Raw genomic sequence first — 83,901 nt, 5'->3', positions numbered from 1 at the left:
AACTCATTAAATAGTTGGCATTAAGGAATCCAGCACTGGCATTTGCTGTTGTTGTAATTTGTGGTTTTGAGCTTGTGTTATTATCCGGTTTTTTATTATCATCTGGATTAGGGTTAGGGTTAGGGTTAGGGTTAGGGTTAGGGTTAGGATTAGTAACCGTGTTACTATTACTCGCTAAGACCCAATTATTCCCATCTTTATTTATATTATAGACATATCCACCCAATTCAATGGCATGAGTCGTTTTAAATTCGGCATTACTGATTGCATTTTCAGCTATTTCTACTAAAGTTAATTTTTCTTTACCATTAGTATTTGCTGCGCCATTATTAATCAAATTAAGAGTGTGATGGCCTTCAGCTGAGTTTGTGATAATGAGTTTATCACTTTTTTCAGCAGCGATATCGGTACTCATTGTGAAATTTAATGCACCTTTTAGGTTTTCAACAGTTAAATTTTTGAAAGAAAGCGATCGAGTTTGAGCATTGTGATCAAATGTAACCGACCCCGCACCTGATAATTGCGTGATATAGGAACCATCCTCATCAATTTCCCAATTTGCATTTTTAGCAAGATCAATGATAATCTTACCAGCTAGAGAATCAACGCCATCAATTGGATCAATCTCAGCGTTACTATATGCGGATCCTAAAAATTTAGAGCCATCAGCTAAATATAATTCGACTATTCCACCATCATAAGCCTCTACTTGACCAATTATTTGCGATTTATTTTTAATGATTAATTTTCCTGATTCTTGAACGTTAAGATCACCATTTATTATTGATTCTCCATTTAGTGTTAAAATCCCATCAATCATTGAAATTGCATTTGAATTGTCTTTGTGATCTATATTTAATGTTGTTTTTCCATTAACTTCAATAACTGAATTATTGAATATACTTATTGCATCAAATTTAAAACCTTTTACATCTATGTTTAAATCACCATTAAATACTGTTGTGGAATTACCATCAAAGCTGGTTGAAATACCGGAAATATTTGAATCTGAGTTTGAATCATTATTCCGTTGTAAATTGATGTTAACGTTTTTCTCAAAAATAGTTTGACTATTTTTCAATATATCAATGCCTGAATTAAGTTCACCTTCAAGTTCATTATAATTATGGGTTGATGGTATATTGACTTCTTCAGTAAAAGTTTGATTACCTGATAAATTTATTGCCATTGCGGTTAAAGGTGTAACTAAACTAACACCAAATCCTATAATGATTTTTTTTTTCATTGTTTTTCCTTCCTTTTAAGATTGTCGATGATTTTAGCAATGAAAAAAAAGTTGTTCAAGAATTAGTCATCGTTTATTTTTACAATCAACTAACATTAAATCTTACTTCTAACATCTTGAATCTTAAAAAAACAGGAGTATAACTAAATCTAATTGTGAAATTTTTAAACTAAAATTAGGTAGGTTAAAGATGAAACTTCGTAAAGTGATGATTATTGGTGTTGGCAATGTCGGTTCAACAACCGCTTATACTTTTGTTAATCGTGGCATATGTGAAGAGATAGCGCTGGTTGATCTTAATAAAGATTTAGCCTATGGTCATGCTCAAGATCTTTTGGATGCAGCAGCTTATCGGCAAAATATGATCAAAGTGAGTTTGCGTGAATCGACCGATTGTGCTGATATTGATATTGCGATTATTACAGTAACTTCAGGATTAGCACAAAAAAGCCGTGATGAGGAGCTTGCAGGCACATCTAAAATTGTGGAAAGTATTGTGCCGAATATGATGAAAAATGGCTTCAAGGGTATTTTTTTGATAGCAACCAATCCTTGTGATGCAATTACTTATCAAGTCTGGAAACTATCAGGTTTACCTCGTCATCGAGTTATTGGTACAGGAGTTTGGCTTGATACCGTGCGATTACGTCGCTTACTAGGTGAGCAGATGGATATAGGACCACAAAGCATCGATGCCTTTATAGTTGGTGAGCATGGTGATTCGCAGTTTCCGGTTTGGTCTCATTCTTCGGTTTATGGTATTAATCTTAATCAACTTGAAAAAAATAAAATTGATTTTGTTGATATTGGGACTAAAGCAAAAAATAAAGGTTTTGAAATCGTTAAATATAAGCATTGTACTGAATATGGTATCGCTAGTACCATTACTGAAATTTGTCAGCATATTTTTACTAATAGCCATCGAGCCTTAGCGCTTAGCTGTGTTTTAGATGGGGAGTATGGCTATAAAGATGTCGCTATAGGGGTACCGGCAATTTTGGATCAACATGGGATTAAAAAAGTGATTCAACTTGACTTTAACGAAACCGAGAAACAGCTGTTTGATAAAAGCATTAATATTGTGAAAGGTTATATTCGACATATTAATTAATCTTATTAGGTTTCTATTTTATGCCATACCTTTATCAGCAACAGAGCGATATCAATAAGCGTGTTGTCTGATTCTATTTTAAGCCGATTGATAAATCGGCTTCATCGTTTTGTACAATTTGATTTTTGATGATTGGGTAAATTAACTTCATGAAAATGGTGTATAGCTATTTAGTTGCAATCAATATGCAATCTTTTCTTACCACATTGAACACACTCAAATAGATAACCAGTCAGTGAGCCATCTTTGGATAATGACGTTCTTAATAACTCCTCTGGGTAATCAATATCATCTTTAATCTCATCAAAATAGGGAATAATTTCTGCAAATCCGACATAACCGATAAATGCACAAGGCTCATTACAATGCGTTAACCATACTTCTTGCTGCCATGATGAATAACTGGGTGTTTTTAATATGAGCTCGTCAAGCTTTTCAGGCGGCAGCTCATCTATACTGTTATCATCATTGAATTGACCGTGATATTTTTTTGCCGCAGAACCGTCAGCAATACACCATGGACAGATATATTCAGGCTCTTCTTGGCTGTAAAGCGGTAAGTCATATTTTATTGAACGAATTTTATGACAAACCGAGCAAATCCCATCTTTTTGACTAAAAATATCTAGCTGATAAGCGTTGGGATGATATTTAAAAGTAGGTAAACACATACTTAATCCTCAATAATACCAATTTTTTTTTGTAATGTTTTCAATTCAGCAGAACTTAGAAAATAATGAATAGAATTTTTAATATAATTAGCTATTTGTTTATATGTTTGCAAATTTTCGGATACCGGATAACAATCAATATAGTTGCTAAAAGCCACGATATCAGCAATATCGGCAAACTGTTGTTTGGTAAGTTTATTCAAATATTGCTTTAAATTTTTAGTTTGACAGTTAACAGGAGGGGCTTGTAAGTAAAATTGATTGTCATGAAATTGATAAGTTAAATTAATCGTTTGTTTATATTGATAGATATTGTCTTTAACTTCTGCTACATAACCAAGTTCATAAACTGCGTCTAGTTTAATATGAAATAGTTGATCTTTAATCGTGGATGAAAAGAAAAACAAGTGATCTTCATGTCCAGTTTTTCCCGCTATCATTAATTCATCTAGAAATTTTCCATTTTTGTCAAAAGCATTAATTAATTTGATATCTTCGTTGATACCTTCGCCTATACTATCAAAAGTTAAATCATAGAGTATAAATTTGATATCATCCATTTCAAAGCGACCAATCGCTTTTAGATCTGTTAGCGTAAAATAATTGTCGGTTTGAACAGTTGGTTTATCATAATAGCGATAATCATCATCATCGAAATGAAAAAATTTACTATCAACATATTTTCCGGTGCTGATATTTTTGCTATCAATAGGCATGGATAATATCGGTAAACTTTGATAGAAGTCAGCAAAGGAATCAAAATGCTCACGTTGGTTATAATTTAAAGCGTTATTATTGGCAAACACCATATGCGTATTACACAGAGTAAAACAACAAAATACCGTTATACATAAGCTTGAAACTATTTTTTTCATTTCCTATAAAATCCATTTTTATCACTAAAGATTCACAATTTGTGCAGTAAAGACTATGTCATTATAAGGTGATAAGTTTATCATTTCTGCAATGATTTATTCGAATTACTATTCATTCAAATTAGGACATTACTTTTAACAAAAAATTCATATTTATTTTATTGATCGATATTGAAGTAGTTAGCAATAGGAGAATTGTTTAAAATTATAGAAATAATCGAAAATAGATTTTGTGATAGCGGCTATTTCGCCAATCAGTTTAAAAAAGGTTTGTGTTTTAGTTAAATACCATAGTTGAATTAAACTGTTTAGATTTAATAAATTCGCTGATAGTTTATTTTATCTGCCATTATATCGATAAAACTATACGATATAATGGCAGTTATTATGAGGCTAAAACTATTTTAGCTAACAACTATTTTTTATCAGGTAAAGCATAAGCAATAACATAATCGCCACGAACTGGTGATTGTCTTGCTCCACTTGCTGAGATGACAATATATTGTTTACCTGTTTTAGGTGATACATAGGTCATTGGTGTACCTTGGCTACCGACGGGTAAACGTGCTTTCCAAATTTCTTCCCCGGTCACAGAATCAAATGCTCGAAGATAGAAGTCTTGCGTTGCAGCAAAGAATAATAGACCCGATTTAGTTGCCATTGGTCCACCGATGGTTGGCATGCCAATTGGCGCAGGTAAATGCATTGGGATGCCTAAAATACCTGTATCCATGACTGTACCTAAAGGTTTTTGCCATACAATTTGTCGAGATTTAAGATCGATGGCTGTCATGGTTCCGTAAGGTGGTTTTTGGCATGGAACACCTAAGGCAGAGGTAAATCTTAAACGCATCGCACCAAATGGCGTTCCTTTTTGTGGCACAATACCCATTTCAATACCGCTAGCATTTTTAGGGATATTATCTTGAGGGATCATCCAGTTAGTTAAACCAATTCGCATATCATTAACAAACATTAAGTTGGTTTGTGGATCAACCGCGACACTGCCCCAGTTCATGCCACCTAAAGATCCTGGATATTGCAGCGTTTTGGTCATATTCGGTGGTGTAAATAAACCATGATAGACAGAACCGGCAAAGTCAATTCGGCAGAGTAATTGATCATAAGGTGTCGCACCCCACATATCAAATTCAGTCAAGGTTTCGTTACCAATTGATGGCATACCTACTGAGAATGGCTGAGTAGGGGAGTAATATTCACCTGCTACATCACCTTTTGCTACAGGTTTTTCTTGAACTTCAGCAACAGGTTTACCGGTCTGACGATCTAACATGAAGATCTGACCTGATTTTGTTGTTTGGACAATAACTTTTGTAACGCCACCTTTTCCATCAGGAATATCGTAGAGTAAAGGTTGTGATGGTAAGTCATAGTCCCATAAATCATGATGTGCTGTTCTAAATTTCCAGCGAATTTGTCCCGTTTTACGGTCTAGCGCAACAATTGATGAGTTATATTCATCATCGTATTTTGTTCTATAGCCACCGAAGAAGTCAGGTGTTGCATTCCCTGTTGGTGCATAAACAAGATCAAGTTCTGGATCATAAGCTGTCGTCGCCCAGACGTTTACTGTGCCGCGTGTATAGGTTTCATTAGCTGGCGGAACATCAGTAATATTTGGATTGCCTGGATCCCATGCCCAAACTAATTTGCCTGAATGGACATCAAAAGCACGAACAACGCCACCTGGCTCATTAACTGAGAAGTTATCAGCAACGCGGCCACCAACAACAATCACATCTTTCGCTACTAAAGGGGCCGCTGTTGGCTCATAATAACCCGGAGGAATATCGCCCATATCTTTTTTCAGATCAACAACGCCTTGTTCACCAAAATCTTCACACAATTTACCGGTATTTGCATCAATCGCCATCAACCTAGCATCAATTGTGTTCATGATAATACGTGCCGAACACGCTTTTGCATTATTACTGGCATCGTCTAACGTTTTTTGGTCTTCATAGTAGGCTAATCCACGGCAACGTTGCCAGTTAGGTGAAGTCGCTTTAGGATCATAACGCCATTTTTGTTCGCCACTATCAGCATCTAATGCGATAACAACATTTGTTGGTGTACATAAATAGACATTATCGCCAATTTGTAAAGGTGTCTCTTGGTCTTCTGGACCTGATCCACTATTAGAAGGAATATAACCTGTGTGATAAGTCCAAGCAACTTGGAGATCTTTAACATTTTGTTTAGTGATTTGATCTGCACCTGAAAAACGCGTGCCTTTAGTCGTATTAGCATATTGCTTCCAATCTATAGGCGCATCACTCGGATCGAGTTTATTATTGGCTAAAGGGACGGGATTTGTAATAACATTGTGTTCTTTGAACATAAAGCCAAGCGCAATGCCCATTAAGACTAAAATAAATATCCCCAATTTATAACCGCCATTACCAGCAGTCGTATCGCCAGTTTCTTTTTTCTCAAGCATTGGATAGGCAAATGCAATAAGCATTGCAAAACCTGTAAATACCATTAAGCGCGAGAAGAGCGGCCAGAATTGTAAGCCAACCTCATATAAAGCCCAAATTAAGGTTAATGCGTAAGCTAAACCATATAGCCAAGCCCCTTTGGTACTTTGTCTAAATAATAAAAGCGAAGTGATTATTTGTACTAATCCCATAATCGCAAAATACCAGCTACCGCCTAGTGCGATCAATTTAAATCCATAAATTGTACAAAATAAACCGCTCGCTAATAAAATAATGGCAACTAGCCATAAATAAAATTTACGGGCACCTGCAATTTTTATCATGAATTATCCTTATGTTGTTAAGTGTTACTTTTTTAACTCATCTTTTTGCATAAACATTAGATGAAAATAACTATTTTCATCTATGATAATTAACAAAATTGAGTTATATCCTATTGATTAATATTAATGAATTAGAAGATAAATATCCCTATTCACATTCCAACTAGACTTGAAAAATTGTTGTATAAACATTCTACTAATATGCACTGAATAATTAGGGGAATCAATAGGCAAAAGATGATATTTTTACTTTAAAATAGACAATTAAAATTTGGCTAAATTTTTTATTTGTTACTGTTAAAATAAGTTATATTTAAGCAAATATACTTTAATGTTATCTTAATAGGATTACCCAATAATTTTTGGGTAATCCTTATTTTTAGTAAAAATTACGATTGATTTGTGAGGAAAAGTTTGAGTGATGGGTTGTGCGTTTCATTATGAAAATCGTAACCCAATTCGGTTAAATGTTGATTAAACTGATTATAGCTACTTTCATCGATTTCAAAAGCGGCAAGCACTCTTCCATAATCGGTGCCATGACTGCGATAATGGAACATTGAAATATTCCAATTTGTGCCCAATGTTTGCAAGAATTTAAGAAGTGCGCCTTGTGATTCAGGAAATTCGAAACTGTATACTTGTTCTTCAATATGTTTACATGGTTTGCCGCCAATCATATATCGAACATGTAATTTAGCCATTTCATCATCGGTTAAGTCAACTACGGCATAACCAGCAGAAATTAATTCCTGCATAATTTCATCTTTTTCGTCACTTTTAGTAATTTTAACACCGACAAAAACGCATGCTGATTGTTCATCATGATAACGGTAATTAAATTCAGTGACTGAACGTCCACCTAACAGTTGGCAAAATTTCAAAAAACTACCTTTCTTTTCTGGAATCGTCACAGCGAGAAGGACTTCGCGTTTTTCACCTAGTTCACAGCGCTCTGATACATAACGCAAACTATGAAAGTTCAAATTAGCTCCAGATAAAATATGAGCCAGGTTTTCGCCACAAATATTGTGCTTGGCAACATACTTTTTCAATCCCGCTAGCGCCACAGCACCTGACGGTTCGGCAATGGCGCGTACATCGTCAAATAAATCTTTTACCGCTGCACAAATTTCGTCACTATCGACAGTGATAATATCATCAATGTACTGTTGACAAAGTCTAAATGTTTCATCGCCTATTCGTTTAACGGCAACCCCTTCAGCAAATAAGCCTACTCGATTTAAATCAACAGGTTTACCTGCATCAAGAGCCGCTTTTAAACATGCGGCATCTTCTGGTTCAACCGCAATCACTTTGATTGAAGGCATAATTTGCTTAATTAATACTGCAATGCCCGCAGCAAGTCCACCGCCTCCAACAGGGACAAATATGCGATCGAGTTTAGCATTTTGCTGTAGTAACTCCATAGCAATACTTCCTTGTCCGGCAATCACTAAGGGGTGATCAAAAGGCGGGATAAAGACGCGATTTTGTTCTTCAACCAGCTCTATTGCTTTGGCTTTTGCTTCATCAAAATTGGCGCCATAAAGTAATACCTCACCACCAAAACCTTTTACCGCTTCTACCTTAATGTCAGCGGTGGTTAATGGCATCACAATTAGGGAGTTTATCCCTAATTTACTCGCCGATAGCGCAACGCCTTGTGCATGATTACCAGCAGATGCTGCAATTACACCTCGTTTACGTTGTTCTTCGGTCAGGCTTGCTATCATAGCTTGAGCACCACGAATTTTGAAACTGTGGACTAATTGGCGATCTTCCCGTTTAACAAAAATTTGGTTATGTAACCTTAAAGAAATCTTTTCCATTTTTTCAAGCGGGGTCACTTGTGCAACATCATAGACTGCTGAACAAAGAGTCGCTTTTAGATAATCTGCACCAGTGAGCTTATTCTCTTCTTTTTTCACATTAGCCACCTAATTTACTTTTATCACGAACCGCACCTTTGTCGGCACTTGTTGCTAAACTCGCATAGGCTTTAAGGGCGAATGATACATAGCGATCGCGATCATGAGGCGTAAAGGCTTTATCGCCACGTTCCATTTCAGCCACTCGGCGTCTTTCAAGTTCAGATACAGGAACATCTAACACTAATTTACGGTTTGGAATATCAATATCGATAATGTCTCCATCACGGACTAATCCTATTAACCCACCATTAGCCGCTTCAGGTGAAATATGACCAATGGATAGGCCAGAAGAACCGCCAGAAAATCGACCATCAGTAATAAGTGCACATTTTTTGCCTAATCCCATTGATTTTAAATAGCTGGTCGGATAAAGCATTTCTTGCATGCCAGGTCCACCTTTTGGTCCTTCATAGATGATTACAACTACATCACCTTCAACAACTCGCCCTCCCAAGATTGCATCAACCGCATCTTCTTGGCTTTCGTAAACTTTAGCAGGGCCGCGGAATACTAAGTTTTCAGCCGCAACGCCAGCTGTTTTAACAATTGCGCCATCTTCTGCAAGGTTACCATAAAGTGTGGCAAGACCTCCATCTTGGCTATAAGCGTGTTCTTTGTCGCGAATACAGCCATTTACACGGTCATCATCTAAACTATCCCAATAGCAATCTTGTGAAAATGCTTTCGTTGTACGAATACCGGCAGGGCCGCTTCGATACATTTTTTTCACTGATTCGTCTTTGGTTTGGGTGATATCATATTGTGCAAAGGTTTCGTGTAAAGAGAGTCCTAATACATTGTGAACATCACGATTAAGTAATCCAGCTTTATCAAGTTCAGACAAGATAGAGACAACACCGCCGGCTCTATGTACATCTTCCATATGATACAGCGCTGTACTTGGCGCAACCTTACATAAATGCGGGACTTTACGAGATAATCTATCAATATCCGACATAGTAAAGTCGATTTCACCTTCTTGCGCAGTGGCAAGTAAGTGTAACACCGTGTTGGTTGAACCCCCCATAGCGATATCAAGAGACATGGCATTTTCATAAGCCGATTTGGTTGCAATAGAACGCGGAAGGTAAGATTCATCATCATGTTCATAATAACGTTTCGTGATTTCAACTATGCGTTTAGCTGCTTTTAAAAATAGCTGTTCGCGCTGTTTATGCGTTGCAACTAACGATCCATTACCCGGTAATGAAAGTCCTAAAGCTTCAGTTAAGCAGTTCATAGAATTTGCGGTGAACATGCCAGAGCATGAACCACAAGTTGGACAGGCAGACTCCTCAATGGCTTTACTATCAGCATCACTGACATTTGGATTTGCGCTTTGAATCATGGCATCAACTAAATCTAACTTAATAATTTGATCTGAAAGTTTAGTTTTTCCTGCTTCCATTGGACCACCAGACACAAACACCGTTGGAATATTTAAACGAAGTGATGCCATTAACATGCCTGGTGTGATTTTGTCACAGTTTGAAATACAGATCATGGCGTCAGCACAATGGGCATTAACCATGTATTCTACAGAGTCAGCAATTAATTCTCGTGATGGCAGTGAGTAAAGCATCCCACCATGACCCATGGCGATACCGTCATCGACAGCAATTGTGTTAAATTCTTTAGCAATGCCACCACATGCTTCAATTTCTTTTGCTACCAGTTGACCTATATCTTTTAAATGAACATGCCCCGGTACAAATTGTGTGAATGAGTTGACCACCGCAATAATAGGTTTACCAAAGTCTTCATTTTTTACGCCTGTTGCACGCCATAAGGCACGGGCACCCGCCATGTTGCGACCTTCTATAGAGGTGGCTGAACGATATTTAGGCATTTCTTGCTCCCAATTTTTTTATGTAAGCGACCGATTCCTATCGGTTGATAATTTTGTATCGTAACTTTAAAAAGCCAATCCACTAAAATGAATTAGTGGATTAGAAAATGACGTTTATTTAACTGGATCTAACCAACCATATTTATCTTCGGTTTTACCGTTAAATAAACCAAAGAAAGTTTGTTGGATTTGTTTTGTGATTGGGCCACAACGACCAATACCAACTTGGATTCGATCAACACTACGTACTGGTGTGATTTCGGCCGCGGTACCTGTCATAAATACTTCGTCAGCAAGGTATAGTGATTCACGTGAAAGTGTTTGTTCACGTACTTCAATTCCTAGATCATGTGCAAGTTTGATGATAGCATCACGAGTGATCCCTGGTAGGGCGGATGATGATAGTAATGGGGTAAATAGTATGCCGTCTTTGACGATAAATAAGTTTTCGCCTGAACCTTCAGAAAGCTGGCCGTTTACGTCTAAAGCGATCCCTTCTTGGAAGCCATTAGCTCGAGCTTCTGATCCGATAAGTAGTGATGATAAGTAGTTACCCCCCGCTTTAGCCGCTGCTGGGATGGTATTTGGTGCAAAACGATTCCATGATGATACCATTGCATCAATACCTTGTTCTAAGGCATCTTCACCAAGATAAGCGCCCCATGGAAACGCCGCGATCATCACGTCGGTTTTGTAGCCGGCTGGTGGAATAACGCCCATGCCAACATCACCAATAAAGACTAAAGGGCGGATGTATGCACTTTCAAGATTATTTTTTTTGATGACTTGGCGAGTTGCTTCCATGATCTCTTCTAGCGTATAAGGGACTGGAAAACGATAAATCTTGGCTGAATTTAATAATCGTTGAGCATGTTCTTTATGACGAAAGATAACTGGGCCTTTATGTGTGTTATAGCAACGCACACCTTCAAAAACAGAGGTACCATAATGCAAAGCATGAGACATGACATGTATTTTTGCATCAGCCCATGGAACCATTTCACCATTCAACCAAATATAATCAGATTTCGCTGTAGTACCCATTTTGTTTTCCTCTCAATTTTACTTTTTGTTAAGCAAGTATGTTGCTTTATCTTTATTCTTTTAAAGGTCAAGCATTATACTATTAACTTTGTTTAACTTTCTAAATATATCTATATTATTTTTAATTATTATTTCATCGACAGTTATCGATGAAACAAATTCATATTTCAACTGAAATAACATCCACTAATTTGTTAATTTGATTGCATAAAGCTGCAACGCTGCGTTCGGTGGTGCATGTCAACACTAAGGCAAAAATATGTTGATCTTCAATTTGCATTGTTAAGTTTTCAATATGCGCACCACGATGACGTATGACACGTAAAATACGCTCTAGTGCCCCTAAATTGTCATAAGCTTTAATGCATAGCTGCTGTTTCGTTCTTTCACTCATCATTTATTGTTTCCCTTTTTATCTAACATATTTTCATTAGATGCACCAGGTGGTACTAATGGCCAAACGTTTTCTAATTCATCAATGCAAACATGCAATAAATAAGCATTAGGCGAATTTAGCATGTTAGTTATTGCTGGTTCAATTTCAGATTTTTTTGTTATTTTTTCACCAGTTATATCAAATGCTTTGGCTAACATTAAAAAATCGGGATTATCAGATAAATTAGTCTCACTATAGCGTTGGTTAAAAAATAACTCTTGCCATTGCCTTACCATACCTAAACGTTGATTATCAATTAAAACAATTTTTATCGGTAACTTTTTGCGTTTAATTGTAGTGAGTTCTTGAATATTCATCATGATAGAACCATCACCAGAAATACATATTACACTGTCATTAGGTCTGGCGAGTTGAGCGCCAATTGCCGCAGGTAATCCAAATCCCATGGTACCGAGTCCACTTGAAGTAATAAAATTTTTGGGATCATTAAACTGCATATGTTGTGCTGTCCACATTTGGTGTTGACCGACATCAGTTGTTACAATTGTAGTTGGCGACTTTCGCTCAGATAGCGTTTTTAATAATGCTGGTGCATAAATTGGATCGCCTGGATGATCATAGCGAGTGGGATATAGGTTTTTCAATTCTTGGATTTTGTTATGCCAGTCACCTATTGCAACAGCTTGATGAATTGATGGTAGAACGCTTTTTATATCACCTTGTAACCCTAAGTGGGTTTGTTTTAATTTATTAATTTCAGCTTGATCAATATCAATATGAATCACTTTGGCATGCCGAGCAAATTCATTTAAATTGCCCGTGACCCGGTCATCAAATCTTACGCCTAAAGCAATTAATAGATCACACTCTTGCACAGCTAAATTAGCTGCTTTTGAACCATGCATACCAATTAACCCTAAATAATAAGGATTATTGATATCAGCCGCGCCCAAACCTTTAAGTGTTGATACACTCGGTATTTGAGTAAAATTCATAAACTGTCTAAGCTCGTCAATCGCGCCAGATAAACCAACTCCACCCCCAATATATAGCATAGGTTTTTTAGCTTGGGATATCATGGTTTTAGCGAGTTCAATGTCAGCAGGAGAGATATTGGATTTTGAAGTATTATTAAGATTAAGATGAGTTGTGATTGGCGATAAATATTTTTGATAATTAAGATCTGCAAGCTGAATATCTTTAGGAACATCAATAAGTATTGGTCCTGGCCTGCCTGAATTGGCTAAATAAAAAGCCTCTTCTAAAATATTGGGTAAGTTTTCTGCTTGATCAATTAAATAACTGTGTTTAGTACAAGCTAATGATAATCCTAAAACATCCACTTCTTGAAATGCATCGGTACCTATTAGTTTATTTGGAACTTGTCCTGTTATCGCAACAATCGGTACCGAATCAATCAACGCATCAGCAAGTCCGGTAATGATATTGGTTGCCCCTGGTCCTGATGTTGCAATACAAACGCCAATTTTACCGGTGGCCCTGGCATAGCCTATGGCTGCCATAGCGGCGCCTTGTTCATGGCGGCATAAAACATGTTCAATACCACCATCATAAAGCGCGTCATAAAGAGGCATAATTTGTCCACCAGGATATCCAAAAACGGTAGTTACGCCTTTTTCTTTTAAGGTTTTTACTATCCACTGTGTTCCTAACATTTCTTCCTCACTTATTCTATTCTGCTTGTTTATTATTCATAAAAAAACCCCCGCTTTTGGGGGCGGGGGTTTTAATTCTATGTATGAACATATTTTTACATCGAAAAACGCCCCCGCGCAGGAATAATGACCACGCTGACTAGGATATTAATGAGGACGTTTTTACGTAAAAAGTTCATAAGCTTATATATTAAAATTATGTCATTTTCAAAAAGTTATTTTTAACAAAATACTCGTTTTTAAAAAAAGTGCAACTTTTTTTTAATCAATGCGTATAGCTTGTGAAAAATTCTGCTCAAACGTGGTAACAATAACGTCAGCTAGTACGATCAATTAATTGAATTGTTGTCTCTATTCAATGAAATAAAAATAGATTAATATAAGATTAGCTTAAACAGTAAAAAATTTTTTGTCACACATCAATAATAGTCGTTTATAGTTAACTTTTAGCTTAGTCACAAATTATAAAGCAGTGATTTTATCGATTAACGATAGCGTGTTAAACGTTATTTTTAATTAAACATTATTTCAGAATCAAAACTAAGTAATTCTAATAATTATTTTTTAATCATATTAATACGCCATTTTAGCGATGTTTCATTGCTGTTTTATTAACAATATTTTCTAACGTTCTTCATTATCTTTTCAAAGAAGACTGCATAAAATTTATATACAAAAGTATCGGTTATTCAGTAATTTAAAGGGAAAGACAACTATGACGAATTTTAAGATAATTCCTTTGCTATTAATGTGTTTTTTGTTAATTAATTGTGATAACAAGAAAAAAAATTCACCTTCAAATAAGAATAATAATGCTAGTTCATCACCAAAGGAAAATAACACGGTTGATGATTTAGTCATTAATCCTGTTAAAAAAAAATTACCCATATTTGTTGATGCACTTACCACTTTGGTTGATATTTACAAAGAAGATGACGTTATTAATTATAAATACGAAGTCAAAGATATGTCTAAATATGCTCTCTTATTACCAACGACTCAAGATACGATTCGGGATAAATTGCTTAGAACTTATTGTAGTGATAATGACGAAGTGAAACAGCTAAAACATTTTTTTCCAAACGGTGCAAATTATCATTATTATATTGATGATCAAGAAATAATCATCGTTGAATTACAACCTGATGACTGTGACGAAGATTAAATCGGTCACGTCTAATTTCTACACAGAAAGAGAGATAGTATATTTATGCTTATAGACAATATTTTTAGTTTTAACAAACTGACGAATTCAAATAATAACAAGCTAATGTAATTGGTTATATCTGGCTTAATATCAATTTATTTGCTAGACTAAAAAAGAATAATATTTCACCAATAAATAATTCAACGTTTAATATTATTCACGGTCCTATTAACCTGCCAAGGATAGCTATCTATAACAATTCACCCAATATTCCATTCCTACATGAGGGTGATGATATAAAAACAAATAGTAAGTTTTACCATCACATATATTTAATTTATTTACTGCATAATTTTTCGAAATAGTATTTTGTTTTATCTTAATGATTTTATTAAAGTTATTTTGATTTGTAAAAAACGTATTTAACTTAGGAGAAAAAACGATGAGTGAACAAATTTATAATCCAACAACAAAATATCACCACACAAAATTTCAAAAGCAAAAACAAACCGCGCCCGCGCTACAATGTGATATGAAACCCATTCCAGACTGTGGTGAAAAAAGTTACCAAGGGCACCAACGTTTAGCTGGTCGAAAAATGTTAGTAACCGGTGGGGATTCTGGCATAGGTCGTGCTGCGGCAATCGCTTATGCTAAAGAGGGCGCTGATGTAGCAATAAACTATCTTCCGTTTGAACAAAAGGATGCTGAGGAAGTTGCTAAAGTAATTGAATCTGTTGGCCGCAAAGCGGTATTGATTCCAGGTGATTTAAGTGATGAATCTTTTTGTAAAAAACTGGTTAAACAAGCGCATGATAAGCTTGGTGGATTAGATAACTTAACATTGGTTGCTGGCAAACAAACTGCAGTCGAAGATATTGCGAAATTGACCACTGAGCAAATTGTAAAAACCTTTGAAATAAATGTATTTTCATTATTTTGGGTAGTTAAAGCGGCGTTAAATTATTTAAAACCAGGCTCAACAATCATTACTACATCATCAGTTCAAGCATTCCAACCGAGTGGAAATCTTCTTGATTATGCTTCAACCAAGTCTGCTATTATTGCCTTTTCTCGTGGACTGGCTAAACAATTGGCAAGTAAAGGCATTCGTGTGAATTGTGTAGCCCCAGGCCCTGTTTGGACACCATTACAAATTTGTGGTGGGCAGCCAAGTGAGGCGATTCCAGAATTTGGTAAACAAACACCTTTACAACGCGCTGGTCAACCTGTTGAACTGTGTGGCGTGTATGTACATTTAGCAAGTGAAGAGTCCAGTTATACTACAGCCGAAACTTATGGCGTAACAGGTGGTTATCACACTAATTAATCCATAACTGCCATGATAAGCAGATTGATTTATCAACCATTAAAAATTGAAGTTTAATCAATGAGTTTTATATACATAAATTATTTAGATGCCGCTATTTTCAGGCATTAGAAATATTCAACAATTCTCCACATTTAAAAGGGTTTTACAATGAAAACATACAAAGTAATCGTTCTATCAATAATGGGGTTATTTTTAGTCAATTGTGATGATTCAAAATCTAAGATGGATGATATTAAACAACAAGTGGTAGACACGAGTTCTGCCGTAGGTGACAAAGCCCAAGATTTATACGATAAAACGAAGTTAGAAACAGAAAATATTCTCAATCAAATAAAGGACGGTAATTATAATCTTGCTCAAGATCTTATTATTAAAGCAGTAAAACAAAAATTACCTTCAGGTATTGATCAAAATGTCACTTTAGTCGATGTTGCGAAAGACGATAATATGATTAGTTATAAATATTCGGTAAACAACCTCACTAAAGATGCATTACAAGCTCAGACTAATCAAAACGCAATGTTAGCTAAATTAAAAACTTTCTATTGCGGTAAAGATATTGGCATTAGCGCAATAAGAACTGCTTTTACTCAAGGGGAGACTCATAATTATTACATCAATAACGATAAAGCATTAACGTTAACGTTAAAACCAAGCGATTGCGATAATAAATAATGCTTTCAATGGTTTACAACCATTGTAAAATTATGGGTAATTTTATGTTAAAAGGGCGAATTAAAGCCCTTTTTATTTAAATAGTGAATTGAAGAAATCGCTTAAAAGCACAAAATACGCTTTAATTTTTAAAAAAATGGCTATGAGCAAAAAATTAGTTATATTTTTTATGGATGAATCGATGGGGTAACTATCACGAGTAAAAGCTTGTTAGCGTTTTAGCCTTCTTTGTCGCTTTTTTCAATTAATGTGTTACAAGTTTTATGTGTTGGCGAAGAATATTCTATAACTTTATTGTCTGTACATAAATTTATGTGGTAATAATATAAAAAATGCGCTATATACGTTTGTAAAACTATCTAATTTATAATCAACGAAATAATAACTAAGGAATATATTATATGAAATTCTTAAAAATCACTTCAATAGCTTTAATGTGTGTTGTTTTGTTCGGTTGTGATAATAGTAATAAGGTAAAGGCGCCTGATAAAGCTGATCTCACTAAATTACAAGATTTAATTATTAGTGAGGCAAAAAAAGTACTCCCAGCTAAAGTTGATTCAAAAACTAGCTTAGTTGATATCTTTAAAGATAATGATGTAATTAATTATCGCTATATCATTAATGTATCTAAGGATTCATTGCAAATCCCTGAAACCGAAAAAATGACAACTGAAAGTTTGAAAAAGGTTTACTGTTCGGATAATCAACAAATTAAAGAGTTTAGAGGTGCATTTCCTAATGGTGCCGTTCATAGCTATTATATTAATGATGAAAAGATATTTAGCGTAACATTGACCCCTGCTTCATGTAACACTAATTAATATTTTTTTGATTAATCGGCTAAGTTATTTAAACAGGGCAGTAGCCCTGTTTTTTTGTATTATTCTAATGTCTTACCTTTTGTTTCGGGGATTAAAAAGATAAATGCAGCCGCAGACAGTAAATAAGCGGTCGAAAGTAACGCTAAGGCATAACTGATGGAATAAACAGTGGCTAAATAAGCAATCAAAACTTGCGATATGCCAGCAATTCCCCGTCCAACATTGAAAATAATGTTTTCGGCACTTGATCTTGCATCTGTTGGGTAGTGTTCAGCAAGCAATGCGCCATAACCGCCCATCATTCCATTGACAAAAAAGCCAATTACAGAACCAAATATAATAAGAATCACCATATCTGTTTGGTGAAAGTAAAACCAAATCGATATAGCAGAAACCAGTAAAAAAACAATATAAGAAGGGCGCCGACCAAATTTGTCACATAGCCAACCAAAGATTAAAATCCCTAATGACATCCCAATCGTTGTTGAGATGGTCCAAAACATAGTGTTTTTGAACGGTAATTTTAATTCAGTTGCAATCATGTTTGGCATCCAAACCATCAGTCCATAAAAGCCAAAATTCTGTACCGCGCAGGCTATGGTTAAACCAATAGTAGTGGCTGTCGTTTTTGGTGTATTAAATAACTTGTTAATTGCGATTTTATTTTTATTTTGATCTTTTAAATTTTGCCAAATTTCGGGTTCCTTTAGTCCTTTACGTGTCCAAGCAACAAATAAAGCAGGCAATACTCCCATCGCAAAAGCCCAGCGCCAACCATAAACTTCACCAATAAAGTTAACTGTTAGTGCTGCTAAAATAATACCTAATTGAAAGCCTAATGCGACAATAGAAGTTGCTCTTGAGCGCTTGCTTTTAGGCCAACTTTCTGAAACAAGTGTCATGCCAATGCCAAATTCGCCACCTAAACCGAGCCCACTTAGAAATCGAAAAATTAAAAAGCATTCGTAATTAGGGGAGAGCGCACAAAGTCCAGTAAATAAAGAGAAAATTAAAATAGTCCAAGAAAAAACCCTTACCCGACCATATTTGTCAGCAAGTATACCGAATAAAATACCACCGATTACCGCACCTAAAAGCGTGACCGAGGTTAAAGTACCCAGATCTGCTTTTGTCAGATTATAGGTCGCAGCGATGAGACTAAAACAAACACCTAAAATCATCATGTCTAGACCATCTAGAGCATAACCAACTGTAGATGCGAAAAGCGTCTTTTTTTGATATGGGGTAATTTTCTGGTTTTCACTTTCGGCTTGCTTGACTAGGATTGTTTCATTATTCATGTGTACCTCTAGTTGTTAAAAAGATCGTTCACTAATAAAAAGCATTTATGATGTAATTCATCATTAAACAGGCGGGTATTTTAAAGCGGGGCAAGTATATACTTAAAAGTAATAAAAATCCAAATGAAAAGCCGAAATTAGTCGGTTTTATTTTGTTTATTTTTATTGAGGCGAAATTATTTGGTTAAATTTTATAACTATCTAATTTTTTAGACAAATTAGCCGATAATTTCGCCATTTTGCAGTTTTTTCGGGTAGCTTTTTTTAGCCAATAGTTTTTGAACAAAATTTACTCTTCGTCAAAATACCAGTAACCAAGATTGACCAATTTTAACATGACATTTAGGGTTTGTTCATCTTGTAATTGTTCGTAGTAAAGTACATCGGTTTCACATAATAGGTCGATGGTTTCCATCGGTAAGGGTATTTTTTCACCATTGATATAAGCCGTATCCTCTATTTTTACAATACGTATACTCGGTACACGATGTAGTTCGGCACCAGATTTTAGAATTTCTTCAAATTCATCTAGCTCATAGGCGGGATCTGCCGGGATGATGTTAAGATCATGCATAGGTATTGTGATGTGTTTACCAAACCAGTCATTGAATAAGTCTGGGTTTTTGATGAGGTCGATCATTTGCCCTTGTAGTTTTTCTAGCTCATAGGGCACGATACGATAAGGATCGCTTGGTAATTTTAAGTCTGGATCTTGATAAAAAATCCCATTTGGTAAGTTATCAATCACATAATCAGCAAAACCACTTAATAATTCTTGTGAAGTTTGCGTTCTAAAGCCAACTGAATAACTTAGTGATTCGCCAATTGATACACCATTATGTGGAAAGCCAATTGGAATATATAAAATATCACCGGCGGTGATTTCTTCATCAATAATCGGCTGATAAGCTTCTACATGTAATAGCGCTTTGTGAGCACTAAACTGTTTGTAATTAGGATTACGATCGCCAACTTGCCAACGTCGACATCCCATACCTTGAATGATAAAAACATCATAGTTGTCAATATGCGGTCCAACACCAGCCCCTTTTGTTGCATAAGAAATCATAAGATCTTCAAATTGCCAATGAGGAATACACTTAAACGGTTCAACTAACGTTGCTGCCTGTTCATGCCAATGATCTACCGCTTGCACTAATAAACTCCAGTGATCCTCACCAAGATCATCGTAATGCGTAAAAGGACCAAATTTAGCATCCCATTTTCCATTTTTATTCGTCACAATTCGGCTATCAAGCTCTTCTTCCATCGCGAGTCCAGCAAGTTCATCGGGTGTGATTGGATCGACAAACTCCGCAAAGGCTTTTCGTAAAATAACGGGTTTTTTTTGCCAATAATTTGCTAGAAAATGGTCCCAATCAATAGCTAATTTATACTTCATTTAACTTTCCTCGAAGATTGAATAATTGACAAAAATTATAAGTGGTTTGCTGTGCTAGTTGCGCTAAAGAAATACCTTTGAGAACCGATAAATATTGCGCAACTTCCCGCACATAAGCAGGTTGGTTTTCTTTACCACGATAAGGTACTGGAGCTAAATAGGGTGAATCAGTTTCGATTAAAATACGATCTAATGGCACAAATTTTGCCACTTCTCTTAATGCTTCGGCATTTTTAAAGGTAATAATGCCTGAAAAAGAGATATAAAAACCTAAGTCTAATAGTTTTTTTGCCGTATCAATATCTTCGGTGAAACAATGTAACACACCTGAATGGACGTGCTGTTCTTTTAAGATTGTTAATGTATCTTGTCTGGCATTTCGTGTATGGACGATGATTGGCTTGCTAAGCTTTCTTCCAAGACGTATATGTTCAATAAAATTATGCTGTTGAAGCTCTAGATTATCTTGCTGATAATAATAATCAAGTCCTGTTTCACCTAAAGCGACAACATTCTCTTCTTTAGCCAAATTTTCGAAGCGGTCAGCATCATAAGGTTCGTCATCAAGATTAAGGGGATGAATACCACACGAAAAAGAACATTGATTAGTGTAAGGTGTCAGTAAGCGCTTCATTGATTCATAACCAGATAAGGTTGTTGCTACGCTTAAGCAGTGTTTAACATCATTTTCAGTTGCTTTTTGTAGTACTTGCTCAATTGACTTAGTATTAAAGTCTAAACTATCTAAATGACAGTGCGAATCGATTAAAAACATAAAAAACTCTTTATTTTTCAGAATGCTGTTCAAAATCACGAACAGGTTTAATTGTAGACCATGAACGACAACCAGGGCATAACCAGTAAATTGAATTAACCGTAAATCCACATTTTTGACAACGGTAATTTGGTACTATTTTTATTTGTTCACCTACCATATTACGTAACAATAATAGGCTCTCTTTTGCTCGACCTTGTTCGGCATCGGCAACATGGTAATCCATTAAACGATAAAACCCTTTTAAATTAGGGTGTTTTAATAACTCTCGATACATATAGTTCTGGGCTGCATCAAGACCTCTCTTTTTTTCAATGATATCGGCAAGCATGAGTTCAGCGACATTGCCTGAATCTTGATCAACACATAATTGTAAAAACTGCTGAAATTCGTCTTCTTTATTTAATTTAAGATAACACTCTTTTAATAAAGGTAAAGCTTCACCGATAAAGGCTTTATCTTGTTCAAGTATCTGTTTGAATGATTCAATTGCTTGTTCAATTTTATTTTGCACAATCAATACGCGTCCTAACATCAGTGAGGTTCGAGCACACTTAGCATCGGCTGCTGCCGATTTTTGTAATAAACTATACGCTTTTTCAAGGTCTTCATTGGCGATAGCAAGCGAAGCTAACTCACAATAAAATTGAGCTATATCTGTTTTGTATTTTGTATTGCCGAGTTTAACCAACTTGGTGGCAGTATTAATTGCATTAATCCATTCACTGGTTGATTGATAAATAAAAATAAGTTGTTGTAACGCATGTTGTTGAAAATCTTCTTCATCAATGAGTTGTAAAAACATCTCTTCAGCGCGGTCATAAAGACCTGCAACCATATAATCACGTCCAAGTTGTTGAATGGCTAATAATCGTTGTTCAAAAGAGAGGGATGAACTTTCCATTAATGCTTGATGGATTCGTATCGCTCTATCTACTTCGCCACGAGAACGAAATAAATTGCCTAAAGTCAGATGTGCTTCTAACGTGCCTTCATCTTCTTTAAGCATATCAAGGAACAGATCGACAGCTTTATCTTTTTGGTTAGATAAAAGAAAGTTAAGACCATCTACATATTCTCGAGATAGTCGATTTGATTGATTTGTATATTTTTGTTTAGCATTTCTATCGCCCATATACCAACCGTAAGCGGCAGCAATAGGTAATAATAGAAATAACAATTCAAACATAATATTTTATTCTTGATGAGGTTTAATTAAATTATCTTTTTGATGATCAGCTATACTATCATCATATTTTTTTTGTAATTTATTTAATTTACGTTTTGTTGAAGAATGTTGTAGTTTTAATTTAATAAAGAAAATTCCTGTTAATATCATTCCAATAATAAAGCCAGAGCCAAAAAATAGCGCCAATAAAACTGATAATCTTAATTCGGTTTTAGCAAATAAATAGTTAAATGTTACCACTTCATCATTGAATGCGCCTACCGAAATAGATAGGGCAAAAATAATAATTATCAATAGAATGGATATAATAAATTTCATAATAATAACCTTTTTATTATTTTAACGTTATTTAAAATGAGCGTTATTCTCAAATATTATTTCAACACGGTTTACGCTAATTATCAGTTATCTACTATATGATATTTTTGTGCATAAAAATAGCAAATTAATGAAATGATCCAAGCAACTAAAACACCACACAACAGATCAACTGGGCTGTGCATACCCAAACATAATCGACTAATTTCAATTAATAATGCCCAAATAATCAACATATAGACCACAATATAATGGCGTTTAAAGCCTAATAATGTTACTGCTAAAAAAGCCCATGTTACTGCAAATAAAGTATGTCCTGATGGAAATGAATAACCTGTTTCGTTTTGCCAATGTTGACGTAACCAAGTTGGGATCATGTTGGAATTAGTCAATAACTGATCAATGAGTTGTTTTTTTTCTAATTTAGCCAACGAATAGAATTTATCATCACTTAACTGATATTGTTTATTCATCCATAATACATAGGGTCGAGATTCTGCCGTTTGAGATTTGATAACAGCTTTAATCATTTGCCCCGTTAGTATTGCACCCACAAGAAGTATTCCAATTAATACTATTTTTTTTGTCGTTTTAATGTTTAATAATAAGCAAAACAGGATAAACAAAACGAATGATGTTATTATTGCCCAAGGAAAACTTGCCGTTTCTGTTATGACGAAAAAAAATTTGGATGTATTATTTAATGATTCTGGTTGCCAATGCCAATTTATAGCTATAATTACTAAAGGTATAACTAAGAAAATAGCCAGCGTGGCTATTGTTTTTTTTATTATTAACCCCATTTAAAAACTCAATTAAGCACAAATTGCTATATATTTTAGCATGGAAGAGAGTTTTTTAAAAAATTCTATTTAAGTTTTATTCAATACGGAGATAATGATGCAATTAAAACTTGTTGCACAAGCAAAACTGCCAACCCCATGGGAATGTTTCACTATTGTGGGATTTGAAGAAATTGCAACTGGTAAGGATCATGTGGCGTTAGTTTTGGGTGATATTGCAAATAAAGAGCCGGTATTAACAAGAATTCATTCAGAGTGCCTAACTGGCGATGCGCTATTTAGTTTACGTTGTGATTGTGGTTTTCAGCTAGAGGCGGCTTTAAAACAGATAGCACAAGCAGGACGGGGAATTTTACTTTATCATCGTCAAGAAGGTCGCAATATTGGTTTGCTTAATAAAATTCGCGCTTACGCTCTGCAAGATCAAGGACTAGATACAGTAGAAGCGAATGAGCAGTTGGGGTTTGCTGCTGACGAACGTGACTTTACGCTTTGCGCAGACATGCTAACATTACTTGGTGTATCTGATATTAGACTATTAACCAATAATCCAGAAAAAATAAGAGTGCTTGAACAAGCAGGCATAAAAATTACTGAAAGGGTGCCGTTAGAAGTGGGTGAAAATCCTAATAATGAGCACTATTTGGCAACCAAAGTCAGTAAAATGGGGCATTTACTTCACCTTCATTGCAATCACTAAGTATTTTATATCATGTTCAATATTACAAACGTTGCCCAAGATTTAAAATAGATAAACCTTAAAAACAGAATGATTTTTAAGGTTTTAAATGAAATGTGCATGATATGCCATAAATTATGACAAACGCTTTTTATTTTTTGATTGAGTATAAATTGAGTCTTGAGTTTAATTAATCTTTATCACACCGCAAAACACCACCATTCGCAATTTGGTCTTTTGAAATTTCGTGCATAATAATTTGTACTGCTTCAGGCTTACAATTTAGTGTTTCGGCGATAGCATTGGTTACACGTTTTGCCATTTCTCTTTTTTGTTCTATAGTGCGACCTTCTAAAAAGTCAATAACAACATTTGGCATATTATTTCCTTATTGATTGATTGTTACGAGTTGTTCTTCAGTTAATGCAATATCATGATTATTGCAAATTCCAATTCCTGACTGAATAATTTTACGTGCAATTGCTTTTGCTTCATCTAGTGAGTGCATTTTGTAAGTCCCACACTGATATTCATTCAATTCGGGAATCTGTTTTTGTGATTCAACATTTAATACATCTTGCATAGATTGTAGCCATGCATCTACCACTCGTGATTCTTCTGGTTTACCTATCAGGCTCATGTAAAATCCGGTTCGGCATCCCATTGGCGAGATATCAATAATTTCGACTTTATCACTATTAAGATGATCGCGCATAAATCCTGCAAATAGATGTTCTAATGTATGAATGCCTTTTTCTGGCAATAACTCTTTATTGGGAACAGTAAAACGAAGATCAAATACACTAATATCATCACCTTTAGGGGTTTTCATTGTTTTAGCAATACGGACAAAAGGTGCGTTCATTTTAGTATGATCGACTTTAAAACTATCTAATAATGGCATGACATTCTCCTTAGTTTTCGCTATTTCACTATTTTCAATAAATAGTGAAATAGATGCCAGTATATTTGTTATTTATTCATTAAGTAAATGGATAAACTCTTGCTCATCAATGATTGTTATACCCAGCTGTTGGGCTTTGTCTAATTTTGAACCGGCAGATTCACCAGCAACAACCATATCGGTATTTTTAGAGACGCTACCCGCCACTTTAGCGCCTAATTGTTTTAATCTATCTTTTGCTTCATCACGGGTTAAACTCGATAATGTACCTGTTAGCACCACAGTTTTACCTAAAAACGGTGAATTGATGTTACTAATTGGAGATTGTGGGGAAACCGCAGGCCAATGAATACCGATTTCATCGCTCGTTAATTGCGTTATTACATCACGATTATGCGGTTCTTGAAAGAAATCAATAATACTTTCGGCAATCACTGCACCAATATCATTGACGGTTTGTAATTGTTCGAGTGAAGCACTTTCAATCGCTTTTAAATCACCTAATTGATTAACTAAATTTTCAGCTGTTACTTCACCCACATTAGGAATGCCCAATGCAAAAATAAAACGGTTTAATGTCGTATTTTTAGATGTGGCTAATGCATTTAATAAGTTATTAGCCAATTTTTCGCCTACTTTATCTAAAGAGCATAACATTGGCAGTGTTAATTTATAGAGATCAACAGGTGTTTTAACATAATCTTTATCGACAAGCTGTTCAATGAGTCGATCGCCCATACCATCAACGTTCATCGCTCGGCGTGAAACAAAATGTTTAAGCGCTTCTTTTCGTTGAGCTGGACAAATTAATCCACCCGCACAGCGTGATATCGCTTGTCCTTCATCTCGAACAATTAACGAGCCACAAATTGGGCAATGGGTTGGAAAGGTAATTGCTTTACTATCAGCTGGTCTACGATCTAGTATTACCGAGACAATTTTGGGAATAACATCTCCGGCTCTACGTACTGTAACATAATCGCCTTCACGAATGTCTAATCTGATTATTTCATCGTTGTTGTGAAGGGTAGCATTACTGACAATAACGCCGGCAACCGAGACTGGTTCAAGTCTTGCAACTGGCGTTATCGCACCAGTTCTTCCAACTTGGAAGTCAACTTTTTTTAATTGCGTCACTTCTTCTTGTGCCGGAAACTTAAATGCTGTTGCCCAACGCGGTGCTCTAGCTACAAAGCCAAGCTCATTTTGTAATGAAATACTATTAACCTTAATCACAACGCCATCGATGTCAAACCCAAGTGACATTCTTTCTTGACCAACTTGATTAAAATAATTTAGCGCGGCTTGTGCACCTTGGCGAATTTCAACTTTATTACTAACCGGTAATCCCCATGCCTTAAATTGCATCAAACGTTGATAATGGGTATCGGGTAAACTCGCGCCTTCAACAATACCAACTCCATAACAAAAAAAGGTTAAAGGTCTTTTAGCGGTAATTTTAGGATCTAATTGTCGCAGTGATCCAGCTGCGGCATTACGAGGATTTGCAAATAGTTTTTCATTCTGTTTTTGCGAATCTGCATTGAGTTTTTCAAATCCTTTATGTGTCATAAACACTTCACCTCGAACTTCTAAACGTTCAGGGATATTGTCACCAATTAACACTAAAGGAATCGTTTTAATTGTTTTAACATTAGCTGTGATATCTTCTCCTGTAGTACCATCACCGCGTGTTGCCGCTTGTACAAATTTACCCTTTTCATAGAGTAAACTTACTGCTAATCCATCAAGTTTTAATTCACAGCAATATTCAACAGACTGGTTTTCTGGTAAATTCAATCGATCTTTAATTCGTTTATTGAAGGCAAGAAAACTCGATTCATCAAATACATTATCTAATGATAACATTGGTATTTGATGCCTAATTGTTGAGAATTGTGCTAACGGACTACCGCCTACTCGCTGGGTAGGCGAGTCAGGCGTAATCAGCGAAGGATATTGCTGTTCCAATGACTGAAGTTGTTTGAATAATTTATCATACTCCACATCAGGGACTTCAGGAGTATCAAGAACATAGTAGCAGTATTCGTGATGTCTAATTAAAGCACGTAATGATACTATTTGTTGTTTGATGTCTTCATTCGGTATAGTTTGGTGTGCAGTATTTTCGGGTTTATTTGATAATGGCATAGTGTTCGACTCTTAAATTAATACATGAGCGTTAAAAGATTATCACATTCCTAGTACTCTGATTTTGTCAGACAAGATAATTATTATTTCCAAACAGCCAATTTTATAAGCTGTTCGAAGTTTTAATTACCACCATCAAATTACATTGACGGTGGTAGTGAAGAATGATTACTGAAAAGACGTTGGGGTTAAATTTCGTTACACGCTTTTTTGATGCGTTCTTTGTAACTATCAATTTTTTGTGGTGTCAGCATATGATGTTCATCATCTAACACAACACCATTAACATCATCAGCAATACGTTGGGCAGTTTGTAACATCAGTTTAAAGTTTTGTTGATTGTTACCTTGAGTCGGTGCAACCATAAAAATTGAAACGCCCGGCGTTGTAAATTCGTGCATGGTTTCAGGATCGAGATAGCCAGGATTGACCATATTTGCCAAACTAAAAAGTATTGGGCCATTACCTGCAGGGTCAACATGCCGATGGAAAATTCGCATATCACCAAATTGAAACCCTGATTGCATAATACTGCCTAATAATACATCGCCTTGTAATAACTTACCGTTGATGCCTTTAATGTTTAAGATAATAATTTCGGTTTTATCTTCATCATTTTTATTGATGTTAAGTTTTTCTGGTTTTGTTTTTGGGGTAGCCGGTTGAATTTTATCGTCACGTTTAGCATCAGCTTTTTCTATCGATACATTAGCTTCAGTTTTTAAGGGTTCATCGTCAAATAGATCATGGTTCATGCTTATGTTTGGCTCTTTTGGAGCTGGATCTTGTGTTGTTGGTTCTTGATGATGATTGTTAACAAATAGATCCTCTTGCTTAGGCATGGTTTCTTGAACGAGTTCATCCGGTGTGTTTTTATCTACACTTTCACTATTTTTTTTGTTTTTAGGTGTGATTAATATCACATCATCTTCTTCTATATCATCGATATAGCTATTTTCATACTGTTGAGCATTTTGCTGGTTTTTCTTCCTTTTATCAGAATTAAATAAAGAAGAGCGTTCCTTTTTATTGATCCAAAATCCATGAATCAATAATGCAATAATGACCAAGGACGCAACAACAATTAGAACAATACGTAAATTATCCATAATAACCATCTCAGAATTAAATTAAATATAGACTCAAATTATTCAAAACTATTTTTGAATAAAAATGATTACGGAGTATAACACCTGTAAATTTTTTAGTTATTCTTAGTAAATACAAATTAATATCACTTGAAAAGCTAGGTTTACCGTTTTACTTATTAGTATAACATTTTATCTAAACTATTTTATAGCACAAAAAATCAATTAACACATAGTACTTTATTTCTTTAAAAAAGCATAATAACCAATATCATTTTTTTACTATCATCACTTAGTTTGGCATTTTTTAGAACTCTGTGCTATTAAGCTGTAAAGATACTTACAATTTATGCATATTTTTTGTAAAATCCTCGGTTACTTTTGAATTACATTCAATGTTATTAAAAAAAATAATTATTAAGTTCACTGAGGTCATTTTGATATGAGATTTAACAAACTATTATTAACCGTACCAGTAGCATTAAGCAGTCTACTTTTATTAACTAGTTGTGATAATAGCAAATCACAGGGCGGTAATAATCAAATACCAAAAGTAACCGTTTTTAAAGTTGAACCTTTGGACTTCACCTTAAAAATCAGTTTACCTGGTCGCGTGGTTGCGTCTCAAATTGCTGAAATTAGACCTCAGGTTGGCGGTATTGTGCTAAAACGCGAATTTGAAGAAAGTTCGAATGTCAAAGCAGGCCAATCACTTTATCAAATCGATCCAGCAATTTATCAGGCTAATTATGATAGTGCCGTTGCTAGTGTTGCCAGTGCCAAAGCGAATGCCAATATTGCGCAACTGACTTTAAAACGTTATGCAGGATTATTGACAACCAAATCGATCAGCCAACAAGATTATGATAAGGCTGCCGCTGATGCAAAACAGGCGGAAGCAAGTGTATTAGTTGCTCAAGCAGCAGAACATACAGCCAAAGTTAATTTAGATTATACGAAAGTGTATTCGCCTATTGATGGTTACATTGGTAAATCAAGTGTAACCGAAGGCGCGTTAGTGTCAGCTGGGCAAGCAAACCCGCTAGCATTAGTTCAACAGCTTGATCCGATTTATGTTGATATGACCGAAGCTGCAACCCGATATAATAAATATCTTCAAGAAGAAAACGTTATTTATGAACCAGCAAAAGGGGATAATGTAGAATTATACTTTAATGATGGGTCTAAATATGCGTTACCTGGCAATATCAAGTTTTCTGATATGACTGTTAATGAAACGACTGGAACGGTTACATTGCGATCTCAATTTGCCAATACTGAAGGCAAAATTTTACCTGGTATGTTTGTTAAACCGCAATTGACTCTTGGCTATATTAAAAATGCTGTACTTGTTCCACAACAAGGTATTACCAGTAATGTTAAAGGTGAATATACCGCTAAAATTCTAAAACCCGATAATTCAATTGAGTATCGTCAAGGTATCCAAATTTACACGGGTGTAAGTGGTTATTGGGTGGTAACTAAAGGCATTAATGTTGGAGAACAAGTTATTACAACAGGCTTACTTAACTTAACCGCTGTTGAAATGGGACAACCAATGAAAGGACAAATCGTGGGTGAGCCAGCTACTTTATCACAAGATCAGTTAGACAATATCATCAAAAACAGTATGAAATAAAACAGGGGTAGATTTAATTATGGCTAAGTTTTTTATTGATAGACCTGTTTTTGCATGGGTTATTGCTATCATGATGATGTTAGGCGGTGCTTTATGTATAAAGTTGCTAGCTGTCGAACAATATCCGGATATTGCCCCGCCTGCTGTTACCGTAACGGCAACTTATCCAGGTGCTGATGCGCAAACAATTGAAAATACAGTAACGCAGTTGATTGAACAAAATTTAACAGGTTTAGATAACTTGATTTATATGAAATCAACCAGTAGTGCACAAGGTGTGGTTCAAACTACATTAACCTTTGCACCTGGAACAAATCCTGATTTTGCGCAAGTACAAGTATTAAACAAAGTAGAAAGTATTAAATCACGCTTACCTGATAGTGTGCAAAAAAATGGGGTGTCGGTTGCTAAAAATAACACTAACTTTTTAAAGGTTATTGGTTTTTATTCGACAAACCCACAGAAAACACAAGCAGATATTGCTGACTTTGTTTATTCTACCGTACAAGATCCTATTCGTCGTGTTCAAGGGGTAGGGGATACACAGCTATTTGGTTCTGAATATGCTATGCGTATTTGGCTAGATCCAAATAAATTAAATTATTTTAATTTATCAATTGAAGAAGTTACTGCCGCAATTCAAGCACAAAATGCTCAGGTTACCGCAGGTCAATTAGGTGCTTTACCTTCGACTGAAGGCCAAGAACTTAACGCTACAATTACAGCACAATCTCGTTTAAAAACGCCTGAGCAATTTCAGAATATCTTGGTTCGCGTAAATACCGATGGTTCAAATGTCTTATTAAAAGATATTGCCAATGTTGAAATCGGTGCGGCCGATTATAATTTTATTTCTCGTTACAATGGTAATGCATCAGCAGGTCTGGGGATCTATTTAGCAACGGGTGCTAACCAATTAAATACTTCAGAACAAGTTGATAAAAAAATTCAGGAATTATCTAAAATTTTTCCCGAAGATATTAAATTTGCTTATCCTTACGATACAACACCATTTGTTAAATTGTCGATTAGTAATGTGGTTCATACATTAATTGAAGCAATTATCTTAGTTGTTATCGTAATGTATGTGTTTTTGCAAAACCTTCGTTCAACTCTAATTCCGACAATCACCGTACCGGTTGTATTATTGGGTACTTTTGCGGTGTTATATATATGTGGCTTTACTATCAATACTTTATCAATGTTCGCGATGGTATTGGCAATCGGTCTATTGGTCGACGATGCTATTGTGGTTATTGAAAATGTTGAGCGTATTATGCATGACGAAGGGTTGTCGCCTTATCAAGCAACAGTCAAGTCGATGGAACAAATAACCTCAGCATTAGTGGGGATTGCCGTAGTACTTTCGGCAGTATTTGTGCCAATGGCATTCTATGGTGGTGCTGCGGGTGGTATTTATCGTCAGTTCTCCATCACTATTGTTACGGCGATGTCACTCTCGGTTTTAATGGCGATCGTATTAACACCTGCTCTTTGTGCTCAAATTTTAAAAGCACCAGCCAAAGACGGTGTTGTAGTCAAACAAACAATCGCGGCAAAATTAGCCACTATTCCTCCATTTACTTGGTTAAGCGAATTCACTCAACGCTTTTTTGGTTGGTTTAACAACTTTTATAATAAAAGTTTACATCTATACGAAAAAGGCGTAATTAAATTTATTCGTTACCCTTTAATCAGCTTTGTTTGTTACATTCTGATTGTTATTGGCCTTATTTTTGGTTTCCAGCGCTTACCAACAGGGTTCTTGCCTAACGAAGACCAAGGTGTGCTTATTGTTATGGTAGAATTGCCACCCGGTGCGACATTAGAGCAAACCATGGCAGTATTAGATAAAACGACTAAATTTTATACGACAAAAAAAGCAGACTCTGTTAAAGAGGTATTTACCGTTGCCGGCTTTAGTATGATCGGTCGTGGTCAAAATATGGGGCTTGGTTTTATTCGATTAAAAGATTGGGACGAACGTAAACGTTCCGATCAAAAAGTCGATGCACTTGTTGCAAGTGGTTATGGATTTGCATCTACCGTTACTGATGGTCGAGTTATTATTACAAATTTACCAGCGGTACCTTCACTCGGTATGGCAAATGGTTTCTCTTATATGCTTAAAGATTCAGCTGGTCTAGGACATGAAGCATTAATGGCAACATTCTTCAAAGTGTTAGGTGCTGCTAGCCACAACCCTAGTTTGCAACAAGTTCGACCTGGTAGTATGTTAGATGTACCACAATACAAAATTAATGTTGATTTTGAAACAGCTCAAGCTTTAGGGGTATCAGTCAGTAGTGTAAATACCGTATTATCAACGGCTCTAGGTTCGGCTTATATTGATGACTTTGTCTACAATAACCGAGTTAAAAAAGTGTATTTGCAATCTGATGCACCATATCGAATGCTACCTGATGACTTTAGTTATTGGCATGTGAAAAATCAAAAAGGTGAAATGGTACCTTATGATGCTTTTGCCACCACTTCAAAAAGTTATGGTTCGCCATCGCTTGTTCGATACGATGGAGTTGCAGCAATGGGGATCAGTGGTTCTGCGGCGCCAGGTTTAAGTTCTGGTCAAGCAATGGCTATTATGGAGCAAATATCTAACGAGATATTACCTAATGGTTATACTTTTGACTGGACAGATATTTCTTATCAAGAACGCCAAACTGGTTCACAAACAACTACACTTTATATTATCTCAATAATTGTTGTGTTCTTATCATTGGCTGCACTATATGAAAGCTGGACAGTGCCAATATCCATCCTATTTGTTATACCGCTTGGTATATTAGGTACAGTTTATGCAACTATGTTTAGGGGGCTTGATAACGATATTTACTTTATCGTTGGTTTATTAACCACAATGGGCTTATCGGCTAAGAATGCTATTTTGATCGTAGAATTTGCCAAAGATGCACTTGAAAAAGAAGGTAAATCATTAATTGATGCAACACTTGAAGCATGTCGATTACGTTTACGTCCGATTTTAATGACATCATTTGCGTTCATTTTAGGTGTTTTACCACTAGCGCTCAATAGTGGTGCCGGTTCTGCAAGCCAAAATGCAGTAGGTACAGGGGTAATTGGTGGTATGTTAACCGCAACATTTTTAGCCATATTTTATGTGCCGTTATTCTTCTTGTTTGTGACAAAATTGTTTACAAAACATAAGAATAAACCTGTTTTATTAACTGAACACAATATGAGCAATGATAACAAATAGCTGTTATTAAATTACCTATACCTAACTGTTGCTAGGTATAGGTTGAATAAAAAGATTTAAAAAGTTATTTTGTTTTTTACAACTATCTATTTTAAGTGAACAAAAATGCGCTACTTTAGTTAGCGCATTTTTTATATTTACCATATTGCATTTATTTGGCTTAATAAAAAGTTTGCTAACACATTAAATTTACTAATTTCGCAATAGCATTTTTAGTAGATATACCAAAAATATAACCATAGGTCGAATCAACAATTTCAACAGTTATTAGATTATTTTTATAACCATTTTTTATATTCGCATGGTATGTATATTTTATTTGATAACGAAGCTTGCTTAAAAACTAATGAGTTAAGTTAATAATAATTAGAAGTAGAATTTTTAGAGAGGAAAAAGGGTAATCTTAATTTAGATGATTAAAACATTGATCATGTTTTTGGGGAATAAGTATTTGTTAAGCAGGATTATTTAATCATTTTATTTACAGGTTTTTATCAGCTGTTGCCCAATGTGAGCATGCGTGATTGCAATAGCTAACGCATCGGCAGCATCAGCTTGCGGACTGGCGGGTAACTTTAATAATAATTTCACCATATGTTGGACTTGCTTTTTGTCGGCTGCACCAGTCCCAACGACACTTTGTTTAACTAAACGCGCAGCGTATTCAAAAACGGGTAAATCATTATTAACAGCCGAAACAATAGCGGCACCTCTTGCTTGGCCTAATTTTAAAGCAGAATCAGCGTTACGAGCCATAAAAACCTGTTCTATTGCAAACATATCAGGTTGAAATTGCAGTATGATTTCACTCACGCCAGCATAAATACGTTTTAGACGAGTAGGTAAATCTTCAACTGCTGTTCGAATACAACCGCTACCAAGATAGGTTAAATGGCGTCCCGTTTGTTGGATTACGCCGTAACCCGTCAAACGAGAACCAGGATCGATGCCAAGAATGATGGCCATTAGAGTGTTGCTGCAACCTCGTCAGAAACTTCACCATTATGATAAACTTCTTGCACATCGTCGCAATCTTCAAGCATATCGATAAGGCGTAATAATTTAGGTGCAGATTCAATATCAAGATCAACTTTTGTCGCTGGAATCATTGAAACTTCAGCAGATTCGGCAACTAAGCCAGCCGCATCAAGTGCATCTTTAACTTCACCAAATGATTCAGGTGTTGTAAATACATCAATTGCACCATCATCATAAGTCACCACATCATCAGCACCCGCTTCAAGTGCGGCATCCATGACTTGATCTTCATCAGTTCCAGTCGGGTATGAAATTACGCCTTTTTTGGTAAATAAGTAAGAAACTGAACCATCAGTACCTAGGTTGCCGCCAGTTTTAGTAAAAGCGTGGCGAACTTCTGATACAGTACGGTTACGATTATCACTTAAGCATTCTACCATTACCGCAGTACCAGCAGGCCCATAACCTTCATAGATGATAGTTTCCATATTAGTATCATCTTCACCACCAACACCACGGGCAATTGCTCTGTTCATGGTATCACGTGTCATATTATTCGATAATGCTTTGTCCATAGCAGCACGTAGACGTGGGTTAGACGCTGGATCGCCACCACCAAGTTTTGCTGCTGTTACGAGTTCACGAATAATTTTGGTAAAGATTTTTCCGCGTTTCGCATCTTGCGCTGCTTTACGGTGTTTGGTATTGGCCCATTTACTATGACCTGCCATAAAATTCTCCAGATTAATAATTTAAAAATCGCACTATTCTAGCAAACTTTTATCAAAAATTCATTACCTATATATTGATAAGTTTTGTCCTGTGTTGGATTTATTATTGTAAGAGTGAAAAAGCTATTCGATGCAGTGCAAAACCCATTATTGTTAAAGTGGCCATATTCCCCCCTTTTTTATAACTATTTAAAAAACTATATTAAAAGCTGAATCATTTCACATTGATCAAGATCACAACTTTGCATTTTAGCTATTGCCAGCAGCATTTATTAAGTAGATGATGCATTATCGAAACGTTTCGATAGTCGTCATAATTAAACTAATACAGGGATTTAACTATGCGTAAAGGTCAATTATTTAATTCTGAAATTGTTAAAATTTTAGCTAGAATGGGGCATACCGATCAAATTGCAATAGGTGATGCAGGCTTGCCAATTGCTAATGAAACCCCACGCATTGATTTAGCATTGACTTATGGTGTGCCAACGTTTATGCAAGTTTTTCAAACCGTTTCACATGATATGCAAATCGAAAGGGTGATATTAGCGGAAGAAATCCTTGCTCATAATCCCCACATCCATCAACAAATCATCGAACAAATAAAAGAAATAGAGCAGGTTCAACATAACTGTATCGACATTTTATATGTCAGTCATGCGCAGTTAAAACAACAAACTCATCATTGTAAAGCTGTTATTCGAACAGGTGAATGTACACCTTTTGCCAATATCATTTTACAGTCAGGCGTGATTTTTTAACTTCGTTTGTAAAACAAACAAAAGAGTAATTTATGAATGAAAATCTTTTACAGCTTATCAACATCCATAAATCCTTCCCAGGCGTAAAAGCACTTGCTGGCGTTAATTTAAATGTGCGTGCAGGTCAAGTCATGGCATTGATTGGAGAAAATGGTGCGGGTAAATCTACTTTAATGAAAGTGTTGACGGGTATATACCAAAAAGATGAAGGCGAAATTATTTATTTAGGTAGCAAAGTAAACTTTCATGGACCAAAATCCTCACAAGAAGCGGGCATAGGAATTGTTCACCAAGAATTGAATTTAATACCACAACTGAGTATCGCTGAAAATATATTTTTAGGTCGTGAATTCACTAATAAATTGGGTTGCATAGATTGGCATAAAACGTATAGCGAAGCTGACAAGTTATTAGCCGAACTTCATCTTGATTATGATAGTCGACGGTTAATTAGTGATCTATCCATTGGTGAACAGCAAATGGTAGAGATTGCTAAAGTGCTAAGTTTTAATTCTAAAGTCATTATTATGGATGAACCAACCGATGCTTTAACCGATACCGAAACAACTTCTCTTTTTACCGTAATCAAAAAACTTAAGCAACAAAATTGTGGTGTTGTTTATATCTCACATCGTTTACAAGAAATTTTTGAAATTTGTGATGAAGTAACTGTTTTACGTGATGGTCAATTTGTTGGTGAAAAAAAAATAGATGAATTAAATGAAGATACACTCATTGAGATGATGGTCGGGCGTAAGCTTGAAGAGCAATATCCCAGAATCAATGTCGCTAAAGGTAATGTTACTTTAGAAGTAAAAAACTTGATTGGTCCAGGCGTTAATGATGTCAGCTTTGCTCTTCACGAAGGTGAAATACTGGGAATTTCAGGTTTAATGGGGGCGGGACGAACAGAATTAATGAAAATGATTTATGGTGCTAATCCGGCCGAATCAGGAAAAATACTATTACAAGGAAAATCGGTAAAAATTGCTTCCCCGCGTGATGGTTTGAATCAGGGAATTGTCTATATTTCGGAAGATCGCAAAAAAGATGGCCTGATTTTAGGCATGTCAGTTAAAGATAATATGTCACTGAACGCACTCAATTATTTTACCAATAAGTTCAGAAAGCTACAGTTAGCCGAAGAACAACAAGCCGTTGAGGATTTTGTCGGCTTGTTTAATATAAAAACCCCTTCTATCAATCAGATCATTGGTTTTTTATCGGGCGGTAATCAACAGAAAGTTGCTATAGCCAAAGGATTAATGACTAAACCGATGATATTAATTTTAGATGAACCCACTCGTGGCGTTGATGTTGGCGCTAAAAAAGAGATTTATCAACTTATTAATCAGTTTAAGCAACAGGGGTTAAGTGTCATTTTAGTCTCATCTGATATGCCAGAAGTACTCGGCATGAGTGATCGTATTTTAGTTATCTATGAAGGAAAAGTGACTGGGGATTTTTCAATTAACCAGGCAACACAAGAAAAACTTATGGCAGCAGCCGTTGGCAAAGCAGAGGAGAGCGCTGATGTTGCAAAATAAAAAACTTAAAAATTTATTAATTGAACAAAAATCCTTAATTACTTTATTGGTTTTAATCATTATTGTTTCTTGTTTAAGCGATAACTTTTTTACCTTAAACAACTTTTTTAACATCTTACAACAAACTTCAATCAATGCCATTATTGCAGTGGGCATGACCTTGGTCATTTTAACTTCGGGTATTGATCTGAGTGTGGGGTCAATCTTTGCATTATCTGGCGCCATTACTGCTTCGTTGATTGGGGCGGATATATCGCCATTTATTGCGATTTTTGCTTCCTTAGTTTTAGGGTGGATATTGGGAACCTTTTCAGGATTTATTATCGCCAAAGGTAAATTACAAGCATTTATTGCAACCTTAGTTATGATGCTTATTTTACGTGGTGTAACGCAAGTTTATACTAAAGGTAGCCCAATTTCGACAGGTACCAATGATAATTCGGAATTATTTGAATGGTTTGCATTTGGGCGTGTACTGGGGATTCCTGTACCAATTTTTATCATGGCAGTTGTTTTTATCGTAGCTTGGTACTTACTTAAATACACACGTCTGGGTCGTTACATTTATGCATTAGGTGGGAATGAAGCGGCAACCCGTCTATCAGGTATTAATGTTGATCGCGTTAAAATCCTTGTTTATGCAATTAGTGGTTTACTTTGTGCATTAGCTAGCACTATTGAGGTTGCTCGATTGTCTTCAGCACAACCTACAGCAGGGACAGGTTATGAAATGGATGCAATCGCAGCAGTGGTACTTGGCGGTACTAGTATGTCAGGTGGACGAGGAAAAATTTTAGGTACTTTGGTGGGGGCTTTAATTTTAGGGTTTTTAAATAATGGATTAAATATGCTAGGCGTTGATGCCTACTACCAAATGATCGTAAAAGGAGTGGTTATTTTATTAGCCGTATTAGTTGATAAAAAAACCAATAAATAAGGGTATTAAATCGAGATTTTATTTTGGGAGAAAGTTATGAAATTTAGAAAAATGATGGCAGCTGTGATTGCTTCTGCACTAAGTGTTTGTATTGCTTTTCAAGCCTCAGCGAAAGAGCGCATCGCTTTAGTTGTTTCAACGTTGAATAATCCTTTTTTTGTTACCTTAAAAGATGGTGCCGTAAATAAAGCGAAAGAATTGGGTTACGACTTAGTAGTCTTAGATTCACAAAATAACCCTGCTAAAGAGCTAGCTAACGTTGAAGACACCATTGTTAAAGGCGCTAAAATCATTTTGATTAACCCTACTGATTCTGAAGCGGTTGGTAACGCCGTACTGGCGGCTAATAAAGCCGGTATTGCGGTTATTACACTTGATCGTGCTTCAGTCAAAGGCGATGTAGTGAGTCATGTTGCCTCTGACAATGTTGCTGGTGGCAAAATGGCCGGTGACTTTATTTTTGAAAAATTGGGGGCTAATGCCAAAGTGATACAATTGCAAGGTATTGTTGGGACATCTGCTTCTCGTGAACGAGGTGAGGGTTTTGTCAAATCTGTGCAAGCAAATCAATTGGCTATTTTAACAGCACAACCGGCAGACTTTGATCGCGCTAAAGGGATGAACGTAATGCAAAATCTTTTAACTGCTTATCCGGCTGTGCAAGCCGTATTTGCAGAAAATGACGAAATGGCATTAGGTGCTGTGCGCGCCATACAAACTGCAGGTCGTAATGATATTATCGTAGTTGGTTTTGATGGTACTGATGATGGTGTTAAATCAGTACAACGCGGAAAAATGGCCGCAACTGTCGCTCAGCAACCCGACAAAATCGGCTCAATAGGTATTGAAATTGCTGATAAAGTAATAAAAGGTGAAAAGGTTGATGCAAAAATTCCTGTAGAATTAAAACTGATAACTCAATAAAATTATCAAGGACGCATGAGTGCGTCCAATTTCTAGTTGATTAGGAACAAAATATATGAATAGTAAAAAATTAATTGTACTTGGTAGTGTCAATATCGATCATATCTTAAATGTCAATGAGTTTCCCAAACCAGGTGAAACATTAACAGGTACACATTATAAGATCGCGTATGGCGGCAAAGGAGCCAATCAAGCCGTAGCCGCTGGACGCCTCGGTGCGAATGTGCAATTTATTGCGGCTGTTGGTAACGATGATTTAGGCAAAAACTTTAAAAAGCAGCTACAAAGCGATCATATTGATACCCGTTCTGTTGCCGTAATCGACCAAGAAAATACTGGTGTTGCGCTTATTTTGGTCAATCAAGAAGGTGAAAACCAAATTGCAATATATGCTGGAGCGAATGCTGCTGTCACACCAGAGTATTTAGATCAATTTGCTGACGATATCACAAAAGCTGATGCAGTTTTAATGCAACTTGAAACGCCATTAGCAACCGTTGAGCAAGCTGCCAAGTTGGCTAAACAAAATAATACACAAGTCATTTTAAATCCTGCGCCCGCACAAAAATTATCTGATGAATTACTCGCCCATGTTGATATCATTACGCCAAATGAAACAGAAGCAGAGTTTTTAACTGGTATAAAAATTATTACCGAGCAAGATGCACAGCAAGCAGCACAATTATTACATGATAAAGGGATCCATACTGTGATTATCACTTTGGGAAGTAAAGGCGCTTGGGTGAGTCATGCACAAAATGGCGTAATAGTACCAGGGTTTCGTGTTAACGCTGTTGATACAATTGGTGCTGGTGATACCTTTAATGGAATGTTGGTTACCGCGTTGCTAGAGGGCAAAGATCTAAAACAAGCGGTTTATTATGCACATGCAGCTGGGGCACTATCTGTAACTAAAGCAGGTGCACAAACATCCATACCAACACGAAAAGACGTCGATAATTTTATTCAATCACAACATTTATCAATGAGAAATTAACACTTGGCTACCATGAAAGATATCGCAAATTATGCGAAAGTATCTACTTCAACCGTTTCTCATGTTATTAATAACGATCGCTATGTAAGTCCAGCTATTCGCAGTAAGGTTGAGTCTGCAATAAAACAGCTAAACTACACGCCATCAGCAATTGCACGTAGTTTAAAAAGTAATAAAACCTTTACTATTGGCATGTTAGTCACCACAAGTAATAACCCTTTTTACGCTGAGGTAGTGCAAGGTGTCGAGCGTAGCTGTTATGAACTCGGTTATAATTTAATTTTATGTAATACTGAGGGCGATCAGCAACGAATGCTCAACAATATTGAACATTTGTTACAAAAACGTGTTGATGGTCTATTAGCTATGTGCACGGAAACGTACTCTTTTCCGGAACAAATTTTTGACCGTTATCCTAAGTTACCTATGGTCATGATGGACTGGACACCTTTTAAAGGCGTGTGTGATACGATTCAAGATAATTCATTTTATGGCGCAACATTAGCGACCCAGTATCTGATTGAACAGAATTATCAACGTATTGCTTGTATTACCGGACCATTGAACAATACTCAGGCGCAATCGCGCCTTCAAGGGTATCGTCAAACGATGCAGGACGCGCAATTAACCATTTTGCCAGATTACGAAGCGCAGGGCGATTTTCGATTCGCTTCCGGCATTGTGGCAATGCAGCATTTATTACAGTTGCCAATTCCGCCACAAGCGGTTTTTTGCTCTAATGATGCTATGGCTATTGGTGCTTATCAGGCTCTATATCGTAATGGTTTAAAGGTGGGAGAAGATATTGCTATTATGGGTTATGATGATATAGAAATTGCACAATATATTGCCCCACCGTTGACAACAATCCATCAACCCAAACAAGAGTTAGGACAATTAGCAGTTGAAACCTTATTAAATCGATTACATCATCCTAATGATAAACTGCATACTTTAACGTTAACACCAACGTTAGTTAAGCGTTTATCTGCCTAATTTTTATTTAAGCGAGTTGTTCTAAAAACGTTAAGTTCAATTGAATAATGATTGATACATGATAGTAAAAAAGCGCCTGATTCGGCGCTTTTGGATTATAAAACAAGATATCAATAAAGAGTTGATTAACTCATTCCATATTGTTTTAATTTTTTGCGTAAAGTACCACGATTAATACCAAGCATATTGGCAGCTCTGGTTTGATTGCCACGGGTGTATTGCATAACCATATCAAGGAATGGGTGTTCAACTTCAGCTAACACTAATTCATATAAATCAGTAGGATCTTCACCATTTAGTTGTGATAAATAGTTTTTTAAAGCCTGCTTTACTGAATCTCGCAATGGTTTTTGTGTTATTTGGTCTTGTGAGTTTACAGTTGTAAATTTAAGTGCTGCAGCTGTAACGCGTTGTTCTGACATAGTATTTTTAACTCTTTTGGTTGTTTCTAATTTGACTAAAAAATGCTTTTAGTGTTTTAACTTGCTCACTTGTATTGCTAAGTACACTAAATAAGCGCCTAAATTGATCGCTATCAGCATAATAGTTGGTATACCAATTTACATGCTTTCTGGCAATCCGTAATCCTTTGTATTCTCCATAAAATTGATAAAGGTCATCAAGGTGTGTTAACACGATTTGCTCCACTTCATCAATTGTTTTTCTTTTTTTTAACTGTCCATGTGTTAAATAGAATGCAATTTCTTCAAATATCCAAGGTTGCCCTTGTGCCGCTCGGCCGATCATTATAGCATCAGCTTGCGTATATTGAAAAACATCTTTTGCTTGTTCCGGTGTACAAATATCGCCATTAGCAATGACAGGAATTGTCACATGTTGTTTTACTGCTCTAATCGACTCATATTCAGCTTCACCTTTGAATAAGCAAGCACGTGTTCTTCCGTGTATGGTTATTGCCTTAATACCACAATCCTGTGCAATTTGTGCGATTTCAATGCAATTTCTATGATTTTTATCCCATCCAGTCCGCGTTTTCAAAGTTACCGGTACATCAACAGCACCAACAACTTTTTGCAAAATCTTTCTAATTAGCTCCGGATGCTGCATTAAAGCCGATCCCGCTAATTTTTTATTCACTTTTTTTGCTGGACACCCCATATTAATATCGATTAACTCAGCGCCATGTTTGACATTAAATTCGGCTGCTTTTGCCATTTCGTCGGGATCTGACCCCACGATTTGAACAGCTCGCACACCAATATCATCTGTTGACACCATACGTAATGCCGATTTATCTGTATGCCAAACATCTGAATTTGCTAAGAACATTTCTGATACTGTCATTCCAGCGCCATATTGATAGCATAGATGACGAAATGGTTTATCGCTAATTCCAGCCATTGGTGCAGCAATTAAATTGTTTTTTAATTTGACCTCACCAATGCTAAGCAAATTGAGGCCGGCTATATTACGCATTTTTTCTCGAAGTTAAAAGGGGTAATGTCAAATTTTTACTTTTTTTTGCCAGTTATACGGCACCATTCATCTTGCTCAATAACTGGATCTAACTCAAAATGTGCTTGATAAGCTAAGCAAACACTTTGTGCCTGCGATGCCAAAATACCGGATAATCCCAATAGCCCACTTGGTTTAACCAGCTTATTTATGTTTGGTTCGAGTTCTTTTAATGGTCCGGCTAAAATATTGGCAACAATAACATCTGCCTGTAAATTATTGGGTATATCGTTGGCAAGATAAAGCTGTAAATTATTGCTAACATTATTACGCTCAGCATTGTCACGACTAGCTTCGATAGCTTGTGGATCGATATCGATACCAATAACCTGTTTTGCGCCTAATTTTAATGCGGCAATGGCCAAAATACCAGAACCACAACCGTAATCAATCACAATTTTATTGTTGAGATCTAGACCGTCTAACCAAGTTAAGCATAATGCTGTAGTTGGGTGGGTTCCGGTTCCAAATGCTAGACCGGGATCTAACATCACATTAACCGCATTAGGATCGGGCACGTCTCGCCAACTTGGGCAGATCCAAAGTCTTTTTCCAAACTGCATAGGATGAAAGTTATCCATCCATTCTCGTTCCCAATCTTTGTCTTCTAATTGTTCAATTTTATAAGAATATTGGTCTAAATTTAGTATCGATTTTAACTCATTAATCTCTGTTTGAGCATCATAAAGCCCGATTACATCGGTGTTTCCCCAAAGTTTAGTTTCACCAGGTAAAGGTTCAAAAACAGGATTGTCATAAGTATCTTGAAAAGTGACTGATACAGCTCCCGATTCTTCTAGTTGTTCGCTGATTTGTTCAGCTAATTCATTAGTCGTATTAATTCTGAGTTGAATCCAAGGCATAATTTTTTCCTTTGTTGCCAAACATATTGGCTATAATAAAAACCACTAATCCAATAATTAAAGAAGGCACAATTGGGTGGAATGACAATAACTTAATATCATAACTGGCTAATAGTGTATAACTTATTGCACCAGCCAGCATTGAGCAGAGTGCCCCTGTGGCATTGGCTTTTTTCCAATATAATCCGAGTACTAAAGGCCATAAAAACACCGCTTCAAGCCCACCAAAAGCAAGTAAATTTAGCCAAATTATCATGTTAGGTGGATTCCAAGCGGCAAAAATGAGTAAACCACCAAAAATAAAGGTAATGGTAACTGAAATACGCGTTAATAATTTATCACTTAAATTGCTATTGCTTTTAATACTTAAAAAAAGATCTTTAATCAGAACGGATGATACTTGCAATAACTGCGCATTGATTGTTGACATGATCGCAGCTAATGGTGCAGCTAAAAAGATCCCCGCAGCAAAAGGCGGTAATACATTAATAATTAATGTTGGTACAATTTGATCTGGTATTGTTAAATCATCAATGATTGCTCGGCCCAAGCTACCAGATAAGTGCATCGTTAACATGATGATTGTGACAACAATTGTACCAATAATAATTCCCTGATGCACTGCTTTACTATCTTTATACGCCATGCAACGCACCGCAGTATGAGGTAACCCCACCACGCCAAAGCAGACTAACACCCAAAATGAAGCCATAAACGGAAAATCCATAAAATGGTTTGGGCCTTGTGGTGTAAGCAGTGCTGGATCAATTTCTTGTAGTCGATGAATAATCGTTGTCATGCCGCCGCCTGCATAAATAATCGCGCCAAGCAATAAAACGGCACCAATGATCATAACTAAACCTTGGAATGCATCATTTAATATACTTGCTCTAAAACCACCAAAAGCCGTATAAATAACGGTACCAATACCAAATATTAGTAATCCGCTATGGTAGGGAATACCTACTGATGATTCAAGCAGACGAGCGCCGCCAACAAATTGGACAGTCATAGCACCAATAAAAGCCACTATTAACGCGATACTTGCAAACCAAACGATGGTTTTACTTTTGTAATGCGCATAAAGCATATCGCTTAAGGTAATAGCATTATATTGACGTGCTAAAATAGCAAATTTTTTACCTAAAATGCCTAATGATAACAATACGGTAGGAACTTGAATCATGGATAACAACACCCAACCTAAACCATATTTATAAGCAGCGCCAGGTCCACCAATAAACGAACTTGCGCTAATATAAGTTGCCGCAAGCGTCATGGCGAGTAAAAAGCCCCCCATGGTTCGATTACCAATAAAATAATCGGTAAATTGATTGACCTTTTTTCGCTTTATATAAGCATAGAGCGATAATGCAAATACAAAAATCAGGTAGATAACCAGTGGTAAAATAATATCGAAATGCATGGTTTGAATCACTTAGTCTGTTCTAAAGAGATATCTTTGAATTGAGATTTTACAACAATAATACATAACAAAATAAAAGCTAAAGGTGTCATTATGCAAGATAGTTCAAACCACAATGGTAAACCCCAAAAGCCTATTTTGTTGCCCACGCAATAAGCGCAAATAATCCAAGCAATGAGGTAAATAGCCGTTAACAGCAATGATAACTTAGCTTCTTTTTTAGCTTGCTTAAAGCGAGTATCCATATTATACAAATTGCCGATAAATAAAAGGTGGCTTAGAGTAAAAGAAACCGTAAAACTTAGCAAGTATATTGCAATTTATGCAATATAATATTTTAAATATATCAATTTTAGCAATAAAAAATTTACTATATAGTGTAGGGCATATCAATTATGAATTACTCAACTCATGGAGAGAACAATGTCAAATTACTTCAATACTCTAAATTTACGTGAAAAGTTACATCAACTTGGTCAATGTCGCTTTATGGCGCGTGACGAGTTTGCATCTGAAGCCAATTTTTTGAAAGGTAAAAAAATTGTTATAGTTGGTTGTGGTGCGCAAGGCCTTAACCAAGGCCTTAATATGCGCGATTCTGGTTTAGATATTGCCTACGCTCTACGTAAAGAGGCGATTGCTGAAAAACGCGCATCTTGGAAAAAAGCGACTGAAAATGGTTTTAAAGTCGGCACCTACGAAGACTTAATTCCGACAGCTGATCTTGTTATTAATTTAACGCCAGACAAACAACATTCAGCTGTTGTCAAAGCTGTGCAACCACTGATGAAACAAGGCGCTGCACTGGGTTATTCTCATGGGTTTAACATTGTTGAAGTGGGCGAAAAGATTCGTTCGGATATTACTGTTGTTATGGTTGCCCCTAAATGCCCAGGTACCGAAGTACGTGAAGAGTATAAACGTGGCTTTGGCGTGCCAACGCTTATCGCTGTTCATCCAGAAAACGATCCAAAAGGTGAAGGTTTAGCCATTGCTAAAGCGTGGGCTGCTGCAACTGGTGGTCATCGTGCTGGTGTTTTACAATCTTCATTTGTAGCCGAAGTAAAATCAGACTTAATGGGTGAACAAACAATTCTTTGTGGTATGTTACAAACGGGATCACTACTTTGCTTTGATAAACTTGTTGCTGATGGCGTTGATCCTGCTTATGCTTGTAAATTATTGCAATTCGGTTGGGAAACCATTACAGAAGCGTTAAAACAAGGTGGCATAACGTTAATGATGGATCGTTTATCTAACCCAGCTAAATTACGCGCTAATGCTCTAGCAAAAGAGTTAAAAGTTATCATGACTGATCTTTATCGTAAACACATGGATGATATTATTTCTGGTGAATTTTCTGCAACGATGATGAAAGACTGGGCAAATGATGATGCTAACTTATTAAAATGGCGTAAAGAAACCGGCGAAACAGCATTTGAAAAAGCGGCTGAATATCAAGGAAAGATTGATGAACAAGCTTACTTTGATCAAGGTGTTGTCATGATTGCGATGGTCAAAGCGGGCGTTGAACTTGCATTTGAAACCATGCTCGAATCAGGTATTTTAGCTGAATCAGCTTATTATGAGTCATTGCACGAATTACCACTTATAGCTAATACTATTGCGCGTAAACGCCTGTATGAAATGAATGTGGTTATTTCAGATACAGCAGAATATGGTAACTACTTATTTGCTAATGCCGCAATACCTTTATTAAAAGAAAAATTTATGCCAATGTTACAATCGGGTGATCTTGGCAAAGCTATTCCAGAAGGTAGTGTTGACAATGCACAATTACGTGATGTAAACGAAGAAATTCGTAATCATCCAATTGAAATTATTGGTCGTAAATTACGTAGCTATATGACTGACATGAAGCGTATAAATGTAGCAAGTTAATTAGCTATCCCAACTAATAAAAGGTGTCTAATGACACCTTTTATTATTTTGAAGTAAGTATCCTCTATTGTTTGAATAAACGTTGACGTTATATCGACTAATATTAATCGTGTATATCAAAATCCTATTACAGGATTGATGATAACAGTAATAAGTAATACGAATTTTTACTTACAACTAACTTCAACTTTAACAAACGCTCGTTAATATGCGGTAACATTTGATTGGATAATAGTGACTTAACTTACTTGGTTATAGGCATGTTTTAGAATTTTTTGGCAGTTAATAACGCTATGGCATAGCGCATTTCTTACTGAAATCTGAGTCTTAATACTCTTTTTATTTAAAAAAACGTTTAAGTTTTTGCAAGACGCTGTAGTGAGTTAGAAAGCTATTTAAAAGTTTGTCGAACGCTATGCAAATAAAAAAGCATAATGATTTTATCAACACCCCGCCCTACAGTTAAACAATGCATTGATCGCGTTACCCATAACTGCTGACATCGTTGTGAATTCAAACTATTTTTACTCAACTGAGCTATATTTATCTACACTATATATGTTAGTGAACTCGATGGCAAAGGCTCGGCGCTATTTACAGGCTTTATAAACTACCTATACGGCAGTGAACTTGGTTAGCAAATCCCAATCGTCGAATCTTTCTAAACTACCTATACACGTTAATCTACAACTAAGCTCCTCCGCTTCTTTTTTGCCCCCTACAGAGTAGTGAATAAAAATACTGACTAATAGTAAAAATTACTTGGTTTTAATGAATTGTCCTATCTTGGGTGTGAATAAACTCAATGTTAAAAAGTGAAACTTATTTATTACGTTAGTCACAAGTTATCAGCAATATATTGATATTATTGATTTTATTTTCTTACTGTAACCTGATTAATTGATTAATTTGCAGCTAAGGGTTATAAGATTATAAATAAATTTTAGCTTTATTACAGCTGAATAAATAAACCAAAAAATTACCCTTGTTTTAACCCTTTTTTTTAGCCTATTTTAAAAATTAATAAAATCAATAGATTAAAAATAGCTACAAAAAAAGGGTTTTTAAAAGTAAAAATATCATTTACCTTTATCTGAACAACGATTATAGTAGGTCGTACTCTAGTTCACTACCGTGTAGGTAGTTTAGAAAGATGAATCCGCCTATTGATTTGCGTTTTTTCCGTTCACTACCGTGTAGGTAGTTTAGAAAATGATCGGCTGTGATAATTTAATTTCTTTCATGTTCACTGCCGTGTAGGTAGTTTAGAAAACTTTATCTTGAGGAATTAGCAGATTGGATTAGTTCACTGCCGTGTAGGTAGTTTAGAAATTCATCGCGCACAGTAAAATGGTATACGTTATGTTCACTGCCGTGTAGGTAGTTTAGAAAGCTGTACTATTCGTTGCTGAATTGAGCTTGATGTTCACTGCCGTGTAGGTAGTTTAGAAATTATATTAAATTCTAATCAAAATTGATAAATCGTTCACTACCGTGTAGGTAGTTTAGAAATTCCCTGCGGTCAGGCTGCGACTTCCGGTTTAGTTCACTACCGTGTAGGTAGTTTAGAAAATTAGAAAAAGGACGTCTTGTTGAAGATGCGGGTTCACTGCCGTGTAGGCAGAGTTAAAAATTTTACAGAAATTTAGTTGTGATTAATATCTGGTTTACAATTATTTTATACCTTGAATAAACCAAGGTAATCTTCTTCCTATTAATTATCTCATCACAATTTAAAATTATCTAAATCCATAATAACCCTATCTCGTATTGATGCCCTGTAAAGAAGTTTAATTAAGGCTGTATATTATAATATAAAAAAAGATGGATCGAATGGGATCAATGATCCTTAAAAAGGATCGAAGTTAGATCGTTTTGATCTTTACCTATTACTGATAAATTTTTTAAAAATTAAGCAATTAAAAAGTTTTTATTTTAATTTATTATTTATTTTTTATCTAAGTTATGTTATCTTTTTGTGCAAATTTAGTTCAACTTTAAAAAGGGTAATATATCAATGAAATTAGCTTTTCGACCAACTGATAGTTGGCGTTGGTATTTTGATAGTGATTATGATAGCTTAATGCTAGAAGTATCGCCTGAAATGCTATTTCGTTCATGCTATCCTAGCAAAATGTTGATTCCCGATGTGTTTGGCGAGTTTCCTTTTTCTGTCAGTGATGCAACTGCTTATTATCAATTTTTTGATAGCTGTCAATTATTGAATCTTAACGATTCGCAAAAAATTGAATTGTCGATAAATGCGATTGTTGCTGCCAATTTTTTAAAGCCACAAATGCCAAAAAGTTGGTATTTTTCGCAGCAAATAACGGCATATCGACCTAAAATGGCCGATATTGTTGTAGTAAATATGCAAGAAGGTGGTCAATCAGTGTTTTTGATGGTCGTTGAAGCCGGCGAAAACGCATCGTTGTGTATTATTGCTCAACCTACTTTTGGTGCTATGAATAAAACTTTCTATTTTTCAGAAGCGATTAAAGTCATGAACGATAGATTAATGCCAATTTCAACTTGTTCAATTGAGGATAGTCTTAGCAAACATCCACTTGAGTTAGAAGCTATTTCTTAACTAATTCAATTTCAATATTACTTTTGGGTATACAACTACAAGCTAAAATTCGATTTCCTCTTTTAATAGCAGCTTTAGTCATCGCGGTTACTTCACCACTTTTCAACAGTATCTGACAACGTCCACAAACTCCGGCACGACAAGAATAGGGCACAGCTATTTGATGCTGTTCTAATTGTTCTAAAATAGTTTGCTGATTATTGCCTTGAATTATTTGTTCATTAAGTGCGATTGTGCAAGGTTGTTGATTTTGCTTAATTTCAGCTGGGAATGATTTAATATAATTTTTAGCCGGTTGTCGCTCCAGTACTTCTATAGGATCATCTAAACAGACGGTACCATGATTACGAGCAATCATATTCATACCAAAATCAATTTTACCCTCACTATCAGATCTGAAATAGCGTAACGTTTTCAATGGCTCATTATCGGTTGATAACTTACTGGTTTCAACATTCATGGTTGTTACAACACATCGTGTACAGGGTTTGACAATATCAAATATAACTGGGCCAATTTTAATTGTTTTCCAACCATCTTCAGCAAAAGGTAACGCATCTTTAATAATAATATTGCCGCGAAATTGGCGAATATCGAGTTTTTCCGGGCATTGTTGTTGTAAATAATTAAAAGAGGATTGATTAAGTAATAAATAGGGGTATCCATCAGCAAAGCTTACCGCTACATCACAATAGCGTTTTGTACGTCGTGATAAATGGTTACCTACCCAACGTACTTGTACATCTTTTTGCAAGAATTGACTGATAAATTGATTGACACTAATTGGCGCAATATGCGAAGTAAAATGATTTCCCCATACTTGAGTGGGTTCAACATCTTGAGAAAAATCATCTAAATTAATCGTTATCGCTTGCTTAGAGGGTAATAGTAGATGGATCTTATTATCTACCAGTGTGGTTTCGATTTTTAATAACTGTGGATATTGTCTTGCTGTAATAAAAGTCCCATCGGGTTCACTTATCATTAAAACACGATCGTATTGAAAGCCGCCTTCGGTGGTGGTGGCTTTTTTTAGTGGAATACCTTTCATGGACTTACAGGGATAAATATATAACTGATCAACTAACATCATAATGATTGTAATTAAGAAGCAATTAATAAATTATAGCTTTATTTGCCTGCAAGTTTAAGAAAATTATTCGTCAAACAATATTTAATAACATCTCATTGAACATAACAAATTGTTCGATTTTTTAGAGTGTTATTTTAGTCAATTAAATAGGTTAAAGGGTTAATTCTTGATAGCTAATCGCCACGATATAGAGGTAATTTGTACCATTAGGGGTCATAACCGATATTTCATCATCGACCTTATGACCAATTAATGCGCGGGCAACAGGGCTGTTTATTGAGATCCAATTTTTTTTCGGATCGAATTCATCGGTTCCAACAATTCGATAAACATGTATGCGACCAGATTCATCTTCTAGCTTAACCCAAGCCCCAAAAAATACTTTACCTTCCTGCTTAGGATCGGGATCAACAATTGTCAGCGTTTCTAAACGTTTAGTCAAAAAGCGCACGCGTCTATCGATTTCGCGTAATCTTCGCTTGCCATAAATATATTCTGCATTTTCACTGCGATCGCCAAGCGCTGCGGCATCCGAAACAGCTTGTGTTACTTGAGGTCTTTCTATTTTCCATAAATATTTCAGTTCACGATCGAGTGCCAAATAGCCTTCTCTTGTTATATAATTAGCTTTTTGCATAATAAAATTCTATTCCGTTAATCGACGATATACAGAGATACCATGATAAATAATCAAATTAGCCATATTATAGCCGGTGAACTGACGGTAAAACCAGAACAAGTTTTAGCGGCTATTCAATTATTAGATGAAGGAAGTACCGTCCCTTTTATTGCCCGCTATCGTAAAGAAGTAACGGGCGGATTAGACGATACCCAACTACGCACGCTAGACAGTCGTTTAAGTTATTTGCGAGAACTTGAAGATCGTAAACAAACAATATTAAAATCAATCGAAGAACAAGGTAAATTAACCACAGAATTGAGTGACAAAATCACACAAACGCTTAGCAAAACTGAGCTTGAGGATCTTTATTTACCTTATAAACCTAAGCGTCGTACACGTGGGCAAATCGCTATTGAAGCAGGGCTTGAGCCACTTGCTGATGATTTATGGCAAAACCTACACCTTAATCCAGAATCCGAAGCTGAAAAATATATCAACAATGATAAAGGTATTGCTGATAGCAAATCAGCGCTGGATGGTGCACGCTATATTTTAATGGAACGATTTGCTGAAGATGCTGGGCTTCTTGCCAAAGTCCGTCATTACTTATGGAATAATGCCCATTTGGTGTCGCAAGTTGTAGCGGGTAAGGAAGAAGACGGCGCTAAATTTCGTGATTATTTTGCGCAAAGTGAACTTATTTCTAAAGTGCCTTCTCATCGCGCGTTAGCGATGTTCCGTGGCCGCAATGAAGGTTTTTTACAACTGTCATTAAATGCAGATCCCCAATTCGAAGAGCCGCCAAAAGAAAGTTATTGTGAACAGATTATTACCGAGCATTTGGGTGTACATTTTAATGAGCAACCTGCTGATAAATGGCGAAAGGCAGTAATTAATTGGACATGGCGCATTAAAATTTTAATGCATATGGAAACTGAACTGATGACTACTTTACGTGAGCGAGCAGAAGAAGAAGCAATTAATGTTTTTGCCGCTAACTTACATGATATGCTCATGGCTGCGCCTGCTGGTATGAAAGTCACGATGGGGATGGATCCCGGCTTACGTACCGGCGTTAAAATCGCGGTGGTTGATGCTACTGGTAAACTTGTTGCGACCGAAACAATCTATCCGCATACAGGACAGGCAGATAAAGCTGCCATGATGATTGCAGCCCTTTGCATTAAGTATCAAGTCGAATTAGTGGCGATTGGTAATGGCACGGCATCGCGTGAAACCGAGCGTTTTTATCTTGATGTGCAAAAAAAATATCCAGAAGTGAAAGCACAAAAAGTGATTGTTAGCGAAGCGGGGGCATCGGTATATTCTGCCTCGGAACTGGCCGCGCAAGAGTTTCCGGATCTTGATGTATCATTACGCGGCGCGGTTTCGATTGCGCGCCGGTTACAAGATCCATTAGCTGAACTGGTGAAAATCGATCCTAAATCAATTGGTGTGGGACAATATCAGCATGATGTAAGTCAAACACAATTAGCTAAAAAGCTTGATGCAGTGGTCGAAGATGGGGTAAATGCAGTTGGGGTTAATTTAAATACGGCTTCTGTAATGTTACTCGCGCGCATTGCTGGGCTTAACAAAGTCATTGCCCAAAATATTGTTGATTGGCGTAATGATAATGGTCAATTTTCTGACCGTAAACAATTACTCAAAGTTGCAAGATTAGGACCAAAAGCTTTTGAACAGTGTGCAGGTTTTTTACGGATCATGGACGGTAGAAATCCACTCGATGCATCAGCTGTGCATCCTGAAGCTTATCCGGTAGTTGAACGGATTTTAGAAAAAAATCATAAATCCTTAAAAGAGATTTTGGGTGATAGCAGTTATCTTAAATCATTAAAAGCGGTTGATTATGTCGATGATCATTTTGGTGTGCCAACAGTCACAGATATTATTAAAGAGCTTGATAAACCGGGTCGCGATCCAAGACCAGAATTTAAAACAGCACAATTTGCCGATAATATCGAGACAATAGATGATCTTAAAGTGGGTATGATAATGGAGGGTGCTGTTACTAACGTGACTAATTTTGGTGCATTTGTTGATATTGGTGTTCATCAAGATGGTTTAGTGCATATTTCAGCTCTCTCAGATAAATTTGTAGAAGATCCGCGATCGGTTGTCAAAGCTGGCGATATTGTAAAAGTTAAAGTGGTTGAAGTCGACATACCACGTAAACGCATTGCATTAACCATGCGTTTAGATGATGCGGTGACCACTAAAGCCGAAGCAAATAAAAGCCAGCATCGTAGCAATCAAGCGCTAAAAAATCACAATGCACCTTCAAGCACCAATAGTGCAATGGGCAATGCATTTGCTGCTGCTTTTAAAAAAGGAAAATAATGACTTTTCTATCTGCTTTAACTTATTCTAGCGTATTAAAAGGATGATGATTTATCATCCTTTTATTCAATCTATTTGATATTTTTTACATTTTTATCGTTTGTAGAAATAACTTTGAAATCTACTTTTTTTAGAATATAATTGTACAAATTATATTCTATTTTGGGTGAATAAGTTTAATCGGTTTAAATTTTTTGCGCCAAATAGAAGGTTAATTTTATACTCTAGTATAACCAACATATTCTTTTCTTTAGTTAGCTTTTCTTTTGTATTTTTTTAATGTCATTATTTTAGTTTTAAATGAAACATAAGATTGGATTTTTAAAAAAATAGTAACTATTTTTGCATCTAGCAGTAATTTCAAAACAACATCTATTTATACTTAGATGCATAGCGTTAAACATTAACAAAAAGCAATAATCGATAACTGTTAAAACTTCACAATTTTTTATCAAATGATGATTAATTTGTTCGTTCAAACTTCAACTCAATAATCTTGCTCAACACTTTGGATAAGTTAATGAATAGAGGCTAAGAAATGAATAACATTATATATTATACAAAAAAAGTGTGTTTTGTTCGATTTAACATAAAAATTCTAGTTTTATTTATATTATTATTTTTTAATCATACAACAATAGCGAGTAACGGTGTTGTAACAGTGAACTCTATTCATGGTAATCAACCAGATATTCTTGCAAGCGCTGAAACTAAAGTGTTAAACGGAATTCAAATCAAATTTAAATTAGACGATCTCGATCCAGTCGTTATTTCGCCAGGTAGCGCAAATAAGATTTCTGTTGCTTACAATACTTCACCTAGCCTTTATTCATTTGGTGTCGATATTTCGAGTTTAAATGACAGTGATATTCATGATGTGGATGGTGATAAATTGTCGAGTACCGATAGTTTCATTATTCAATCGATTAATGCTCAATGGCTTGACCCAAACAATAACATTATTGCTTCTGATTCCACTGCACCCCTTGGTCGTGATGTGTGCACTTCATCGACGACTAATGCAAATTTATCGGTGAAGGTAACCATTACATTTATTGCTAAAACCCAATACGGTATGCCTGACACCTCAAAACCAAGAGAAGTGTCTAAAACATTTGAAGTCAGTGCTGATGATGGTATCTGTTATATCAGACCGGGCGTACTGGCATTGATTACAAACAATGGTTGGAATGAAGGGGATAACTATGCTCCTTATGGCGCTGATACAATAAGTGTTGATCCTCCTTATAACAGTGATCAATTTACCTTTCATCAAGGCTTCAAGGCAACAGCAACAGATTCAAATGGAAATCATTTTCCAACTTATGGTTTTCCAGAGGCTCGTTTCAGAATTGTACCCGTCAATCCAATATCGGATTATAGTTATACCTTGGTCAAAAATCCTAATAATTCCTTAGTGAATACTGCTCGTGCTTCAAACGCTGATTCTAAAAGTGAATTTAAATTTACCAATAATGTACCTAATCAAGGTGATGAATTTGTAATTTTAGTCACAAATAACCGCACTTCAGCACAATTTTATTATACTTTTTCAATTAATCATTGGTTATATTTCTTAAATAATCCCCCTGGTAATTGGGCAAACTCAAATAAATTATGTCAACAAAATAGTGATAGATTGCCAACACGAGCTGAGATCTCTAATTCTCCTTTATCTTACATACCCACAACTAACGATAACTATTATATAAAAGGTAATGGGTATAAAAGAGCAATCGGTGAAGGGTTAACGCCAGAATGGGGTAAAGTCTACTTTTATGCACCTTTAGATATTATTGGTCGAGATATGATGTCTGGATTGCTAAATTTGAAAAATTTAATCTATTATGAATTCTATTTCACAAATGAACAATCATCAGTAAAAGATGTAATGGGTAATAACAAATATTATAGTGTAGGGATAGTCGAGGGTAATGTTATTGTTGAACCTGATGTGGCATATACTGCATGTGTTAAATATTAATCTGATGAAATTTATAATTTATCAAATCAGAAAGTTTATATTAGACATGAGAAGGTATTTTTATGATAAAAAAGAGATCGATAATGTATTTTATTAATAAAAATATATTCAAGTTTGATTCCAATACTACCCAAAAAAAACAAATGTTTTTTACATTACTTTTTACGATATTCGTATTTCATCTTTTTTTTAATACGCAAGATGTTAAAGCATTATCTTCAGCCGAGGTTAATGCGATTAAGAAAAGCATCACTTATTCCCAACAAGTGATGAACATAGGTTGTTTTTATTCGGATATACTCTATTTGCCTTTATCCGAAAATCAAAAAACAACATTCAAACAAGTAGACAGTGATGAAGGTGATATCGTTAAAAATACTCACTTCGATAATGAATACTATATTTGTTGTTATTTATCTGAGCCAATCACATTTTTTACCAAATCAGAAACAATAACAGAACAAGGACAGAGGTATCAAACAAGGATGTTTGAACTCAATCATTTTGATCTCAACCGTATGTGCCGTTTACACACCACTGTAAACCTTCATTAAATACCATATTTGAGTTATATAAGAACAGTTTGATTATTGCTCAATTCATGGTTACTTAACATTGAATTTATTGTAATAAGGCGGGTAAAAGATCCTGTAATCCAGTTGCGAATTTACCTTACCAATTCTGACGAATAATAACTTTATCTGAACAATTTGAGCTCTGCCAATATTCTGCCATTCTCCCGATGTATAACGTAAAGCTTGTGGTATCGATTGAGTATTTTGTCGATCTTTTGGGCCGTGAAGAATGACTGAAACAGATTGGGGACGTTTTAATTTTAGGAATTTTATCGTTATGTTACTCCTTATCAATCTTACAAATAGACGCTTGGGAGCGTAATGTTATGTAAGCCATTATTTTTTAATTGCATGGCAAAAAGTTCGACTTGATCTTGCGTGGCGGGTTTCCAAGTTTTGGCTATGCCGTGTACCCCATGATTATGAAAGGCATTTATTCTAATTTTGATATTGGGATCGATATCTATTAAAAATTGTGCAAGATGTGTGGCATTGTGTTGTAAGTCAGTATGCTCAGGAATGATTAAAAATCTCACTTCGTAGAGTTTGTTGATTTTCGCCAGGTAGGCGATAGTTTGCTTTACTCGATAATTATCTCGACCGGTTAGTTTTTTATGTATTTGGCTATCCCAAGCTTTCAGATCAATCATTGCACCATCAAGTACAGGTTGTACTTTTTGCCAGCCAGATTGTGACAAATAACCATTACTGTCTATAAAACAGGTTAAGTGCTTTAAATCTTGGTCTTGTTTAATAGCACTAAAAAGTTCTGTAATGAAGGGGAGTTGTATCGTGGCTTCACCACCACTAAAGGTAATTCCTGTCAAAAAAGGTAGGTATTTTCGAATTGTTTGCAAAATATCTTCAACACTGTAACGGTAAGTCATGGGCGTTGAACTATGGCTACAGGTATTTATGCAGGTATCACATTGCTGGCAAGTCGACGCTTGCCAAATGACGTTGTGATTATCAAAAGTTAATGCTTGATGTGGGCAGGCATCGACGCAACTACCACAATTACTACACAACGATATGGTGTAAGGATTGTGGCAATTTAAGCATCTAAAATTACAGCCTTGCAAAAAGATGACCAAGCGATTGCCTGGTCCATCAACACAAGAAAAAGGTAACAGTTTATTAACGATTGCCCATGACTTGTTCATGACTAATTACCCGAGGTGTACGGCATAGATAGCTATTGTTTTCAGTATCTTCGGCCGCTTCACTACCTAAAAATGTGGTATTAATCCGTGAGCCTTCTTGTTTATACTTTTTGATATCCGATAATCTCACCATATAACCGGTTACTCGAACTAAATCATTACCACTTATATTCGCGGTAAATTCTCTAAAACCAAATTTGAATGCCGCTTTACAAATTTGTACTAAGGCTAATGGATTAGTTTTAATGGTCTCATCAATCGTTAAAATATCGCTGATACCAGACGCATAATATTTATGGTGTTTAAACAGTGCCATAATGTGGGTAACCGGATCCGGTTCATGCCCATAAGGGATACGTAATCCCGGTGTTGCTCCTCTATCAGTACTAATGCCTGACTGTGCATGTAACATGGCTTTACCCTGCCAAGCATGCTTAATTTCATGACTATCAACAAAGTCAGCGAGTTGTTTAGAAATAGTGGCAGCCAGCTCATTGGCATCTTCATCGACACCGTAGCGACCGGTTAAGTGAGATTTCTCTTGTAAAATATTCACCGCTTCAGCCATGGCATAGACCCCAAACATAGGCGCAAAACGATTGGCATCAATCAACCCTTCTTTTACCAAAAAGCTATTTTGAAAGAAATTGGATTTTTCATATAAAAATGCAGAGCGGGCTTTAATTAAATTCAGCTGTAATTGACAGTAGAAAGGTAAGGTATTTTGCAAAAAATCGACAATATTTTTACTGCGTAGTGCCACTTCCTTTAAATTAATTCTTGAAAGGGTACTGCCACCTCCGGCAACGGGTAACGAATTATAACAGCTTACCACCCCATAGCCTTTTTCATCAAAATCGTTTTTTATCATCATATTATTGGCAATATGTGGTTTGGCTGTTTGGCAAATATTTTCAATGGCGGTATTTAGTAAAGATTCGGGTGTGATACTTTCGTCATAAATAAACGTTAAATTAGGGGCAACTTGTTTAAGTTCGCGATCGACGCGTAAAATTGTTCGACTAATAACATTGTCGGTCGGCCCAATGTTGGCATGCATAAACGCATCAGGTAAATTGCGATCAAGCATAATCCAAAAACGTTTTAATCGCGGGTAAAGATCGGCTTGTGTTAAATTACCAACATAAGGAAGGAGCACTTGGTCTAAACAACCTAAATAAACGGGCATGCCGGTGACAGATGGAACATGATGATAAGCAATTGTCAGCATATTTAATGCATCATCAAAACTTTTTGCCGGCTCAAGTTCTAGATAGTCTGATCCTTGCTTAAGAAATTTTGCATAATCAGGTAATACATATCGCGGCTTGTAAGGGGCATGACCTTCATACATATCACAAATTACACGTTCATCTAAAGCTTGCTTAGTCTCACTATCCAAGTCAACATAAGGTAAATTATTTTCGGCAGCTAAAGCGAGTAAGTTAGATTTTTGTTTTGGCGACAAATTGGGATCTGTCACTATGTTATAACAATTTTGTTGAAATTCAGTCATGTCCATTATTACCTCGATACTTACATTAAGTAGAGCAAACTTAGGTTAATATTAAATTTTGTTGCTAAATAGTTAAAAATATTAATATTTTTATGCTTAATGATTTTTTACTAAACTTAACAACAAAATTTTCATCGTATCAATTCTTGTTTATTTATCCGTAATGAATGGTTTAGGCTCATAATCGGATGCATTAATAGGCGAATGTGCCTCAAAATATTGTTTTACTGCGTCGGCATCTCGATATCCAGTATCAACATAAGTTGGTAAGGTATTGGTTATCGGATAGCCATCCCCACCCGCAGCTAAAAAGTCAAGTGTGGTAATTCGATAAGTTTTTTGTAAATCAATGGGTTCATCTTTAATTTTTACATTATCGATACTGTCCCCAGTACGCGTTAAACTAATATTTTTTAAATGAGTAAAGCCACCTGAACCCGGTTTTTTACTTAATGCGACTTTCAAATAATCAAGTAATTGTTTGCCGGTTAATTCAAAATAAACTACGCTATTGCCAAATGGTTCAACTTTTAAAATATCGCGGTAAGTAATATCGCCTTCAATGAGTGAGTCACGAATCATACCACCAGACATGATGCCGATATCAGCATTGGTTTTTTCAATAAATGCACTTAATAAGAGTTGTCCCATATTACTTTGTTGATATCTCACTACACTACGGTCACCTTCTAATCGGCCAGTGAGCTCACCTGTTTTAATCAATAATTGTTGTTTACCTTGTTCTTGATAAGGTTGTAAGGTTTCTAATAATTTTTTATCTTGTGGTATCTCTTTAGTGTAATATTCAAGTCGTTTAGTATCATTACCATTATCCACTTCTTTTTTAAGATTGATTGGAATCAGTTGGTAATTTTGTAAGGTTATTTTGCCATTTAAAAAGATAAAATCCGCACGACCAACGTATTTGCCCCATTCATGAGCTTGAACAATCCAAGTGCCATTTTGTTGATCTGGCGCACAAGGCGTGCCGGGTACATACTCAGTAATACGTTTATTAGGGCTTGCCATGCAAACAGGGTTTTGAGAGTGCCCACCGACAATCATATTCAATTCACCGGTTGGTAAACCTCTGGCTAATTCAACATCGCCGGGTGCCATTGAACCATGTTCACCATTTTCGTAATGCCCCATGTGTGTGACGGCTATTATCATATCGGGGCGTTCAGTTTGCTTTATTTGAGAAATAACTTTTTGCGCTTCGGGTAGTGTTTTACGAAATTCGATACCATCGGTATTCTTAGGTGAAGCAAGCGTGATAGTATCGTCTGTTGTTAAGCCAAAAACGGCTATTTTAATGCCGTTCAAATCAAACATTTTATAGGCATCAAAGACTCGGTTATCAGTATCTTTAAAATAAGTATTGGCAGATAGAAAAGGGAAGTGCGCTAGTTTTTGCTGTTCACGAATAATCGTTAGCGGGTGATCAAATTCATGATTACCAACAGCCATTGCATCGTAACCAATCTCGTTCATACCAATAAAATCGGGCTTAGCTTGTAGTACATCAGATTCAGGAACACCTGTATTAATATCACCACCAGATAGTAGCAGTAATTTACCCCCTTTATCTGCTACTTCTTTACGAATTTCATCCACCACCGTTTTTTGGGCTGCAAGTCCATATTCGCCAATATCATTTTGCCAAAATCGGCCATGATGATCGTTGGTATGTAAAATAGTAAATTGATAAGTTTTATTTTTTTCCCAGTTAGGTCCAATTGGCTGTTTAGTTGCCACAACAGCAATTGCATTAACCGAAAATAAGCCTAAAACAATCAGCAGTGATAGTTTTTTATTTAATTTTAAATACTTCATGGTGTCTCCTAAATCCTAATGCAAAACGCCTATTCAGTTATTACTTTAAAAATAAGCTGAGGTTGCTTAGCACTATCACTAATAGTGATATTGTCATAAAGCTTTTGCTTAATGGCATCTAACTTGTCTGTATTAGCATGAATAGTGAGTAGCGCTTCACCTTCGGTGACTTTATCGCCTACTTTTTTATGTAATACAATGCCTACAGCTGGATCGATAATATCCTCTTTAGTTGCACGACCTGCGCCTAATTGCATAGCAATAATCCCAATTTGATCTGCAATAATTCTTGAAACATAACCCGATTTTAATGCTGGTAGGGCGATTTGATAAGGCGCGCTAGCGAGTTTTTCTGGGTGATCAACAACCGAGCTATCGCCGCCTTGTGCTTCAATCAAATCTTTGAATTTTTGGATAGCTTTGCCATTTTTGATGACCTCTTGCAGTTTTTCTCGTGCTTCTTCTAATGTTTTAGCTTTATTAGCAAGCACAACCATTTGGCTACCAAGCGTTAAGACCAATTCGGTTAAATCAGCTGGACCATGACCTTTTAAGGTATCAATGGCTTCTTTGACTTCAAGGGCATTACCAATAGCAAAACCTAGTGGCTGTGACATATCCGAGATAATCGCCATGGTTCTACGCCCAATCTGATTACCAATATTCACCATTTCGTGTGCTAGTTTTTCAGAGTCTTCCATGGTTTTCATTAATGCACCATCACCGGTTTTGACATCAAGCACAATGGCATCGGCGCCGGCGGCTAGTTTTTTACTCATAATGGAACTAGCAATCAACGGAATAGAACCGACTGTTCCTGTTACATCGCGTAGTGAATACAATTTTTTATCTGCTGGTGTTAGGTTGCCTGATTGCCCAATTACCGCAACGCCTTTTTCATTAACTTGATCAATGAATTCTTGCTTACCTAATTCAATTTTAAATCCTGGAATGGATTCGAATTTGTCATTGGTTCCACCTGTGTGACCAAGGCCACGTCCTGACATTTTGGCAACAGGGATATCTAATGCCGCAACTAAAGGTGCTAAAACTAAAGTTGTCGTGTCACCCACACCGCCAGTTGAGTGTTTATCGACTTTTATACCTTTAATCGAGGATAGATCAACCGTATCACCTGAGTGCATCATTGCGCTAGTTAAATCGGCACACTCTTTTGATGTCATTCCTTGAAAATAGATCGCCATTAATAGTGCACTAACTTGATAGTCAGGAATGGTGCCATTAGTATAGTTGGTGATAAAAAATTGGATTTCTTCGGTTGTAAGGGGATGACCGTCACGCTTTTTTTCAATAATATCTACAAATCTCATTAAATTTCTCTCTTAATATCAATAAATTAAGTTAGTATGTTTAAATTTATATAAAGTGAGTCACTTTATATTTGTCAAATAGTGTCGACATAATTAACATAACTTTAATAATAGCTAGGTTATTAAAATTATTTTATTATCAATCTTATTCACTAAATAAGATTTAATCTAAATCACTCGGTGAAAAAGACCAAGGTAATAATTCACCTACTGTGGTTTCTTGAATTTTTCCCTGCATATTAGTTAATATAACGGGCATATCTTTAGCACAAAATTCGCTAATCACTTGGCGGCAAGCACCACAAGGTGAAATAGGGCCATCTGTATCACCAATAACCACTAATTTTTTAAATTTTCGTTTACCTTCCGACACGGCCTTAAAAATGGCGGTGCGTTCTGCACAGTTAGCTAATCCATAAGAGGCGTTTTCAACATTACAACCTAAAATCGCTTCGTCATCTTCGGTGATAAGTACTGCACCCACCTGAAATTTAGAATAAGGAACATAGGCTTTTGAACGGGCAGTTTTAGCAAGTTCAATCAATTTTTCAATTTTCATGGTGTTAGTCCTTTTTAGTTTCAATTGTACTAGTTATTTGGGATTGATTTTTTGCCGGTGATTGTAGGTCTAGTTGATATACACCAAAGCCTAAATTGTCTTTATCGATAAATTTTATTGGATAAAGCGAATTGTGTTCAATATACGCTTTTGCTTCGTTACTTGGTGAAGACTCAAAGCGGATATCTAATTTGGTTTGACTCGATATTGGCGCTATTTGCCAATTATTATCGGCGTTAACATTTACCACGCCTTTTTCTTTTGTGGTATTTGTAATATATGCCGAAAGAATGACTCTTAAATCATCAGGCGAATTGAATTTAACATTTTTACCGCCCGTGCCAGGAAAATTACCGGTATAAGCCCGATAATTATTAGTTGCTATTAAAAATGGCTGTTTAACATCGATTGGTTTTTGCTGATAAGTGAGATTTTTAATACGTTCAGCATTGGCGTTGATTAATTGGCAATTGCCATCGTAACGTGCGGGTTGTGTTACATCTATTTGATAATCCACACCATCAATGGTATCAAAATTATAAGTTCTAAAGTGCTCCCAATTGATTAAGTATTGCGGTTTATCAGACTGTACGTCAATTTGATTATAGACTCCTGCTGAACATTCCAGCCACTCTTTGACATCTTGACCTGTAATTTTTACCGCAGATAAGATATTTGGATACAAGTAAATATCGGCTGCGTTTCTAAACGTGAGATCACCTTGTTTTACATCCACATAAGCTGAAGGATCATTTTTTCGACCACCGGCTTTAAAGGGTGCAATTGCTGATAAAATAGGTAATCCATCCAGATCAGGATCGCCCTGAACAAACTGTTTTACGTAAGCTATTTGTGCATCACTAATGATTTGTAAAGCGGGGGTATCTTCCACCAATGCTAAATAACTATTGATATCGGTTGATACTTTACCAATTGGTTTGCTGACAAATTCACGGGTAGCTTGGTGATCTTGTTTCAATACGTTAGCAATATTTTGGTCGGCCTCAACCAGTGCTTTTTTATTTTTGATGTCATAAATTGGTCTAGCTTCGGATTTTCCTGAAGTGACTTGCCAATGATCCTTATTGCCATCGAGTACTAAATCAACAATGCCTAAATGGCTACCCCATTGGCCCGGCATGACCGCAGGAACATGATTGATATTGCCTGTTTTAATATCGGTATTAGGTAAGGATTTAAAATCGTCACTCGGGAAAACACCATGCGAATGACCAAACATAATAGCATTGATACCATCGACTTGACTTAAATAATAAACAGAATTTTCGGCTAAGGCTTTATACGGGTCTGCTGATACACCAGAATGTGCAATAGCTATAATCACCTGTGCACCTTGCTGTTTCATCTCTGGCACAAAGTGTTTAGCCGTTTCGGTAATATCTTTTACAACCACTTTACCTTCTAAATTTAGTTTGTCCCATTGCATGATTTGCGGTGGGACAAAGCCGATATAACCAATTTTGATTGTATGTTTATGCCCATCAGTATCCATTACTGGGGTATCAACAATAATGTAGGGTTTGAAAAAAGGCTTATTGGTTTTTGCATCATATACATTAGCATTAACATAAGGAAATTTAGCACCCGATAAGCTTTTTTGTAAAAAGTCTAAACCAAAATTAAACTCGTGATTGCCGATATTACCAACTGTGTAATTAAGGGTGTTTAATGCTTTATATACTGGATGGATTTCACCGTGTTTGAGCCCTTTATTTTTAGCATAATCGGCCATTGGGCTACCTTGAATAAGGTCACCATTGTCAACCAAAACGCTATTTTTGACTTCTTGTCTTGCTTGATGAATTAAGTTAGCGGTTTTTACTAACCCAAAAGTATCAATATATTGATCTTTAAAGTAATCATAATTCATCATATTACCGTGAAGATCACTTGTTTCGATAATTCTTAAATCAACTGTTGCTGCTTGTAGTGAGCCAGAAATTAATAGAGTTAAAAGGGGTAATGTGATTTTGTATTGTTTCATGTAGATCTCCTATTGCTCTGGCTTTGTTATCCATTAACTTGTTTTCAATAATAATTTTTGGTACTGAGTAAATCTTGCAACAATTGCAGGATGATAGTTTGTACCCGCAATGGCCTGTTTCAGGTCCTGTTTATCGGCTAGTGTAAAGCATGACAAAACATAATCGGTTAATTGTGTTTTGATTGAATCTTCAATAAAAGCGGCATCAATACCACACAGGGTGATATCGAGTAATTCTAATCTTGAAAAATGAAACATTGATTGGGCAAGTTGATATTCCTTCTCAATATCTGTACCAAAAATGCCGGCATCATCGGTATTAAGGGTTATACGAACGCCATTTTCGTACAGTTGTCGTATTGGGTGATTGTGAAGGTCACCTTGTAATTCATTGACTAAAATACGATTACTGGTTAGTGCTATTTCTAACGTGACGTTTTGAGTCACTAATTGATGAATTAAATTTTGATCTTCAATGGCGCGAATACCGTGCCCAATGCGGCTAGCTCCATGTTTAAGTGCATTAATGATACTTTCAGCCGATTCAATTTCGCCAGCGTGATAAGATTTTTTTAAGTTTAATTTTGATGCGAGCTGATGAGCTTTTTCAAAATCATCAAAATGCCCTGACTTTTCATTACCAGCAATATTAAATCCGGTGATAAATGGATGAGGATTCCTTTCAATAAATCGCAACGTATCGTAAACTAGTTTAGCGCCAAGATGTCTTACACCAATAACATGGTATCTTACCGTGATATTAAATTGTTTTTGTACATCAATAATGGCGTTATCCATTTGTTGTAATGTTTGATGAAATTTATCTTGATCCCAAATGATTTCACCCTCACTTTCTGTTGCGCAGATATGATAAGGCGAAAGAAAGAGTTCGCAATAAATTAATCCCTGTTTGGCGTTTCGATACAAAAAATCATAGGTAATCAGGTAATAATCTTCGGGCGTTTTTACAAAATTGGAAACAGTATCATAAGTTTGAATAAACTGAACAAAATCAGTTTCGTCATAGCGGTATCGTCCGTAAGGGTAAGCATCTTTATCATATTCGCCAGATGAATAACATAATGATGGGGAAAATGGCATATGATTTTTATCGGCTAACGTTTTAGCCATTAAAGGCGTTATGCTACCTTCTACGTGTTCATGTAATATTACTTTTGGAACTATTAGCTTATTCATCGAGTCTTTATCTTGTTAACTAAGCGTATTGAGCGCTGGAATCATGATTAATCAGTTTTTTAAAACATTTTCGTGAATCTTAAGTTATCTACATTGTTTGCTTTATTCTACCTTGATAAGGATCAACATTTCCATACATTTTATGTGACTTCTTAGTAATTTTGTGAGGTGGCTAACCATTTATGAGTCATAAACAGGCAACGAATTGATTTGTTGCCTTAATATAGTATAAATAGAATTTTCACAATCAAGTTATCATTAAGCTGTTTTTTAATTGAATAAAGGTAATATTTAGTATTTCTACTAGGTATTACCATTAATCATTAACAAAATGATAACTTAATTGTTGGTATAGTAATTTAACTTACTGTTTTAGCTGTGGTTAATTTACTTGTATCGTTTTTAAAGATCAGTAAAAAGATAATAGCAAGAATTAATGAGTAACCAGCAAAAATAAGCCAAATGGTACGCCAATCAATAATGCCAGCAGTCGTGTAATGATCAACAACAATGCCGCTGATAGTTGAACCTAAATAAGCACCAAGACCATTAGTCATAATCATAAATAGACCTTGTGCACTATTACGAATCGCTGGTGAAACCGATTTTTCAACATACATTGATCCTGAAATATTATAAAAATCAAATGCACAACCATAAACAATCATTGATAATAGCAATAGTACAAAACCAACTGGAGAAGGATCACCATAGGCAAATAAGCCAAAGCGTAATACCCATGCCAACATACTGATTAACATGACATATTTAATACCTAAACGTTTCATAAAAAATGGAACAAATAGGATAAATACAACTTCTGAAATTTGCGAAATGGAAAGTAATACTGATGGGTATTGTACCACTAAGCTATCGGAATATTGTGGAATCTCGGCAAATGAACGTAAGAAAGGGTTACCAAACGTATTGGTGATTTGTAAAATACCACCGAGTAATACAGCAAATATGAAAAATATTGCCATTCTTGGTTGTTTAAATAGTACAAATGCATCTAATCCTAATGAACTGACCAATGATTTTTCTTGACTGTCATTTTTAGTTGTTGCGCTAACAGGTAAACTTAGTGAATACAGGCTAAGTAAAATAGAACTTGCTGCTGCTATATAAAGTTGCATGTTGCTCAGTTCTAATTTTAAAAAACTCACTAACCACATTGCCACAATAAAACCAATGGTGCCGAAGATTCGGATACTAGGAAATTGGCTGATAACATCAAGGTTTTTTGATTCTAAACAAGAGTACGAAATTGAGTTTGAGATTGCTATAGTAGGCATAAACGCTAGGCAATGAATTAGCATGACTGCCACCATCATAAATGGAGATGTGATTGATGCGGCAATAAATAGTGTAATTGCACCAATTAAATGACAAAGCATAAATAGGCGATTAGCCGGTATCCATCTGTCTGCTACTACACCAAGTAAGCCCGGCATAAATAGAGAAGCGATCCCCATTGTGCCGTAGACTGAACCTACAGTTGTGCCACTAAATTTTAGTGTCTCCATCATATAAGAACCCAGAGTAATAAGCCAACTACCCCAGATGAAGAATTGTAAGAAAAATATGACTTTAAGTTGTACCTTGATATTCATTTCGATTCCTTATTAAGCGAGATCTTTTATACCCTATTGTTAAAACTAATGAACAAATTTTAACTATTACGTCTGATAAGTATTCAACTTTCAGACAATTAACTTATGCAGTTTGGTAACTTAAAACAGGTTAGTAATGAAATGTTACTGAGTTATTTCAATGCCAACACTGTTTATTACATAAATTATTGATCAAAAAAAATGGCAGAAATTCTGCCATTAATTTAATTTGAATTCAGTAATACCGACTCTAAAGCAACAGTGATCATCTCTTTAAAGCCGAGCTGTCGTTGTTCTGCCGACATAGCTTCACCTTTACGAATATGATCTGATACAGTACAAATAGCTAAGGCTTTGGCGCCATATTCAGCTGCGACACCGTAAATACCTGCCGCTTCCATTTCAACACCTAAAATGTTGTATTTTTCCATTACATCAAACATTTCAGCATCAACGCTGTAAAATAAATCTGCTGAAAATAAGTTGCCAATTTTAACATTGACACCTAATTTTTTTGCTGCATTAACCGCATGACAAGTCAGATCGAAATCAGCAATGGCTGCAAAATCATTGTCTTTAAAACGTTGACGATTTACTTTTGAATCAGTACACGCTCCCATCCCTACAATGACATCACCAACATTCACATTAGGGCTAATTGCACCGCATGAACCGATTCGGATAATATTTTTTACACCATAAAACTTAATGAGTTCTGTTGCGTAAATTGAACATGATGGAATACCCATTCCATGCCCCATAACCGAAACTTTTTTACCTTTATAGTCGCCGGTAAAGCCTAGCATAGATCTGACATTCGTCACTTCTTTTGCATTTTCTAAAAATGTTTCTGCAATGAATTTTGCTCGAAGCGGATCGCCTGGCATTAAAACTGTTTCGGCAAAAGCATTATCATCAGCATTTATATGTGGGGTAGACATCAAAATCTCCTGAATATCTTTTTCTAAAAAATTGTCCTACTTTAAATAAAATGGTTACTTTTTAATAAATGATTGACCATAATCCATTGGTGATAAATCAAAATAGTCCGCAACACTTTGCCCGATGTCTGCAAAGGTTTTACGATGACCTAATGAACCAACTGGAACACTATCACCATACACTAAAACAGGTATGTGCTCACGAGTATGATCTGTTCCTGTCCAAGTTGGATCGCAACCATGGTCGGCACTAATAATAAGTAGGTCTCCCGGTTGAATTAAAGCTAGCATTTCAGGTAGTCGACTATCAAAATATTCAAGCGCTGCGGCGTAACCAGCAATATCCCGGCGATGGCCGTATGACGAGTCAAAGTCAACAAAGTTTGTAAACACGATAGTGTTATCTTTGGCTTGTTTGATCTCTTCTAACGATGCATTAAATAATGCTTCAATGCCTGTTGCTTTAACTTTTTTAGTGATGCCAACCTCTGCATAAATATCGGCAATTTTACCGATTGATACTACAGTACCCTGTTTTTCATCAACCAGTTTTTTGATCATTGTTGGTGATGGTGGTTCAACGGCTAAGTCATGGCGGTTACCTGTGCGAACAAATTCACCCGCTTTTTTACCAATAAATGGGCGAGCTATAACACGCCCAATGTTGTAATCACCTTTATTAAGTTCATCACGTGCGATTTCGCATATTTCATAAAGTCTATCTAAACCAAAGGTCTCTTCATGACAAGCTATTTGAAAGACTGAATCAGCTGAGGTATAAAAAATTGGTTTTCCGCTAGCCATGTGCTTTTCACCTAGTTCATCAAGAATGACCGTACCTGATGAGTGACAATTACCCAAATAACCTGGGAGTTTAGCACGTGCGACAATTTTATCTAACAATTCTTGGGGGAAACTATTTGTGGTGTTAGTAAAATAGCCCCAATCAAATAATACAGGCACACCGGCAATTTCCCAATGTCCTGACGGGGTATCTTTACCGGAAGAAATTTCGCTAGCATAACCATAAGCACCAATGATGTTACCTTCAGTCTTCATGCCTTTTGGATAACTTCCCGATGATTCGTATGCAGCTTCAATTAACCCTAGTTTAGCTAAGTTTGGTAATTTTAGTGGACCTTTGCGACCGTGATCTGCTTTACCTAATGCACAAGCTTCGGCAATATGACCTAGTGTATTAGCACCTTCATCCCCATATTTTTTTGCATCCTCTGCACCGCCGATTCCGAAGGAATCAAGGATCATAATAAAAACTCTTTTCATAATTTCCTCTGACTTCTAATAAACTTAACTTCACTACAATATAAGGAATAACAGCCCCTAAAACCGTGATTATGTGCTCATTTATTAAGTATATAAATATGATTTAAATCATTATAGCTATGTTTCAATCGTTCAAGCTAGAATTTTACTACGATTTATAAAAAGATCGCTAGCTCGTTATGATACATGATAAATGAAAACAAAAAAGATCAAACCATCAGTTTAGTCGATTATTTATTCAAAATTGGTCAGTTATTCTTATTTTTTTAGTCGACAGGTAACTTAGCACAACGCGTTTTAATTACACTATAACCTATTGAATGTATTTTACTTTAATTCGCTTATTTATCAGCGTTTGAATAATTAATAAAACATCATTTATCGTTGTGGTAAAATAATCATTTTTATGCAAAATATAATGCATTACACAATGCTTTGCCGATATTTAAATGCTGAGCTTATTTCGAATAAAAAGCGTATATAGACTAAAAATCTTAAAGTTAATTAATCAAATAATAAAAACGCTCTTAATTCAATTATGATGCAGGTTAATTTTAATTAGCACATCTCTATAAAGAGATTAAAGGTAGTGAGTGATGAAACAAAAAATTCCAAATACCTTTGGGCTGACGGTTTATGCTCGAAGTGTCGTTACCGTTTCAACCGTTGAGCAATTACAACAAGTTTGGGATCAAAATCAAGAAAATCAGCCCATTATGATCATCGGTGAAGGGAGTAATACACTGTTTACCGCTGATTATGACGGTATTGTGGTTGTCAATCGTATTAAAGGCATCACGATTACTGAAACACAAGAGTCTTGGCTTTTAAACGTTGGCGCTGGTGAAATCTGGCATGATTTGGTGTCAACGACGGTAGAAAAACAGTTAGCAGGATTAGAAAATCTTGCTTTAATTCCTGGGTGTGTTGGATCGGCGCCAATCCAAAATATTGGTGCTTATGGCATTGAGTTTCAAAAAGTGGCTGATTATGTGCAGTTACTTGAACTTGCGACAGGTAAAATTATTACTGTTACTGATGGTCAATATGGTTATCGTGAAAGTATTTTTAAGCGCCGTTATAGCAATGGCTATGCTGTTATATATGTAGGCATTAGATTATCAAAACAGTGGCAACCAGTATTAACGTATGGTGAATTAAAAAACTTTGATCCCCAAACGGTCACCTCCAAAATAATTTTTGATAAAGTTTGTGAGATTCGACGCAGTAAATTACCCGATCCTAAAATTTTAGGTAATGGTGGAAGCTTTTTTAAAAATCCCGTTGTCGATAAAATTGTTGCCGATAAATTACTTGAAATTTACCCAGCAATGCCTATATATCCACAAGTTGACAATCAAGTCAAATTAGCCGCTGGATGGTTAATCGATCAATGTGGTCTTAAAGGTTTTCAAATTGGTGGAGCAGCAGTACATCAACAACAGGCATTAGTATTGGTCAATAAAAATAATGCAACAGCGCAAGATGTTGTGGCGTTGGCGCGTTATGTCAAAAATGCAGTATTGGAAAAATTTTCAGTGACTTTATCACCTGAAATTCGTTTTATTGGCCGTACTGGTGAAATTAATGTAGATAAATTTTTATAATTAATTATTCATGAAACACTCTTATTCTTTTCCTATTTTATTAACAAGTTTGTTATTTGTGACTATTTCGTTGTCGGCGTTAAATACACAAGTGCCGCTGTGGTTAGTTGGGCACCAGTTTTCACTTGGTCAAATCGGCTTAGTGGGCTCAAGTTATTTTACTGGCAACTTAATTGGGACGATTATGGCGAATTGGTTTATTAACCGATTTAACGCTAGGTATACCTATACCTATAGTTGTATTATTTTTGCCATTGCAACCATAGGTTTGAGTTTTTCAATAGATTTTTATAGCTGGGCAATTTGGCGATTTTTAATTGGTATTGCTTGTGCTGTAACTTGGGTGGTTATTGAAAGTTGTATACTTGTCACAGGCACCGTTAGAACACGGGGTAAAATGCTAGCGGTTTATTTAACAACCTACTATTTAGGCACCGTTTTAGGGCAAGCACTATTACAGTATTTTCCACAAAATGTGCTGTATTTTGGCCTTGTAGTGGCAGTCTTGATGGGACTAGCGAGTTTATTTATATTACTGACCCACTATAAACTGCCTAAACGAAAAAACAGTAGTTTTAATATTGTACCTATGATTGTAAATAAACCCTCTCGACTCGGGTTAGTGGGGTGCGTTATTGCCGGTATGTTAATTGGTTCTTTATATTCACTGATGCCAGCTTATTATTCCCATTTAGGTTACAGTGATAATGAAGTTGCCAATTGGATGATTCTTCTTATTTTATCTGGCGTTGTTGCACAAATGCCGGCTAACTGGTGTGCTGATAAATATGGTCGTCGTCTTGTTTTACTGGTTGAATCGTTTCTAATGATAATAGCTTGCCTAATGTTGGTATTTAATTTATTTGATATTGTTGCCATTATTTTATTAGGTGCAACAATTTATACCATTTACCCGATTTCAATGGCATGGGCTTGCTCGTGTGTAAGAAAGCAAGACATTGTTGCTATGAATCAAGCTATGCTATTGACCAATACGTTAGGTAGTCTTGTTGCACCTGCTGTAATAGCATTTATTATGGATAAAACAAGTAATAGTTATCTATTTGTGAGTTTTACAGTAGTTTCAATCTATTTTTTTATTTTATTATTAATCAAGCGAGGCACTAATGCGTAATAACCAAAATCCGCTTAAATTGATCGAAATATTAGCTGATGGTGAGTTTCATTCGGGAGAAGAATTAGCTTCGTATTTTGGTATCACCCGAGCAGGGATTAACAAATATATTAAAATTCTGCGCGAATGGGGAATTGAGCTATTTTCTGTTCAAGGAAAAGGTTATTGCTTGGCTGCGCCTATCGAACTTTTGAAAAAAGAGAAAATCGATAAGTATTATGGAGCAGATAGTGCTGTTGAAGTTTTACCTATCATTGATTCAACTAATCAATACCTCCTTGATCGTATTACAACGTTAAAATCAGGTGATGGTTGTGCCGCTGAATTTCAAACTCAAGCAAGAGGGCGGCGGGGGCGTAAATGGTTTGCGCCTTTTGGAACAAATCTCTATTTTTCAATGTATTGGAGATTGGAGCAAGGTATTGCTGCTGCTATGGGATTAAGTTTAGTTGTTGGGATTGTTATTGCCGATACATTAAGATCAATATCTGGGCAAGATGTGAGAGTAAAATGGCCAAACGATCTTTATCTTAAAGATCAAAAATTAGCAGGCATTTTAGTTGAGCTTGCGAGTAAAACCGGCGATAGTGCGCATGTGGTTATTGGCGTGGGTGTTAATTTAAATATGACCAATCCCGATGTTAACATTGTTAATCAAAAATGGGCTAATTTAGGTAATTTTGATCGTAATTTATTGGTTGCTCAAATTGCGAAAACGTTAAAAACTAAATTGATTCAGTTTGAGCAGCAAGGGTTAGCGCCGTTTATAAAAGATTGGGATCGGCTCGACAATTTTGCTAACCGTCCAGTAAAATTATTGATCGGTGACAATATTATACGCGGTATTGCTAAAGGAATTACTGATCAAGGGGCATTAAAACTTGAACAAGATGGCAAAATCATGACTTACATCGGCGGCGAAATATCGCTAAGAAGTGATGAAATGTAACACAAAATTAAAACCTATTGTATCTAAGTCAATAGGTTTTTAATTAATGTGATTAAGTATTAAATCCTAATCCTTATTTTTTAAATCTTAACACTCGCAATGCATTAGCGGTCACAATTGCCGTCGTACCTGAATCAGCTAATACCGCTAACCAAAGCCCTGTATAACCCAGTAAACTTGTTACCAAAAATATCAGTTTTATACCCAATGCAATGGTAATATTTTGTTTAATATTTTTGTTAGCAAAACGCGTTAAGCGAATTAATTTAGGTAAGCTTAATAAACTATTTTTGGTTAATGCTGCATCTGCCGTTTCAAGTGCAACATCACTGCCACTGCCCATTGCAATGCCAACTGTTGCAGCCTTCATTGCTGGTGAATCGTTGATACCGTCTCCCACCATGGCAATTGCAGAATCTTGACCAATTTTTTCAATTTCAGTTAATTTGTCGGCAGGTAATAATTCTGCTAAGTAATCCATATTAAGTTGTCCTGCAATGGCTTTAGCTGCTCGTTGATTATCACCGGTGAGCATTAAAGTTTTTAACCCCAATTGTTGTAATTCATTAATTGCAGAAATGGCATCATTACGTAACACATCTTGTAAAGCAATAATACCTAATAATTTATCACTTGTGACTACAGCAACTACCGTTTTTCCGGCGTTTTCTAATTGATTAATGATCTGCTTATTTTGATCAGTGATAGCATTTGATACTGTCGTTATTTTATTGGGCGAAACAATATAAATCAGTTCTTGACCAATTTGACCTTGAATACCAACACCGGCGATCGCTTTACGGTTATCTGCTTCTTTGAATTGAATTTGCAGCTGTTGAGTATATTCAACAATGGCTTTCGCCAGTGGGTGATGCGAACCACTTTCGATGGCTGCGGCGATAGCAAGTAAATCGTTGGTAGATTTGTCACCATCAATAATATCTGTAACTTGCGGTTTGCCTTGGGTTAAGGTTCCGGTTTTATCAAAAGCAATCGTTTTAATTGATCCAATATGTTCAAGTGCTGCACCGCCTTTGATTAAAACGCCTTGTTTAGCCGCACAAGAAAGGGCCGAGGTAATAACGGCAGGGGTTGATATCACTAAGGCACAAGGACAACCAATAAGCAATAGTGTAAGTCCACGGTAGATCCAAGTATACCAGTCGGCGCCCATCATCAATGGTGGAATGAATATGACTAAAAATGCGAATAAGGCGATAGATGGCGTATAGTAACGGCTAAATTTGTCAATAAAGCGTTCGATTGATGCTTTGCGATCTTCAGCATCTTCTATTAATTGTAAAATACGATCAACGGCATTTTGTCCTGTTTCAGAAATAACTTTTAGTTGTACGGTATTATCGACGACCAATGATCCTGCTAAAATTTTATCGCCGCAAAGATAATTGACGGGTATTGATTCTCCGGTTAGTGCACTTTCATCAATATTGGCTTGTTCGCTAATCAAAATAACATCAGCCGGTAGTCTTCCACCCGATGATATTTCAATAATATCATTCGGTTTTAGGGTATGACTTGCGACTGTTTTTCGTTTTCCATCAATAATAATGATTGTCTCTTCTGGCATAAGTTGGACTAGCGATGAAATGCCTTTTTTAGCTTTATTGCTTGCAACGCCTTCAAGCATTTCACCAATCATGAACAGAAATATGACCATGGTTGCTTCTTCAGCTGCGCCGATAAAAAGTGCGCCAATGGCCGAAATACTCATTAACGACTCAATCGCAAATGGTGTTCCACTACGTGTTAAAACGATGGCTTCTTTTAGAATCGGTAGTAAACCAATAATGGCCGTTATAATAAATGCATATTGTCCGACTTGATGATTTACTAACAGTAAAATATAGCTGACAACAATTAAAGTCCCTAATAGTGCTAATGGGATTAACTCTTTTTTATTCAAAATACTTGAATGTTGATGTTGAACTGATTGTTCTGGTGAGGATTCAAAAATGGGTGTATAGCCTAATTCAGTCACTTTATCTTCGATAAGTTTTACAATCTGTTCATTTTTTTGAGGTACAAATACAATAAGTTTTTCTGTGGAAAAGATAATTTTTGTTTGACTAACATTAGGTAACGTTTTAACACCATTTTCGATTTTTTGAGCACAATGTGCGCAGTCCATTCCTTGAATTGTCCAAGTTAACTTAATGTGTTCGCCTTGCCGCTCGGGATCGTCTGTCGGTTCATCATATTCATTGGCTTGAGTTTTGCAGCTATTTTGATTTTCGCAGCAGTCAATAGCTTGATGATTTTCATGTGAATGATGAGAATCATGATCATGGTTGTGCGCAATATTTTGACAATCATCATGGCAATCATTTTGATGAATAGGGTGACTATTTTCAGATTTGTTATTATATAACATAACGTTACCTCATTTTATTGATGATTCTGATTGTACTCTCAATTGAATAAAAATAAATCATTTTTTATTTAATCAGACCGATCTTAATCAGGTTTTTCATAAAATTATATTGAAAATGTGGTGTTACCAGCTAACTTAAATATTAGAAAAAACGCTAAGAATCTATTTTAGGTAGCTAGATTAAAGTTTGATTTTTTATACATTAGCAACAGTTTTGAGTATATAATCATGCTCATTTCAATGATTGAGAGCATATATGACTAATTTTTACTCGCTTCGTCGACGTTCAAGTGTGATTTTTGCGGCTTTTTTATTCAATACCTTTATTATTGGTATTGCAGGAGCCTTACAGTCACCAACGTTAAGTCTATTTTTATCAAAAGAAGTTAATGTTGAACCTAGTTTAGTTGGGCTTTTTTTCTCGATCAATGCATTTGGATGTATTATTGGTAGCTTTTTATTAGCAAAATATTCAGATAAAAAAGGTGATAGACGTAATATTGTCATATTTTGTTGTTTAATGGGTGTTGCCAATAGTTTAATTTTCGCTTTTTCACGTCACTATTATGTTCTCATTACATTGGGTGTTTTTTTCGCCGCGTTAGCGTCCGCAGCCATGCCACAAATTTTTGCTTTAGCACGGGAATATGCGGTTAAGACAGGGCGCAATGTTGTGGCATTTAATTCATTGATTCGTGCCCAGCTCTCTTTAGCGTGGGTGATTGGTCCACCGTTGTCTTTTACTTTAGCCACTAGTTTTGGTTTTACCTCGATGTATTTATGTGCAGTAGGCATGTTTATGGTTGCGATCTTATTTGTTGCAATCTTTTTACCTTCTGTGGAAAAAAATCCTATTTCACATTCAGATAATACTATTGATTTAGCGGCTGCTAACCAACCAATATATAAAAATCGAAATGTGGTTTTCTTACTGCTTTCAACGATATTTATGTGGACCGCCAATATGATGTATATCATTGATATGCCATTGTATGTCAGTTCTGTATTACACTTATATGAATCTTTACCCGGTCATTTAATGGGCTTGGCGGCAGGCATCGAAATTCCAGTTATGTTGATAGCGGGATTTTTGGTCCCTACCATTGGTAAACGAAATTTATTTTTTATCGCTATAATTTGTGGTTTGCTATTTTATATTGGGATGATTTTGTGTACCAGCCAATTTGCGTTATTTGCTTTGCAGTTGTTTAACGCCCTTTTTATTGGCATTGTGGCTAATATTGGTATTATCTATTTTCAAGATTTATTGCCGACTAGAATGGGCGTTGCATCAACTTTATTTAATAACGGCATTATTTGCAGTATCATTTTAGCCGGCGTGATTCAAGGTTTCATTTCTGAATCTTATGGGCACGAAATAATTTATTGGATTGCATTCGCGATGGTTTTTATTTCATTAGTGTTTTGTGCATTGGTAAAAAAGGACTAATAAAATCATTAATAATAGCTTATTAAAATGAGCGTCTTCCTAAGATTAGGAAGACATAGCTATTTATTCATCGGTATTGATTTGTTGTTTTAATTTTTCATAAATTGCATAGTGAGTTCTTTCATAGCCCATAGGTGTAATGGTTATGTAATTGTTGTTAGCTGCATCAAGCTCTTTGTCTTTTCCTAATATTTGTTGATTACGTTTCGCTCTAAACCAATAATAATCATGTCCTTCAGGATCTTTAGTTGGCGTTAGGACTAATTGGCTGGCATCACTTTCTCCTTGTTTGGTTACTCTCAATCCTTTAGTTTCTTTGGCCGAGCAACATGGAAAGTTAATATTAAAGCAGATGTTGTCAGGTACATTTAATGTATAGAGTTTTTTTATAACCTCTTGAGCATGATGAGTTGCACAATCCCAATTGGTTGGCTGCATGTCTTCTGTGTTCACTTGACTAAAAGCCATGGCTGGTATACCAAGTGTCATTGCCATTATTGCCGCACCTACGGTTCCAGACAAAATGGTTTCAAACCCCACATTAGAACCACAATTTATTCCAGATAAAACCAGATCAGGTAAGTTATCGACCATTAAATGTTTGATTGCAAATAACATACAATCAGCGGGGGTGCCATAAACAGCATATCTTTTTTCATCTCGCTGGGTTACGCGAAAAGGGGTTTTTAAACTAACTGAACACGAAACCCCACTCTGATCGATAATTGGTGCAACGACCCATACTTCATGTGCAATTTTTTGGGCAACATTTTCTAATATTTTAATGCCGGGAGCATCGATGCCGTCATCATTAACTAATAAGACGCGGTTTACTAATTTATCAAACATATCACTTCCTTTTGCTATTTACTTATTGATCAAAGGTATTACATTGATTAATAGATCCACTGTCGAATCCTCTTTTAAACCAAGTATAACGTTGTTTGGATGTGCCGTGGGTAAAACTATCAGGCATAACATAACCATTACTTTGCCGTTGTAAGCGATCATCGCCTATGGCTTGTGTTGTGTTTAAGGCTTGTTCGATATCACCCACTTCAAGAATATTTTGTTTTTGCATAGCATTACCCCATAAACCGGCATAACAATCTGCTTGTAATTCTAATTTTACCGATAACTGGTTGCTATTAATATCTGGTTGAGTTTGTTTGAGCTGCTCAATGTTATTAAACGTACCTAATAAATTTTGTACATGATGACCTATTTCGTGAGCAATGACATAACCTTGGGCAAAGTCACCGCCGCCACCAAGTCGCTGCTTCATTTCTTGATAAAAAGAGGTGTCTAAATAGACGGTTTTATCTATGCTACAGTAAAAAGGTCCCATAAAGGTTTGCCCAGTACCACATGAAGTTTGTGTTGAGCCGGTATAAAGAACCAATTTGGGGGGAATATAGGTTTTACCTAAAGCCTTAAACTGTTGGCTCCAGTAATCCTCGGTACTGGCTAAAATAACCGAGGTAAATTTTGCTGCATCGGGATCTTGGTCATTATATTGAGTAATTGTTTGCTCAGTATTACTTGAATCAATCAAATTACTATTAAGTAAACTCGTTAGATCCACACCATAATAGCCAGCAATTAATACCACTAAAAATAAAATAACTTTCCCTTTGCCTTTAATTGGGATCCTTGTTCCCAATTCACTTCCTGATTGTGAGCGGCGATCTTCAATATTATCACTCTCTCTTTGGTCTCTCCAGCGCATAGGGGTACCTCATCAGTTATAGTTAGATTATTGTAATGGATAACTTACCGGGATGCTAGGTTCAGTGATGATTATCATCTTAAATTGATAAAATTCAACGTTGCTTAATTATAACCTAATGATTATTATTATCTTTAATCACTAGTTAATATTTTTCCCATCTTTTTCGTTGTGAGCATATTAGATCATGGTAACTCAATTCATCACTCAACTCTCTCAGCAAGCTTTTATTTAGATTACTGACAACACTCATCAGTTTTATTAAAAGATGGTAGAGCGATGAGTGAATTATTTACCATTTTATTATTTCATTCTGTGATTTATCGCAACGGGTTAGCATTAAAAATATTTAGAATAATTAGTTGGTTAATTAGCTTAGCACAACATCATTACGCCATAATAGTGATTTATGTAGCAGTTTTAGTATTATCATTTCACCATTGAACATGGCATACTTTTTATTTTATGGCAGTGATCGAGATCATTTGGCTGAGTAATTGTTAATTATCTGCAGGATAAATAATTAGCGTGTAAGATGAATACACTGCTTAAAAATCGAATTTGATTTATGGTGGATTTTGCAAAAATTAATGATGTTGTTATAATTAGTCTTCAATTTCCACTAGATAGATGGATGTTGTTGTCAGTGAATTAGCTTTAGCGTAATCAATAAAATATTCGTTTTATAATTATTATCAAGTACCTTCTTTTGTCTTTACAAGATTTTGTTCTACATTTAAGTCAATACATATTTTGAAATTGAGTTTAATTGGTCATTAAATCGATATTAATCACTTTGCTTAATTGCATTTTTAATATCATTTTATTAGTATTCAATAGGTGTATTTTATGAAGCAAATATCAAAATCGACAAGTAAGCCTCTAAATATTAACGATATTACTATCATCGATGATAGTAAGTTAAAAAAAGCCATAATTGCAGCAGCACTCGGTAATGCGATGGAATGGTTTGATTTTGGCGTTTATGGCTTTTTGGCTTATGTTTTAGGTCAAGTATTTTTTCCGGATGCATCACCGAGTATTCAAGTTGTTGCTGCTTTGGCAACTTTTTCGGTGCCGTTTTTAGTTCGTCCATTAGGCGGATTAGTATTTGGTGTTTTAGGTGATAAATTGGGTCGACAAAAAATCCTTTCTGTTACCATTATTATCATGTCTTTAAGTACCTTTTGTATTGGATTAATTCCTTCTTATGCCTCTATCGGCATAGCTGCGCCCATTTTATTATTAGTGGCCAAATTAGCCCAAGGATTTTCTATCGGGGGAGAGTATTCAGGGGCTGCTATTTTTGTTGCTGAGTATTCACCGGACCGCAAACGTGGATTTATGGGTAGCTGGCTTGATTTTGGCTCGATTGCCGGCTTTTTAGTTGGGGCTGGATTAGTTGTGCTTCTTTCTACATTACTTGGCGAAGCAAGATTTCATCAATGGGGATGGCGCATTCCATTCATCTTTGCTTTACCCTTAGGTATAATCGGTCTTTATTTACGGCATGCATTAGAAGAAACCCCAGCATTTCAACAGCATACAGATTCAACCAATAGTCAGCAAAATAGCGATAGTGATACCTCAACGACTCTGTCATTTAAACAAATTTTCAGCAAATATTGGAAAAGCTTATTGGTTTGTGTTGGCTTAGTCATTGTCACCAATGTCACTTATTACATGTTACTGACTTATATGCCGAGTTATTTATCACATAATCTGAATTATCCTACCGATCATGGTGTTTTAATTATTATTGCTATCATGATTGGCATGTTATTTGTGCAGCCTGTGATTGGTTTGATTAGTGATAAAATTGGTCGAAAACCCTTTATTGTTGGTGGTAGTCTAGGATTACTGGTTCTTTCTTACCCCGCTTTTGCGATGATCAATAGCGATGTTATTGGTCTTATCTTCTTAGGTTTATTAATATTAGCCGTACTGCTTAACTGCTTTACGGGTGTGATGGCATCAATTTTACCTGCTATTTTTCCAACGAGTATTCGCTACAGTGCCCTTGCTATTTCATTTAATATCTCGGTACTGATCGCTGGTGCGACACCAACTGCTGCCGCTTGGCTTGTTGAAGAGAGTGGTAATTTATATATGCCAGCTTACTATTTAATGGTGGTCGCATTAATAGGATTAATCACTGGTTTCAAAATGAATGAAACTGCTAACCAACCTTTAAGAGGTGCAACCCCAGCGGCATCTGACAAGTCTGAAGCAAACGAAATTCTAACAGAACATTTTGATTCAATTGAACAAAAAGTTGAAGATATTGATGAGCAAATTGAATCATTACAAGAACAACGACAAGATTTAGTCGATCAACATCCAAAACTTGATTAATATTATGGCCTTATCATAAAAAAGCCAATATTTGTTAATTAATTGATTTTTATAATGAACCGTAAACGTAGCTAATTCGGTAATGTTGATTATGCTGTTAGCCGTCTAATTAAGGGAATCCGATGATTCCCTTATCTAAACTTAGAGAGTGATAAAACTATTTTCACAGTAACATATGAGTAATATTTAATTTTGTTATATTAAGATCTATCTCGGTTTTAACTATTATCCAGATGATTTGAGATCATATCTGTTCTTTTTAAAAAGCTCATACACAAATTCAATAACTAACTTGAAATCACCGATAAAAATGAACCGATCCTTGGTATTTTTTGACTAAATTAACACGCAAAAAAATCGTTATGTTTAACCCTTTTTTTTACCTTAAATTTAAATTAAATAAAATCAATGTATTAAAAGCAAGCTCAAAAAAAGGGTTTTTAGCAAGAAAAATGTAGTTTGTCTTTTATCAGACAGGCGTTATAGTATGTCTGGTTCTAGATTAACGCCGTATAGGTGGTTTAGAAACTTTCAAATCCATATCGATACCGTGGAAAAAAGATTAACGCCGTATAGGTGGTTTAGAAATGGCGTTGGTCTTTAGCTTCAGCTGTTACCTGGATTAACGCCGTATAGGTGGTTTAGAAACTCATATGTTTTTAACACATTTAAATGTCGTAGATTAACGCCGTATAGGTGGTTTATAAAATTTGGCATCGAACTCTAAACGCTAACGTCTGGATTAAGGCTGTATAAATGTCAGATAATTTAGTCTATCTTTCTTTATACTATGATCAGCAATTCATAGTATAAAGAGAGTTTCTTACGCAGAAATAGTGGGCAACATTGTACTTTTTCTGATACTTATCAATTTTGTTGCAAAAATAGTTATAACTTACGCGTCCACTTAAAAATAATCAATTAATTAGAATATATTACGCAACAAATTAAGGTAGCATATGACCTTTTCACTGGTGGATAATCATCGCGGTAACCATAAAATACTATGATAATTATGCAAAAGATTCATTGATTAAGTTAATGGTTAATACTAGTAGGTATTCGTCATTAAATTGTAGGCTTAAGATGCATTTATAACGTTGCTATTGATGATTATTAACAAAAATTAACATAAATACACATTACAATTTTTATATTCTATCTTACGATTGAACCGCATTATTGACATTATCACGCACAAAAAAGTTGCATTAGATATCTATATATAAAAGCTAATATATTGTATTTTCTTAAAAAGTTAATCAAATTAGCTACAAGGAGTAGTAAAAATATGTTAAAATATGGTCTTAATCGGGCATCGGAGCCGCAAGCATACAATTAGATCAAAATTTAAGCAATACATCTATCTAACTCAGTAAGCAGCAGGTAAGTTATTCACGCGGTTGGTCGTCAAATCTTTTCCTTTAGAAGCTGATTTGGTTTTATAGAGCGTTAAAAATAATAAATAACAAGCTTGCCGTAGTATAAGTGGCATAAAAACAGGTCAATAATCATAATAGGCATTATGCGCACTTTCTTATATTGGAAATTTAAGCGTGCTGTAACATTCCCAATTTCAATATCGTTTAATCCCCCAGCTCCAGACCTTTTGATGTTATTTTTCCATGACTAATCGATTTTTCGGCTAGCTTTTTTCCGGCAATATCTAATGTCCGGTTTAACATTTGACTTGATATCGTTGTATACTGTTTTTTAGCCGCTAAATATTTACTTTTGGTTAACGCCAATACCTTATCTGATTCAATCAATGCTGTGCCTAATTCTGCCTTTTGAACCTCTTTATCATCACCAAACTCTTTTAGATATATTTTAAGGTAAACTAAATTGTTTGTTTTATCTGATGAAATTAGCGTTAAATTACAGAGCTTCATCGCCGATGTTTCGGCGACTAATTCATCTCTGGCGGCAAATAATTCTGCCTGTTCGTACGTTTTTGGTATTCTGTCTAATTCCCGACTGGTTGAATGCCCAATTTCATGAAAGATATCATTATAGTATGCTTCGGCAGTCTCATACTGCGATTTATCGGGCATATGGATAGTATGTGATTTGGGATAATAACGAGGATTTGACGGGCTGTTATGTAAAACCTTAACCCCCTGACTTGCTATAAATTGCTCGACTTTTAAATTTTCCTGCCACTGTTTTTCCGGCTTAATTGCTGGTGGAAGTTTATCAAAGGATGCTTTATCCAGCTGCTCTACATTATAAAATTTAATATTTTCATAATACTCATTATCTTTATACAAATCACTTTCAAAAAAGTTATTTTTTTCATCCGGTTTTATCTGCAAATTATGAATTTGTATTTCACCCTCAGTTAGCCAGCGAGTCTCTGAAAACCCCTTTTTGTGGCCATCTGAATATAAATCATTTGCTTGATATACTTCTTGAGTATAAGGGTTCTTCGGAAAGTTTGCATTAGTTTGTGTAAAGTTCGAAATCCTTTGATTATCATCAGTTTGCTGTATCTGCTCGAACAGTCGATTAATATTGTCTGCTGTCATTATTTACATCTCTATAAGCCAGTCATCTTCTAACCCCTCTTTTGTTCGACTACGAACAAAATCCAATCCAATGATTTTTTCATAATAGTTATTGATTTTACGCCAGTCTTCAGCACGAAAAGTAAAACTATCTTTATATCTTTCATAAATATAAGACGTTAATTCATTAAGCTCCTGCAGATAGTTGTCATGTAGTTCTTGTGTAATTAAATTTACTGCCAAAGCATGTCTAAACTCATTTCTTAAGCGTCGCTCCATTCTATCAATTCTTTCTTTTTGGTCTCGCATACTGCACTCCTTAGGTAGTTTTGGTGATATTAACGGCTGAATTATAAACAAATTTTTGGGGGCGTCCAAGCGGAAAGGCTCGCTATGCGTTCCTTTCCACCTGCACTAAAGGATAAAACTTGGTGGGTTGTCAATAGGTCACTGCGTCAAATGCCCGCTCGTTCACTGCGTGGCTACGACCTGTGCTTTGCGATTGACAATAGCAA

66 protein-coding genes, 1 pseudogene and 1 CRISPR repeat array are annotated in these 83,901 nt (G+C 35.8%); of the genes and pseudogenes, 24 read left to right on the top strand and 43 right to left on the bottom strand.

What is annotated here, in order from left to right; genetic code table 11:
- On the bottom strand, window positions 1-1,246 hold a 1,246-nt coding region (locus tag J3U56_RS10310; RefSeq protein ID WP_267367587.1), incomplete at its 3' end, for a pertactin-like passenger domain-containing protein.
- Window positions 1,247-1,436: 190 nt separating this feature from the next.
- Between J3U56_RS10310 and J3U56_RS10305 the strand changes: the two genes are divergently transcribed.
- A complete protein-coding gene (locus tag J3U56_RS10305; protein WP_267333402.1) occupies window positions 1,437-2,357 on the top strand; it encodes an L-lactate dehydrogenase in 921 nt (306 codons plus the stop codon).
- Window positions 2,358-2,527: 170 nt separating this feature from the next.
- On the opposite strand, the gene J3U56_RS10300 is transcribed toward J3U56_RS10305, so the two are convergent.
- From J3U56_RS10300 to ilvG, 8 genes are all read right to left on the bottom strand, one after another.
- Window positions 2,528-3,028 carry a CbrC family protein gene (locus tag J3U56_RS10300; protein ID WP_267333403.1) on the bottom strand — a complete coding sequence of 167 codons (501 nt, stop codon included), beginning with the start codon at window positions 3,026-3,028 and terminating at the stop codon, window positions 2,528-2,530.
- Window positions 3,029-3,030: 2 nt separating this feature from the next.
- Window positions 3,031-3,903 (bottom strand): hypothetical protein, encoded by an 873-nt coding sequence (locus J3U56_RS10295; protein ID WP_267367584.1) that lies wholly within the window; start codon window positions 3,901-3,903, stop codon window positions 3,031-3,033.
- A 415-nt stretch (window positions 3,904-4,318) separates the two neighbouring features.
- Window positions 4,319-6,688, bottom strand: a complete 2,370-nt coding sequence (locus J3U56_RS10290; RefSeq protein ID WP_065634917.1) for a membrane-bound PQQ-dependent dehydrogenase, glucose/quinate/shikimate family — start codon at window positions 6,686-6,688, stop codon at window positions 4,319-4,321.
- Window positions 6,689-7,077: 389 nt separating this feature from the next.
- Complete coding sequence (gene ilvA, locus J3U56_RS10285) at window positions 7,078-8,619, bottom strand: threonine ammonia-lyase, biosynthetic (protein ID WP_267333406.1); 1,542 nt, start codon at window positions 8,617-8,619, stop codon at window positions 7,078-7,080.
- Window position 8,620: 1 nt separating this feature from the next.
- The gene (gene ilvD / locus J3U56_RS10280) at window positions 8,621-10,471 is read right to left on the bottom strand and encodes a dihydroxy-acid dehydratase (RefSeq protein WP_267333407.1); all 1,851 of its coding nucleotides are present in this window, start codon (window positions 10,469-10,471) and stop codon (window positions 8,621-8,623) included.
- Window positions 10,472-10,585: 114 nt separating this feature from the next.
- Window positions 10,586-11,515, bottom strand: a complete 930-nt coding sequence (locus J3U56_RS10275) for a branched-chain amino acid transaminase (protein ID WP_267333408.1) — start codon at window positions 11,513-11,515, stop codon at window positions 10,586-10,588.
- Between the two features lie 160 nt (window positions 11,516-11,675).
- Complete coding sequence (gene ilvM / locus J3U56_RS10270; protein WP_267343504.1) at window positions 11,676-11,909, bottom strand: acetolactate synthase 2 small subunit; 234 nt, start codon at window positions 11,907-11,909, stop codon at window positions 11,676-11,678.
- On the bottom strand, window positions 11,909-13,588 hold the full coding sequence (ilvG, locus tag J3U56_RS10265) for an acetolactate synthase 2 catalytic subunit (RefSeq protein WP_267348949.1): 1,680 nt from the start codon (window positions 13,586-13,588) through the stop codon (window positions 11,909-11,911). The genes ilvM and ilvG overlap by 1 nt, the downstream gene beginning before the upstream one ends.
- Before the next feature lie 715 nt (window positions 13,589-14,303).
- Between ilvG and J3U56_RS10260 the strand changes: the two genes are divergently transcribed.
- The 4 genes from J3U56_RS10260 (at window position 14,304) to J3U56_RS10245 (ending at window position 17,567) form a co-directional block, all read left to right on the top strand.
- Window positions 14,304-14,753, top strand: a complete 450-nt coding sequence (locus J3U56_RS10260; RefSeq protein WP_267333411.1) for a hypothetical protein — start codon at window positions 14,304-14,306, stop codon at window positions 14,751-14,753.
- 424 nt (window positions 14,754-15,177) lie between these two features.
- Window positions 15,178-16,065, top strand: a complete 888-nt coding sequence (locus tag J3U56_RS10255) for an SDR family oxidoreductase (protein WP_267343503.1) — start codon at window positions 15,178-15,180, stop codon at window positions 16,063-16,065.
- A gap of 150 nt (window positions 16,066-16,215) precedes the next feature.
- Window positions 16,216-16,743, top strand: coding sequence for a hypothetical protein (locus J3U56_RS10250; protein WP_267333413.1), 528 nt, complete (start codon window positions 16,216-16,218; stop codon window positions 16,741-16,743).
- Between the two features lie 401 nt (window positions 16,744-17,144).
- Window positions 17,145-17,567 carry a hypothetical protein gene (locus J3U56_RS10245; RefSeq protein WP_267333414.1) on the top strand — a complete coding sequence of 141 codons (423 nt, stop codon included), beginning with the start codon at window positions 17,145-17,147 and terminating at the stop codon, window positions 17,565-17,567.
- Window positions 17,568-17,626: 59 nt separating this feature from the next.
- Here the strand turns inward: J3U56_RS10245 and J3U56_RS10240 are convergent, their stop codons facing one another.
- The 6 genes from J3U56_RS10240 to J3U56_RS10215 all read right to left on the bottom strand — a co-directional run bounded on the left by J3U56_RS10240 (window position 17,627) and on the right by J3U56_RS10215 (window position 23,106).
- The gene (locus tag J3U56_RS10240; protein WP_267367581.1) at window positions 17,627-18,868 is read right to left on the bottom strand and encodes an MFS transporter; all 1,242 of its coding nucleotides are present in this window, start codon (window positions 18,866-18,868) and stop codon (window positions 17,627-17,629) included.
- A gap of 289 nt (window positions 18,869-19,157) precedes the next feature.
- The gene (locus tag J3U56_RS10235; RefSeq protein ID WP_267367579.1) at window positions 19,158-20,270 is read right to left on the bottom strand and encodes a cupin domain-containing protein; all 1,113 of its coding nucleotides are present in this window, start codon (window positions 20,268-20,270) and stop codon (window positions 19,158-19,160) included.
- Window positions 20,260-21,045 carry a YchF/TatD family DNA exonuclease gene (locus J3U56_RS10230; protein ID WP_267333417.1) on the bottom strand — a complete coding sequence of 262 codons (786 nt, stop codon included), beginning with the start codon at window positions 21,043-21,045 and terminating at the stop codon, window positions 20,260-20,262. Before J3U56_RS10230 ends, J3U56_RS10235 begins: the two co-directional genes overlap by 11 nt.
- Window positions 21,046-21,055: 10 nt before the next feature.
- Window positions 21,056-22,234, bottom strand: coding sequence for a lipopolysaccharide assembly protein LapB (lapB, locus tag J3U56_RS10225; RefSeq protein ID WP_267333418.1), 1,179 nt, complete (start codon window positions 22,232-22,234; stop codon window positions 21,056-21,058).
- Between the two features lie 6 nt (window positions 22,235-22,240).
- A complete protein-coding gene (locus tag J3U56_RS10220) occupies window positions 22,241-22,552 on the bottom strand; it encodes a LapA family protein (RefSeq protein ID WP_267333419.1) in 312 nt (103 codons plus the stop codon).
- Between the two features lie 83 nt (window positions 22,553-22,635).
- A complete protein-coding gene (locus J3U56_RS10215; RefSeq protein ID WP_267367576.1) occupies window positions 22,636-23,106 on the bottom strand; it encodes a phosphatase PAP2 family protein in 471 nt (156 codons plus the stop codon).
- A gap of 346 nt (window positions 23,107-23,452) precedes the next feature.
- Between J3U56_RS10215 and ribA the strand changes: the two genes are divergently transcribed.
- Window positions 23,453-24,055, top strand: a complete 603-nt coding sequence (gene ribA / locus J3U56_RS10210; protein WP_267333465.1) for a GTP cyclohydrolase II — start codon at window positions 23,453-23,455, stop codon at window positions 24,053-24,055.
- Window positions 24,056-24,224: 169 nt separating this feature from the next.
- Here the strand turns inward: ribA and J3U56_RS10205 are convergent, their stop codons facing one another.
- The 4 genes from J3U56_RS10205 to zipA all read right to left on the bottom strand — a co-directional run bounded on the left by J3U56_RS10205 (window position 24,225) and on the right by zipA (window position 28,201).
- Window positions 24,225-24,413, bottom strand: coding sequence for a 2-hydroxymuconate tautomerase (locus tag J3U56_RS10205; protein WP_065634899.1), 189 nt, complete (start codon window positions 24,411-24,413; stop codon window positions 24,225-24,227).
- 9 nt (window positions 24,414-24,422) lie between these two features.
- Window positions 24,423-24,938, bottom strand: a complete 516-nt coding sequence (luxS, locus tag J3U56_RS10200; protein ID WP_267333421.1) for an S-ribosylhomocysteine lyase — start codon at window positions 24,936-24,938, stop codon at window positions 24,423-24,425.
- A 72-nt stretch (window positions 24,939-25,010) separates the two neighbouring features.
- Window positions 25,011-27,089: an NAD-dependent DNA ligase LigA gene (gene ligA, locus J3U56_RS10195; protein WP_267367574.1), complete on the bottom strand. Its 2,079-nt coding sequence runs from the start codon at window positions 27,087-27,089 to the stop codon at window positions 25,011-25,013.
- Between the two features lie 188 nt (window positions 27,090-27,277).
- Window positions 27,278-28,201, bottom strand: coding sequence for a cell division protein ZipA (zipA, locus tag J3U56_RS10190; RefSeq protein ID WP_416380349.1), 924 nt, complete (start codon window positions 28,199-28,201; stop codon window positions 27,278-27,280).
- A gap of 418 nt (window positions 28,202-28,619) precedes the next feature.
- Between zipA and J3U56_RS10185 the strand changes: the two genes are divergently transcribed.
- Both J3U56_RS10185 and J3U56_RS10180 read left to right on the top strand, forming a co-directional pair.
- Window positions 28,620-29,816, top strand: coding sequence for an efflux RND transporter periplasmic adaptor subunit (locus tag J3U56_RS10185; protein ID WP_267343495.1), 1,197 nt, complete (start codon window positions 28,620-28,622; stop codon window positions 29,814-29,816).
- A 19-nt stretch (window positions 29,817-29,835) separates the two neighbouring features.
- Window positions 29,836-33,054, top strand: a complete 3,219-nt coding sequence (locus tag J3U56_RS10180) for an efflux RND transporter permease subunit (RefSeq protein WP_267333425.1) — start codon at window positions 29,836-29,838, stop codon at window positions 33,052-33,054.
- A gap of 477 nt (window positions 33,055-33,531) precedes the next feature.
- Here the strand turns inward: J3U56_RS10180 and ruvC are convergent, their stop codons facing one another.
- On the bottom strand, window positions 33,532-34,020 hold the full coding sequence (gene ruvC / locus J3U56_RS10175; protein WP_267333426.1) for a crossover junction endodeoxyribonuclease RuvC: 489 nt from the start codon (window positions 34,018-34,020) through the stop codon (window positions 33,532-33,534).
- Window positions 34,020-34,763 (bottom strand): YebC/PmpR family DNA-binding transcriptional regulator, encoded by a 744-nt coding sequence (locus J3U56_RS10170; protein WP_267333427.1) that lies wholly within the window; start codon window positions 34,761-34,763, stop codon window positions 34,020-34,022. Before J3U56_RS10170 ends, ruvC begins: the two co-directional genes overlap by 1 nt.
- Window positions 34,764-35,104: 341 nt before the next feature.
- Here J3U56_RS10170 and rbsD point away from each other — a divergent pair, with 341 nt between their 5' ends.
- The 6 genes from rbsD to rbsR are packed head-to-tail and all read left to right on the top strand — an operon-like array spanning window position 35,105 to window position 40,925.
- Complete coding sequence (rbsD, locus tag J3U56_RS10165; protein ID WP_267333428.1) at window positions 35,105-35,524, top strand: D-ribose pyranase; 420 nt, start codon at window positions 35,105-35,107, stop codon at window positions 35,522-35,524.
- Between the two features lie 32 nt (window positions 35,525-35,556).
- On the top strand, window positions 35,557-37,071 hold the full coding sequence (gene rbsA, locus J3U56_RS10160) for a ribose ABC transporter ATP-binding protein RbsA (RefSeq protein WP_267367570.1): 1,515 nt from the start codon (window positions 35,557-35,559) through the stop codon (window positions 37,069-37,071).
- The gene (gene rbsC, locus J3U56_RS10155; RefSeq protein ID WP_267333430.1) at window positions 37,058-38,008 is read left to right on the top strand and encodes a ribose ABC transporter permease; all 951 of its coding nucleotides are present in this window, start codon (window positions 37,058-37,060) and stop codon (window positions 38,006-38,008) included. The genes rbsA and rbsC overlap by 14 nt, the downstream gene beginning before the upstream one ends.
- A gap of 36 nt (window positions 38,009-38,044) precedes the next feature.
- The gene (gene rbsB / locus J3U56_RS10150; protein ID WP_267333431.1) at window positions 38,045-38,932 is read left to right on the top strand and encodes a ribose ABC transporter substrate-binding protein RbsB; all 888 of its coding nucleotides are present in this window, start codon (window positions 38,045-38,047) and stop codon (window positions 38,930-38,932) included.
- A 55-nt stretch (window positions 38,933-38,987) separates the two neighbouring features.
- Complete coding sequence (gene rbsK / locus J3U56_RS10145) at window positions 38,988-39,929, top strand: ribokinase (RefSeq protein ID WP_267367568.1); 942 nt, start codon at window positions 38,988-38,990, stop codon at window positions 39,927-39,929.
- Between the two features lie 3 nt (window positions 39,930-39,932).
- Window positions 39,933-40,925, top strand: a complete 993-nt coding sequence (gene rbsR / locus J3U56_RS10140) for a ribose operon transcriptional repressor RbsR (RefSeq protein WP_416380348.1) — start codon at window positions 39,933-39,935, stop codon at window positions 40,923-40,925.
- Between the two features lie 125 nt (window positions 40,926-41,050).
- On the opposite strand, the gene fis is transcribed toward rbsR, so the two are convergent.
- The 5 genes from fis to J3U56_RS10115 are packed head-to-tail and all read right to left on the bottom strand — an operon-like array spanning window position 41,051 to window position 44,935.
- The gene (gene fis, locus J3U56_RS10135; RefSeq protein ID WP_034883623.1) at window positions 41,051-41,347 is read right to left on the bottom strand and encodes a DNA-binding transcriptional regulator Fis; all 297 of its coding nucleotides are present in this window, start codon (window positions 41,345-41,347) and stop codon (window positions 41,051-41,053) included.
- A 7-nt stretch (window positions 41,348-41,354) separates the two neighbouring features.
- On the bottom strand, window positions 41,355-42,362 hold the full coding sequence (gene dusB / locus J3U56_RS10130; RefSeq protein ID WP_267367564.1) for a tRNA dihydrouridine synthase DusB: 1,008 nt from the start codon (window positions 42,360-42,362) through the stop codon (window positions 41,355-41,357).
- 35 nt (window positions 42,363-42,397) lie between these two features.
- Window positions 42,398-43,264 (bottom strand): 50S ribosomal protein L11 methyltransferase, encoded by an 867-nt coding sequence (gene prmA / locus J3U56_RS10125; RefSeq protein WP_267333435.1) that lies wholly within the window; start codon window positions 43,262-43,264, stop codon window positions 42,398-42,400.
- Window positions 43,239-44,690, bottom strand: a complete 1,452-nt coding sequence (gene panF / locus J3U56_RS10120) for a sodium/pantothenate symporter (RefSeq protein WP_416379578.1) — start codon at window positions 44,688-44,690, stop codon at window positions 43,239-43,241. Before panF ends, prmA begins: the two co-directional genes overlap by 26 nt.
- Window positions 44,691-44,698: 8 nt before the next feature.
- A complete protein-coding gene (locus tag J3U56_RS10115) occupies window positions 44,699-44,935 on the bottom strand; it encodes a YhdT family protein (RefSeq protein WP_065634883.1) in 237 nt (78 codons plus the stop codon).
- A 178-nt stretch (window positions 44,936-45,113) separates the two neighbouring features.
- Between J3U56_RS10115 and ilvC the strand changes: the two genes are divergently transcribed.
- Both ilvC and J3U56_RS10105 read left to right on the top strand, forming a co-directional pair.
- A complete protein-coding gene (gene ilvC / locus J3U56_RS10110) occupies window positions 45,114-46,592 on the top strand; it encodes a ketol-acid reductoisomerase (protein ID WP_267333438.1) in 1,479 nt (492 codons plus the stop codon).
- A gap of 1,124 nt (window positions 46,593-47,716) precedes the next feature.
- A CRISPR array of direct repeats spans window positions 47,717-48,164; the repeat unit is 28 nt; unit sequence GTTCACTACCGTGTAGGTAGTTTAGAAA.
- Between the two features lie 445 nt (window positions 48,165-48,609).
- Window positions 48,610-49,182, top strand: a complete 573-nt coding sequence (locus J3U56_RS10105) for a cell division protein ZapC (RefSeq protein WP_267333439.1) — start codon at window positions 48,610-48,612, stop codon at window positions 49,180-49,182.
- On the opposite strand, the gene J3U56_RS10100 is transcribed toward J3U56_RS10105, so the two are convergent.
- Both J3U56_RS10100 and greB read right to left on the bottom strand, forming a co-directional pair.
- A complete protein-coding gene (locus J3U56_RS10100) occupies window positions 49,172-50,275 on the bottom strand; it encodes a YcbX family protein (RefSeq protein ID WP_267367562.1) in 1,104 nt (367 codons plus the stop codon). The two genes, J3U56_RS10105 and J3U56_RS10100, sit on opposite strands and share 11 nt — an antisense overlap.
- Before the next feature lie 151 nt (window positions 50,276-50,426).
- Complete coding sequence (greB, locus tag J3U56_RS10095; RefSeq protein ID WP_267333441.1) at window positions 50,427-50,912, bottom strand: transcription elongation factor GreB; 486 nt, start codon at window positions 50,910-50,912, stop codon at window positions 50,427-50,429.
- A 42-nt stretch (window positions 50,913-50,954) separates the two neighbouring features.
- On the opposite strand from greB, the pseudogene J3U56_RS10090 reads away from it, so the two are divergent.
- From J3U56_RS10090 to J3U56_RS10080, 3 genes and pseudogenes are all read left to right on the top strand, one after another.
- Window positions 50,955-53,120: pseudogene (locus J3U56_RS10090) on the top strand (Tex family protein); the annotation flags it as partial.
- Between the two features lie 799 nt (window positions 53,121-53,919).
- Window positions 53,920-55,242, top strand: coding sequence for a hypothetical protein (locus tag J3U56_RS10085; RefSeq protein WP_267367558.1), 1,323 nt, complete (start codon window positions 53,920-53,922; stop codon window positions 55,240-55,242).
- A gap of 62 nt (window positions 55,243-55,304) precedes the next feature.
- The gene (locus tag J3U56_RS10080) at window positions 55,305-55,796 is read left to right on the top strand and encodes a hypothetical protein (protein WP_267367556.1); all 492 of its coding nucleotides are present in this window, start codon (window positions 55,305-55,307) and stop codon (window positions 55,794-55,796) included.
- 317 nt (window positions 55,797-56,113) lie between these two features.
- Here J3U56_RS10080 and J3U56_RS10075 read toward each other — a convergent pair whose 3' ends face one another.
- From J3U56_RS10075 to J3U56_RS10030, 10 genes are all read right to left on the bottom strand, one after another.
- Window positions 56,114-56,980 carry a YjjW family glycine radical enzyme activase gene (locus J3U56_RS10075; protein WP_267333445.1) on the bottom strand — a complete coding sequence of 289 codons (867 nt, stop codon included), beginning with the start codon at window positions 56,978-56,980 and terminating at the stop codon, window positions 56,114-56,116.
- Complete coding sequence (locus J3U56_RS10070; protein WP_416380347.1) at window positions 56,955-58,502, bottom strand: YjjI family glycine radical enzyme; 1,548 nt, start codon at window positions 58,500-58,502, stop codon at window positions 56,955-56,957. Before J3U56_RS10070 ends, J3U56_RS10075 begins: the two co-directional genes overlap by 26 nt.
- A gap of 144 nt (window positions 58,503-58,646) precedes the next feature.
- Window positions 58,647-60,332 carry a bifunctional UDP-sugar hydrolase/5'-nucleotidase UshA gene (ushA, locus tag J3U56_RS10065; RefSeq protein WP_267343486.1) on the bottom strand — a complete coding sequence of 562 codons (1,686 nt, stop codon included), beginning with the start codon at window positions 60,330-60,332 and terminating at the stop codon, window positions 58,647-58,649.
- Window positions 60,333-60,361: 29 nt separating this feature from the next.
- Window positions 60,362-61,663, bottom strand: coding sequence for a pyrimidine-nucleoside phosphorylase (locus J3U56_RS10060; protein WP_267333448.1), 1,302 nt, complete (start codon window positions 61,661-61,663; stop codon window positions 60,362-60,364).
- A 163-nt stretch (window positions 61,664-61,826) separates the two neighbouring features.
- Entirely contained in the window at window positions 61,827-62,222 is a 396-nt protein-coding gene (locus tag J3U56_RS10055; RefSeq protein ID WP_065568119.1) for a cytidine deaminase, read from the bottom strand.
- Between the two features lie 4 nt (window positions 62,223-62,226).
- The gene (locus tag J3U56_RS10050) at window positions 62,227-64,227 is read right to left on the bottom strand and encodes a bifunctional 2',3'-cyclic-nucleotide 2'-phosphodiesterase/3'-nucleotidase (RefSeq protein ID WP_267367552.1); all 2,001 of its coding nucleotides are present in this window, start codon (window positions 64,225-64,227) and stop codon (window positions 62,227-62,229) included.
- A 33-nt stretch (window positions 64,228-64,260) separates the two neighbouring features.
- Window positions 64,261-65,424: an adenosine deaminase gene (gene add / locus J3U56_RS10045; RefSeq protein ID WP_267367550.1), complete on the bottom strand. Its 1,164-nt coding sequence runs from the start codon at window positions 65,422-65,424 to the stop codon at window positions 64,261-64,263.
- A 359-nt stretch (window positions 65,425-65,783) separates the two neighbouring features.
- Window positions 65,784-67,037: a nucleoside permease gene (locus J3U56_RS10040; RefSeq protein ID WP_267333451.1), complete on the bottom strand. Its 1,254-nt coding sequence runs from the start codon at window positions 67,035-67,037 to the stop codon at window positions 65,784-65,786.
- 224 nt (window positions 67,038-67,261) lie between these two features.
- Window positions 67,262-67,978 (bottom strand): purine-nucleoside phosphorylase, encoded by a 717-nt coding sequence (deoD, locus tag J3U56_RS10035; protein ID WP_267333452.1) that lies wholly within the window; start codon window positions 67,976-67,978, stop codon window positions 67,262-67,264.
- A 54-nt stretch (window positions 67,979-68,032) separates the two neighbouring features.
- The gene (locus tag J3U56_RS10030) at window positions 68,033-69,262 is read right to left on the bottom strand and encodes a phosphopentomutase (protein ID WP_267367548.1); all 1,230 of its coding nucleotides are present in this window, start codon (window positions 69,260-69,262) and stop codon (window positions 68,033-68,035) included.
- 596 nt (window positions 69,263-69,858) lie between these two features.
- Here J3U56_RS10030 and murB point away from each other — a divergent pair.
- From murB to birA, 3 genes are read left to right on the top strand one after another with little or no spacing between them, the layout of a single operon-like run.
- Window positions 69,859-70,869, top strand: a complete 1,011-nt coding sequence (murB, locus tag J3U56_RS10025) for a UDP-N-acetylmuramate dehydrogenase (RefSeq protein WP_267333454.1) — start codon at window positions 69,859-69,861, stop codon at window positions 70,867-70,869.
- 10 nt (window positions 70,870-70,879) lie between these two features.
- On the top strand, window positions 70,880-72,004 hold the full coding sequence (locus J3U56_RS10020; RefSeq protein WP_267333455.1) for an MFS transporter: 1,125 nt from the start codon (window positions 70,880-70,882) through the stop codon (window positions 72,002-72,004).
- Window positions 71,997-72,953: a bifunctional biotin--[acetyl-CoA-carboxylase] ligase/biotin operon repressor BirA gene (gene birA, locus J3U56_RS10015; protein ID WP_267348920.1), complete on the top strand. Its 957-nt coding sequence runs from the start codon at window positions 71,997-71,999 to the stop codon at window positions 72,951-72,953. Before J3U56_RS10020 ends, birA begins: the two co-directional genes overlap by 8 nt.
- A gap of 73 nt (window positions 72,954-73,026) precedes the next feature.
- Here the strand turns inward: birA and J3U56_RS10010 are convergent, their stop codons facing one another.
- A complete protein-coding gene (locus J3U56_RS10010) occupies window positions 73,027-75,345 on the bottom strand; it encodes a zinc/cadmium/mercury/lead-transporting ATPase (protein ID WP_267367546.1) in 2,319 nt (772 codons plus the stop codon).
- Between the two features lie 256 nt (window positions 75,346-75,601).
- Between J3U56_RS10010 and J3U56_RS10005 the strand changes: the two genes are divergently transcribed.
- The gene (locus tag J3U56_RS10005) at window positions 75,602-76,795 is read left to right on the top strand and encodes an MFS transporter (RefSeq protein ID WP_267333458.1); all 1,194 of its coding nucleotides are present in this window, start codon (window positions 75,602-75,604) and stop codon (window positions 76,793-76,795) included.
- Window positions 76,796-76,858: 63 nt separating this feature from the next.
- Here the strand turns inward: J3U56_RS10005 and surE are convergent, their stop codons facing one another.
- Both surE and J3U56_RS09995 read right to left on the bottom strand, forming a co-directional pair.
- Window positions 76,859-77,644, bottom strand: a complete 786-nt coding sequence (gene surE, locus J3U56_RS10000; protein ID WP_267367544.1) for a 5'/3'-nucleotidase SurE — start codon at window positions 77,642-77,644, stop codon at window positions 76,859-76,861.
- A 22-nt stretch (window positions 77,645-77,666) separates the two neighbouring features.
- Window positions 77,667-78,524, bottom strand: a complete 858-nt coding sequence (locus J3U56_RS09995) for a neutral zinc metallopeptidase (protein ID WP_267367542.1) — start codon at window positions 78,522-78,524, stop codon at window positions 77,667-77,669.
- A gap of 849 nt (window positions 78,525-79,373) precedes the next feature.
- Between J3U56_RS09995 and proP the strand changes: the two genes are divergently transcribed.
- A complete protein-coding gene (proP, locus tag J3U56_RS09990) occupies window positions 79,374-80,879 on the top strand; it encodes a glycine betaine/L-proline transporter ProP (RefSeq protein ID WP_267343475.1) in 1,506 nt (501 codons plus the stop codon).
- A 1,586-nt stretch (window positions 80,880-82,465) separates the two neighbouring features.
- Here the strand turns inward: proP and J3U56_RS09985 are convergent.
- Window positions 82,466-83,407: a zincin-like metallopeptidase domain-containing protein gene (locus J3U56_RS09985; RefSeq protein WP_267367540.1), complete on the bottom strand. Its 942-nt coding sequence runs from the start codon at window positions 83,405-83,407 to the stop codon at window positions 82,466-82,468.
- A gap of 3 nt (window positions 83,408-83,410) precedes the next feature.
- Window positions 83,411-83,695, bottom strand: coding sequence for a hypothetical protein (locus J3U56_RS09980; RefSeq protein WP_267367537.1), 285 nt, complete (start codon window positions 83,693-83,695; stop codon window positions 83,411-83,413).
- Window positions 83,696-83,901: the final 206 nt, after the last annotated feature.

Origin of the sequence: Gilliamella sp. B2824 (assembly GCF_026536245.1) — a bacterium.
Taxonomy (GTDB): domain Bacteria; phylum Pseudomonadota; class Gammaproteobacteria; order Enterobacterales; family Orbaceae; genus Gilliamella.
This window is presented reverse-complemented; position numbering and strand designations above follow the sequence as displayed.

Coding starts and splice junctions, on each gene's coding strand:
- J3U56_RS10305 (WP_267333402.1), top strand. CDS start 1,437: ATGAAACTTCGTAAAGTGATGATTATTGGTGTTGGCAATGTCGGTTCA.
- J3U56_RS10300 (WP_267333403.1), bottom strand. CDS start 3,028: ATGTGTTTACCTACTTTTAAATATCATCCCAACGCTTATCAGCTAGAT.
- J3U56_RS10295 (WP_267367584.1), bottom strand. CDS start 3,903: ATGAAAAAAATAGTTTCAAGCTTATGTATAACGGTATTTTGTTGTTTT.
- J3U56_RS10290 (WP_065634917.1), bottom strand. CDS start 6,688: ATGATAAAAATTGCAGGTGCCCGTAAATTTTATTTATGGCTAGTTGCC.
- ilvD (WP_267333407.1), bottom strand. CDS start 10,471: ATGCCTAAATATCGTTCAGCCACCTCTATAGAAGGTCGCAACATGGCG.
- J3U56_RS10275 (WP_267333408.1), bottom strand. CDS start 11,515: ATGGGTACTACAGCGAAATCTGATTATATTTGGTTGAATGGTGAAATG.
- ilvM (WP_267343504.1), bottom strand. CDS start 11,909: ATGAGTGAAAGAACGAAACAGCAGCTATGCATTAAAGCTTATGACAAT.
- ilvG (WP_267348949.1), bottom strand. CDS start 13,588: ATGTTAGGAACACAGTGGATAGTAAAAACCTTAAAAGAAAAAGGCGTA.
- J3U56_RS10260 (WP_267333411.1), top strand. CDS start 14,304: ATGACGAATTTTAAGATAATTCCTTTGCTATTAATGTGTTTTTTGTTA.
- J3U56_RS10255 (WP_267343503.1), top strand. CDS start 15,178: ATGAGTGAACAAATTTATAATCCAACAACAAAATATCACCACACAAAA.
- J3U56_RS10250 (WP_267333413.1), top strand. CDS start 16,216: ATGAAAACATACAAAGTAATCGTTCTATCAATAATGGGGTTATTTTTA.
- J3U56_RS10245 (WP_267333414.1), top strand. CDS start 17,145: ATGAAATTCTTAAAAATCACTTCAATAGCTTTAATGTGTGTTGTTTTG.
- J3U56_RS10240 (WP_267367581.1), bottom strand. CDS start 18,868: ATGAATAATGAAACAATCCTAGTCAAGCAAGCCGAAAGTGAAAACCAG.
- J3U56_RS10235 (WP_267367579.1), bottom strand. CDS start 20,270: ATGAAGTATAAATTAGCTATTGATTGGGACCATTTTCTAGCAAATTAT.
- J3U56_RS10230 (WP_267333417.1), bottom strand. CDS start 21,045: ATGTTTTTAATCGATTCGCACTGTCATTTAGATAGTTTAGACTTTAAT.
- lapB (WP_267333418.1), bottom strand. CDS start 22,234: ATGTTTGAATTGTTATTTCTATTATTACCTATTGCTGCCGCTTACGGT.
- J3U56_RS10220 (WP_267333419.1), bottom strand. CDS start 22,552: ATGAAATTTATTATATCCATTCTATTGATAATTATTATTTTTGCCCTA.
- ribA (WP_267333465.1), top strand. CDS start 23,453: ATGCAATTAAAACTTGTTGCACAAGCAAAACTGCCAACCCCATGGGAA.
- J3U56_RS10205 (WP_065634899.1), bottom strand. CDS start 24,413: ATGCCAAATGTTGTTATTGACTTTTTAGAAGGTCGCACTATAGAACAA.
- luxS (WP_267333421.1), bottom strand. CDS start 24,938: ATGCCATTATTAGATAGTTTTAAAGTCGATCATACTAAAATGAACGCA.
- ligA (WP_267367574.1), bottom strand. CDS start 27,089: ATGCCATTATCAAATAAACCCGAAAATACTGCACACCAAACTATACCG.
- J3U56_RS10185 (WP_267343495.1), top strand. CDS start 28,620: ATGAGATTTAACAAACTATTATTAACCGTACCAGTAGCATTAAGCAGT.
- J3U56_RS10180 (WP_267333425.1), top strand. CDS start 29,836: ATGGCTAAGTTTTTTATTGATAGACCTGTTTTTGCATGGGTTATTGCT.
- ruvC (WP_267333426.1), bottom strand. CDS start 34,020: ATGGCCATCATTCTTGGCATCGATCCTGGTTCTCGTTTGACGGGTTAC.
- J3U56_RS10170 (WP_267333427.1), bottom strand. CDS start 34,763: ATGGCAGGTCATAGTAAATGGGCCAATACCAAACACCGTAAAGCAGCG.
- rbsD (WP_267333428.1), top strand. CDS start 35,105: ATGCGTAAAGGTCAATTATTTAATTCTGAAATTGTTAAAATTTTAGCT.
- rbsA (WP_267367570.1), top strand. CDS start 35,557: ATGAATGAAAATCTTTTACAGCTTATCAACATCCATAAATCCTTCCCA.
- rbsC (WP_267333430.1), top strand. CDS start 37,058: ATGTTGCAAAATAAAAAACTTAAAAATTTATTAATTGAACAAAAATCC.
- rbsB (WP_267333431.1), top strand. CDS start 38,045: ATGAAATTTAGAAAAATGATGGCAGCTGTGATTGCTTCTGCACTAAGT.
- rbsK (WP_267367568.1), top strand. CDS start 38,988: ATGAATAGTAAAAAATTAATTGTACTTGGTAGTGTCAATATCGATCAT.
- fis (WP_034883623.1), bottom strand. CDS start 41,347: ATGTCAGAACAACGCGTTACAGCTGCAGCACTTAAATTTACAACTGTA.
- dusB (WP_267367564.1), bottom strand. CDS start 42,362: ATGCGTAATATAGCCGGCCTCAATTTGCTTAGCATTGGTGAGGTCAAA.
- prmA (WP_267333435.1), bottom strand. CDS start 43,264: ATGCCTTGGATTCAACTCAGAATTAATACGACTAATGAATTAGCTGAA.
- panF (WP_416379578.1), bottom strand. CDS start 44,690: ATGCATTTCGATATTATTTTACCACTGGTTATCTACCTGATTTTTGTA.
- J3U56_RS10115 (WP_065634883.1), bottom strand. CDS start 44,935: ATGGATACTCGCTTTAAGCAAGCTAAAAAAGAAGCTAAGTTATCATTG.
- ilvC (WP_267333438.1), top strand. CDS start 45,114: ATGTCAAATTACTTCAATACTCTAAATTTACGTGAAAAGTTACATCAA.
- J3U56_RS10105 (WP_267333439.1), top strand. CDS start 48,610: ATGAAATTAGCTTTTCGACCAACTGATAGTTGGCGTTGGTATTTTGAT.
- J3U56_RS10100 (WP_267367562.1), bottom strand. CDS start 50,275: ATGATGTTAGTTGATCAGTTATATATTTATCCCTGTAAGTCCATGAAA.
- greB (WP_267333441.1), bottom strand. CDS start 50,912: ATGCAAAAAGCTAATTATATAACAAGAGAAGGCTATTTGGCACTCGAT.
- J3U56_RS10080 (WP_267367556.1), top strand. CDS start 55,305: ATGATAAAAAAGAGATCGATAATGTATTTTATTAATAAAAATATATTC.
- J3U56_RS10075 (WP_267333445.1), bottom strand. CDS start 56,980: ATGAACAAGTCATGGGCAATCGTTAATAAACTGTTACCTTTTTCTTGT.
- J3U56_RS10070 (WP_416380347.1), bottom strand. CDS start 58,502: ATGGACATGACTGAATTTCAACAAAATTGTTATAACATAGTGACAGAT.
- ushA (WP_267343486.1), bottom strand. CDS start 60,332: ATGAAGTATTTAAAATTAAATAAAAAACTATCACTGCTGATTGTTTTA.
- J3U56_RS10060 (WP_267333448.1), bottom strand. CDS start 61,663: ATGAGATTTGTAGATATTATTGAAAAAAAGCGTGACGGTCATCCCCTT.
- J3U56_RS10055 (WP_065568119.1), bottom strand. CDS start 62,222: ATGAAAATTGAAAAATTGATTGAACTTGCTAAAACTGCCCGTTCAAAA.
- J3U56_RS10050 (WP_267367552.1), bottom strand. CDS start 64,227: ATGAAACAATACAAAATCACATTACCCCTTTTAACTCTATTAATTTCT.
- add (WP_267367550.1), bottom strand. CDS start 65,424: ATGAATAAGCTAATAGTTCCAAAAGTAATATTACATGAACACGTAGAA.
- J3U56_RS10040 (WP_267333451.1), bottom strand. CDS start 67,037: ATGAATATCAAGGTACAACTTAAAGTCATATTTTTCTTACAATTCTTC.
- deoD (WP_267333452.1), bottom strand. CDS start 67,978: ATGTCTACCCCACATATAAATGCTGATGATAATGCTTTTGCCGAAACA.
- J3U56_RS10030 (WP_267367548.1), bottom strand. CDS start 69,262: ATGAAAAGAGTTTTTATTATGATCCTTGATTCCTTCGGAATCGGCGGT.
- murB (WP_267333454.1), top strand. CDS start 69,859: ATGAAACAAAAAATTCCAAATACCTTTGGGCTGACGGTTTATGCTCGA.
- J3U56_RS10020 (WP_267333455.1), top strand. CDS start 70,880: ATGAAACACTCTTATTCTTTTCCTATTTTATTAACAAGTTTGTTATTT.
- birA (WP_267348920.1), top strand. CDS start 71,997: ATGCGTAATAACCAAAATCCGCTTAAATTGATCGAAATATTAGCTGAT.
- J3U56_RS10010 (WP_267367546.1), bottom strand. CDS start 75,345: ATGTTATATAATAACAAATCTGAAAATAGTCACCCTATTCATCAAAAT.
- J3U56_RS10005 (WP_267333458.1), top strand. CDS start 75,602: ATGACTAATTTTTACTCGCTTCGTCGACGTTCAAGTGTGATTTTTGCG.
- surE (WP_267367544.1), bottom strand. CDS start 77,644: ATGTTTGATAAATTAGTAAACCGCGTCTTATTAGTTAATGATGACGGC.
- J3U56_RS09995 (WP_267367542.1), bottom strand. CDS start 78,524: ATGCGCTGGAGAGACCAAAGAGAGAGTGATAATATTGAAGATCGCCGC.
- proP (WP_267343475.1), top strand. CDS start 79,374: ATGAAGCAAATATCAAAATCGACAAGTAAGCCTCTAAATATTAACGAT.
- J3U56_RS09985 (WP_267367540.1), bottom strand. CDS start 83,407: ATGACAGCAGACAATATTAATCGACTGTTCGAGCAGATACAGCAAACT.
- J3U56_RS09980 (WP_267367537.1), bottom strand. CDS start 83,695: ATGCGAGACCAAAAAGAAAGAATTGATAGAATGGAGCGACGCTTAAGA.